90 protein-coding genes and 1 pseudogene are annotated in these 115,343 nt (G+C 74.4%); 60 read left to right on the forward strand and 31 right to left on the reverse strand.

Annotated features, from left to right (window positions below; genetic code table 11):
* Window positions 1-313: 313 nt before the first annotated feature.
* A complete protein-coding gene (locus tag D459_RS0105745) occupies window positions 314-1,015 on the forward strand; it encodes a metal-dependent transcriptional regulator (protein ID WP_017592042.1) in 702 nt (233 codons plus the stop codon).
* 159 nt (window positions 1,016-1,174) lie between these two features.
* Window positions 1,175-3,436, forward strand: coding sequence for an ATP-binding SpoIIE family protein phosphatase (locus D459_RS0105750; protein WP_017592043.1), 2,262 nt, complete (start codon window positions 1,175-1,177; stop codon window positions 3,434-3,436).
* Window positions 3,437-3,456: 20 nt separating this feature from the next.
* On the opposite strand, the gene D459_RS36100 is transcribed toward D459_RS0105750, so the two are convergent.
* Both D459_RS36100 and D459_RS0105760 read right to left on the reverse strand, forming a co-directional pair.
* The gene (locus tag D459_RS36100) at window positions 3,457-3,624 is read right to left on the reverse strand and encodes a hypothetical protein (protein WP_026120084.1); all 168 of its coding nucleotides are present in this window, start codon (window positions 3,622-3,624) and stop codon (window positions 3,457-3,459) included.
* A gap of 39 nt (window positions 3,625-3,663) precedes the next feature.
* The gene (locus tag D459_RS0105760; protein ID WP_020380069.1) at window positions 3,664-4,806 is read right to left on the reverse strand and encodes an acyl-CoA dehydrogenase family protein; all 1,143 of its coding nucleotides are present in this window, start codon (window positions 4,804-4,806) and stop codon (window positions 3,664-3,666) included.
* Between the two features lie 218 nt (window positions 4,807-5,024).
* On the opposite strand from D459_RS0105760, the gene D459_RS0105765 reads away from it, so the two are divergent.
* Together D459_RS0105765 and D459_RS0105770 are read left to right on the forward strand one after the other, a co-directional pair.
* Entirely contained in the window at window positions 5,025-7,064 is a 2,040-nt protein-coding gene (locus D459_RS0105765) for an MDR family MFS transporter (protein WP_017592046.1), read from the forward strand.
* Between the two features lie 178 nt (window positions 7,065-7,242).
* Entirely contained in the window at window positions 7,243-8,385 is a 1,143-nt protein-coding gene (locus D459_RS0105770) for an acetyl-CoA C-acetyltransferase (RefSeq protein WP_017592047.1), read from the forward strand.
* A 70-nt stretch (window positions 8,386-8,455) separates the two neighbouring features.
* Here D459_RS0105770 and D459_RS0105775 read toward each other — a convergent pair whose 3' ends face one another.
* Both D459_RS0105775 and D459_RS0105780 read right to left on the reverse strand, forming a co-directional pair.
* Window positions 8,456-9,667, reverse strand: coding sequence for a winged helix-turn-helix domain-containing protein (locus tag D459_RS0105775; protein ID WP_017592048.1), 1,212 nt, complete (start codon window positions 9,665-9,667; stop codon window positions 8,456-8,458).
* Between the two features lie 350 nt (window positions 9,668-10,017).
* A pseudogene (locus D459_RS0105780) lies at window positions 10,018-10,680 on the reverse strand (acyl-CoA dehydrogenase family protein); the annotation flags it as partial.
* Window positions 10,681-10,715: 35 nt separating this feature from the next.
* On the opposite strand from D459_RS0105780, the gene D459_RS0105785 reads away from it, so the two are divergent.
* The 3 genes from D459_RS0105785 to D459_RS33510 all read left to right on the forward strand — a co-directional run bounded on the left by D459_RS0105785 (window position 10,716) and on the right by D459_RS33510 (window position 13,893).
* Entirely contained in the window at window positions 10,716-12,425 is a 1,710-nt protein-coding gene (locus D459_RS0105785) for a recombinase family protein (RefSeq protein WP_017592050.1), read from the forward strand.
* On the forward strand, window positions 12,418-12,603 hold the full coding sequence (locus D459_RS35305) for a hypothetical protein (protein ID WP_152522907.1): 186 nt from the start codon (window positions 12,418-12,420) through the stop codon (window positions 12,601-12,603). The genes D459_RS0105785 and D459_RS35305 overlap by 8 nt, the downstream gene beginning before the upstream one ends.
* 201 nt (window positions 12,604-12,804) lie before the next feature.
* Entirely contained in the window at window positions 12,805-13,893 is a 1,089-nt protein-coding gene (locus tag D459_RS33510; RefSeq protein ID WP_152522908.1) for a WD40 repeat domain-containing protein, read from the forward strand.
* 225 nt (window positions 13,894-14,118) lie between these two features.
* On the opposite strand, the gene D459_RS0105800 is transcribed toward D459_RS33510, so the two are convergent.
* Together D459_RS0105800 and D459_RS0105805 are read right to left on the reverse strand one after the other, a co-directional pair.
* Window positions 14,119-15,507, reverse strand: coding sequence for a sensor histidine kinase (locus D459_RS0105800; RefSeq protein ID WP_017592053.1), 1,389 nt, complete (start codon window positions 15,505-15,507; stop codon window positions 14,119-14,121).
* Window positions 15,508-16,236 (reverse strand): response regulator transcription factor, encoded by a 729-nt coding sequence (locus D459_RS0105805; protein WP_017592054.1) that lies wholly within the window; start codon window positions 16,234-16,236, stop codon window positions 15,508-15,510.
* Window positions 16,237-16,528: 292 nt separating this feature from the next.
* Between D459_RS0105805 and D459_RS0105810 the strand changes: the two genes are divergently transcribed.
* Together D459_RS0105810 and D459_RS0105815 are read left to right on the forward strand one after the other, a co-directional pair.
* On the forward strand, window positions 16,529-17,317 hold the full coding sequence (locus D459_RS0105810) for an exodeoxyribonuclease III (RefSeq protein ID WP_193790227.1): 789 nt from the start codon (window positions 16,529-16,531) through the stop codon (window positions 17,315-17,317).
* Window positions 17,318-17,407: 90 nt separating this feature from the next.
* Window positions 17,408-18,292, forward strand: a complete 885-nt coding sequence (locus D459_RS0105815; protein ID WP_026120086.1) for a ribokinase — start codon at window positions 17,408-17,410, stop codon at window positions 18,290-18,292.
* Between the two features lie 94 nt (window positions 18,293-18,386).
* Here D459_RS0105815 and D459_RS0105820 read toward each other — a convergent pair whose 3' ends face one another.
* A complete protein-coding gene (locus tag D459_RS0105820; protein WP_017592057.1) occupies window positions 18,387-19,004 on the reverse strand; it encodes a YceI family protein in 618 nt (205 codons plus the stop codon).
* Between the two features lie 365 nt (window positions 19,005-19,369).
* On the opposite strand from D459_RS0105820, the gene D459_RS0105825 reads away from it, so the two are divergent.
* Window positions 19,370-20,026: a hypothetical protein gene (locus D459_RS0105825; RefSeq protein ID WP_026120087.1), complete on the forward strand. Its 657-nt coding sequence runs from the start codon at window positions 19,370-19,372 to the stop codon at window positions 20,024-20,026.
* A gap of 106 nt (window positions 20,027-20,132) precedes the next feature.
* Here the strand turns inward: D459_RS0105825 and D459_RS0105830 are convergent, their stop codons facing one another.
* The 5 genes from D459_RS0105830 to plsX all read right to left on the reverse strand — a co-directional run bounded on the left by D459_RS0105830 (window position 20,133) and on the right by plsX (window position 27,594).
* Window positions 20,133-20,774 (reverse strand): DUF998 domain-containing protein, encoded by a 642-nt coding sequence (locus D459_RS0105830; RefSeq protein ID WP_017592058.1) that lies wholly within the window; start codon window positions 20,772-20,774, stop codon window positions 20,133-20,135.
* 1,538 nt (window positions 20,775-22,312) lie between these two features.
* On the reverse strand, window positions 22,313-22,897 hold the full coding sequence (locus D459_RS0105835) for a sugar O-acetyltransferase (RefSeq protein WP_017592059.1): 585 nt from the start codon (window positions 22,895-22,897) through the stop codon (window positions 22,313-22,315).
* A gap of 148 nt (window positions 22,898-23,045) precedes the next feature.
* Window positions 23,046-24,779: an arginine--tRNA ligase gene (gene argS / locus D459_RS0105840; RefSeq protein WP_017592060.1), complete on the reverse strand. Its 1,734-nt coding sequence runs from the start codon at window positions 24,777-24,779 to the stop codon at window positions 23,046-23,048.
* A gap of 23 nt (window positions 24,780-24,802) precedes the next feature.
* Entirely contained in the window at window positions 24,803-26,206 is a 1,404-nt protein-coding gene (locus D459_RS0105845) for a hypothetical protein (RefSeq protein ID WP_017592061.1), read from the reverse strand.
* Window positions 26,207-26,514: 308 nt separating this feature from the next.
* Window positions 26,515-27,594 (reverse strand): phosphate acyltransferase PlsX, encoded by a 1,080-nt coding sequence (gene plsX, locus D459_RS0105850; protein ID WP_017592062.1) that lies wholly within the window; start codon window positions 27,592-27,594, stop codon window positions 26,515-26,517.
* Window positions 27,595-28,073: 479 nt separating this feature from the next.
* On the opposite strand from plsX, the gene D459_RS0105855 reads away from it, so the two are divergent.
* Window positions 28,074-29,357 (forward strand): KamA family radical SAM protein, encoded by a 1,284-nt coding sequence (locus D459_RS0105855; protein ID WP_017592063.1) that lies wholly within the window; start codon window positions 28,074-28,076, stop codon window positions 29,355-29,357.
* A gap of 83 nt (window positions 29,358-29,440) precedes the next feature.
* On the opposite strand, the gene D459_RS0105860 is transcribed toward D459_RS0105855, so the two are convergent.
* A complete protein-coding gene (locus tag D459_RS0105860) occupies window positions 29,441-30,313 on the reverse strand; it encodes a MurR/RpiR family transcriptional regulator (RefSeq protein WP_017592064.1) in 873 nt (290 codons plus the stop codon).
* Window positions 30,314-30,426: 113 nt separating this feature from the next.
* Here D459_RS0105860 and D459_RS0105865 point away from each other — a divergent pair, with 113 nt between their 5' ends.
* The 6 genes from D459_RS0105865 to D459_RS0105890 are packed head-to-tail and all read left to right on the forward strand — an operon-like array spanning window position 30,427 to window position 37,005.
* Window positions 30,427-31,608 carry a C45 family autoproteolytic acyltransferase/hydolase gene (locus D459_RS0105865; RefSeq protein ID WP_017592065.1) on the forward strand — a complete coding sequence of 394 codons (1,182 nt, stop codon included), beginning with the start codon at window positions 30,427-30,429 and terminating at the stop codon, window positions 31,606-31,608.
* Between the two features lie 53 nt (window positions 31,609-31,661).
* The gene (locus D459_RS0105870) at window positions 31,662-33,299 is read left to right on the forward strand and encodes an ABC transporter substrate-binding protein (protein WP_017592066.1); all 1,638 of its coding nucleotides are present in this window, start codon (window positions 31,662-31,664) and stop codon (window positions 33,297-33,299) included.
* Entirely contained in the window at window positions 33,296-34,249 is a 954-nt protein-coding gene (locus tag D459_RS0105875) for an ABC transporter permease (RefSeq protein WP_017592067.1), read from the forward strand. Before D459_RS0105870 ends, D459_RS0105875 begins: the two co-directional genes overlap by 4 nt.
* The gene (locus D459_RS0105880; protein WP_017592068.1) at window positions 34,246-35,145 is read left to right on the forward strand and encodes an ABC transporter permease; all 900 of its coding nucleotides are present in this window, start codon (window positions 34,246-34,248) and stop codon (window positions 35,143-35,145) included. The genes D459_RS0105875 and D459_RS0105880 overlap by 4 nt, the downstream gene beginning before the upstream one ends.
* Window positions 35,146-35,149: 4 nt before the next feature.
* Window positions 35,150-36,145: an ABC transporter ATP-binding protein gene (locus D459_RS0105885; protein WP_017592069.1), complete on the forward strand. Its 996-nt coding sequence runs from the start codon at window positions 35,150-35,152 to the stop codon at window positions 36,143-36,145.
* Complete coding sequence (locus D459_RS0105890; protein ID WP_017592070.1) at window positions 36,142-37,005, forward strand: ABC transporter ATP-binding protein; 864 nt, start codon at window positions 36,142-36,144, stop codon at window positions 37,003-37,005. The genes D459_RS0105885 and D459_RS0105890 overlap by 4 nt, the downstream gene beginning before the upstream one ends.
* Window positions 37,006-37,219: 214 nt before the next feature.
* Here the strand turns inward: D459_RS0105890 and D459_RS0105895 are convergent, their stop codons facing one another.
* The gene (locus tag D459_RS0105895; protein WP_017592071.1) at window positions 37,220-38,839 is read right to left on the reverse strand and encodes an MFS transporter; all 1,620 of its coding nucleotides are present in this window, start codon (window positions 38,837-38,839) and stop codon (window positions 37,220-37,222) included.
* A 364-nt stretch (window positions 38,840-39,203) separates the two neighbouring features.
* Between D459_RS0105895 and D459_RS0105900 the strand changes: the two genes are divergently transcribed.
* Window positions 39,204-40,235: an ROK family glucokinase gene (locus D459_RS0105900; RefSeq protein WP_017592072.1), complete on the forward strand. Its 1,032-nt coding sequence runs from the start codon at window positions 39,204-39,206 to the stop codon at window positions 40,233-40,235.
* Window positions 40,236-40,268: 33 nt separating this feature from the next.
* Here the strand turns inward: D459_RS0105900 and D459_RS0105905 are convergent, their stop codons facing one another.
* Window positions 40,269-41,009 carry a GntR family transcriptional regulator gene (locus D459_RS0105905; protein ID WP_026120089.1) on the reverse strand — a complete coding sequence of 247 codons (741 nt, stop codon included), beginning with the start codon at window positions 41,007-41,009 and terminating at the stop codon, window positions 40,269-40,271.
* Window positions 41,010-41,254: 245 nt separating this feature from the next.
* Between D459_RS0105905 and D459_RS0105910 the strand changes: the two genes are divergently transcribed.
* The 10 genes from D459_RS0105910 (at window position 41,255) to D459_RS0105955 (ending at window position 52,206) form a co-directional block, all read left to right on the forward strand.
* Window positions 41,255-42,274 (forward strand): Gfo/Idh/MocA family protein, encoded by a 1,020-nt coding sequence (locus D459_RS0105910; RefSeq protein WP_017592074.1) that lies wholly within the window; start codon window positions 41,255-41,257, stop codon window positions 42,272-42,274.
* Entirely contained in the window at window positions 42,271-43,233 is a 963-nt protein-coding gene (iolC, locus tag D459_RS0105915; protein WP_017592075.1) for a 5-dehydro-2-deoxygluconokinase, read from the forward strand. The genes D459_RS0105910 and iolC overlap by 4 nt, the downstream gene beginning before the upstream one ends.
* Window positions 43,230-44,105, forward strand: a complete 876-nt coding sequence (locus tag D459_RS0105920) for a Cgl0159 family (beta/alpha)8-fold protein (protein ID WP_017592076.1) — start codon at window positions 43,230-43,232, stop codon at window positions 44,103-44,105. Before iolC ends, D459_RS0105920 begins: the two co-directional genes overlap by 4 nt.
* A 181-nt stretch (window positions 44,106-44,286) precedes the next feature.
* Complete coding sequence (iolB, locus tag D459_RS0105925; protein WP_017592077.1) at window positions 44,287-45,165, forward strand: 5-deoxy-glucuronate isomerase; 879 nt, start codon at window positions 44,287-44,289, stop codon at window positions 45,163-45,165.
* Window positions 45,162-47,063, forward strand: coding sequence for a 3D-(3,5/4)-trihydroxycyclohexane-1,2-dione acylhydrolase (decyclizing) (gene iolD / locus D459_RS0105930; RefSeq protein WP_020380070.1), 1,902 nt, complete (start codon window positions 45,162-45,164; stop codon window positions 47,061-47,063). Before iolB ends, iolD begins: the two co-directional genes overlap by 4 nt.
* Before the next feature lie 33 nt (window positions 47,064-47,096).
* Window positions 47,097-48,014 carry a TIM barrel protein gene (locus D459_RS0105935; RefSeq protein ID WP_017592079.1) on the forward strand — a complete coding sequence of 306 codons (918 nt, stop codon included), beginning with the start codon at window positions 47,097-47,099 and terminating at the stop codon, window positions 48,012-48,014.
* Window positions 48,015-48,142: 128 nt separating this feature from the next.
* Window positions 48,143-49,123: a substrate-binding domain-containing protein gene (locus tag D459_RS0105940; protein ID WP_017592080.1), complete on the forward strand. Its 981-nt coding sequence runs from the start codon at window positions 48,143-48,145 to the stop codon at window positions 49,121-49,123.
* A gap of 5 nt (window positions 49,124-49,128) precedes the next feature.
* On the forward strand, window positions 49,129-50,190 hold the full coding sequence (locus tag D459_RS0105945) for an ABC transporter permease (RefSeq protein WP_017592081.1): 1,062 nt from the start codon (window positions 49,129-49,131) through the stop codon (window positions 50,188-50,190).
* An 82-nt stretch (window positions 50,191-50,272) separates the two neighbouring features.
* Window positions 50,273-51,082 carry an ATP-binding cassette domain-containing protein gene (locus D459_RS30880; RefSeq protein WP_051065328.1) on the forward strand — a complete coding sequence of 270 codons (810 nt, stop codon included), beginning with the start codon at window positions 50,273-50,275 and terminating at the stop codon, window positions 51,080-51,082.
* Between the two features lie 119 nt (window positions 51,083-51,201).
* Window positions 51,202-52,206 carry a Gfo/Idh/MocA family oxidoreductase gene (locus D459_RS0105955; protein WP_017592083.1) on the forward strand — a complete coding sequence of 335 codons (1,005 nt, stop codon included), beginning with the start codon at window positions 51,202-51,204 and terminating at the stop codon, window positions 52,204-52,206.
* 30 nt (window positions 52,207-52,236) lie between these two features.
* Here the strand turns inward: D459_RS0105955 and D459_RS30885 are convergent, their stop codons facing one another.
* Window positions 52,237-52,512 carry a DUF397 domain-containing protein gene (locus tag D459_RS30885; protein WP_017592084.1) on the reverse strand — a complete coding sequence of 92 codons (276 nt, stop codon included), beginning with the start codon at window positions 52,510-52,512 and terminating at the stop codon, window positions 52,237-52,239.
* A gap of 7 nt (window positions 52,513-52,519) precedes the next feature.
* Window positions 52,520-53,368: a DUF5753 domain-containing protein gene (locus D459_RS0105965; protein ID WP_040709356.1), complete on the reverse strand. Its 849-nt coding sequence runs from the start codon at window positions 53,366-53,368 to the stop codon at window positions 52,520-52,522.
* 236 nt (window positions 53,369-53,604) lie between these two features.
* Between D459_RS0105965 and D459_RS35310 the strand changes: the two genes are divergently transcribed.
* On the forward strand, window positions 53,605-54,147 hold the full coding sequence (locus D459_RS35310) for an ATP-binding protein (protein ID WP_017592086.1): 543 nt from the start codon (window positions 53,605-53,607) through the stop codon (window positions 54,145-54,147).
* Window positions 54,147-54,308 carry a hypothetical protein gene (locus D459_RS35795; RefSeq protein ID WP_161634158.1) on the forward strand — a complete coding sequence of 54 codons (162 nt, stop codon included), beginning with the start codon at window positions 54,147-54,149 and terminating at the stop codon, window positions 54,306-54,308. The genes D459_RS35310 and D459_RS35795 overlap by 1 nt, the downstream gene beginning before the upstream one ends.
* A 977-nt stretch (window positions 54,309-55,285) precedes the next feature.
* On the opposite strand, the gene D459_RS36500 is transcribed toward D459_RS35795, so the two are convergent.
* A complete protein-coding gene (locus D459_RS36500) occupies window positions 55,286-58,015 on the reverse strand; it encodes a WD40 repeat domain-containing serine/threonine protein kinase (protein ID WP_051065323.1) in 2,730 nt (909 codons plus the stop codon).
* A 158-nt stretch (window positions 58,016-58,173) separates the two neighbouring features.
* Here D459_RS36500 and D459_RS0105985 point away from each other — a divergent pair, with 158 nt between their 5' ends.
* From D459_RS0105985 to D459_RS35800, 3 genes are all read left to right on the forward strand, one after another.
* Window positions 58,174-59,004 carry a MerR family transcriptional regulator gene (locus D459_RS0105985; protein WP_026120091.1) on the forward strand — a complete coding sequence of 277 codons (831 nt, stop codon included), beginning with the start codon at window positions 58,174-58,176 and terminating at the stop codon, window positions 59,002-59,004.
* Window positions 59,005-59,162: 158 nt separating this feature from the next.
* On the forward strand, window positions 59,163-59,999 hold the full coding sequence (locus D459_RS0105990) for a hypothetical protein (protein WP_017592089.1): 837 nt from the start codon (window positions 59,163-59,165) through the stop codon (window positions 59,997-59,999).
* A 116-nt stretch (window positions 60,000-60,115) separates the two neighbouring features.
* Complete coding sequence (locus tag D459_RS35800; RefSeq protein WP_017592090.1) at window positions 60,116-60,253, forward strand: hypothetical protein; 138 nt, start codon at window positions 60,116-60,118, stop codon at window positions 60,251-60,253.
* Window positions 60,254-60,283: 30 nt separating this feature from the next.
* Here D459_RS35800 and D459_RS0106000 read toward each other — a convergent pair whose 3' ends face one another.
* A complete protein-coding gene (locus tag D459_RS0106000; RefSeq protein ID WP_017592091.1) occupies window positions 60,284-60,823 on the reverse strand; it encodes a hypothetical protein in 540 nt (179 codons plus the stop codon).
* 383 nt (window positions 60,824-61,206) lie between these two features.
* Window positions 61,207-62,871 carry an ABC-F family ATP-binding cassette domain-containing protein gene (locus D459_RS0106005; RefSeq protein WP_017592092.1) on the reverse strand — a complete coding sequence of 555 codons (1,665 nt, stop codon included), beginning with the start codon at window positions 62,869-62,871 and terminating at the stop codon, window positions 61,207-61,209.
* Window positions 62,872-63,261: 390 nt separating this feature from the next.
* Between D459_RS0106005 and D459_RS36735 the strand changes: the two genes are divergently transcribed.
* The 4 genes from D459_RS36735 (at window position 63,262) to D459_RS0106025 (ending at window position 66,822) form a co-directional block, all read left to right on the forward strand.
* Window positions 63,262-63,573, forward strand: coding sequence for a hypothetical protein (locus D459_RS36735; RefSeq protein ID WP_017592093.1), 312 nt, complete (start codon window positions 63,262-63,264; stop codon window positions 63,571-63,573).
* A gap of 151 nt (window positions 63,574-63,724) precedes the next feature.
* Complete coding sequence (locus tag D459_RS0106015; protein WP_017592094.1) at window positions 63,725-65,179, forward strand: APC family permease; 1,455 nt, start codon at window positions 63,725-63,727, stop codon at window positions 65,177-65,179.
* Between the two features lie 68 nt (window positions 65,180-65,247).
* A complete protein-coding gene (locus tag D459_RS0106020; RefSeq protein ID WP_026120095.1) occupies window positions 65,248-66,021 on the forward strand; it encodes an SDR family oxidoreductase in 774 nt (257 codons plus the stop codon).
* Window positions 66,022-66,033: 12 nt separating this feature from the next.
* Window positions 66,034-66,822 carry a crotonase/enoyl-CoA hydratase family protein gene (locus tag D459_RS0106025; RefSeq protein WP_017592096.1) on the forward strand — a complete coding sequence of 263 codons (789 nt, stop codon included), beginning with the start codon at window positions 66,034-66,036 and terminating at the stop codon, window positions 66,820-66,822.
* 141 nt (window positions 66,823-66,963) lie between these two features.
* Here D459_RS0106025 and D459_RS0106030 read toward each other — a convergent pair whose 3' ends face one another.
* The 3 genes from D459_RS0106030 to D459_RS0106040 form a co-directional block, all read right to left on the reverse strand.
* Entirely contained in the window at window positions 66,964-69,711 is a 2,748-nt protein-coding gene (locus D459_RS0106030) for a CDP-glycerol glycerophosphotransferase family protein (RefSeq protein ID WP_017592097.1), read from the reverse strand.
* 211 nt (window positions 69,712-69,922) lie between these two features.
* Entirely contained in the window at window positions 69,923-71,902 is a 1,980-nt protein-coding gene (locus D459_RS0106035; protein ID WP_017592098.1) for a hypothetical protein, read from the reverse strand.
* Complete coding sequence (locus tag D459_RS0106040) at window positions 71,899-73,371, reverse strand: bifunctional cytidylyltransferase/SDR family oxidoreductase (RefSeq protein WP_017592099.1); 1,473 nt, start codon at window positions 73,369-73,371, stop codon at window positions 71,899-71,901. The genes D459_RS0106035 and D459_RS0106040 overlap by 4 nt, the downstream gene beginning before the upstream one ends.
* A gap of 735 nt (window positions 73,372-74,106) precedes the next feature.
* On the opposite strand from D459_RS0106040, the gene D459_RS0106045 reads away from it, so the two are divergent.
* From D459_RS0106045 to D459_RS0106080, 8 genes are all read left to right on the forward strand, one after another.
* Window positions 74,107-75,558 carry a gamma-aminobutyraldehyde dehydrogenase gene (locus D459_RS0106045; protein WP_017592100.1) on the forward strand — a complete coding sequence of 484 codons (1,452 nt, stop codon included), beginning with the start codon at window positions 74,107-74,109 and terminating at the stop codon, window positions 75,556-75,558.
* A 98-nt stretch (window positions 75,559-75,656) separates the two neighbouring features.
* Window positions 75,657-76,808, forward strand: coding sequence for an ABC transporter ATP-binding protein (locus D459_RS0106050; RefSeq protein ID WP_017592101.1), 1,152 nt, complete (start codon window positions 75,657-75,659; stop codon window positions 76,806-76,808).
* Window positions 76,809-76,896: 88 nt separating this feature from the next.
* Complete coding sequence (locus D459_RS0106055; RefSeq protein WP_017592102.1) at window positions 76,897-78,111, forward strand: ABC transporter substrate-binding protein; 1,215 nt, start codon at window positions 76,897-76,899, stop codon at window positions 78,109-78,111.
* Between the two features lie 99 nt (window positions 78,112-78,210).
* Entirely contained in the window at window positions 78,211-79,050 is an 840-nt protein-coding gene (locus tag D459_RS0106060; RefSeq protein WP_026120098.1) for an ABC transporter permease, read from the forward strand.
* Window positions 79,047-79,886, forward strand: coding sequence for an ABC transporter permease (locus tag D459_RS0106065; RefSeq protein WP_026120099.1), 840 nt, complete (start codon window positions 79,047-79,049; stop codon window positions 79,884-79,886). Before D459_RS0106060 ends, D459_RS0106065 begins: the two co-directional genes overlap by 4 nt.
* Window positions 79,887-80,065: 179 nt before the next feature.
* Window positions 80,066-81,469 (forward strand): NAD(P)/FAD-dependent oxidoreductase, encoded by a 1,404-nt coding sequence (locus tag D459_RS0106070; protein ID WP_017592105.1) that lies wholly within the window; start codon window positions 80,066-80,068, stop codon window positions 81,467-81,469.
* Window positions 81,470-81,545: 76 nt separating this feature from the next.
* Window positions 81,546-81,965: a hypothetical protein gene (locus D459_RS0106075; RefSeq protein WP_017592106.1), complete on the forward strand. Its 420-nt coding sequence runs from the start codon at window positions 81,546-81,548 to the stop codon at window positions 81,963-81,965.
* Between the two features lie 605 nt (window positions 81,966-82,570).
* On the forward strand, window positions 82,571-82,774 hold the full coding sequence (locus D459_RS0106080) for a cold-shock protein (protein ID WP_017592107.1): 204 nt from the start codon (window positions 82,571-82,573) through the stop codon (window positions 82,772-82,774).
* Window positions 82,775-82,885: 111 nt separating this feature from the next.
* Here the strand turns inward: D459_RS0106080 and D459_RS0106085 are convergent, their stop codons facing one another.
* Window positions 82,886-83,764: an NAD(P)-dependent oxidoreductase gene (locus D459_RS0106085; protein WP_017592108.1), complete on the reverse strand. Its 879-nt coding sequence runs from the start codon at window positions 83,762-83,764 to the stop codon at window positions 82,886-82,888.
* Between the two features lie 1,478 nt (window positions 83,765-85,242).
* Here D459_RS0106085 and D459_RS36740 point away from each other — a divergent pair.
* Window positions 85,243-89,097: an AfsR/SARP family transcriptional regulator gene (locus D459_RS36740; RefSeq protein ID WP_017592109.1), complete on the forward strand. Its 3,855-nt coding sequence runs from the start codon at window positions 85,243-85,245 to the stop codon at window positions 89,095-89,097.
* Between the two features lie 347 nt (window positions 89,098-89,444).
* On the opposite strand, the gene D459_RS0106095 is transcribed toward D459_RS36740, so the two are convergent.
* Window positions 89,445-89,873 (reverse strand): hypothetical protein, encoded by a 429-nt coding sequence (locus tag D459_RS0106095; RefSeq protein WP_017592110.1) that lies wholly within the window; start codon window positions 89,871-89,873, stop codon window positions 89,445-89,447.
* Between the two features lie 390 nt (window positions 89,874-90,263).
* Here D459_RS0106095 and D459_RS0106100 point away from each other — a divergent pair, with 390 nt between their 5' ends.
* The 5 genes from D459_RS0106100 to D459_RS0106120 all read left to right on the forward strand — a co-directional run bounded on the left by D459_RS0106100 (window position 90,264) and on the right by D459_RS0106120 (window position 95,548).
* Window positions 90,264-91,232: an ABC transporter ATP-binding protein gene (locus D459_RS0106100; protein ID WP_017592111.1), complete on the forward strand. Its 969-nt coding sequence runs from the start codon at window positions 90,264-90,266 to the stop codon at window positions 91,230-91,232.
* 81 nt (window positions 91,233-91,313) lie between these two features.
* Window positions 91,314-92,180 (forward strand): ABC transporter permease, encoded by an 867-nt coding sequence (locus tag D459_RS0106105; RefSeq protein WP_017592112.1) that lies wholly within the window; start codon window positions 91,314-91,316, stop codon window positions 92,178-92,180.
* Window positions 92,181-92,295: 115 nt separating this feature from the next.
* Window positions 92,296-93,579 carry a sensor histidine kinase gene (locus D459_RS30900; RefSeq protein ID WP_017592113.1) on the forward strand — a complete coding sequence of 428 codons (1,284 nt, stop codon included), beginning with the start codon at window positions 92,296-92,298 and terminating at the stop codon, window positions 93,577-93,579.
* Window positions 93,576-94,931 carry a sensor histidine kinase gene (locus tag D459_RS30905; protein WP_017592114.1) on the forward strand — a complete coding sequence of 452 codons (1,356 nt, stop codon included), beginning with the start codon at window positions 93,576-93,578 and terminating at the stop codon, window positions 94,929-94,931. Before D459_RS30900 ends, D459_RS30905 begins: the two co-directional genes overlap by 4 nt.
* Before the next feature lie 11 nt (window positions 94,932-94,942).
* Window positions 94,943-95,548, forward strand: a complete 606-nt coding sequence (locus tag D459_RS0106120; protein WP_017592115.1) for a response regulator transcription factor — start codon at window positions 94,943-94,945, stop codon at window positions 95,546-95,548.
* Between the two features lie 107 nt (window positions 95,549-95,655).
* Here the strand turns inward: D459_RS0106120 and D459_RS0106125 are convergent, their stop codons facing one another.
* On the reverse strand, window positions 95,656-96,405 hold the full coding sequence (locus D459_RS0106125) for an ABC transporter permease (RefSeq protein ID WP_017592116.1): 750 nt from the start codon (window positions 96,403-96,405) through the stop codon (window positions 95,656-95,658).
* A complete protein-coding gene (locus D459_RS0106130; protein ID WP_241484961.1) occupies window positions 96,402-97,181 on the reverse strand; it encodes an ABC transporter ATP-binding protein in 780 nt (259 codons plus the stop codon). Before D459_RS0106130 ends, D459_RS0106125 begins: the two co-directional genes overlap by 4 nt.
* Window positions 97,182-97,419: 238 nt before the next feature.
* Here D459_RS0106130 and D459_RS30910 point away from each other — a divergent pair, with 238 nt between their 5' ends.
* The 4 genes from D459_RS30910 (at window position 97,420) to D459_RS30915 (ending at window position 99,893) form a co-directional block, all read left to right on the forward strand.
* On the forward strand, window positions 97,420-98,640 hold the full coding sequence (locus tag D459_RS30910; protein WP_017592118.1) for a sensor histidine kinase: 1,221 nt from the start codon (window positions 97,420-97,422) through the stop codon (window positions 98,638-98,640).
* The gene (locus D459_RS0106140) at window positions 98,637-99,242 is read left to right on the forward strand and encodes a response regulator transcription factor (protein WP_017592119.1); all 606 of its coding nucleotides are present in this window, start codon (window positions 98,637-98,639) and stop codon (window positions 99,240-99,242) included. Before D459_RS30910 ends, D459_RS0106140 begins: the two co-directional genes overlap by 4 nt.
* A gap of 63 nt (window positions 99,243-99,305) precedes the next feature.
* Window positions 99,306-99,575, forward strand: coding sequence for a BrnT family toxin (locus D459_RS0106145; RefSeq protein ID WP_017592120.1), 270 nt, complete (start codon window positions 99,306-99,308; stop codon window positions 99,573-99,575).
* A complete protein-coding gene (locus D459_RS30915; protein WP_017592121.1) occupies window positions 99,576-99,893 on the forward strand; it encodes a hypothetical protein in 318 nt (105 codons plus the stop codon).
* Window positions 99,894-99,930: 37 nt separating this feature from the next.
* Here the strand turns inward: D459_RS30915 and D459_RS0106155 are convergent, their stop codons facing one another.
* On the reverse strand, window positions 99,931-102,099 hold the full coding sequence (locus D459_RS0106155; RefSeq protein ID WP_017592122.1) for a SpoIIE family protein phosphatase: 2,169 nt from the start codon (window positions 102,097-102,099) through the stop codon (window positions 99,931-99,933).
* Between the two features lie 369 nt (window positions 102,100-102,468).
* On the opposite strand from D459_RS0106155, the gene D459_RS0106160 reads away from it, so the two are divergent.
* The 3 genes from D459_RS0106160 (at window position 102,469) to D459_RS34930 (ending at window position 109,773) form a co-directional block, all read left to right on the forward strand.
* On the forward strand, window positions 102,469-106,728 hold the full coding sequence (locus D459_RS0106160; RefSeq protein ID WP_017592123.1) for a HAMP domain-containing protein: 4,260 nt from the start codon (window positions 102,469-102,471) through the stop codon (window positions 106,726-106,728).
* Between the two features lie 2 nt (window positions 106,729-106,730).
* Entirely contained in the window at window positions 106,731-107,369 is a 639-nt protein-coding gene (locus D459_RS0106165; protein WP_017592124.1) for a response regulator, read from the forward strand.
* Between the two features lie 1,552 nt (window positions 107,370-108,921).
* Window positions 108,922-109,773 (forward strand): hypothetical protein, encoded by an 852-nt coding sequence (locus D459_RS34930; protein WP_026120101.1) that lies wholly within the window; start codon window positions 108,922-108,924, stop codon window positions 109,771-109,773.
* A 159-nt stretch (window positions 109,774-109,932) separates the two neighbouring features.
* On the opposite strand, the gene D459_RS0106175 is transcribed toward D459_RS34930, so the two are convergent.
* Window positions 109,933-111,123 (reverse strand): GAF domain-containing protein, encoded by a 1,191-nt coding sequence (locus D459_RS0106175; RefSeq protein WP_017592125.1) that lies wholly within the window; start codon window positions 111,121-111,123, stop codon window positions 109,933-109,935.
* A gap of 193 nt (window positions 111,124-111,316) precedes the next feature.
* Here D459_RS0106175 and D459_RS0106180 point away from each other — a divergent pair, with 193 nt between their 5' ends.
* Complete coding sequence (locus D459_RS0106180; RefSeq protein WP_017592126.1) at window positions 111,317-112,105, forward strand: GAF and ANTAR domain-containing protein; 789 nt, start codon at window positions 111,317-111,319, stop codon at window positions 112,103-112,105.
* Window positions 112,106-112,274: 169 nt separating this feature from the next.
* Window positions 112,275-112,628 (forward strand): STAS domain-containing protein, encoded by a 354-nt coding sequence (locus tag D459_RS0106185; RefSeq protein WP_017592127.1) that lies wholly within the window; start codon window positions 112,275-112,277, stop codon window positions 112,626-112,628.
* A 120-nt stretch (window positions 112,629-112,748) separates the two neighbouring features.
* Here the strand turns inward: D459_RS0106185 and D459_RS0106190 are convergent, their stop codons facing one another.
* Both D459_RS0106190 and D459_RS0106195 read right to left on the reverse strand, forming a co-directional pair.
* On the reverse strand, window positions 112,749-113,699 hold the full coding sequence (locus D459_RS0106190; protein WP_017592128.1) for an anti-sigma factor RsbA family regulatory protein: 951 nt from the start codon (window positions 113,697-113,699) through the stop codon (window positions 112,749-112,751).
* A gap of 73 nt (window positions 113,700-113,772) precedes the next feature.
* Window positions 113,773-115,014, reverse strand: a complete 1,242-nt coding sequence (locus tag D459_RS0106195) for a glycosyltransferase (protein WP_017592129.1) — start codon at window positions 115,012-115,014, stop codon at window positions 113,773-113,775.
* Window positions 115,015-115,343 lie beyond the last annotated feature (329 nt).

A 115,343-nucleotide genomic window follows, 5' to 3' on the forward strand; every position in this document is an offset into this window, starting at 1 on the left:
GGCCGACCGGCCGGCCCCCTGACCCGGTGGTCCGCGCGCCCGGCGGCGGACCGGGCGTCCCGGAGCCGCCCGCCCCTGCCCGGGGGAGCGCGCGTCGCCTGCGGGAGCGGCCCTGCGGGGCGCCCTGGCGTACCCTTCGTCACGCTATGATGGGGCCCACCGGTGGCCGCTTTCCGAGGGCGGCGACGACGGGCGAAGGCGGGGCCGACGGCGGCCCCGGGCCCGGGGTCCGCGTTGGGAATCCGACGCCGCCGGCCGGTGTTGGGAGTTCTGCCGCGGCGAACGCCCGACGGCCGACGAGGGGAGGAGAACGTTGACCGCGCACGGGCTCATCGACACCACGGAGATGTACCTCCGCACGATCTTCGAGCTCGAAGAGGAAGGCATCGTTCCTCTTCGGGCCCGCATCGCCGAGCGCCTCCAGCAGAGCGGCCCCACCGTGAGCCAGACCGTGGCGCGGATGGAGCGCGACGGCCTGCTCCGCGTCGAGAACGACCGGCACCTGGTCATGACGGAGGAGGGCCGCCGCCTGGCCACCCACGTCATGCGCAAGCACCGCCTGGCCGAGCGGCTCCTGGTCGACGTGATCGGCCTGCCCTGGGAGGACGTGCACGTCGAGGCGTGCCGCTGGGAGCACGTCATCTCCGAGGCGGTCGAGGAGCGGCTGATCGGGCTGCTGAACGCCCCCTCGGTCTGCCCGCACGGCAACCCCATCCCCGGCCTGGACGAGCTCGGCCTGGAGGACTACTCGCCGGAGCCGTTCGCCGACGACTCGATCCTGCCGATGACCGAGATCGCCAACGGCGCGGAGACCAAGGTCGCGGTCCGGCGGATCAGCGAGCAGATCCAGAGCGACCCGGACATCATGCTCTCCCTCAAGGACGCGGGCGTCCGGCCGGGGCAGGAGGTCGCGCTGCTCTCCACCGACGACGGCGTCCGGGTCGGGCACGAGGGCGGCGAGCCGGTCGAGCTCTCCCGCGAGGTCGCCAGCCATGTTTTCGTCGCCAAGCTCTGATGTCGCCGACGGCGCAGGCCCCGGGGCGGCCCCGGCCCCGAAATGTCGCGTTGCTCTGCGGGTTTGCGTCCTATAGGACTATGCTCGGGCGAAAGCGGGGGCGATCCGGAACGCGCGGGTCATCATGACGCGGGTCATTGACGGCAAGGTGGCGGCTGAATGAAGCGGTGGGGGGAAGCCTTCTACGACGACAGCGCGGTCACCGGGGAGACGGTCGTCGAGCGGGCGCAGATCGCCGTCATCATGACCGACCGCTTCAGCCACCTGCGGTACTGGAACGCCTACGCCCGCGACCTCTTCGGGTTCGTGGGCGGCCGGGACCCGCTCGGCACCTCCTTCCTGGACATCGGCATCCACGAGTCGGACCGGGAGCGCGCCGCCCAGCTCGCCCGCCGGGTGCTCAAGGGCGAGACCTGGGAGGGCACCTTCGGCGTGGTCCGCGCCGACGCCACCTGGATGCACATCCGGGCCCAGGCCGTGCCGGTCCGCGACGAGCAGGGCGCCGTCGAGGGCATGGCGATCTTCGCCTACGAGGCGATGCGCAGCGGCCGGGTGGAGGAGCAGTACGGGCTGCTGGAGCGGATAGGCGACCGGCTGGCCGGGTCGCTCCGCTACGACGGCGCGCTCAAGGCCGTCGCCGAGACCCTGGTGCCGCAGTTCGCCGACCACTGCTTCATCGACCTCTACGACGGCGACCGGCTGGTCCGCCGGGTCTCCATGCACGCCGAAGGGTGGTCGCCGCCCCCGGGCACCTGGCCCGACGTCGGCCAGGAGGTCCGCTACCCGGAGCGGAACGTGGCCGCGCTGGCGATGCGCCGGCTGGAGGCCATCGCCGTGGACGACCTGTCCTACCCCCCCGGAGCACTCGACGAGGGCGCCGCCCGCGCCGTCGAGCAGGTGGGGGTGAGCTCGGCCGTCGCGGCGCCCCTGCGGGCCCGCGGTGAACTCCTGGGCGTGCTCACGCTCGCCCTCTCCCGGCTGACCCCGCGCGACAAGACCTCCTACGACGGCTTCGACCGCGACCTGGTCGGCGCGGTCGCCGGCCGGGTCGCGCTGGCCATCGACAACGCCCGGCTGTTCGAGGAGGAGCGCAGCACCGCGCTGGCCTTCCAGAACAGCCTGCTGCCCAACACCTTCCCGTCCTTCGACGGGCTGTCCATCGCGCACCGCTATGTGCCCGCCCGGCCGCTGGAGTCCCAGGGCCGCGGGGTGCAGACCCAGGTCGGCGGCGACTTCTACGACGTGGTGCCGCTGTCCGCGGGCCGGGTCGGCATCGTCATCGGCGACGTCGAGGGGCGCGGCCCGCACGCCGCCGCGGTGATGGGGCAGCTCCGCGCCGCGCTGCGCGCCTTCGCCCAGGCCGACCGGGAGCCCGCGGACATCCTCCGCGAGCTGGACGAGTGGGTGCGCAGACTGGGCGTGCCGGACGGCTCCGGCGGCACCTGGGTGCCCAGCGTCAGCTGCCTGTACATGGTCTACGACGCCTGGTCCCGGGAGCTGTCCTACGGCAACGCCGGCCACCCGCAGCCGCTGCTCATCTCCGGCGGCGAGGTCATCCCGCTGGCGCTGGAGGTCACCGACTCGCTGCTCGGCGTGAAGACCCGCGGCGTCCCCTACGACGAGGCCATCTACCACCAGGCCGACCTCACCCTGCCGGCCGGGGCGACGCTGCTGCTCTACACCGACGGGCTGGTCGACCGGAGACCGGTCGGCGGCGGGACCGCGGACGAGGGGCGGGCGCTGCGTCGGCTGCGCGAGCGGGTCCGCACCGTGGCCGACTCCGACGTGGAGCGGATCGCCGACGTCGCGCTGGGCGCGGTGCCCGGGGAGAACGACGACGACACCGCGCTGCTGGTGGTCCGCACCCACCCCGACGAGCTGGCGCTGCGCGAGGGCTGGTTCGTCGCCGAGGCCCCCACCGTCGCGGAGGCCCGGCACCTGGCCGCGGCCACCTTCAAGGAGTGGGGGATGGACGCCGGCCAGTCCGAGCTGGCCTGCCTGCTGGTCTCCGAGATCGTCACCAACGTGGTCATCCACGCCACCCCGCACCCGGTGCGCCGGGAGTTCACCGCCGACGGCGTGGTGGACTCCGCCGACCCGCTGGGCGGCCTGGGGGCGCAGGGCGGCGCGGACGACTTCTCCGAGGACTGGTCGGACCTGCTGGAGGAGGTCGCCGAGGCGTCCGACGACGACACCCCGGAGCAGACCCGGTTCCTGCTCCGGCTGCGCCGCGGGGCGTCCTCGGTGTGGGTGGAGGTCTTCGACGACGACCTGCGGCTGCCCCGGATCCGCAGCGCCGGAGCCGACGACGAGGGCGGGCGCGGCCTCTACCTGGTCGACCAGCTGGCCGACCGGTGGGGGTCCAGACCGACCCCGACCGGCAAGGCGGTCTGGTTCGAGATCTCGATGAAGGGCGACTGAGCGCCGCCCCTCCCCAGGGGTCAGCGCCAGGACCACGCCCACAGCAGCAGCACCAGGAAGATGAAGAAGACCACGATCCCCCCGGTGCTCCACGGGATGTGCATCTTGGGGCGGAGCTTGCGCACGCCGATGACCAGCAGGAGGACCAGCAGTCCAAGGACGATCAAGCCGTCCCATGCACCCGTCATGACCCTGGAGACCTTTCGCCGCGACCGAGGGGGCGGTGGCTACAGGCCCATGGAGCGGCCCACGATCTCCTTCATGATCTCGGTGGTGCCACCGAAGATCGACTGGATCCGGGCGTCCTGCCAGGCCTTCGCCACCGGGTATTCCATCATGTACCCGTACCCGCCGTGCAGCTGCAGGCACCGGTCCATCACCTTGTTGGCCAGTTCCGAGCACCACCACTTGGCCTTGGCGGCGTCCTCCACCGAGAGCTCGCCCCTGTTCAGCAGGGTGATGGCCCGGTCCACGTAGGTGCGGGCCAGGTCCACCTCGGTGGCCAGTTCGGCCAGCACGAAACGGGTGTTCTGGAACTTGGAGATCGGCCGTCCGAAAGCCGTCCGCTCCTTGCAGTAGCCGATGGTGGCGGCGAGCATCGCCTCGGCGCCGGCGGTGGAGGCGACCGCGATGGAGAGCCGCTCCTGCGGCAGCTTCTCCATCAGGTGGACGAAGCCCTTGCCCTCCTCGCCGATCAGGTTGGCGGCGGGGACCCGCACGTCGGTGAACGAGAGCTCGGCGGTGTCCTGGGCCTTCAGCCCGATCTTGTCCAGGTTGCGGCCGCGCTCGAAGCCCGCGGCGCCGCGCTCCACCACGATCAGCGAGATGCCGTGCGCGCCCGCCTCCGGGTCGGTCCGGGCCACCACGATCACCAGGTCGGAGTTGATCCCGTTGGTGATGAACGTCTTCTGCCCGTTGAGCACGTACTCGTCGCCGTCGCGCACCGCGGTGGTCCGGATGCCCTGCAGGTCGCTGCCGGCGCCGGGCTCGGTCATCGCGATCGCGGTGATGGTCTCCCCGGAGCAGAAGCCGGGCAGCCAGCGCCGCTTCTGCTCCTCGGTGGTCAGGTCGACCAGGTAGGGCGCGATCACGTCGTTCTGCAGGGTGAAGCCGAGGCCGCTGGCGTGCGCCTTGCAGATCTCCTCGGAGAGGACGGCGTTGAACCGGAAGTCGCGCACCCCGCTGCCGCCGTAGGCCTCGGGGACGCCCAGGCCGAGCAGGCCGACCTTGCCGGCCTCGGTCCACACTTCGCGCGGGACGATGCCGTCCTTCTCCCACCGGTCGTGGTGCGGTACGACGTTCCGGTCGAGGAACTCGGCGACCGACTCCCGGAAGAGGTCGTGCTCGGTTTCGAAGAGCTCCCTCTGCATGGACATGACTCCTTCGCGCACGGGGCCGCCCGGAGGCGGGGCTGTGCCGCCAACGTTAACCGAATCTCATTCGGTTTTGCACGGTCCAAATCGCGGCAAAGCCGCGGCCTGCCCTCACCGCCGGAGCCGGGCGCGGCCCGCTCCGCTCCCTAGGGTCGGGAAGGGGCGCCCGCCCCGGGCGCCCGCGGCTCGCGGACGGCGACGGGGGGAGCGGCCGGATGGGCAGGCACGAGGCGGCGGTGCGCAAGCGGCGGAGCGGCGGGGCGGAGGAGCCGCGGCTCGCGGTCGTCATCGCGGCGCTGCTGCTGACCGTGCTGGTGGCGGCGCTGAACCAGACCGTGGTCGCCACCGCGATGCCGCGCATCGTCTCCGACCTGGGCGGGCTGAGCCACATCTCCTGGGTGGTCACCTCCTACCTGCTGGCGGTCACCGCGTGCACCCCGCTCTGGGGCAAGCTCGGCGACCAGTTCGGCCGCAAGTGGGTGCTGCTGGTCTGCCTGGCGGTCTTCCTCGCCGGGTCGGCGCTGTGCGGGCTGGCCGGCGACTTCGGCACCCTGGTGGCCTACCGCGCGGTCCAGGGCATCGGCGGCGGCGGGCTCATGGTGCTCGCCCAGGCCGCGATCGGCGACATCGTCCCGCCGCGCCGGCGCGGCTCCTTCATGGGCCTGTTCGGCGCGGTGTTCGGGGTGGCCAGCGTCGCCGGGCCGCTGATCGGCGGGTTCATCGTGGACAACCTGTCCTGGCGGTGGGTGTTCTACGTGAACCTGCCGCTGGGGGTGGCGGCGTTCCTGGTGCTGATCGCCGCGCTGCCCGCGGCCCGCGGCACCGCGCGCACCAGGGTCGACTACGCGGGCATCCTGCTGCTGGCCGCGGCGTCGGTCTGCGCGGTGCTGGTGACCTCGCTCGGCGGCACCGCCTACGACTGGCTCTCGGTGCAGGTCATCGGGCTGATCGCGGCGGCGGTGCTGCTCACCGTGCTGTGGTGGGCCAGCGCCCGGCGGGCGGCCGACCCGGTGATGCCGCTGTCGCTGTTCCGCAGCCCGGTGATCACGGCCTCCGCGGTGATCAGCTTCGCGGTCGGCTTCGCGATGATGGGCTCGATGGCCTACATCCCGCTGTTCCTGCAGGTCGTGCACGGGTACTCGCCGACCTCGTCCGGGCTGCACCTGCTGCCGATGGTGGCGGGCATGCTCGTCTGCTCGATCGCCAGCGGGCAGCTGCTCACCCGGACCGGGCGGTACAGGATCTACCCGATCATCGGCACCGCGCTGGTCGCGCTGGCGCTGTTCCTGATGTCCGGGCTGGAGCCGGGCACCCCGTTCCCGGTGCTGGGCGGCTACCTGCTCCTGCTGGGCAGCGGGCTGGGGCTGACCATGCAGGTGATCGTGGTCGCCGCGCAGAACGCCGCGGACTACCGGGACCTGGGCGCGGCCACCTCCGCGGCCACCTTCTTCCGCTCGATCGGCGGCTCGATCGGCACCTCGGTGTTCGGCGCGGTCTTCGCCGCGCAGCTCGCCGCGAACATCGCGGAGCGGATGGCCGGGCTGGAGCTGCCGCCCGGAGCCGACCCGCGGGAGCTGCAGAACGACCCGAGCGGGCTGGCCGAGCTGCCGCCCGAGGCGCGCGCCGAGTTCCTCGGCGCCTACGCCGACTCGGTGGACGCGGTCTTCCTGTCCGCGGTGCCGCTGGCGCTGGCCGCGTTCGCGGTCGCGCTCTTCCTCAAGCAGATCCCGCTGCGCACCACCATCGGCCCGCCGGACCTGGACGAGGTGGTGGCGCCGGTGCGCACCGACCGCACCGCCATGGCCGAGCTGGAGCGCGCGGTGTACCGGGCGTTCGGCCGGGAGGGGGCCCGGCACGCCTACCTCAGGCTGGCCGAGGCGGCCGGGCTGGAGCTCTCCCCGGGCGCCTGCTGGACCGTCACCCACCTGGCCGCAACCGGCCCGATCGGCGCCGAGGAGCTCTCCCGGATGTCGCACGGCACGGTGGAGCAGGACGAGTCGGTCCACCGCGAGCTGCTCCGGGCCGGGCTGCTCCGGGACGACTCGCCCACCTGGGAGCTGAACGCCCAGGGGCGGGACGCGGCCCGCCGGCTCCGCGACGCCCAGGAGCAGGCCCTGCGCGGGCTGCTCAGGGACTACGGCCCGGAGGAGCACCCGGAGCTCAACGCGGCCCTGCGCGACCTGGCCCGGGCCTGCCTCGGCGACGAGGAGGACGCCGGCCTGGTCCGCGAGGGCGGCGACGAGCGCCGCCTCTGACCGCCCCCTCCCGACGGCCTCGACGTTCCGGCCCTTTCCCGGCGCTCTGATGGGGCGGAACGTCGAGACCATCGCGGGGCAGGGGCGGACCGGGACCCCGGTGGCCGGTGCGTACGGCGAAACCGAATATGGTTCGGTTAAGGTAGTCCGCACCGAACAGGCTCCCCTGGAGGACCGCATGGCTGAGGCATTCATCGTCGGGGCCGTCCGCACCCCCGTCGGCACCAAGAAGGGCGCGCTGGCCGGGGTGCACCCCGCGGACCTGGGCGCGCACGTCCTCAAAGAGCTGATGCAGCGCACCGGCGCCGACCCGGCGGCGGTGGAGGACGTCATCATGGGCTGCGTGAGCCAGGTCGGCCCGCAGGCCCTGGACCTCGCGCGCACCGCCTGGCTCTCGGCCGGGCTGCCGGAGACCGTCCCCGGAGTCACGATCGACCGGCAGTGCGGCTCCTCCCAGCAGGCGATCCACTTCGCCGCGCAGGGCGTGCTCAGCGGCACCCAGGACCTGGTGGTCGCCTCCGGCGTGGAGAACATGGGCATGGTGCCGATGGGCGCCAACGCCAAGTTCGCCATCGACGAGGGCCTCCCGCTCTTCGGCGACGGCTGGACCGAGCGCTACGGCATGCAGGAGATCTCCCAGTTCCGCGGCGCCCAGCTGATGGCCGAGAAGTGGGGCTACAAGCGGCAGGACCTGGAGGAGTACGCCCTGGAGAGCCACCGCCGGGCCGGCGCGGCCCTGGCGGACGGCAGGTTCGACGCCGAGATCGCCCCGATCGCCGGCGTCGAGCGGGACGAGGGCGTCCGCCCGGACACCACCCTGGAGAAGATGGCCGGCCTCAAGCCGCTGCGCGACGGCTGGGCGCTGACCGCCGCCGTGGCCAGCCAGATCTCGGTGGGCGCCGGCGCGGTGCTGATCGCCTCCGAGGCGGCGGTGGAGCGGCACGGCCTCACCCCGCTGGCCCGGATCGTGCAGCTCTCGGTCCTCGGCGACGACCCGGTCTACATGCTCACCGCCCCGATCCCGGCCACCCGGACGGCCCTGGAGAAGGCCGGGCTGGGCATCGGCGACATCGACGTCACCGAGATCAACGAGGCCTTCGCCCCGGTCCCGATGGCCTGGGCCGAGGAGCTCGGCGCGGACATGGCCAAGGTCAATCCGAACGGCGGCGCGATCGCCCTGGGCCACCCGCTCGGCGCCACCGGCGCGGTGCTGATGACCAAGCTGGTCCACGAGCTCAAGCGCTCCGGCGGCCGCTACGGCCTGCAGACCATGTGCGAGGGCGGCGGCCAGGCCAACGTCACCATCATCGAACGGGTCTGACCGCCCCGGACGTCCTGGACGCCCCGGCCGGACCTGCCGGGGCGTCCGAGCGGAGCCTCCGGCGGCCCGGTCAGCCCTGGTGGACCGGGCCGTGCTCCAGGCCGAGCCAGGCGGCCATCGACTCCAGTTCGGCGTGGAGCTCGGCGGCGGTCTCCGGCGGGGCGCCGTCCTCCAGGGTGGTGCGGCGGACCAGGAGCCGGCCGGAGGCCCGGTCGGACTTGAGGTCGACCCGGGCGACCAGGCGGTCGCCGAGCAGGAACGGCAGCACGTAGTAGCCGTGCACCCGCTTGGCGGCCGGCACGTAGATCTCCAGCCGGTACCGGAAGCCGAACAGGGCCTCGGTCCGGCTCCGCTCCCACACCGCCGAGTCGAACGGGCTGAGCAGCGCCCGGGCGTGCAGCCGGCGCGGCACCCGGGCGTCGGCGTGCAGGTAGGCGGGGGAGTCCCAGCCCTGCACCGAGACCGGCACCAGCTCGCCGGAGTCGACCAGGTCGGCGACGGCGGCGCGCGCCTCGACGGCGCTCAGCCGGAAGTAGTCGCGCAGGCAGGCCTCGGTGCCGACGCCGTGCGCGCGGGCGGCGATCCGGACCAGCTCGCGGCGGGCCTCCGCGGGGTCGGGGTCGGGCGCGCCGTGCACCTCGGCGGGCAGCACCCGCTCGGTCAGGTCGTAGCGGCGCTCGAACTGGGCGGTGCGCCCGTCGGTGGTCACCTCGCCGGCCCAGAACAGGAACTCCAGGGCGCGCTTGACCAGCGACCAGTTCCACCCCCAGTGCTCCTTGGCGCGCGGCGCGTCGTGCTCCAGGCCCGCCTCGATCTCCCGCGAGGTGGCCGGCCCGATCCGGGCGACCTCCTCGTGCACCGCCTTCACCAGCTCCGGCTCGTCCCGGGCGATCTTCCGCATGCCGCCCCAGGCCTCGTCCCGGGCGCGCGCCATCCGCCAGCGCAGCAACCGGTGCGTCGCGGGCGGGATCAGGCTCGCCTCGTGCGCCCAGTACTCCACCAGCCGCCCGCCGCGCCGGGTGGCCGCCCGGTCCGGCAGGGCCCGGTCGTAGGGGCCCAGCCGGGCGAAGAACGGCAGGTACTGGCTGCGGGAGAGCACGTTCACGCTGTCGATCTGCACCACGCCGATCCGGTCGACCACCCGCTGCACGTGCCGCATGGTGGCCGGCCCGGAGGGTCTCCGGTCCGCGAACCCCTGCGCGGCCAGCGCCGTCCGGCGGGCCTGGGCGAGCGAGAGCACCGAGTCGCGGCGCGGGTGCGGAGGGGGAGGGGAGTCGTACATGAGTACTAACGTACTGGCGGCACGGGCCGCCCGCCACCGCCCCGCCGGACTCCGCACCCCCCGCTCCCGTACGCTCGACCGAGCGCACCGGGCCCTCCTCGGACGGCCCTCCGGCCGGGACCGGCCGGGCCGGTACGGCCCTCCGGGGGCCGTCGGCTCGGGAAGGCGGCGGTGTCCTCGATTCCCGGCGGGGCCCGGCAGGCCGGGTGCGGCGGGTGCCCTTCTCGGTCCGCCCGCGGGTGCGGGGCCGCGTGGCCCCGGAGGGCGGGAGGCGGTGCTCCCGTCTCTTTTCGAGGCTCGGCCGGGAAGCGGCCTGCGGGGCCTATCCGGCGGCAGGGGCCGGACCGGGGTCAGCCCATCCGGTGGTGCAGGTTCTCCTTCTCACTGGGGCCGGGGGTCGCGTCGGCGATCGGCGGGCCCGGGGCGGACGGGTCCAGGGCGCCCTCCTCGAGCCAGGTGTAGCGGTCGGCGAGCAGGCGCTCGGCGACCTTGGCGTCGGTGCCGTCGGTGTTGGCCCGCAGCGCGCGGAACAGCTCCTCGGTGCGGAGCCGGGAGCGGCGGCAGAAGGCGTCGGCGAGCTCCTGGCCGGCCCGGGCCCGGTCGGGGTCGCCGGCGTGCTCCCGGCGCTCCGCCTCGGCGCGGACCACCGCCGCGCTCATCGCGAACAGCTCGGCGCCGATGTCGACCAGCCGGGCCAGGAATGCCTGCCGCTCCTCCATCCCGCCCTGCCACCGGGACATGCCGTAGAAGGTGGACCGGGCCAGCCTGCGGGCGGCCCGCTCGGTGAAGCGGAGGTGCCCGGCGAGCGGCCCGAACTCGCCGAACGCCCCCGGGCGCTGCCCCTCGCCGACCACCAGGCCGGGCAGCCAGGAGGCGTAGAAGCCGCCCGCCCTGGCCAGCGCGCGGGCCTTGGCGGCGCCGTCCGCGGACGGGTCGATCAGGTCCCCGGCGACCGAGAGGTGGGCGTCCACCGCCTCCCGGGCGATCATCAGGTGCATGATCTCGGTGGAGCCTGCTGTGAAGGTAGCCACTTGATAAGGTCCAGCCCATGACAACCCACCTCGATCTCACGGCCCGCCCCGACGGGTCCCCCCTACGGGCCCGCAGCTACGACCGCCAGTCCGAGCGCAGGGACGACGGATCTACCGGCGGACCCAGCGGGCGGCGAAACGCGTGCATCGCCCGCGCCGCGCAAGGCGCGCACGGCGTCCCGTTTGCGCACACCGGCCACTACGAAGACATTGGCCGCTCCGGTTGGGACCTGAAAGCCGCGCGTCCCGACTTCGACCGAATGATGGAAGACGCCCGACGCGGCGAATTCGACGTGCTGATCATTTTCGCGCTCTCGCGACTGACCCGAAAGGGTTTCAGGGACGCGCTCGACATCCACGACGAGCTACAGAAATGCGGCGTGCGCCTAATCTCGGTCACAGAACCTTTCCTCGACACGGGCGACCCGATGGGCGTAGCGATGTTCGCTCTGATCGCCGCAATGGCGGAGCAGCAGAGCACGGACAAGTCTGCGTTCGGAAAGTCGACCAACGCGGCGATTCGTGAACGCGGCGGCTGGTTGGGCGGCCGCCCGTCCCTCGGGCTTCGTATGCGCAAAAAAATTGTGGACGGGGTCACGATCCGGGTTCCGGAGCCTGAACCGGCCGAAGCTCCGTTCATCGACGAACTGGCTACGCGGGTGCTGGCCAGAGAGAAAATGCACACGATCATGGAAGACTACGCCGCTCGCGAGATTCCGTCGGTTTCCGGCGGCCATAAAGACGGTGAAATGCCTCACTGGTCGGTCACCCGCATCCATCGAATTCTTCGGGATCCGCGCATCGCGGGAATCGTCGGCGACGTGATCCCGGAGCGCGCTGCAAAAGGGCACCCCGACCGGTATCGGATCCGGCGTAACGACGACGGTACGCCGATGCTCGCGGGTAAGGGAGCGATTTCCCCAGAAAAATGGTTCCTGGTCCAAGCGGAACTCGATCGGCGGAGCGTTGAGCGCGGGCCGCGGTCGAGCGATAAGCCGCGGTCGCTGCTCGGCGGGACGGGGCTTGTGAAGTGCGAATCCGGATTCGCTTTCTCTTGGGGCGGCCAGGACAATTACGCCTGCAGCCGCCACACCACCTGTCCCGCGCACAAGGGGCGGCGGAGGACTGTGAAAACACGGCACTTGGACGAGTGGTTGGCACGGACGGTCCTCACTCGAATCGCCGCGTTGGACCCGCACGACGAAGAAGACGCGGCGATGCTCTCCGCCGCGGCATCCGCTTACCAGGGAGCGGTAGGCAGCCCCGACCTTGTGGCGGAGCGCAATTCGGTGCAGGCCGAATTGGCCACCGTCACCCGCGAGATTGGCGAACTGTACGAAGACCGGCGGGCCGGGGTGTATCCGGGGCCCCGCGGCCGCGCCGAATTTATTAAGGACCTGAACGCCCGCCAGCAGGAAGAGATTCGGCTCAATAACGCGCTAGACGCACTGAACCGGAAGCTTGAGTCGCCGGTGCTCCCCATCGAAGAATGGTGTGCAACGGACGACCCGGACGGCGACCCGATCGGGGAGGGGTCGTGGTGGAAGTCCGCCAGCGCTGAAGACCGGCAGCTACTGCTCAAGATCTTTGTGGACCACGTGACCGTGAACGGCGTGGACAAGAAAATCAGCGGCCGCACACGGGGATACCACGTTGGAAAGCGCGCGGAAATCCACTGGCGGCGACCCGAGAACGACGAAACTGAAAGTGAGGCCCGTAATGCGTAAAAGCACCGCGCACTACCGGCGGACCCTGCAGCCGACCCCGACCGGGTCCACGGATGAACAGGCCGTGATCGTGGCGGCGGAACTCGCGGCCCGCGGCGTCGACTTCCGCCCCGCGGAGCCGGGCGACTGGTCGGCCGGTGAATGGCACGCGGTGGTCCGGTCGGACGACGCGGAGTAGGCGGAGCAGCGGAGCGGCCCGTTCCCGGGAGTTCTCGGGGACGGGCCTTTTTATGCCCGTGGGGCTCAGAACGCCCGTAGAGCCCCCGGGGCCCCGTGGGGTTACTCGGGTATAGGTCCACCGCTCCCGACCGCTCTGCCCGCCGGTGCCACCGGTGAAGCCCGGCCCCCGCTGTCCGAGGCGGGGCCTAGGTTGCCGGGCATGGCAGATGAGCGCATGATCTCCGAGCTGTCCGGCCGGACCCTGGGCCGGGTCCCGCACGACACGGTTCCCGTCATCGAGGCGGACGGGGCGCCCCTCGCCGCCGGCGTCGACGAGGAAGGGGTGCTGCACACCTGCGACCTGCGCAGCGGCGCCCGGACCGAGGTCCCCCTCGACCTCGACCCGCAGACCCTGGTGGGGCCGCTGCTCCGCGGCGAGGAGGACGAAGAGGACGAGGAGTTCGAGGAGGAGGACCTCTCCGAGTACGAGATCGACACCTACAAGATCGCCGCCCGGGCCGCGGCGCTGCACCTCGGCGGGCGGCCGGTGCTCCTCACCGGCGCCGACCGCTTCGACGTGCTCCTCTCCGACGACGACTACGGGGGCGGCGCGGTCCGGGCCTGGGACCTGCGCACCGGCCGCATGGTCGGCCGCCCCATGGACGGGCACGAACTGGGCGTCACCGCGCTGACCGCGCTGGCCGGCCCCGGGACGGCGCTCTCGGTGAGCAGCAGCGAGGAGGGCCGGCTGGTCGTCTGGGACCTGGACCGGGGCGAGCGCGTCGCGAACCTGGCCGGCTCCTACAACGGGGTGATGGGGGCCGGGTTCGCCGGCGGCCGCCCGATCGCCGCCACCGGCGGCCACGACGACTTCGCCGAGGCGTGGGACCTGGCCGCCGGGGAGCGCATCGGCGGACCGCTGACCGGCATCGACGCCCCGGTCAGTGCCCTCGCCGTCGCCGAGGTCGAGGGCCGCGCCGTGGTCCTGGCGGCGGCGGGCGCCGGTACCGACCTGTACCGGTGGGGCCCGGCCGGCGGCGTTCCGGCCGGCGCCCCGCTCACCGGGCACACCGACCAGGTGGTCTACCTGGCCACCGCGGTGGTCGGCGGCCGCCCCATCGCGGTGTCCGGCGCGGCGGACCGCACCGTCCGGGTGTGGGACCTGGCGGGCGGCGAACAGATCGGCGCCCCCATCGAGGGGTGCTGGTCGTTGGAGGACGTCACCGCGATCGCGGGCGCCCCGGTCGCCGTGACCTCCACCCCGGAGGGCGAGCTCCAGGTCTGGGACCTGGAACGGGCCGCCGGCTGACCGCTCCCCCGGCCCCGCACCCACCCTGTTGAGCCCAGGGCTGTTGCTTTTTCCCGGCCCTGGGCGCACGTCCCGCGCGGGATCGCCGGGGCGGCGGGCCGGGCAAAAGCAACAGGCCGGGGCTCAACATCGTCGTCGTACCACCGCGATGACGTCGAGCGCGGCCGGCTCGGGTGGGGACGGGGTACCGCGGCGAGAAGAGGACCCCGTCAACGACTCGGGGTACTAGCGGTAGGGGAAGCGGACCGTGACCCGGGTGCCGGCGCCCGGGGCGGAGGCGATGCCCGAATCGCCGCCGTGCGCGTCGGCGATGGCGGCGACGATGGACAGCCCCAGGCCGGAGCCGCCGCCGGGGGAGCGGGTGCCGCGGTGGAACCGGTCGAAGGCGCGGCGCAGGTCCTCGCCGGACATCCCCGGGCCCTCGTCGGAGACCTCCAGCGCGGCGTGGACCGGGCCCGCGCTGAGCCGGACCCGGACCGGGGTGCCCGCCGGGGTGTGCTCGGCGGTGTTGGCCAGCAGGTTGGCCAGCACCTGGCGGAACCGGGCCTCGTCGATCCGGCAGGGCAGCCGGTCCGGGGCCTCCAGCGAGATCTCCCGGTCCGGGGCGACCACCCGGGCGTCGGCGACCATCTCGCGCACCACCGGCACCAGGTCGGCGGTCTCCAGGTGCAGCGAGCCGCCGCGGTCCAGCCGGGCCAGCTCCAGCAGCTCGCCGACGAGCCGGCTCATCCGCTCCGACTCGTCCTCGATCCGGCGCATCGCCCCGGCCAGCTCCTCCTCGGGCACCGCGCCCTGGCGGTACAGCTCGGCGTAGCCGCGGATGGTGGTCAGCGGGGTGCGCAGCTCGTGCGAGGCGTCGGCGGCGAACGCGCGCACCCGCTCCTCGGACTCGCGCTGCGCCGCGAAGGCCTGCTCCAGCCGGGCCAGCATGGTGTTGATCGCCCCGGCCAGCCGCCCCACCTCGCTGTTCTTCTCGGTGGCGGGCATCCGCGCGGACAGGTCGGAGCCGGTGGAGATGCGGTCCGCGGTGGTGGCCATCCGGTCCAGCGGCTCCAGGCCGCGCACGATCAGCCAGCGCCCGGCCAGCGCCAGCCCGCCGAGCAGCAGCACCGCGGTGACCATCTGGGTCAGCACCAGCTGCCAGGGGTACTCCTCGCGCTCGTTGGTCGGCACCAGGGTGACCATCAGGCCGCTGGGGCGGGCCCGGACGGTGGCGCGGAACGGCGGCACGGTGGAGTCCCGGCCGTCCAGGTCGAAGATCTCCTGGGTGCCGGCCTGGTCGTGCAGGCGGCGCAGCGGCACCTCGGCGATCCGCTCCAGCGCGACGTCGTCCCGCTCCAGGTCGCCGTAGACCTGGGTGACCTTGCCGGTGCGGCCGTTCAGCAGCACCACCAGGTAGGGCGAGGGGCTGGGCGCCTCGACGCCGACCGGCGGGGTGTCGTTGTCCAGCCGCACCATGGCGCTCTCCGCGGCCAGCGTCACCTGGTCGTCGATCCGGTCGGTGATGAACCCGCGCATGGTGACGAAGCCGACCACGCAGGTGACCAGCAGGCCGACGGCGGTGACCGCGATCAGGCCGGTGAGGAGCCGTGAGCGGAGCCTGCCCGGGGGCATCTACCGGGCGTCCGGGGCGCGCAGCGCGTAGCCGACGCCGCGCTGGGTGCGGATCAGCGGCGGGCCGTACCGGTCCAGCTTGCGGCGGAGGTAGCTGATGTAGGTCTCCAGCACCTGGGACTGCCCGGTGTACTCCCCGCCCCACACGTTCTCCAGGATCTGGGCGCGGGTCACCACCTGCCCGGCGTTGCCGGCCAGGTAGGCGAGGAGGCGGAACTCGGTCGGCGACAGGTCGATCGGGCGGCCGTCCCGGCGCACCTTCCACTTGCGCTCGTCGATCTCCAGGTCGGCGTAGTGGATCAGGCCGACGGAGCCGCGGACGCCGCCCCCCTCCCCGGCGGGGGCGTCCCGGTTGGCGCGGCGGAGCAGCGCGCGGATCCGCGCGATCAGCGCCTCGACCGAGAACGGCTTGGTGACGTAGTCGTCGCCGCCCAGCGAGAGCCCGGTGACGGTGTCGGTGGGGGTGTCCCGGGCGGTGAGGTAGATGACCGGGACGTCGTCGCCCCGGCCGCGCAGCTTGCGGCAGACCTCGAAGCCGCTGATGTCGGGGAGGAGCACGTCCAGCAGGATCAGGTCCGGCTTCTCCTCGCGGGCGCAGTCCAGCCCGGTGGCGCCGTCCCCGGCGGAGCTGACGGTGAAGCCGTGGAAGCGCAGGGCCGCGCGGACGAGGTCGCGGATGTTGGGCTCGTCGTCGATGACCAGCACGTGCGGCGGGACATCGTCGGCCATGGCTGCCTCCTCGGTGCTCTCGTTCCTCGGCGACCCCCTCCATGATGCCGCAGCCGGGGCGGGGTCCTTCCCGCCTTCGCGGCCCGGGCGGGGACCGGCCCCGGCCCGGGCGGCGAATCAGAGATGAGGCGAACCGTTTCGGTTCGCGGCGCGTCGGAGAGGAATGAGAAGGACCGGTGCGGGGCGGAGTCGCCGCGGAGGACGGCCGCGGCGGCCCGCCCCGCCCGCCTTCCGCCCCCCGGATCAGTGCGGACGCCGCCGGATGTCGCCGCCGGGCGCTAGCCTTGCCAGCGTGCGAATCGCAACGTGGAACGTGAACAGCATGAGGGCCCGCGCGGACCGGGTCGCCGCCTGGCTGGATCGGAGCGACGCGGACGTCGTCGCGATCCAGGAGACCAAGTGCCGGGACGACCAGTTCCCCGCCTCCGTCTTCACCGACCGCGGCTACGAGGTGGCCCACCACGGGCTGGGCCAGTGGAACGGCGTCGCGGTGGCCTCCCGGGTCGGCCTGGAGGACGTGCGCACCTCCTTCGACGGCCAGCCCGGGTACGGGGAGCCGGAGGAGGCGGAGGCCCGGGCGGTCTCCGCGGTCTGCGGCGGCGTGCGGGTGTGGAGCCTGTACGTGCCCAACGGGCGCGAGATCGACCACCCGCACTACGCCTACAAGCTGCGCTGGCTGGAGGCGCTGCGCGCGGAGGGCGCCGCCCGGCTGGCCGAGGACCCGCGGGCGCAGATCGCGTTCTGCGGCGACTTCAACGTGGCCCCGCAGGACGACGACGTGTGGGACATGTCCGTCTTCGAGGGCAAGACGCACGTCACGGAGGCGGAGCGGCAGGCCTTCCAGGAGCTGGGCAAGGCCGGGTTCGCCGACGTGGTCCGCCCGCACGCTCCCGGCCCCGGCGTCTACACCTTCTGGGACTACCAGGGTCTCTCCTTCCCGAAGAAGAAGGGGATGCGGATCGACTTCCTGCTCTGCTCCCCGGCGCTGGCCGACCGGGTGACAGCCGCCCGGATCGACCGGGAGGAGCGCAAGGGCAAGGGCGCCTCGGACCACGCCCCGGTCCTCGCCGACCTGGACTGACCGGCTCCGGCGCGACCGGGCCGCTGCGCTGAGTAGAGTCGTCGTGTGAACGCAGGACACGCAGAGCAGACAAAGCCCTCGCGGCCGAGGATCGCCGTCTTCGGCAGCGTCAACATGGACCTGGTCGCCTACGTGCCGGTCCGCCCGGGCAGCGGGGAGACCGTCGGCGGGACCGAGTTCCGCCAGGTCCCCGGGGGCAAGGGCGGCAACCAGGCGATCGCCGCCTCCCGGGCCGGCGGCGACGTCGCCTTCCTCGGTGCGGTCGGGGACGACTCCTTCGGGGTGCAGATGCGCAGCGCCCTGGTGGACAGCGGCGTGGACACCTCGGCGCTGCGCACCGTCCCGGGCCCGTCCGGGGTGGCGCACATCGTGGTGGAGGACGGCGGCGCCAACTCCATCATCGTGGTGCCCGGTGCGAACGCCGCGATGACCGGGCTGACCGAGAGCGACCGCCGGGTGCTGGAGGGCAGCGACGCCCTCCTGCTCCAGCTCGAACTGCCGATGGAGGGCGTGATCGCCGCCGCCGGGGCGGGCCGCGAGGCCGGGGTGCGCACGGTGCTGACCCCCGCCCCCGCCCAGGAGCTCCCCGGCGAGCTGCTGGACCGGGTCGACCTGCTGGTCCCCAACCAGCACGAGGCGGAGGCGATCACCGGCGAGTCCGACCCGCGCCGGGCCATGGCGGCGCTGCTGGAGCGGGTGCCGGAGGTGCTGATCACCCTGGGGTCGTCCGGTTCGCTGCACGGCGTCCGCGGCGCCGAGCCGGTCGAGGTCGCCGCCCGCCCGGTGGAGGCGGTCGACACCACCGCCGCCGGCGACACCTTCTGCGGCGCGTTCGCGGTGGCCCGCGCCGAGGGGCGCGGCCCGGCGGAGAGCATGGCCTTCGCGGCGGCGGCCGCCGCCCTGTCGGTGCAGCGCCAGGGCGCCAGCACCTCGATGCCGGAGCGGGCCGAGATCGACGCGCTGCTGGCGGGCTGAGCGCCGGTGCCCCGCCGCGGGTGCGGCCGCCGCCGGGCGGCCGCGGACCCGGGGCGGGGCACCGGACCCCCGCCGGCGCGGGGCGCGCGGAGGATCAGTCGAAGTGCCCGATCTGGCGCAGCCACTCGGTCGGGTCGGCGTCCTGCAGCCGGATCTCCAGGACGATGTCGACGGTGTCGCCGATGATCCGGGCGCCCCACGGCGTCGGCCCGACGTCCTGGATGCCGAAGTCGGAGAGCGAGATCCGGGTGTCGGCGGCGAAGAAGTGGCCGTGCACCTGGTCCGGGTTCTGCAGGTCGGGGGCCTCGCCGCCCCACCGGCAGTCGAGCGAGACCGGCCGGGTGGTGCCGTGCAGGGTGAGCTCCCCGTGCATCCGGAACGCGTGCGGGCCGCGGCCGCGCCGCTCCAGCCCGGTGGCGGTGAACCGCATCTCCGGGTGGGCCTCGGTGTCGAGCAGGTCGGGGGAGCGCAGGTGCCGGTCGCGGGCCTCGACCCCGGTGTTCAGGCTCTCCGTGCGGATGACCACGTCGACCTCGGAGGCGGCGGGGTCGTCGGCGACCCGGACCACTCCCCAGGAGTCGCCGAAGGTGCCCTGCACCCGGCCGAAGCGCAGGTAGTGCGCGACGAAGATGATGCAGGAGTGGGCCGGGTCGATGTACCAGGTGCCCGGTGAGATCTCCGGGGCGCCCCCGTGCTGATCCTCGTCCGACATGTTGTGCTTTCCCCCTGTTCGTCGTTTTTCCGGTGCCAGGCTAGACGCCGTGCGGCGGTCGTTCCGCCCTCGGACACGCCCGGGGCCGGAGCCGGTCCGCGGGACCTTCGGCCCTTGCCGTCCCGCCGGGCGGTGCTGTAGAGGGTCGCGTTGGTCACATCGGCGGAGTGGAACGGGAGCAGAACCCCGGGTATAGCGGGGTTTGCCGGGTTTCGGCGTTCGGTGCGGGGGTGTCGCGAACCGCCGCGGTTCTTTACAGTTCGTCCCTGGGTGTCGTTCGCGACCCCTGCCGGACCGCGGTACCGCGGTCTCCCCACACGGAATTCAGACGCGCCATGACCGGATCAGCACGGAGCCGCGGGCCGATGGACGAGGCGGACCCGCGGAGCCGCACCGAGCGCCGCCGACAGCAGCGGCGCCGTTCGCGCAACCGCATGATCGTCGCCGGCGTCGTGCTCCTGGGACTGGCGGCCGGCGGGACGGCCGTCGCGGGCATGGCCCTGCCCGGCGACACGGAGGTGGGCCTGGACGGCGCGCCCGCACCGGCCGGCCACCCCGGACACCCCGGGCAGACCGGCGAGGCCCCGGGCGGGGACGGCCCCGGCGGCAGCGGCAGGGTCGGCACCGGCGAGGACACCGTGGACGGCGGCACCCCGGAGAAGAGCGGCGACGAGGAGCCGCGGTCGACCGGGGAGAGCGGCACCGGCGGGGACCGGGGCGGCGGCTCGGACCGCGGCGACCGGGGCGACCGCGGTGACCGGGACGGCGGCCGCGGCGGCGACCGGGACGAGGACGAGGGCTCCGGCGGGGGAGGCCGCCCCGACCCGCGCCCGACCCAGCGCCCCACCGAGCGCCCCACCCCGGACCCGGAACCCACCGACCCGGCCCCGCCGACCGAGTCCCCCGACCCGGAGCCGACCGACCCGGACCCGGAGCCCACCGGCGGCCCCAACGGATCGCACCACGACCCGTACGATCCCTACGGCCCGTACGGGTACTACGGCCCCTACGGCTACCACTAGGGAGCGGTCCCCTTTCTCCGATGATCTTGACGTTGCGGCCCTGTCCGAACGCTCGGACAGGGCCGCAACGTCAAGATCATCGGGTGTGGGGGCGGTCCCGCGGGCGTCAGTGGGCGGCGTACAGGAACAGCAGCCCCAGCCAGAGCCAGCCGACGGCGATCGTCGCGCGCTGGAGGAGGCCGGCCCGGGGGCCGTCCTCCTCCCAGGACCGGCCGAACGCGAACAGGCCGGCGGCGGCGAGCGCCGCGGTCAGCCCCGAGTACGCCTTCCAGGCGGGCTCGGGCAGGGCGAACGCCGCGATGACCGCCGCGGTCGGCAGCGCAGTGAACACCAGGGCCCCGGCCCGGTCGTGCATCTTGTGGCGGGCGGAGAACTCGGCCGGGGTGCCGTCGGGCGCTCCCGGCGGGTAGCCGCGCATCGGGTCCATCGGGAACACCCCGGACGCGACCAGCGCGGCGCCGAAGACCCCGACCGCCACGGCGAGCACCGTGCTGCCCAGCGCACCGGCGAGGGCGACCGCGCCGGCCGCGACGGCCAGGCCGCACAGGACGAAGTTCGCCGTCTGGATCCACCCGCGCGCCCCCAGGGCCAGCGCGCTGACCGGATGGCGGACCGGCCGGTACCCGGGCCGGGTCCAGCCGTCGACGGTGAAGACGGCGATGAACGCCCAGCACCCCAGCGCACCCGCCCACAGCAGGGCGGTCATCGCGGGCTCCGGACGGGTGCCGGAACCGGTGTCGTCGTACACCGCATGCCACCGCTCCGATCGGGCCGGGGTCGGGTCCGTGGCACCGATCCTAGAACCGCGATCGGCGCCCTCCCACCCCGCTTCCGATGATCTCGACGCCGTCGCCGTCTCGACCCCGGTGGGGACCGGCCGGTCGGTCTGGCGCGGCACCTCACAAGGTGAGGGTTCAAGCTGGCGGTGACGGCGGGAGGGGGACCGGCCGGTCGGTCGGGTGCGGCGTCTCGCGGAGCGAAGGTCAAGACGGGCGGCGACGGCAGCGGCGAGGGCGTGGCGGGGGCGGTCGCCCGGGCGCGGCGCCCCACGGGGTGGGGGTTCAAGCGGGCGGCGAAGGCGGGGGTGGGCACCGGCCGGTCGGTCGGGTGCGGCGCCCCACGGGGTGGGGGTTCAGGCTGGCGGCGATGGCGGCGGTGGGAACCGGCTGGTCGGTCGGGTGCGGCAGAGCGGGGAGGGGCGGGCCGGTGTGGCGGGTTCGCCGTGCCCGCGTCGCCCCGGGCGCCGGGGCCGGCCGCCCGTGAAACCGCTGCACCTCTCTGACCTGGGTGAATACGTAGGGTGATGGTGGGGTGGGGTGCCCTGCGCATCGCGAGAGCACCCCGGTGATTCCTGGGCGCGCACCCTGGGCCGGATCGGGCCTCTGAGGGCCTGATTCGCCTCGGTCGGGCCGGTGTTCGGGGGTTCGAGCCACCCGGAAGGTCGGGATGCAGGGGGCCGGAACCCGGGCAGGGGCAGTGTGGGGGTGAGATGTCGCTTTTGCCCTTCCGAGAGGCCCCGCTTTGGCCACTCTGGGTGATCGGTGAGGGGGTGGTGGGGGCGTGGGGGCTTACTACTCGCTGGTAGATGTAATCGGGGTGCTCTCGCGGTGCGCAGGGCGCCCCCGCCCCTGCCTGTTCCCTGCCGCGAACCCGGCATAGGGGATAAGGCCACCCTGCTCGGCTCGGGCGGGCCCACCCGCACTGTTGGGGCGCCGCGCCCGGGCGGCCGCCTCCGCCCCGCCCCACCGCTGCCGTCGCCGCCTGCTTGAACCCCGGCCCCGTGAGGCGCCGCACCCGGGCGACCGGCTTCGCCCCGGCCCTACCCTTGCCGTCGCCGCCCGTTTGGACCTTCGCTCTGCGGGGCGCCGCGCCTGACCGACCGGCCGGTCCCCTTCCCGCCCTCGCCGCCCGTTTGAGCCTTCGCCCCGTGAGGCGCCGCGCCTGACCGACCGGCCGGTCCCTCTCCTGTCCTCGCAGCCTGCTTGAACCTCAGCCCCGCGAGACGCCGCGCCCGAGTGGGGCCTTCGCCCCGTCCCTATCTCCGCCGTCGCTGCCCGCTTGAACCTTGACCCCGTGGGGCGCCGCGCTCGGGTGATGGCCTCTGCCCCCGGCTCTGCCGGTGCCGTTGCCGCCCGTCTTGACCTTCACTCCGCGGGGCGCCGCGCCTGACCGACCGGCCGGTCCCCCTCCCGCCTTCGCCGCCTGCTTGAACCTTCGCTCCGTGGGGCGCCGCGCTCGGTCGGGATGGCGGCGGCGTCGAGACCAACGAGGCGGAGGGGGCTCTCGCTACTCCCGGACCGGGCGGATGACCCGGGCGGGGTTGCCGACCGCGACGACGCCGGCCGGGACGTCCTTGGTGACCACGGAGCCGGCCCCGATGACGCTGTCCTCGCCGATGGTGACGCCGGGGAGCACGATCACGCCGCCGCCGAGCCAGACGTTGTCGCCGATGGTGATCGGCTTCGCGGCCTCCAGCTTGTCCCTGCGCGGCTTCGGGTCGATCGGGTGGGTGGGGGTGAGCAGCTGGACGTTCGGGCCGATCTGGCAGTCCTCGCCGATGTCGATCCGGGCCACGTCGAGCGCGGTGAGGCCGGAGTTGACGAAGGTGCCCCGGCCGACGGTGATGTGCGCCCCGTAGTCGACGGCGAGCGGCGGCTTGATGAACGCGTCCTCGCCGAGGCCGCCGAGGAGTTCGGCCAGGATCGGCCGGGCCTTCTCCGGCTCCTCCACGAAGGCCGCCTGGTAGGCGGCGGTGAGCCGGACGGCCCGCCGGCTCATCCGCTCGTCCTCGGGGCCGCCCGCGAGGTAGAGGTCTCCGGCGAGCATCCGCTCCCACTGGCTCCGGGGGTCCCCGGCGAAGTAGTCGTCCATGGGGCAGCAGGCTAGCGCCGCCCGGCCCGCCGGGCAGCGGGTTTTCCCGGTCGCGGGAGGGAGACGGCGGAGGGGGCCGCCGCCGCGCGGTGGCCCCCTCGTGCTTCGGTGTGCTTCGGTCCGGTCTTCCGCCCGGTCCGCGCCCGGCCTACATCTGCTCCGGGGCCTCCACGCCGAGCAGGTCCAGGCCCTGCACCAGGATGCGCAGCGCGGCCGCGCACAGCGCCAGCCGGGACTCGCGCCGCTCCGGGGTGTCCGCGCTCAGCACCGGGCAGTGCTCGTAGAACGCGGTCAGCGTCTGGGCCAGGTCGAACAGGTAGCCGCAGAGCCGGTGCGGGGCCAGCTCGTCGCCGACCAGGGCGACCGTCGGGCCGAAGCCGAGCAGCGCCAGCGCCAGGTCGCGCTCGGCCGGCTCGCCGACGGCGATGGTCCCGGCCGGGTTCGCCGGGTCGGCCCCTCCCCTGCGGAAGATGGAGCGCAGCCGGGCCTGGGCGTACTGCAGGTAGGGGCCGGTGTTGCCGGTCAGCGCCAGCATCCGGTCGAAGTCGAACACGTACTCGGTGTCGTGCGAGACCGACAGGTCGGCGTACTTCACCGCGCCGATGCCGACCTGGCGGGCGATCCCGGCCCGGGTCTCGGCGTCCAGGTCGGGGCGGCTTCCGTCGACCACGGCGCCGGCCCGCTGCACCGCCTCGTCCAGCAGCTCCATCAGCCGGATCGGCCTGCCGGAGCGGGTGCGCAGGATCTTGCCGTCCGAGCCGAGCACGTTGCCGATCTGCACGTGCACCGGCTCCACGCCGTCCGGGATCCACCCGGCCAGCCGGGCGGTCTCCCAGACCATGCGGAAGTGCAGGTTCTGCGGGGCGCCCACGACGTAGAGCACCCGGTCGGCCTTGAGCTCGGAGACCCGGTACCTGATCGTGGCCAGGTCGGTGGTGGCGTAGCCGTACCCCCCGTCGCTCTTGCGGACGATCAGCGGCACCGGCTTGCCCTCGCGCCCGGTGAACCCGTCCAGGAAGACGCAGAGCGCGCCCTCGCTGGTCACCGCCAGGCCCTTCTCCTCCAGCTCACGGCAGACCTCTTCGAGCATGTCGTTGTACATGCTCTCGCCGGCCAGGTCGGCGTCGGCGAGGGTGACGTCGAGGGTGGAGTAGACCCGGTTGAAGTAGGCCTTGGACAGGTCGATCAGGCCCTGCCAGATGCGCAGCGTCTCCGGGTCGCCGGCCTGCAGCGAGACCACCCGCTTGCGGGCGCGGGCGGAGAACTCCTCGTCGGAGTCGAACTTCTCCCGTGCGGCCTGGTAGAAGGTGTTCGGGTCGGTCTTGAGGTGCGCGGCCTCCTCGGAGTCCTCGCCGACGTCCAGCAGGTGCTCGATGAGCATGCCGAACGGGGTGCCCCAGTCGCCGATGTGGTTCTGCCGGACCACGTTGTGGCCGAGGAACTCCAGGGTGCGGGCGAGCGCGTCGCCCACCACGGTGGTGCGCAGGTGGCCGACGTGCATCTCCTTGGCCACGTTGGGCGCGGAGTAGTCGATCGGGATGTTCTGCCGCTCCTGCACCGGCACGCCCAGCCGGGCGTCGGAGAGCAGGGCCTGCGCCTGATCGGCGATCCAGTCGTCGCGCAGGGTCAGGTTGATGAAGCCGGGGCCGCTGATCTCGACCTCGCGGCACACGTCGCCGACGTCCAGTCGCTCCACGATCTCCGCCGCGGCCTCGCGCGGCTTTCGGCCGAGCCGCTTGGCCAGCGCCAGCGCGGCGTTGGCCTGGTAGTCGGCGAACTGGGAGGGACGGATGACGGGGTCGGTCTCGGCGTGCTCGGGGCCGAAGGCGGCCCCGATCGCGGACTGGACCCGTTTCGCGAGTACTTCTTGCGGGTCGGCCATGCGCCCAGCCTACCGACACGCGCTCACTGGGCGGTCCTGATCTGCGCCGATCCCGGGCGCCCGGGGCGCGGCGGGAGCAGCGGCCGGACCGCCCGCCAGGCGCCCCACCAGGCCGCCGCGGTGACCGCTACCCCTGCGGCCTGCCAGGACAGCCGCCACCAGGGCGAAGGCGGGGCGGGGAGACCGTCGTCCGGCGGCGGGACCGGGTCCGGGTGCTCCCCGGCGGCCGTCCGGGACCAGGCCATGAAGGCGTCCCCGACCGGCAGCGCCCCGCCGAGGTAGGCGCGGTGCTCGCGGCCGGCCGCGGCGCCGAGCGGCTCGCCCAGCCCGGTCAGCGCCGCCGCGGCGGGCTCGTCGCCGTAGACCACCGCGTCGCCCAGCGCCACCGCGCTCGCCGAGGCGGACAGGCCCAGGACGAGCGGCCCGGAGTCGACGTCGCCGGCGCCGCCGGTGCCGGCCGGGAACTCGCGGACGCCCGGCGCCCAGGCGTGCCCGGAGCGGAACTCCTCCCGGAAGGCGCGGTAGTCCTCGGCGGCCCAGGCCGGGTCGACGTCGGGCAGGAAGCGGAGCAGCAGCGCCTGGGAACTGCCCCGGGCCGGGCCGGCGGGTTCGCCGGTCTCCGCGTCCACCCGGTGCGGGATCAGCCCGGTGCCGGGGTCGGTCCGCTCGCGCACCGCCGCGGACCAGGCGTCCAGCGTCGCGGCGTGCGCTTCGGCGCGCTCCGGGTCCTGGGCGCCGCCCAGCACCCGGTCGGCGCGGGCCAGGGCCGCGGCGGCGGCGACGCTGTCCACCGGCCACGCCTGCCCGGGGTAGGCGGCCAGATAGGGGCTGCCCGATCCGGCCAGGGAGGCGTCGAAGGCGGCGGCGATCTCCTCGGCGTCGGCGGCCAGCCGCCGGGCCTCCTGCGGCGCCTGCTCGGGGCCGCCGGCCAGCTCCACGATCCGGGCCAGCAGGTAGGTGCTCCACCCGGCGTGGAAGACCCCGTACTCCGGCTCGGCCTCCCGGGGGAACGGGGCGGTGCCGGCCGGGGAGTCCAGCCGGTCCAGCGCCCACCGGGCCTCGGCCAGCGCCTCCTCGCGCCGGTCGGGGTCGAGAGTCCCGGAGTTGGCCCGGCTCAGCCCGTACAGCGCGTGGGTGAAGGCGTACCCCTCGGGGAAGAGCGCCTGCATCCGCTCCCCGGCCCCGCCGCGCAGCTCGGCGCCGAGGAAGCGGAGGTGCGGCTCGACCGAGGCGGCGGTCCGCACGCCGCCCAGCTCCAGCGGCGAGGGGGTGCGGGCGCGCGCCCAGCCGGTGCCGACCAGGGCGGTCACCGCCACCGCCGCCAGCACGGCCAGCACGGCCACGGCCGCCCGCCAGGGGCGGCGGCGCACGGCGCCCCGCAGCGCGGCGCCGGGCGCCGCCGGGGTCCCGCTCTCGGATCTCGACACCCGGCGATGCTAGATCATCGCCAGGAGGTCCGCCCGCCCCTGTTGAGCCCAGGGCCGCCGCTCTCTCCCCTCGGTCCCCGGCCCCGCGCCTACCTTGTTGAGCCCAGGGCTGTTGCTTTTTCCCGGCCCTGGATGCACACCGTGCACGGGACCGCCGGGGCGGTGGGCCGGGCAAAGACGACGACGCTGAGCTCGACGAGGTGGGCGCGGGGCCGGGGCCGGGGTCGGGAAAGACGGTGCCCCTGAGCTCGACGAGGTGGGCGGGTCCGGCCTGGGCCGCTGTGGGAGCGGCGTCCGTCCGGGGGCGGTCAGTCGTCGTGCTGGCTCAGCCGGGAGAGCCAGGTGGTGCGGTGGGCGGTGCCGACGCGGCGGCGGATCTGGTCGACGATGCGGCCGCCGGCCAGGTCGGAGGCGAGCAGGCAGGCGCGCTCGATGCCGCGGGCGCGGCTGGCGCCGTGCGCGATGACCACGGTGCCGTTCAGGCCGAGCAGCACCGCGCCGCCGTAGCTCTCGCTGTCCAGCCGGTCGCGGAGCCCGCGCAGCGCCTTGCGCTGCAGCAGGGCGCCGGCCTTGGCCATCCGGCTGGAGCCGAGCGCGTCGCGCACCTGCTCGAAGGTGAACCGGACCGCGCCCTCCACCGACTTCAGCGCCACGTTCCCGGTGAACCCGTCGGTGACCACCACGTCCACGTCGCCGGCGAGCAGGTCGTGGCCCTCGATGTTGCCGCGGAAGTCCAGCCCGGGGGCCTCCTCGGCGGTCGCGGTGAGCAGCTCGGAGGTCTTGCGGGCGAGCCGGTTGCCCTTGCCCGGTTCGGCGCCGATGGTCAGCATGCCGACCCGGGGCGACTCCACCCCGTAGGCGGTGTGCGCGTAGGCGGCGCCCAGGTGGGCGAACTGGACCAGCATCTCCGGTTTGGCGTCGGCGTTGGCGCCCGCGTCCAGCAGGATCGTGGGGCGGTCCCCGGTGGGCAGGGTGACGGCGAGCGCCGCGCGCAGCACGCCCGGCTGGGTGCGCAGCCGCACCGTGGAGGTGGCCACCACCCCGCCGGTGGACCCGGCCGAGACCAGCGCGGAGGCGTCGCCCTGCCGGATGAGCTTGCAGGCCACCGCGACGCTGGAGCGCGGCCGGCGCCAGCTGGCCAGTGCCCCCTCGTTCATCGCCAGGGTGTCCTCGGCGTGCGCCACCGGCACCTCGCCGAGCGCGCCCAGCTCGTCCAGGACCGGGAGCAGCTCGGCCCGGCGGCCGACCAGCACCACCCGCAGCCCGTGCGCGCGCACGGCGGCCACCGCGCCGTGCACCGCCTCGGCCGGCCCGTGGTCGCCGCCCATGGCGTCCAGGGCGATCACCGGCGCGCCCCCGCCGCCCGGCTCCGCGGATGCTCCGGTCACGTGTCCGTCCTCACTCTCACCGCGTCGGGTCGCCGCCCGGCAGCGCCGGGCCGCCGGCCGCCCCCTCCCCGGGCCCGCACCCTTCCCGCACGTCATGCCGGGGGTGCGCCGACGGGGGCAAGGCTATGCGGTGCCTCCCGGGGCTTCGCGGGCGCCCCGGGGCGCGTCGGAAAAATGAGTGCTCAGGAGGCTATTTCCGGAAAGTGGGTAAGAATCACCCGAGATCGGGTACATCCGACCGCTGGTCAGGCGGGTTGATCACGTAACTGACCGTAATCGAATCATAGAACCGCTTCACCGGGTGGCCCCCCGTTGCCGAGGGGCCGCCCGGTTCAGGCCTGCCCGGTTGATCACCGGGCGGCCTGCCGCACCCCGAAGGGAGACGCGTGAGCTTGACGCACGACGCGGCATCGGCCCCTTCGACGCCCCCGTCAGCGGGACGTCGATTCCGTGCCTACACCTCCAAGCACCTGGACGAGTTGACGGCGCGGGCGGGCCTCGGCTCCGACGAACGGCTCGCCGTTCGGGCGGTCGCCACGGTGCTGCCGTTCCGGGTCAACAGCTACGTCATCGACGAGCTGATCGACTGGGACTCCGCGCCCGACGATCCGATGTACCGCCTGGTCTTCCCGCAGCCCGACATGCTGCCGGAGGCCGACGTGTCCCGGATCGCGGACCTGCTGCGCCAGGACGCGCCGAGAAAGGAGCTCAACCGGGTCGCCAACGAGATCCGGGCGAAGCTCAACCCGCACCCCGCGGGCCAGATGGACCTGAACGTGCCCAAGATCGGCGAGCAGGACCCGCTGGAGGGCATGCAGCACAAGTACGACGAGACGGTGCTGTTCTTCCCGAAGCAGGGGCAGACCTGCCACGCCTACTGCACCTACTGCTTCCGGTGGGCGCAGTTCGTCGGGGAGCCGGACCTGAAGTTCGCCTCCGGCGAGGTCGACCACCTGGTCCGCTACCTCAAGGACAACCCGCAGGTGACCAGCGTGCTGTTCACCGGCGGCGACCCGATGATCATGGGCGAGGGGGTGATCTCCCGCTACGTCGAGCCGCTGCTGGAGGTCGAGAGCCTGGAGTCCATCCGGATCGGCACGAAGGCGCTGGGCTACTGGCCGCAGCGGTTCGTCACCGACCCCGACGCCGACGACACCCTGCGGCTGTTCGAGCGGGTCGTCGAATCGGGGAAGAACCTCGCCTTCATGGCGCACTTCTCGCACCCGGCCGAGCTGGAGTCGGAGCTGGTGGGCGAGGCGGTGCGGCGGATCCGCAACACCGGCGCGGTGATCCGCACCCAGGCCCCGCTGATCCGCACCATCAACGACGAGTCGGCGGTCTGGGAGCGGATGTGGCGCACCCAGGTGCGGATGGGCATGGTGCCCTACTACATGTTCGTGGAGCGTGACACCGGCCCGCAGGACTACTTCGCGGTCCCGCTGGCCCGCGCCTACGAGATCTTCCAGGGCGCCTACAAGAACGTCTCGGGCCTGGCCCGGACGGTCCGGGGCCCGTCCATGTCGGCCACGCCCGGCAAGGTCTGCGTCGACGGCGTCACCGAGATCGCCGGCGAGAAGGTCTTCATGCTCCACCTCATCCAGGCGCGCGACGCCGACCTGGTGGGCAAGCCCTTCTTCGCCAAGTACGACGAGAAGGCCGCCTGGCTGTTCGACCTGGAGCCGGCCCTGGGGGCGACGCACTTCCCCTACGAGTCGGCCCCGCCGGCGGACGTCTCCAGCCTGGTCGACCCGGCCCGCGCCTAGCGCGGGAGGCCGGCCGCAGGGCCCCGGTCCCCGCGCGGGACCGGGGCCCTGCCCCCCTTTTTTTGGGAGGGGGAGGCGGAGGGTCAGAAGCCGAGGCGGGAGCGCCAGGCGGTCAGGTCGTGCGAGGTGGCGACCGCCCGGTCGCCGTCCACCGCGGCCACCGCCTGGACCAGCGCGTCGGCGATGACGATCCCGGTCAGCGCCTCCGCGGTCATCCCGGTCGGGGTGTGCGGCGCGGTCAGCACCACGTCGACCCGGTCCCCCAGCTCCTCCGCGAGGTCCTCGCTGACCAGCACCGACCCGGCGCCCACCGCGCGGGCCCGCTCCAGCAGCACCTCCACCTCGGGCAGCAGCCGCCCCGGGGCGAACACCACCAGCACGTCGCCGCGGCCGATCCGGAGCAGGTCGTCGGCGAGCCGGAAGCCGCTGCTGCCGATGGCGCGGGAGCGCACCCCGACCCGGTTGAGCCGGAGCGCCAGGTGGTCCGCGGCGATCCCGGAGGAGCCCACCCCGTAGGCGGCCGCCTCCCGTGCCCCGGCCAGCAGCTCCACCGCCCGCTTGAGGTCGTCCGGGGAGGACGCGGCGCGGGCGTGCTCGATCCGCTCCCGGGCCTCGTCGGCCACCCGGTCCCAGATCCCGGCGAGGTCGCCGCCGATCCGCTCGATCCGCTCGCGCAGCCGCACCTCCGGGGCGACCGAGGAGCTGAGCGGCGCCGCGACCTCCTGCTTGAGCGCGGGCAGCCCGGTGTAGCCGAGCCGGCGCAGCGTCCGGATCACGCTGGCGTTGCTGGTGCCGCTGGCCGCGCCGAGCTCCTGGGCGCTGGAGTAGAGCAGCTGCTCGGCGGGATAGGAGGTGAGCAGGCGGCAGACCGAGCGCTCGGCGGGGGAGAGCGCGTCCCAGTGCGTCCGGACCCGGGAGCGGAGTTCTTCCAGGCCGGGGTTGTCTGGATTGTTCATTACGGGTCTTGACTGTGGTGTATCGCTCATTACACTCCAGGGGAAACGATCAGTTCAACATCACACGGCCTCGTAATGAATGTTACGCGCCGTGTCCCGGGGGACGCCGCACCATGACCGAACCGCACGCAACGCTCTCGACCGGCCTGCCGCTCATCGAGGTCTCCGGAACCCCGCGCGAGCGCGGCCGCGCCCACGGCGAGGCCGCGTGGGACCGGATCGCCGCCGCGCTCGCCTTCTACGAGCAGGCCTTCGCCCAGCAGACCGGGCTGAGCTGGGACGGCGTCCTGGACCGCGCCCGCGGCTGGCTCGGCCCCTGCCGGGACTTCGCCCCCGACCTGGTCGACGAGATGGAGGGCATCGCCGAGGGCGCCGGGACGGGCCTGCTCGACGTCCTCGCGCTGAACGTGCGCGGCGAGATCATCTACGACTCCACCTTCGCCTCGATGGCCGCCCGCACCGAGGCCGAGGAGGACCGAGACTCCGCCGACGGCTGCACCTCCTTCGCACTCACCGAGGGCGCCGCCGGCGACGGCCGCGTCTACTGCGGGCAGAACTGGGACTGGCGGCACGGAACCGCCGGCACCCTGGCGGTGCTGCGCGTGGTGCAGCCGCCCCGCCCCACCGTCATCATGCAGATCGAGGCCGGCCAGGTGGGCCGGCACGGCGCCAACTCCGCCGGGATCGCGCTGAACGCCAACGGCCTCGGCGGCCGGTTCGGCTCCGCAGTCGGCGTTCCGCAGACCCTCATCCGGCGCCGGGTGCTCGACTCCGCGCGCCTCACCGACGCCCTCGACGTCCTGGTCCGGACACGCGCGCACATCGCCAGCAACGCGCTGCTCACGCACCGCTCCGGGTTCGCCGTCGACCTGGAGACCACCCCCGGGCCGTGCAACTGGATGTACCCCGACGACGGCGGCCTGCTCGTGCACGGCAACCACTACCAGGCCGGGATCCCGCCGCAGCTGGCCGAGAACTACCGGCCGCTCGCCTCCGACTCGCTGCTCCGGGTGCCGCGCGCCCGGCGCGGACTGGCCGCCGCCCGCACCGCCGCCGACCCCGAGGCGGTGCGCAAGGCGGTGCACGGCGCCATGTCGGACCATCTCGGCCGGCCCGAGTCGCTCTGCACCCACCCCGACCCGCGCACCCCCGAGGTGCGGCGCTGGTCCACCCTGCTGTCCAGCCTGGTCGACCTGACCTCGGGCGAGTACCGGATCGCCCCCGGCACCCCCTGCGCCCACGACTACGAGGCGCTGCCGTGGAACCTCTACGACGGCCCCGGCGAGGCCGGCTGAGGCCCGCCCCGCCCCGCATCCCCCCAGCACACCCCGCCCTCTTGGAGGCGACCATGAACGACAGACGCCGCAGGGCCCTCGCGGCCCTCCCGGCGGCCGGGCTGGTGCTCGCCGCCACCGCCTGCGGCGGGCCGCCCGCCCCCGCCGGCGCGGCGCTCGACCTCACCCCGACCACCGCGGCGCCCACCGCCGGCCTGGACGAGGTGACCTGGATGCTGGCCAAGGAGCCCTCCTCCTTCGACCTGGACGCCGAGGGCGGGACCGAGCAGAACGCGGTGCTGGCCAACGTCTGCGAGCGGCTCATGCGGGTCACCCCCGACCTGGGCACCGAACCGCACCTGGCCGCCTCCGCCGAGTGGGAGGGCGACGACACCGTGGTCTTCCGGCTGGACCCGGACGCCGCCTTCCGCGACGGCACCCCGATCACCGCCGACGACGTGGTGTGGAGCATGGAGCGGCACGCCGCCGAGGGCGCCGCCGAGTCCGACGAGTACGCCAACGTCGAGGAGATCACCGCCACCGGCGAGCACGAGGTCACCGTCCGGATGTCCCGGCGCGACGCGGTGTTCGTCCCCGCCATGGCCGGCAACGGCGGCATCGTCTACGACCGCAGGGCGATCGAGGCCGACGGCGACGCCTACGGCACCCCGCAGGGCTCCGACGCCTGCACCGGCCCCTACCGGCTGGCCGAGTGGCGCTCCGGCGACCGGGTCGTGCTGGAGCGCGACCCCGGCTACTGGGACGCCGGCGGCGCCGCCCGCACCGAGCGGGTGGTGTTCCGCTGGGCCGAGGAGAACGCCGTGGTCAACACGCTGACCACCGGCGAGGCCGACGGCGCCTACCTGGACACCGCCGCGGCCGCGGTCCCGCTGCTGCGCGACGACACCGTCCAGGTGTTCCAGGGCCCCTCCACCAACGTGTGGTCGCTGATCACCACCGAGCGCGGCGGGCTCGCCGACCCGCGGCTGCGCCGGGCGCTCTCCCTGGCGCTGGAGCGGGACGGCATCGCCCGCGCCGCGTTCGGCGGCATGGCCGAACCGTGGAGCGCCCCGCTCGGCCCGGGCGGCTGGGGGTACGAGACCGAGCGGTTCCGGGAGGCCTACGAGGCGCTGCCGGGCTCCCCCGCCGACCCCGGCGAGGACGAACTGGCCGAGGCCCGCGACCTGGTCCGCGAGGCCGGCGCGCCGGACGAGCCGATCGTCGTCGCCAGCGACGGCGAGCCGGCCCGCACCGTCATCGCCGCCGCGGTGGTGGACGCCGCGGAGAAGATCGGCTTGGAGGCGCGCATCGCCACCGTTCCCCGGCAGCAGTTCGGCAGCTACTACGTCGACGCCGAGCTGCGCGAGGAGGTCGACCTGTTCTCCGACGAGTACTGGATCTCCAAGAACGACCCGGTCGGCTTCTACAAGAACGGCGCCTCCGACGCCGGGGTGAACTTCTCCGGGTTCGCCGACGACGAGTACGACCGGCTGATCGAGGAGGCCCAGTCGGCCACCGGCGACGCCGAGCGCGCCGAGCTCGCCGTCGAGCTCCAGGAGCGCTGGACCGAGGCGATGCCGTGGATCCCGGTGGTGCAGACGCCCACCACCCTGGCGATGCGCTCGGGGATCACCGGCGCCCCGGCCTCGGCCGCCTTCATGTCCTACCCGTGGGCCGCCGGCCTCGGCGCCGGAGAGGAGTCCGGGCGATGATCGGACACGTGCTGCGCCGGCTCGCCGGCATGCTGCTCACCCTGGCGGCCGCCTCGCTGCTCATCTTCGGCGCGATGTACGCCGCCCCCGGCGACCCGGTGTCGTTCCTGATCGGCGACCCGGAGAACGTCACCCCGGAGCGGATCGAGGCGGTGCGCGCCGAGTACCACCTGGACGAGCCGCTGCTGGTGCAGTACGGGCTGTGGGCGTCCGGGGCGCTCACCGGCGACCTGGGCACCTCCTACCAGTACAACGCCCAGGTGGCCGACCTGATGCTGGCCCGGCTGCCCGCCACCCTGTCCCTGGTCGGCTACGCCGCGGTGCTGTTCACCGTGCTCGGCGTCGGGCTGGGCGCGCTGGCCGCGGTGCGCCGCGGCGGCCGCACCGACGCCGCCGTCACCGGCGGCACCGTGCTCGCCGCCTCGGTGCCCTCCTTCGTGCTGGCCCTCGCGCTGATCTCGGTCTTCTCCGTCCGGCTCGGCTGGTTCCCGGTGACCGGGCTGGGCGAGGGCCTGCTCGGCCGGATCCACCACCTCACCCTGCCCGCGGTCTCGCTCTCCCTGGGCGCGCTGGCCATCGTCAGCCGGGTCACCAGGCAGAGCATGGTGGAGCAGTTCGAGCTGGAGCACGTCGCCGCGGCGCGCGCCTCCGGCATCGCCGAGCGGCACATCGTCCGCCGGCACGTGCTGCGCAACGCGCTGGGCCCGGTGGTCACCATGTGCGGCCTGGTCACCGCGAGCATGCTCGCCGGGACGGTGGTGGTGGAGACCGCGTTCGGCATCAGCGGCATCGGCTCGCTGCTGGTGGACGCGATCAACACCTTCGACTTCCCGGTGGTCCAGGCGGTGCTGCTGTGCATGGTGGCCGCCTACATGGCGGTGACCACCCTGATCGACCTCGTCCACCCGCTGCTGGACCCGCGGGTCCGCCTTGAAGGGAGCAGGGCATGACCGCCACCGGAACCCGGGCCGCGCCCTCCGGCCCGCCCGACGCCGCCGGGCCCGCCGGCGCGGCCGCCGCGATCCCGGCCGGCCGGCGGGGCAGGGGAGGCGCCGCCTTCTGGATCTGCGCCGCCTTCCTCGGCGCGGTGGCCGCCGCGGCCGCGCTGGCCCCGCTGGTCGCGCCGCACGACCCCGCCGCGATCGACTTCGACCGGATCTGGTCCGGCCCCACCGCGGAGAACCCGCTGGGCACCGACCAGATGGGCCGCGACCTGCTGTCCCGGCTGATCCACGGGGCCCGGGAGAGCCTGCTCGGGCCGCTGGCCCTGCTCGCCCTGGCGGCGCTGCTCGGCGTGGCCATGGGCACCCTGGCCGCGTGGCGCCGCGGCTGGGTGGACGCGGTGCTGGCCCGGGTCACCGACGTGATGTACGCCTTCCCCGGCCTGCTCTTCGTGGTGCTGGTGATCGCGGTCTTCGGCAGCGGCCTGACCACCGCGGTGCTCGCCCTGGGGCTGGCCTTCGCGCCGATCATCGCCAAGTTCACCCGCAGCGTCGCGCTGGCCGAGTGCGCCAAGCCCTACATCGACGCCTACCGGGTGCAGGGGATGGGCGGGTTCGCCATCTGCGTCCGCCACCTGATCCCCAACATGGCCCCGGCCCTCCTCGGCTACCTGGTGGTGCTCTTCGGCGAGGGCCTGATGAGCCTGGCCGCGCTGAGCTTCCTCGGCTTCGGCGCGCAGCCGCCGAGCTCGGAGTGGGGCCTGATGGTGCAGGAGGGCCAGGCCGCGCTGATCCAGGGCGTGCTCTGGCCGTCCCTGGTCCCCGGCGCCGCGATCGCCCTGGTCGTGGTCGCCTTCAACGTCGTCGGGGTGCGCCTCGCCGACCGGCTGAGCGACAGGAGGTAGTCCGATGCTGCTCGACATCGAGGGCCTCACGGTCGAACTGCCCGGCGCGGACGCGCGCCGCCCGGTGCTGGACGGGGTGGACCTGCGGGTGGCCGCCGGGGAGGTGGTCGGCCTGGTCGGCGAGTCCGGCTCCGGCAAGTCCACCACCGCCCGCGCCGCGCTGCGGCTGCTGCCCGAGGGGGCGGCGGCCCGCGGCCGGGTCTCGGTCGCCGGCACCGACGTGCTGGCCGCCGGCCCCGGCGAGCTCACCGAGCTGCGGGCGCGCCGGGTCGCCATGGTCTTTCAGGACCCCCGAGCGGTGCTCAACCCGGTGCGCCGGATCGGCGACTTCCTCACCGAGCGGATGGTGCTCGCCCTGGGCACGCCCCGGGAGCAGGCCCGCGCCCGGGCGCTGGAGCTGCTCGCCGAGGTCGGGCTGGGCCGCCCCGCCGAGCGGATCCGGCAGTACCCGCACGAGCTGTCCGGCGGCATGCTCCAGCGGGTGGTGCTCGCCGCCGCGCTGGCCACCGAGCCGGAGCTGCTCCTCGCCGACGAGGCGACCAGCGCGCTGGACGTCACCACCCAGGCCGAGGTGCTGGCGGTCCTGCGCGACCTGCGCGAGCGCCGCGGCACCGGCGTCCTGTTCATCACGCACGACCTGCACCTGGCCGCGGCCTACTGCCACCGGGTCTCGGTGATGTACGCCGGCCGGGTGGTGGAGGACCGCCCCGCCGCGGAGCTGTTCACCGACCCCCGCCACCCCTACACCCGGGCCCTGCTGGACTGCACCCCCGGCCTGGACTCCGACCGCGCCCCGCGGCCGGTCCCGGGCGCGCCCCCGTCGCTGGCCACCGCCTTCCCCGGCTGCCCGTTCGCCCCGCGCTGTCCCGAGGCCGAGGACGCCTGCACCGCCTGGCGCCCGGAGCCGCTGCCGCTGCCCGGCGGCACCGTGGCCTGCCGCCGGGCGGACATCTCGGCGCCGCGCACGGCGCCGCACGACCCCTCCTTGGAGACGCGATGAGCAGGGACGACAGCAGGGACGACGCCCGGCGGGGCGGACCGGTGCTGGCCGTGGAGCGGCTGCGCAAGACCTACCCGATGGGCCGGGGCGAGCCGCCGCTGACCGCCGCGGACGACGTCTCGTTCGAGCTGCGCGCCGGCGGGTCGCTCGGCGTCGTCGGCGAGTCCGGGTCGGGCAAGAGCACGGTGGCGCGGATGCTGGCCGGGCTCACCGCCCCCGACTCCGGGGAGATCCGGGTGGACGGGCGGCCGCGCGGCCCCCGGGAGCGGGGCCGGGCCGCCCGGCTGCGCCGGGCCCGCGAGATCCAGCTGGTCTTCCAGGACCCGCTGGGGTCGCTGGACCGCCGGCTGACCGCGGCCCAGTGCCTGCGGCAGGCGCTCCGGCTGCACGGCGCCGACCGGGCCGGGGCCGACCGGCGCGCCGCCGAGCTGCTGGCCCGGGTCGGCCTGGGGGAGCGGGAGGCCGGGGCGCGCCCGCACCGGCTCAGCGGCGGGCAGCGGCAGCGGCTGGCCATCGCCCGCGCGCTGGCCCCCGGGCCGTCGGTGCTGGTGCTGGACGAGGCGGTGGCCGCGCTCGACGTCTCCATCCAGGCGCAGATCCTGGACCTGCTCGCGCGGATCCGCGCCGAGTCCGGGGTGGCGCTGCTCTTCGTCGCGCACGACCTGGCCGTGGTCCGGCAGATCTGCGACGACGTGCTGGTGATGTACAAGGGCGCGGTGGTCGAGCAGGGCCCGGCCGAGCGGGTGCTGCGCGCCCCGGAGCACCCCTACACCCGGATGCTGGTCTCCAGCGTCCCCGGCCCCGGCTGGGACCCGGCCGAGGTGGTCCGCCTCCGCGCCGAGTTCGCCGCGGCCGGCTGACCCGGCCGACTCAGCATCCCCGGCCCCGCACCCACCCTGTTGAGCCCAGGGCCGCCGCTCTCCCCAGGGATCCGGCCCCGCGCCCACCCCGTCGTGGCCCGCGATGACGACGCGGAGCTCGACGGGGTGGGTGCGGGGCCGGGGTCGGGAAAGACGGTGCCCCTGAGCTCGACAGGGTGGGTGCGTCCGGCGCGGGTCGCGTGGGGCCGCCCGGTCAGTCCCGCTCCGCGGTGCCGGCCTTCGCCGGGGCGCGGTGCGGGCCGCGCATGTTGCGGGAGAACAGGGTGGCGGCCAGGCCGAGGGCGATCGCGCCCAGCGGGACCAGGCCGACCAGGCGGAAGGTGTCGGTGAAGGCGTCCGCGAACACCGCCTCCGCCAGCACGGAGAGCCGGTCGGCCGCCGACTGCGGGACGTCGGCGGGCAGCTCGGGCGGGGCCGGCGGGCCGAGTTCCAGGCCGGTCCCGTGGCCGGTGGAGACGCCCTCGGTGAATGGCTCCCGGACCTCCGGCGGAAGCTCCCCGGCGCGGGCCCGGGCCTCCGCCTCCATCCGGGCGCTGAGCGAGGTCTGCATCAGGGCGCCCACCACGGCCCCGCCCAGCACCGAGCCGAGCTGGCGGACGGTGTTCAGCACCCCGGAGGCGGCGCCGGCCATCCGCGGCTCGACCCGGTACATCGCCAGCGAGTTCATCGGGCCGAAGACCGACGCGACGCCGATGCCCATCACCACCAGCGGGGCGACGAACACCGGCCAGCCGCTGTCCGGGGAGGCGAGCGCGAGCAGCGCCGCCAGGCCGCCGCCGAACAGGGCGAACCCGCCGACGAGCAGGTACTTGCCGCCGACCCGGTCCACCCAGCGCCCGATGACCGGCGCGGCGACCATCGACATCACCGACATCGGCGCCATGGTCAGCCCCGCCGCCAGCGCGCTCATCTGCAGCACCGACTGCAGGTAGATGGTGAACAGCAGGGAGTACCCCAGCATCGCCACCGAGACCAGCGCCGCGTTGAGGCTCATCAGGCTGTAGTTGCGGTCGGCGAACAGGGCGAACGGCACCAGCGGGTCGCGGCCCTGCCGGGCGCGCTGCTGGACGAGGAAGGCGGCGAACAGCACCGCGCTCAGCGCCAGCAGCAGCGGGATGCCCACCGGGCCGACCACCTGGCCCCAGTGGAACCGCTCCCCCTCGACCAGGCCGAATGCGAGCAGGCCCAGGGCCAGGGTGGCCAGCAGCACGCCGGTCCCGTCGAACCGGGGCCGCGCCTCCGACGGCGGGTCGGGCGGGATGAGCAGGGCGCCCAGCACCAGCGCGAGCGCGCCGAACGGGACGTTGACGAAGAAGATGAACCGCCAGTCGAACCCGGTGACCAGCAGCCCGCCCAGGGTGGGGCCGGCGATCGTGGCCAGCCCGGCGACCGCGCCCCACACCCCCATCGCGGTGCCCCGGCGCTCCGCCGGGAAGACCCGGATGATCAGCGTCATGGTCTGCGGCATCATGATCGCCGCGCCGACGCCCTGCAGCACCCGGGCCGCGATCAGCCACGCCGCGTCGGGGGAGAACCCGCAGGCCACCGAGGCGGAGGTGAACACCGCGACGCCGACCAGGAACAGCCGGCGCGGCCCGAACAGGTCGCCCAGCCGGCCGGCGGTGATGATCAGCACCGCCAGCACCAGGGTGTAGGCGTTGACCACCCACAGCACCTCGTCGACGGCGGCGCCCAGCCGCCGGATCATGTCCGGGATCGCGATGTTGACGATGGTCAGGTCGAGCAGCGTCATGAAGAACCCGAGGCACAGCGCGGCCAGGATGGCCCACGGGTCGCCGCGCAGCGATCTCACCGGGCCCCCTCGGGGCGCGGCGGCTCTCCGGAAAGGGAATAGGGCACGGTCGGCGCCGGCGCCGGTGTCGGCGCGGGCGGCCGGGGTGTTCGGCTCGGCATGGATCCCTCCGCGGGCCCGGTCGGCCCCTCGGAAAAGGTGCGGGCCCGCCCTCCCCGGACGACCCTACCCGCGGGCGGCCGGGGCCGACCGGCCGCTGCGGACCGTTTGCCGTCCCTTGCCGCGGCCCTGCTCCGGGGAGGGCCCCGAGACCGGCGGTCCCGGCGCCGCGGAGGAGGGGGACCGAGGGCGCGGGGCGGTGCGGCCGACACCGCGCCGCGCTGCGGCGGGAACCGTCCGGCGGCCGGATAGGATCGGCCGGGTCATGGCACTCACCAGGGGGAACGGCGGCCGTTCGCGCGGGCTCGTGATCGGCGTCGACATCGGCGGGACCAAGGTCGCGGCAGGGGTGGTCAACCCCTCCGGGCGGGTCCTGGCGCGGTTGCGCGCCGAGACGCCGGACCGCAGCAAGAGCCCCAAGGTCGTCGAGGACACCATCGCCGGCGTGGTGGAGGAGCTGCGCGCCGAGTACCCGGTCAAGGCGGTCGGCGTGGGCGCGGCCGGGTTCGTCGACGAGCGCCGCTCCAACGTGCTGTTCGCGCCGCACCTCTCCTGGCGGGACGAGCCGCTGCGCGAGGCGCTGGGCGCCCGGCTGGGCCTGCCGGTGGCGGTGGAGAACGACGCCAACGCCTCCGCCTGGGCGGAGATGCGGATCGGCGCCGGGCGCGGCCACCGGGACGCGGTGGTGGTGAACCTGGGCACCGGGATCGGCGGCGCGATCGTGCTGAACGGCGCGCTGTACCGGGGACGCCACGGCATCGCCGGGGAGTTCGGCCACATGGCGGTGGTCCCGGGCGGCCACCGCTGCGAGTGCGGCAACCGCGGCTGCTGGGAGCAGTACGCCAGCGGCAACGCGGTGACCCGGGAGGCGCGCGAGCTGGCCGAGGCCGACTCGCCGGTGGCCCGCACGCTGCTCCAGGCGGTCGGCGGCGACCCGTCCCGGATCACCGGCCCGCTCGTCGCCGAGCTGGCCCGGGACGGCGACCGGGCGAGCGTGGAGATCCTGGAGGACGTCGGCGGCTGGCTCGGCGCGGGCCTGGCCGACCTGGCCGCGGCCTTCGACCCGGAGCTGTTCGTCATCGGCGGCGGCGTGTCCGACTGCGGCGAGCTGCTGCTGGGCCCGGCGCGCACCGCGTTCCGGCGCAACCTCACCGGCCGCGGCCACCGCCCGGAGGCGAGGATCGTCCGCGCCGAGCTGGGCAACGAGGCCGGCATGATCGGCGCCGCCCTGCTGGCCCGGGAGGAGCCGCGGAGCCGCCTGCTCCGCCGCCGCTTCACCGCCCGCCGCCGGCGCTGACGATCCGCACCGCCCCTTCTTCCCCTGGGGGGATCAGCCGGTGAGGGTGAGCTCGAAGGAGTAGCGCGAGGCGCGGTAGACGTGCGAGCCGGCCTCGATGACGCGGCCGGTGTCGTCGTAGGCGACCCGGTCCATGGTGAGCAGCGGCGCCCCGGGGACCTCGCCCAGGGCGCGGGCCTCGGCGGCGGTGGCGCCGCGGGCGCCGATGCTCTGCGAGGCGATCTTCACCGTCACCCCGCCGGCGCGCAGCAGCCGGTACAGGCCGGTCTCGGCGAGCCGCTCCGCGGTCAGGTCGACCAGGTCCAGCGGCAGGTGGTTGTGCATCAGCGCGAGCGGCTCGTCGCCGGCGTAGCGGAGCCGCTCCAGCGCGTAGACCTCGGTGCCCGGGTCCACTTCCAGCCGGTGCGCGACCGCCTCCGGGGCGGGGCGCACGCTCAGCCCGAGCACCTCGGTGCGCGGGCGCTGGCCCGCCTGGTCCAGGTCGTCGTAGAGGCTGGACAGCTCCACCGGGCGGCGCACCCGGGGGGTGGCGACCTGGGTGCCCACGCCCCGCTTGCGCACCAGCAGCCCCTGGTCGACCAGGTACTCGATGGCGCGGCGCAGCGTCGGGCGGGACAGCCCGAGCCGCCCGGCGAGCAGGATCTCGTTCTCCAGCCGGGTGCCCGGGGGCAGCTCGCCCTCGCGGATGCGGCGCTCCAGTTCCCGGGCGAGCTGGAAGTAGAGCGGGATCGGGCTGGTGCGGTCGAGCGGCACCGAAAGGGGCGTCTCAGCCACGGGACTCCTGTCGGCGGTGGTATCGGCCGGGTATCGGCGGTGGTGGGAGCGGGGCGGACGACGGAAGTCTACCGACCTGACATGTTGACCGGAGGTCATGAGGTAATCATGTCTAGACATACCGTTGACATCCGGTGCGGGCCCGGCGTAGAAATCAGGGCGGGGCGTGACCCGGGTCACGCCGCGCGCCGGCCCGGCGCCCGGACCGCCCCCGTTCGGACCCCTCGGCGGACGGAGGAGCGGCGGTGCGCATCGGACTCATCGGAACGGGGCGCATCGGCGCCGCACACGCGGCCGCCGCCGCGGACCTCCTCCCCGAGGGCGGTCGGCTGGTACTGGCCGACGCCGACCCCGGGCGGGCGCGGGAGACCGCGGCGCGCACCGGCGCCGAGGCCGCCGCGAGCCCGGGTGAACTCCTCGCCCCCGGCGCCGTCGACGCGCTGATCATCGCCGCCGCCACCGACGCCCACCCGGAGCTCCTGCTCGCCGGGATCCGGGCCGGCCTGCCGGTCTTCTGCGAGAAGCCGGTCGCCCGGGACGTGCCCCGCACCGTCGAGGTGCTGCGCGAGACCGAGCGGGCCGGAGCGCTGGTGCACATCGGCTTCATGCGCCGCTTCGACGCCGGCCACCGGCGGGCCAGGCGGGCGCTGGCCGCCGGCGAGCTCGGCGAACTGCACCGGGCGCACACCGTCACCTGCGACGCCGCCCCGCCGCCCGCCGAGTTCATCCGCACCTCCGGCGGGATCTTCCGCGACTGCCACGTGCACGACTTCGACGCGCTGCGCTGGATCACCGGCCGCGAGGCGGTCGAGGTGCACGCCTACGGGGCCAACCGGGGCGCCGCCCACTTCGCCGAGGCCGGCGACGCGGACACCACCGCCGCGGTGCTCCGGCTGGACGACGGCACCCTGGCCACCCTCCAGGGGTCCCGGTACAACGGAGCCGGGTACGACGTCCGCATGGAGTTCGCCGGGAGCCGCGCCACCATCGCCGTCGGGCTGGACGACCGGGCGCCGCTGCGCTCCGCCGAAGGGGCCGCCTTCCCCGCCGGCACCCCGCACCGGGGGTTCTGGCCCCGGTTCGAGGCCGCCTACCGGGCCGAGATCGCCGCGTTCCTGAAGGCCGCGGCCGAGGGCGGCCCGAGCCCGTGCACGGTCGCCGACGCGCTGGAGGCGATGCTGGTCGCCGAGGCCGCCGACCTGTCCGTGCGGGAGGGCCGCGCGGTCCTGGTGGACGAGGTCCGCGAGCGGGGAGGCGCCCGATGACCGCCGCGCCCGCGCTCGACGTGCTGACCATGGGCCGGGTCGGCGTGGACGTCTACCCCGACCAGGTCGGTGTCGGCCTGGACGAGGTCACCTCGTTCGGCAAGTACCTCGGCGGCAGCGCCACCAACGTGGCGGTCGCCGCCGCCCGGCTCGGCCGCTCGGCCGCCGTCGTCACCCGCACCGGCGCCGACCCGTTCGGCCGGTTCGTCCGCCGTGAGCTGCGCGGCTTCGGCGTCGACGACCGGTTCGTCGCCGAGGTCCCCGGCCGGCCCACCCCGGTCGCCTTCTGCGAGATCTTCCCGCCCGACCGCTTCCCGCTCTACTTCTACGGCCGCGACCCCAAGGCCGCCGACCTGGAGATCCGCGCCGAGGAGCTGGACCTGGACGCGATCGCCGCCGCCGGGGTCTTCTGGGCCACCGCCACCGGGCTGTGCGCCGAGCCCAGCCGCACCGCCACCCTGGCCGCGCTGCGCGCCCGCGGCCGCCGCGGCATCACCGTGCTCGACCTGGACTACCGGCCGATGTTCTGGGACTCCCCGGAGGAGGCCGGGCGCCGGGTGCGCGAGGCGCTGCCGCACGCCACCGCCGCCGTCGGCAACCTCGACGAGTGGGAGACCGCGGTGGGCGCCCGCGACCCGCACCGCGCCGCCCGGGCCGCCCGCGGGCTCGGCGTGCAGCTGTCCGTGGTCAAGCGGGGCCCGGACGGCGTGGTCGCACTGGACGGCACCGCCGCGGCCGAGGCGCCGCCGATCCCGGTGAAGACCGTCAACGGCCTGGGCGCGGGCGACGCGTTCGGCGGCGCGCTCTGCCACGGGCTGCTGTCCGGCTGGCCCCTCGGGCGCGCCGTGCGGTTCGCCAACGCGGCCGGCGCGATCGTCGCCTCCCGGCTGGCCTGCTCCGCGGCGATGCCGACCGGCGCCGAGGTCGAGGAGCTGCTCGGCGCGGAGGAGGGCCGATGAGGGTCCGCGAGGTGCGGGAGCTGGTCGAGACCCGGGTGCACGACCCCGGGGCCATCGCCGCGGCCGCCGCCCGGCGCACCCGGCCCGCCTCGCCGCTGGGCCCGCACGGCAAGGCGATGATCATCGCCGCCGACCACCCCGCCCGCGGCGCGCTGCGCGCCGGGGACCGGCCGATGGCCATGGCCGACCGGGCCGACCTGCTCGACCGGGTGCGCACCGCGCTGTCCCGCCCCGGCGTGACCGGGGTGCTGGCCGGCGCCGACGTCCTGGAGGACCTGCTGCTGCTGGGCGCGCTGGAGGGCAGGACCGCGATCGGCTCGATGAACCGCGGCGGCCTGGCCGGCGCCGCCTGGGAGATCGACGACCGGTTCACCGGCTACGACGCGGCCGGCATCGAGCGGATGCGCTTCGACGGCGGGAAGATGCTGCTCCGGCTGGACTACGCCGACGGCCGCACCGCCGGCACCCTGGAGGGCTGCGCCCGCGCCGCCGACGCGCTCAACGAGCGCCGGCTGATGGCCGTGATCGAGCCGTTCATCGCGCACGGCGGCGGCGGGGCGGTCCGCAACGACCTGTCCGCCGACGCGGTGGCGCGCTCCGCGGCCATCGCCTCCGGCATCGGCCGCACCACCGCCTACACCTGGCTGAAGCTGCCGGTGGTGCCGGGCATGGACCGGGTGCTGGCCGCCTCCACCCTGCCCGCGCTGCTGCTCGGCGGCGAACCGGACCGCGACCCCGGCGCCGCCTTCGCCCGCTGGGGCGAGGCGCTGCGGCTGCCCACCGCCAAGGGGCTGGCCGTCGGCCGGTCCCTGCTCTACCCGGCCGGCGGCGACGTCGCCGCCGCCGTCGACACCGCCGTGGGGCTGCTGTGAGCCCGCACCGCGAAGACCCGCACCGCCGCGAGCGGAAGGAGCCCCCCGGCCCGCGGCGGCCCCGCCATCGGCCGCGGAGGCGGTTCCGCCCCGGCGGCGAAGTCCCCGGCTCCGGGCCCGCGCCGCGGGAGGACGGAGCCGTCCCCGGCCCCGGCGGCCGGGGCGACCCAGGAGGTGCACGGTGAACAAGCACCACGTCCCGGCCCGCTCCACCGCGTCCGGCCCGTTCTCCACCGTCGTCACTCCCGAATCCGCGGGGTGGGGCCACGCCGGCCTGCGGGTGCTGGAACTGCCGCCGGGCGGGCGCGCCGAGGTCGCCACCGGCGGCGCGGAGACCCTGGTGCTGCCGCTGAGCGGCGCCTGCTCGGTGGAGTTCGAGGGGGAGCGGTACGCCCTGGAGGGCCGGCCCGACGTGTTCAGCCGGGTCACCGACTTCGCCTACCTCCCCCGCGACGCGGCGGCGACCGTCTCCAGCATCGACGGCGGCCGGTTCGCGCTGCCCTCGGCCCGCTGCGAGCGGAGGCTGCCGTTCCGCTACGGCCCCGCCGACGACGTCCCGGTGGAGCTGCGCGGCGCCGGCCGGTCCAGCAGGCAGGTGAACAACTTCTGCACCCCGGAGGCGTTCCACGCGGACCGGCTGATCGCCTGCGAGGTGCTCACCCCGGAGTCGAACTGGTCCTCCTACCCGCCGCACAAGCACGACGAGGCCACCGCCGCCGAGTGCGTGCTGGAGGAGATCTACTACTTCGAGGTCGCCCCCGGGCCCTCCGGCGCCGGCTTCGGCTACCAGCGGGTCTACGGCACCGCCGAGCGCCCCATCGACGTCTTCGCCGAGGTGCGCACCGGCGACGTGGTGACCGTCCCGCACGGCTGGCACGGCCCGTCCATGGCCGCCCCCGGCTACGACCTCTACTACCTCAACGTGATGGCCGGCCCCGGCGCCGAGCGGGCCTGGCGGATCTGCGACGACCCCGCGCACTCCTGGATCCGCGGGACCTGGGAGGGCCAGGGCACGGACCCGCGCCTGCCGATGTGCGGCGCGGCGGGGAAGGGAGGGTGACCGGGGTGGCGACGGTACGGCTGACCGCGGCCCAGGCGCTGGTGCGCTTCCTGGCCGCCCAGTACTCCGAGCGGGACGGCGAGGAGCAGCGGCTCGTCCCCGGGGTGTGGGGCATCTTCGGGCACGGCAACACCGCCGGGCTGGGCCAGGCGCTGCTGCAGGCCGCCACCTGCGGCGACGGCGCGGGCGGCCCGGTGGACCTGCCGTTCCTCCAGGCCCGCAACGAGCAGGCCATGGTGCACGCCGCCGCCGCGTTCGCCAAGATGCGCGACCGGCTGCAGGCCTACGCCTGCACCGCCTCCACCGGCCCCGGCTCCACCAACATGGTGACCGGCGCGGCGCTGGCCACCACCAACCGGCTCCCGGTGCTGCTGCTGCCCGGCGACATGTTCGCCGCCCGCCCCGCCGACCCGGTGCTGCAGCAGCTGGAGGACGCCCGCGCCGGCGACGCCACGGTCAACGACGCGCTCCGCCCGGTCTCCAAGTACTGGGACCGGATCACCCGGCCCGAGCAGCTGGTCCCGGCGGCGATGGCGGCGATGCGGGTGCTCACCGACCCGGCGGAGACCGGCGCCGTCACCCTCTGCCTGCCGCAGGACGTGCAGGCCGAGGCGTACGACTGGCCGGAGGCGTTCTTCCGCCGCCGCGTCTGGCACATCGACCGGCCCCGGCCGGACACCGCCGCGCTGGCCCGCGCCGCCGAGGTGCTGCGCGCGGCCCGCCGCCCGCTGATCGTGGCCGGCGGCGGCGCGGTCTACTCCCGGGCCACCGGGGAGCTGCGCGCCTTCGCCGAGGAGACCGGCATCCCGGTCGCCGACACCCACGCCGGCAAGGGCGCGGTGCCCTGGGACCACCCGTGCGCGGTCGGCGGCATCGGCGCCACCGGCACCGCGGCCGCCAACGCGCTGGCCCGCGAGGCCGACGCGGTGCTCGGCGTCGGCACCCGCTACAGCGACTTCACCACCGCCAGCCGCACCGCGTTCGCCGACCCCGGCGTCGCCTTCGTCAACCTCAACATCGCCCGGCCGGACGCGGCCAAGCACGCCGCGGTGCAGCTGGTCGCCGACGCCCGGGCCGGCCTCCAGGAGCTCCGCCGCGAACTGCGCGGATGGGAGGCCGACCCGGCCCACCGGGAGCGCGCCCGGGCGCTGGCCGCGGAGTGGGCGCGCACCGCCGACGCCTGCCGCGCCGCGCGGACCGGCGGCCCGCCCGCGCAGACCGCCGTGCTCGGCGTGCTCAACGACGTGCTGGACGACCGGGACGTGCTGGTCAACGCCGCCGGCAGCCTCCCCGGCGACCTGCAGATGCTCTGGCGCGCCCGGGACCCCAAGGCCTACCACGTCGAATACGCCTACTCCTGCATGGGCTACGAGATCGCGGCCGGGCTGGGCGCCAAGATGGCCGCCCCGGACCGGGAGGTCGTCGTCCTGGTCGGCGACGGCTCCTACCTGATGCTCGCCCAGGAGATCAGCACCATGGTCGCCGAGGGCGTCAAGGCGGTGATCGTGGTGCTGCAGAACCACGGGTACGCCTCGATCGGGTCGCTCTCCGAGAAGGTCGGCGCCCAGCGGTTCGGCACCGCCCACCGGTACCGCTCCGCCCGCACCGGCCTGCTCGACGGCGGCACGCTCCCGGTGGACCTGGCCGCCAACGCCGCCAGCCTCGGTGCGCGGGCGATCCGCGCCCGCGACCTCGGCGAACTGCGCGCCGGGATCGAGCGGGCCAAGGCCGCCGACACCGTCACCGTGGTGCACATCGAGACCGACCCCGAAGCCCCGGGGCCGCCGTCCAGCGGCTGGTGGGACGTCCCGGTCAGCGAGGTCTCCGAGCTGGAGAGCACCCGGGAGGCCCGCCGCGCCTACACCGAGCAGCGGCGCGCCCGGCGCCACCACCTCTGACCGGCAGCGCACCCCCTCCGGAAGGACGAAGGCATGAACCGGACGACGGAGAAGCTGGTCCTCGGCTCCGCCCCCGACTCCTGGGGGGTGTGGTTCGCCGAGGACGAGCGGCAGACGCCCTGGCACCGCTTCCTCGACGAACTGGCCGGCGCCGGCTACGGCTGGCTGGAGCTGGGCCCCTACGGCTACCTGCCCACCGACCCCGCCCGGCTCGCCGACGAGGTCGGCCGGCGCGGCCTGCGGGTCTCCGGCGGGACCGTCTTCGGCGACCTGCACAACGAGGGGGCCTGGGACGGCACGCTCGACCGGGTCCGCCGGGTCGCCGCGCTCACCCGCGCGATGGGCGCCCGGCACCTGGTCTTCATCCCGCCGATGTACCGGGACGAGCGGACCGGGGAGTTCACCGACGCCCCGCGGCTCGGCGACGGGCGGTGGCGGACCCTGCTGCGCAACGCGGACCGCCTGGGCCGGCTGCTGCGGGAGGAGTACGGGATCCGGCTCTGCCTGCACTCCCACGCCGACACCCACGTGCAGACCCAGGCCGAGATCGAGCGGTTCCTGGACGGCACCGACCCCGAGCACGTCTCGCTCTGCCTGGACACCGGGCACGTCGCCTACGGCGGCGGCGACGCCGTCGACCTGATCCGCCGCTACGCCGAGCGGATCGGGTACGTGCACATCAAGCAGATGGACCCGGAGGTGCTGCGGCAGAAGGACGAGGAGGGCCTCTCCTTCGGCGAGGCCGTCGAGCGCGGGGTGTGCGTGGAGCCCCCCGCCGGCGAGCCCGCCCCGGCCCGGGTGATCGCCGCCCTGGAGGAGGTCGACGCACGCGTCTTCGTCATCGTCGAGCAGGACCTCTACCCCTGCGACCCGGAGGTGCCGCTGCCCATCGCCGTACGCACCCGCGCCTACCTGGGCTCCTGCGGCCTGGGCGCCCGCGCCCGGGCCTGAGCCCGGCGCGCCGCCCGGCCCCGCCGGGGCCGCCCGAAAGCCGTCCGCCCGCGCGCACGGCCACCGCCGCCCGCCTCGGGAAGAGGCGGCGCTCCGAGGACCGACCACCCTCCCGAGGGAGGAGACGAATGCTCCGCAGACGACCCGCGCCCGCGCTCGCGGTCCTGGCGGCGGCCCTGGTGGCCGCGGCGGGCTGCAGTTCCCAGGGCGGCCGCCAGGCAGAGGAGGAGCGGGCCGCGGACGCGCCCGCGCTCACCATCGCGATGATCACCCACCAAGCGCCCGGGGACACCTTCTGGGACCTGGTGCGCAGCGGCGCCGAGGACGCGGCCGCCAAGAACGGCGCCACCCTGGAGTACTCCTCCGACCCCGAGGCCGCCAAGCAGGCCACGCTGATCCGCACCGCCATCGACAAGGACGTGGACGGCATCGCCGTCACCTTCGCCAAACCGGACGCACTGCAGGGCGCGGTCGACGAGGCGGCGGAGGCCGGCATCCCGGTGGTCGGCCTCAACTCCGGCATCGAGTACTGGCAGGAGGCCGGGCTGATCGAGTTCTTCGGGATGGAGGAGCGGCTGGCCGGCGAGGCGTTCGGCGACCGGCTCGACGAGGAGGGCGCGGAGAAGGCCCTCTGCGTCATCCACGAGCAGGGCAACGTCGGCCTGGAGGAGCGCTGCGAGGGCCTGGAGGAGGCGTTCGGCGGCGACGTGGACCGGCTCAACGTGGACGGCGCCAGCATGCCCGACGTGTCCTCCTCCATCACCTCCAGACTCCAGGAGGACGACGAGGTGGACTACGTCGCCACCCTGGGCGCCCCGTTCGCGATGACCGCGATCGACGCGGTCGCCGCGACCGGGTCGGAGGCCGCCGTCGCCACCTTCGACACCAACGAGGAGGCGATCCGGGCGATCGCCGACGGTGACCTGGAATGGGCCGTCGACCAGCAGCCCTACCTGCAGGGGTACATGGCCGTCGAAGGGCTGTGGCTGCACGTCGCCAACGGCAACACGCTGGGCGGCGGCACCCGGCCGGTGCTCACCGGGCCCAGCTTCATCGACGCCGGCAACGTCGACGAGGTGGCCGAGCACGCGGCCGGCGGGACCAGGTGAGGGGGATGGGACCCGCGCCCGCCCTGCCGGCCCCCGGCGCCTCGGAGAAGGAGCTCCGGGCCGGCCGGGTCCCGCCGCTGCGCAGGCTGGCCGCCCGCCCGGAGCTGGGCTCGCTGCTCGGCGCGGTGGTGCTGTTCGCGGTCTTCTTCGCCGCCGCCGAGCCGTTCCGCCAGGCCGGGTCGCTGGCCACGGTGCTCTACGCCGCCTCCACCATCGGCATCATGGCGGTGGGCGTGGCGCTGCTGATGATCGGCGGCGAGTTCGACCTGTCCGCCGGGGTGGCCGTGGTCACCGCCTCCCTGGCCACCGGCATGACCGCCTACCAGTTCAACCTCAACGTGTGGGCGGCCGCCGGGATCTCGCTGGCGCTGGCGCTGCTCATCGGCTTCCTCAACGGGCTGATCCTGGTCCGGACCGGGCTGCCCAGCTTCCTGGTCACCCTGTCGGTGTTCCTGATGCTGCAGGGGCTCAACATCGCGGTGACCAAGCTGGTCACCGGCAGCGTGTCCAGCCGCTCCATCGCCGACATGGACGGCTTCGACTCGGTGCGGGCGGTGTTCGCCTCCAGCGTCCCGGTGCTCGGCACCGAGGTGCGGATCACCGTGCTGTGGTGGCTGCTCTTCACCGCCCTGGCCACCTGGGTGCTGCTGCGCACCCGGGCCGGCAACTGGATCTACGCGGTGGGCGGCAGCGCGGACGGCGCCCGCGCGGTCGGCGTGCCGGTCGCCAAGGTCAAGATCGGCCTGTTCATGACGGTCGGGTTCTTCGCCTGGTTCAGCGGCATGCACCTGATCGCCGCCTCCGGCGGGGTGCAGCAGTCCGGCGAGGGCGTCGGCAACGAGCTGCTCTACATCATGGCGGCGGTGGTCGGCGGCTGCCTGCTCACCGGCGGCTACGGCACCGTCGTCGGCGCCGCGATCGGCGCGTTCATCTACGGCATGACCAAGCAGGGCATCGTCTACGCCGGCTGGGACAACAACTGGGTGATGTTCTTCGTCGGCGCCATGCTGCTGCTGGCGGTGGTGGTCAACAGCTGGTTCCGCAGCAGGGCCGGCGGCAGGAGGTGACCCGGTGACCGGAAACGACCGCGGAGCGGACCGCGCGGACGGGGCGGCGGCCCCGGACACCGCGCAGCCGGGCGGCGCGGCTCTGGACGGTGCGGAGCAGGGCGGCACGGAGCAGGGCGGCGCCGCGCCGCTGCTCCGGCTCATCGGGGCGGGCAAGGACTTCGGCAACATCCGGGCGCTGTCCGGGGTGGACCTGGAGGTGCACGCCGGCCGGGTCGGCTGCGTCCTGGGCGACAACGGCGCCGGCAAGTCCACCCTGATCAAGATCCTCGCCGGGCTGCACCGGCCGACCTCCGGCACCTACCTGGTGGACGGCGAACCGGTGGAGTTCTCCTCGCCGCGCGAGGCGCTGGACCGCGGCATCGCCACCGTCTACCAGGACCTGGCCCTGGTGCCGCTGATGCCGGTGTGGCGGAACTTCTTCCTCGGCTCGGAACCGCGGGCCGGCTTCTGGCCGCTCACCCGGCTCCGGGTGGCCGAGATGCGCGCCACCGCCGACGCCGAGCTGAAGAAGATGGGCATCGACCTGCCGGACATCGACGCGCCCGTGGCCGACCTGTCCGGCGGGCAGAAGCAGGTGGTGGCGATCGCCCGCGCGGTGTACTTCGGCGCCCGGGTGCTCATCCTGGACGAGCCCACCGCCGCGCTCGGCGTCAAGCAGTCCGGGGTGGTGCTCCGGTACGTGCGGGCCGCCCGGGACGCCGGGCTGGCGGTCGTGTTCATCACGCACAACCCGCACCACGCGCACATGGTCGGCGACCACTTCACCGTGCTGCGCCTGGGCGAGGTGGAGCTGGACGCGCCCCGCTCCGAGCTGGCCCTGGACGACCTCGTCCACCACATGGCGGGCGGCGCCGAACTGGACGCCCTGGAACACGAACTCGGCCGCTGACCCGTCTCACCCCCCACCCGCCCTCCCGATGATCTTGACGTTCCGGCCCTTTCCCGGTGAGTTGAAAGGGCCGGAACGTCAAGATCATCGCGGGGCGCCCCAAGGAGAGGAAGCACGGAATGCCCCTCAACGTCGGACTGGTCGGCGCCGGGATGATCGGCGCCGACCACGCCCGCAGGATCGCCGCCTCCGTCCCCGGTGCCCGGGTCGCCGCGGTGACCGACATCGACCCCGGCCGGGCCGCGGCGGTCGCCGCGTCCTGCGGGGCCCGCACCGCCGCCTCCGACCGCGAGGTGGTCGGCTCCGGCGAGGTCGACGCGGTGCTGGTCGCCTCCTGGGGGCCGGCGCACGCCGGGACGGTGTTGGCGGCCGTCGCCGCGGGCAAGCCGGTGTTCTGCGAGAAGCCGCTGGCCACCACCGCCGAGGACTGCCTGAAGATCATCGAGGCGGAGCGGGCGTCCGGTCGGCGCCTGGTGCAGGTCGGCTTCATGCGCCGCTACGACACCGGGTACCGGGCCCTCAAGCGGCTGGTCGGCGGGGGCAGGCTGGGCGAGCCGCTGATGGTGCACTGCGTGCACCGCAACGCCTCGGCGCCGGAGGAGTACCGGACCGAGATGGCGGTGCACGACACGGCGGTGCACGAGATGGACGCGGTGCGGTGGCTGCTGGACGACGAGATCGCCTCGGCGCAGGTGCTGTTCCCCAAGCGCACCCGGAACCGCTTCGAGCACCTGCAGGACCCGCAGTTCATGCTCTTCGGGATGGAATCGGGGGTCAGCGTCGACGTCGAGGTCTTCGTGAACTGCCGGTACGGCTACGAGATCCGGTGCGAGGTGGTGGGGGAGAGCGGGACGGCGGAGCTGCCGCCCCCGCCCGGCCCGGCGGTCCGCTCTGCGGCCCGGCTGAGCACGCCGGTCCTCCAGGACTGGAAGGACCGGTTCGCGGACGCCTACGACGCCGAGATCCGGGAGTGGGTCATGGCGGCGGCCGAGGGCACCGCCGCCGGCCCGAGCGCGTGGGACGGGTACGCGGCGGCGGTGGCCTGCGATGCGGCCGTCCGCTCCCAGCGGACCGGGGAGGCGGAGCCGACGGGCATCGGCCCCCGCCCGGACTTCTACGCCTGACGCCGGAGGGGCCTGACGGGCCTGACGGACCTAGAGCCGGTGCTCCCGGGCGGCGGTGACGAAGGCGGCCCACTCGGAGGAGGAGAGGAAGAGCGCGGCGGCATCCGGGTTCTTGGAGTCCCGGATGCCGTGCAGGACGGCGGCGGGGTGGGCGCCGACCTCGACGCATTCCCCGCTGCCGCCGCTGTAGGACGATTTGCGCCAGTCGAGTGCGACCTCGACGCAGTTCCCCTGGTCACCGGTGTAGCTGGACTTACGCCACGTGGGGGTCCACGGTTCCCCCTGGGGGGCGTTCGCAAGCTTCATTGGAGGTTCAGCTTTCCAGATCATGGACGCGGTTGAGGAAGAGCTCACGCGTGGGAGACGTATCAAGTGCGGCTGCGCGGAGACGGTTGAAGATCAGATCGTAGCGCTCTAGATCGGCGGGCTCATCCAGGAAGATGCTAACGGAGGCACCCTCTTGGTAGACGGTGGATAGGTCATCGGCCCCCAGAGACAGGATGACGAAGCTCGCGACGTCGAGAGCAGCATGGGCTCCGACGTTGAAAGGGAGTACCTGCATGGTCACACGAGGATGCTGAGAGACCTCATGCAGGTATTCGAGCTGCTTCCGCATGACCTGTGGTCCGCCTACAAGCTGGGTGAGCGCGGTCTCGCCGAGAATGCCCCAGAACGTCCCTTCGCTCTTCCACCACTTTTGCTGTCTTTCGAGGCGTACCTCAGTGAGCGCATCGACGACTTTTTGAGGCTCTCCGATCCTTGTGGCCTTAATGACCGAGCGCATGTACTCCTCGGTCTGGAACAGGCCGGGAATCAAGGTGCTCTGGTAGGAGGAGATGCTTGTCGCGGCCTCTTCCAGGCTGATGAAGGTCCCGTGGTACTGCTGAAGCTCGTACTCCTGCCACCAATTGGGCTTCTTCGCGTGGCTGCGTAGTTTGATGAGCTTGTTGAACGTCTCCTCATCCACTTCGTAGTGCTGTAGGAGGCGCTCCAAGGCGACAAGTCCGGGAACGCTGCCGTTTTCACCTGGGGTTTCCCAGCGGGCGAGGGAAGACGGGGCGACTCGCACCGCCTTGGCCACCGCATTGAAGCCTCGATCGCCCCTGAGGCGTCGCAGTCGCTTCGCAAGCTCCCAGCGGGCCACGGTCAATCGGTCTCCCATGCCCTGATCTCCCCCATCTATGTCAAAACTAGACAAGCTGACAATATTCGGGAACTTTCAATTGGGAGCTTGCATTTTATGAGTGGCCTGCTCCACACTGCAAGTGTGTCGCCTTTGAGGCCTCTACAGGGCCGATTCAGGGGCACGCAAAACGGCCCTGCCCAGGTGGTAGCGCACCTGGGAGGGCCTAGTCCCACCCGCCTGCTAACCCAGGGAGTAGAACCGTGTCCACATTAGTGCCACGTCCGTCCGCCGCGCACCCCGGAACCGGTTGGGGGCCCGCGTTCGCGCGGCTCGCCCTCGCCGGGACCCCCGGCTCCGCCGGGGAACTGCGAGTCTGGGCCGCACGATCGCTCTCCGCCTGCCCCCGCCCCTACCGCACCGACACCGACCTGCGGGAGCGGCTGGAACTGGTGGCCAGTGAATTCGCGTCCAACGCCGTCCGGCACTCCGCCTCCGGCCGGGACGGCGGGATCATGATCGCCGCCCTCTTCACCCCGCACGACCGGCTCGCCCTCCGCCTCTACGACGAGGGCCCCCGCCCCGGCACCCCGCGCACACCGCAACCACCGCCGTCCGTCCTGGACGACACCGCCCTGCTCGACTCCGAGGGCGGCCGGGGCCTCGCGCTCGTCGCGCTCGCCTCCGCCGCCTACGGCTTCACCGCCCCGCCCGAGCAGTCCGCCCACTCCGTCTGGGCCGAACTCGCCCCCGACGATGCCCCTCCCGCCGCCTCCGACCCGGCGGACGGCCCCGACACCCTGGGGCGGTGGTCCTGATGCGCCGACTCTCCTGGCGCCGCCCGCGCTCCCGGGTCCGCCGCTACACCCGCCCCGCCCCTGCGGCGGCCGTCGCCGGCCGGTGGCCGGTGATCCGCGCCGGCTACGGGAGCCCGCTCCCGCTCCGGCCGCTGTTCACCCCGCCGACGGTCCCCGCCTGATCCCGGCCGAAGCACGGTCCGCCCGCTCGGAGGGGGGGCGGGCGGACCGCCCTCTTGTGTCGATGTCGGGCGCGGCGTCTCGCGGAGTGAAGGTTCAAGCAGGCAGCGAAGGCGGCGGTGGGGACCGGCCGGCCGGTCGGGCGCGGCGCCCCGCGGGGCGGGGGTTCAAGTGGGCGGCGACGGCAGCGGTGGGGGCGGGGTGCAGGTGGTCGCCCGGGCGCGGCGCCCCACGGAGCGAAGGTTCAGGCGGGCAGCGACGGCAGGCAGGGGAACCGGCTGGTCGGTCGGGCGCGGCAGAGCAGGGCGGGAGTGGTCAGGGCGGGCCGGGGGCGGGATCGCCGTGCCCGCGTCGCTCCGGCGCCGAGGCCGGCCGCCCTTGAAACCACCACATCTCCCGGACCTAGGCGAATACTCAGAGTGATGGCTGGGTGGGGCGCCCTGCGCACCGCGAGAGCACCCCGGTGATTCCCGGGCGCGCATCCCGGGCCGGATCGGCCCTCCAGGGGCCCGAATCGCCCCGGTCGGCCCGGTGATCAGGGGTTCGAGCGGCCCGCAAGGCCGGGAAGTAGGGGGCCGGAACCCGGGAAGGGCAGAGGAGGGGGCGAGATGTCGCATTAGTCCCCCGAGAGGGCCTGTCTTGGCCACTCTGGGTAACCGGGGAGGGGGTGCTGGGGCCCTCAAGGCTTGCTACTCGCTGGTAGATGTAATCGGGGGTGTCGCGGAGGTGTGCAGGGTGCCCCCGCCCTCGCCCGTTCCCCGCCGCCAACCCGGCATATGGGATATGACCCCCGGTGGGAGCGCGCGCCGGGCCAGTGAACGCCGCGCCCACCCACTCCCGCCCTCGCCGCCTGCTTGAACCCTCACCCCGTGGGGCGCCGCGCCCGACCGACTGGCCGGTCCCCACCGCCGCCGTCGCTGCCTGCTTGAACCTTCGCTCTGTGAGGCGCCGCGCTCGGGTGAGGCGCTCGACCCCGTCCCTACGGCGTCTCGGAGGAGGGCAGCGGGATCTCCCCGGCCACGGAGAAGTCGTCGTGCAGCCGGAGGAAGAACTTGGTCTCGCCGACGCCTCCGATCTCCTCGGAGGCGATGGCCCTGCTGAGCCCCGGGGACAGAGCGAAGACCTCGTAGGACGTGTCGCCGCGCTCCTCGTCGATCGGCTCCCCGCCGTCGCTCCTCCAGGTGCGGACGAAGGGCAGCCCCTCCTCGGTCCCCCAGGCGGCGATCTTGGAACCGCCGTCGGAGAACTCCAGGCCGGCCACCTCGGGCGGAGCGGAGGCCGGTTCCTCCGCTGCCAAGCCCGGCAGCTCCTCCGGCGGCCCGCCCGCATCGATGCTCCACACCTGGACCGTGCTCTGCGACGCGGCGGCGACCTTGCTGTTCGGGCCGAAGGCCAGCGCGGTGCCGAGACCGCGCGGAGAATCCTCCAGAGCAGGGAGGTCGCGCTCCTCGCCGGTGGCGGTGCTGAGCACGGTGATGCCCCGGTCGCCGGAGACGGCCAGGTCCATCCCGCTCGGTGAGACGGCGAGGGCCTGGGCGCCGGGGGCCTCGACGGTGAAGAGCTCGGCTCCGTCCAGGGCGCCGAACGCGCGCACCTCGGTCCGCCCGTGGTCGTCCTCCAGGATCGCGAAGAGCACCTCCCCGTTGGGGGAGAGCGCGGTGCCGAGGACCTCCGGCGAGGCGCCGACAGGGGCGATGCTGTTCTTCCCGGGACCGTCCGTGCGCCACACGTGCAGGGTGTCCCCGGCGGAGTCCCCGCCGGAACCGTCCTTCCTGCCCCGGGCGGACAGGGCGACGGCGGTCCCGTCGCGGCTCGCGGTGATCCGGTGCCGGTAGTAGCGGTCGGCCTCGGTCAGCACCTGAACGTCGTACTTCTCCGTGCTCGAGCCCGGTCCGGAGGAGAACAGGTAGAGGCCGTCGGAGGTGTTGGCCGCGAACCCGCCCACGCCGTCGAGCAGCGCGATGTCGTGGGTGACGAGGGGAGCCTCCCCCGACGTGTGCGAACCGGACCCGCCGGGCGCCCCTTCGCGCTGCTGCCAGGTGACGTCGCCTTCGTACAGCACCTCCTCGGGCAGGTTCCGGGCCACCATCACCCCGCTGATCACCAGGGACATGGCGATGACCGCCCAGCCCACCAGCCTCTGCCAGGAGGCGTCGCCCTTCGGGGCGGACCGGCCGGGGGCGGGCGCCGAAGAGGCGGGGGCCCCGGCGCGCGGTACCGCAGACGCGCCCTTCCCTGGGGGAGCCTTCGGCGCGGGGGAGGCGTCCCCGGACCGGTCGGCGGTGGTGGGGGCAGGGGCCGGGGAGGACGGTGTTCCGGCGGGTGCGGAGCCCGCTGGGCCGCTCCCGTTCTCGCTTTCGGGCTCCGGTCCGGCCTCCTCAGGCTCCTCCTGCCGCGGGGCCTCCGGCTCCTCGGGGTCCTCCGGTTCTTCCGACTCCTCCTTCGGAGCGCCGTTCCCGTCCGGCCTCTCCGGCTTCTTCTGCCGGGCCGGCGGCTGCAGCGGCCACGGCGGCAGACCGGCCGGGGCGAACGCCTCCGCCTCATCCGCCGCAGAGGGTGCTGCGGCGGGCGCCGGATCGGCCGCCGCCTCCGGAGCGGTGGTCGGGGCAGGGGAGGGGAGGCCGTCCGGCCCGTCGGCGTTCTGCCGGGCGACGTCCTGCCCGGTGGAGTCCCGCTGCTCCTCCGGGCCGTTCTCCTCGCGGAGCTCCTCGGCCCCGGCGCTCTCCTTCTCCACCGGCCTCTCGTCGGTCGGGGCGGGTTCCGCCGGGAGGGCCGCGGTCCGGGCCAGCGTGGTCTGCGCCAGCGTCGGTGCGAGCTCGACCAGCGTCGCCGCGGTCCGGATGACCTGGGTGGCGACGGCGTCGGGGAGCCAGGCGGTGGCGGCCTCCTCGTCGGAGCCGGGCAGCGGAGCGGCGCCCAGCCCGGCCAGGACGGCGTCCAGGCCGGGGCGGTCGGCGGGGTCCTTGGCGAGGCAGGAGGCGACGAGCCCGCGCAGCCCGTCCGGCACCCCGGACAGGTCGGGTTCCTCGTTGACCACCCGGTAGAGCAGCGCGGCCGGGTCGCCCGTGCCGAACGGCTGGCGCCCCGTCGCGGCGAACACCAGCACGCCGCCGTAGGAGAAGACGTCGCCGCGGTGGTCCAGGTCGGCGCCGGTCGCCTGCTCGGGCGACATGTAGCCGGGAGTGCCCAGGGTCTGGCCGGTGCGGGTGAACGACGTCGCGTCCACGGCCCGGGAGATGCCGAAGTCGATCACCTGCGGGCCGCGCGGGGAGAGCAGCACGTTGGACGGTTTGAGGTCGCGGTGGACCAGCCCCACCGAGTGGATCGCGGACAGCGCCTCGGCGAGGCCGGCCGCCAGCACCCGCAGCGAGTCCTCGGGGAACGGGCCGCCGTCCCGCACCGCCCGGTCGAGCCCGGGGCCCGGCACATACTCGGTGGCCAGCCAGGGGGTCGGGCCCTCGGTGTCGGCGCCGAGCACCCGGGCGGTGTAGGGGCCGCGCACCCGGCGCGCCAGCTCCGCCTCCCCGGCGAACCGGGCCCGGAACTCGGTGTCCTCGGCGTACTCCGGCCGCACCGCCTTGACCGCCGCCGGCTCCCCGCCGCCCGCCGGGACGCCGAGGTAGACCACGCCCATGCCGCCGGCGCCGATCCGTCGTAGCAGGGTGTACCCGCCGAGCTCTCGGGGGGCGTCGGGGCGGAGTTCGTACAAGGCGGGCTTTCCGGGGGATTCGTCGCGTTGCTTCCGGAGGGGAGCGTAGCGGATACCCAGTGCACCCGGCGGCGCGGAACCCGGCCGATGGCGGCCAGGGGCGGGAGGAGCGGCCGGGGCCGTGTCGGTCGGGCCCTCTCGGGGCGGGCGGGGTGAGCATGAGGGGTGTGGAGGACGACCTGCTCACCATCGGCCGGTTCGCCCGGCTGTGCCGGGTCGGGGCCGGGAGGCTGCGCGAGTACGAGGAGCTGGGGCTGCTGCACCCGGTCCGGGTCGACGCGGACTCCGGGTACCGGTACTACGCGCGGTCCCAGGCGCGCGACGTGCTCACCGCGGAGCTGCTGCTCGGCGCGGACGTGCCGCTGGCCGTCGTCGCCGACGTGCTCCAGGGGGACGAGCGGACCCGCACCGTGGTGCTCCAGGCCGAGCGGGAGCGGCTGGCCGAGCGGGCCGACCGGGACACCGGGCGGATCGGCATCCTCACCCGGCTCGCCCAGGGCGGGCCGCCCGGCCACGAGGTCGCCCGGGAGCACGACCCGGAGCGCCGGCTGGCCGCGGTGCACCTGGAGTGCGGCCCCGGCGACCTGGGCGCCTGCACCGAGGAGGGGGTGCGGCGGCTGCTCGGCGCGATCGAGGCGGCCGGCACGCCGTGGCTGCCGCCGCTCATCGGCCTGGTCCCGCTGGACCTCGCCGAGGGCATGCGGATCGGCGTCGCCGCGGAGACCGAGGAGGACGAGGTCCCCCGCGGAACCGAACCGGTCGTGCTGCCCGCCGCCGACGTCGCCGCGACCCTGCACGAGGGGCCCTGCGCCCACCTGCCGCTCGCCTACCACGCCCTGTTCACCTGGATCCACGACCAGGACCTGCAACCGCACGGCCCGGCCCGGGAGACCTACCTCTCCACCCCGGGCGAGGACGACCCCGACGAGCGGCTGACCAGGATCGCCGTCCCGATCGAACCGCGCAGGGCGGAAGAGGCGCCGGGGTGACGGGGGAAATATAGGGAGAATATGGAGAAACGGATGAGGGCGACTCCGCCCGATTCCTTTATAGGGGTGAATCGGGCAGGAAAATGCGTTCTCCGGCGTGAAACCGGCCGGGGCGGTAATTTGGCCTCGTGTCCGTTTCCCATGGTCATGAGACCCGGGTGCAGCTCTTCAAGGACTGCCCCGCTTTCGCTCCCCAGCTGCTGTCCGAGTGCCTCGGCGTCGAACTGCCCGAATTCGACCAGGCCGTTCTGCAATGCGCCGACCTCGGTGAGGTCGTCCCGGTCGAGCGGAGAGCCGACGCCGTCATCGGCCTGCTCGACACCGCCCTGATCGCGCGGATCGAAAAGCACGAGAAGACCGAGATGCTGATCGTGGTCGAGGTCCAGAACGGGTTCGTCGAAGAGAAGATCTACCGCTGGGCCGAGTACTGCGGGGTCTCGGCGGACCGGTCGCGCTGCCCGGTCGCGCTCCTCGTCCTCTGCCCGGACCAGGACGATGCCGACCGCTACGACCGCTGGTTCGAGCTGGGGCCGGGATTCCGCCTCAAACCCCAGGTCCTCGGTCCGGACCGGCTTCCGGTGGTGACCTCGGCCGATGACGTCGCCCGCTCCCCGGAACTGGCGGTGCTCGCCCTCGCGGCCCACCCGGACGCCCCCGGCGCGCAGAAGGTGCTGGTGGAGGGTTTGGAAAGGATCGACCCGGGTGATGCCGCGAAATACACTGAGTACACGCTGACCCTCTTGGACGGGAAGGCCCGCGACGAGCTGGAGGAGACCGTGGCCATGGGCACTGTGCGCTATCGGAGCGAGTACACAGACCGGTTCGTGGGAGAGGGCCTTCGGAAGGGTCTTTTCCTGGTTCTGGAATCCCGGGGCGTCGTGCTGTCGGCGGAGGATCGCCGCCGGATCGAGGAGTGCCGAGACCAGGAGGAGATCGAGCGCTGGTGTGGTCGGGCGGGGACCGCTTCCACTGCTGAGGACCTGTTCCGGGAGTGAGTCTGGCCTGGAAAGAGAGGGGCGCATCCGTGTGTGCTGTGCGTTATCGGAGCAAGTACACAGACGGGTTCGTCGAGGAAGGCGTTCAGAAGGGCCTTCGAGAAGGGCTTTTCCAGGTGCTGGAGCTGCGGGGTGTCGTGCTGTCGGTGGAGGAGCGGCGCCGGGTCGAGGAGTGCCGCAGTCCCGAGGAGATCAAGCGCTGGTACGCCCGGGCGGTCACCGCTTCCACCGCTGAAGAGCTGTTCCAGGACTGAAACCCGGCCGGTGCCTCCGGCCGTTCCGGGTCAGGTCGGGAAGGGCCACTCCGGGATCGGCAGCCGCCAGCCGCCCTCGGCCTGCTCCTCGCCGATGCACGGGGAGGAGGCGCTGATGGAGAACTCGCCGTCCTCCCCGGAACCGCCGTGCACGGAGAGTTGGAACTCGTCGTTCCGGTCGCGCACGGAGACGAAGGGCTCGTCCGGGCGGAGGTCCTCCTGGACGGTGTAGCCGTTGATGCTCCAGTGGGTGACCAGGGCATCGACGGCCTCCTTGCTCTCCTCGGCGGGGAGGGAGTCCAGCGAGTACCTCTTGGCGACCGCGACCAGGTCGCGGTCGGCGCAGGGGGAGCCGACGGCCGATTCCGCGCCCCCCGGTTCCATCTCCGCCCCGCCGGGGAGGGCCGCGACCGCGTCGGCGAGGTGCTTCTCGGCGAGTTCGCCGGCCCGCGCCTCGTCCAGGCCGTCCTCCCGGGGGGCGAAGGGGAGGTCGATGCCCAGGCGCGGTGCACCGTAGACGACCAGGGCCACCAGGACCGCCGCGAGGGCGAGTCTCGCCGGCCAGCGCATTCTTCCCACTCCCTACCTGCTTCCACCCGGCCGGGAGCGGCCTCGCCCGCGCACGCCTCGGGCACACCGGAGGCCTTCCCGGCATGCTGCGCAAGCGGGGCTTTCGCAGCCGTCCGGGAGGGGCGGCGCGAGGGTGCCGGCGGGGGCGCCGGCGTGAGCGGGGTGGAGGCGCCGTGCCCGGTGGAACGGGGGCGCCGTGCCGGGGCACCCCGCGATCCTTCCGGTGTTCGGTTCTCGTGCCTGGGACGCTACTCTCCGCTGAACAGCCCAAAAAGACCCAAGTGGACCCAAGTTCGCCCGAGTTTCGGCCGGTCGGCGTGGGCCCACGGCGCGCGGGCCGGGGCCTCCCCGCCCGGACCGCCGGGCGGGGAGGCCCCGCGCGCTCAGGCCGCGCGGCCGTCGACCAGGTGCAGGTGGGAGCCCTTCCAGTTGCCGCGGAGCCAGCGGTCGTGGCTGGCGACGACGACCGCGCCCGGGGCGCTCTCCAGGGCCTGCTCCAGCTCCTCGGCCAGGGCCAGGGAGATGTGGTTGGTCGGCTCGTCCAGCAGCAGCACCTGCGGGCCGGTGGCCAGCAGCAGCGCCAGGGCCAGGCGGCGGCGCTGGCCGACGCTGAGCGCGCCCGCCGGGCGGTCCAGGTCGGCCGGGGCGAGCAGGCCCAGCTCGCGCAGGGGCGGGGCGTCCGACCCCTCCGGGAGCGCCGCCGCGTAGATCTCGCGCGGCGTCCGCTCCGGCCGGGGGAAGGCGACGTCCTGCTCGAGCAGGGCGACCCGGGCGCCGCCGAGCCGGTGCACCTCGCCGCCGGGGCCCGGGGGCAGCCGCCCCGCCAGCACCGACAGCAGGGTGGACTTGCCCGCGCCGTTGGGCCCGGTGACCAGCAGCCGGCCGTCGACGGGCAGGTCCAGGCGGTCCAGCCGGAGCCGGCCGGGGACCTCCAGGCCGCGGGCGGTCAGCGCCATCCCGGCGTCGGCCGCGGCGCCGGTCAGTGCGGCGGAGAACTCCAGCACCGGCGGCGGCCTGCGGACCTGGTCCCGCTCCAGCTCGTCCAGGCGCCGCTGGGCGTTGCGCACCCGGCGGGAGACCTGCTTCTGCACCCGGGCGCCCTTGAAGTCGTAGTGCATCTTCGAGGTGTTGCCCATCGGCCGCCCGGGCGCGACCCGGCGGGCCGTGGTCCGCACCGCCTCGCGCAGTTCGCGCAGCTCCTCCTGCTCCTCGTGGAACCGCTGCTCCCAGCGGGCCCGCTCCTTCCGCTTCTCCTCCAGGTAGTAGGTGTAGGCGCCGCCGTAGTGCACCGGGCCGCCGACCGCAGGGTCCAGGTCGAGCAGGCCGGTGCAGACCGCGTCCAGGAAGGCCCGGTCGTGGCTGGCCAGGACCACCGCCCCGGGCAGCGCCGACAGGTACTCCTCCAGGAAGAGCACCGCGCCGTCGTCCAGGTGGTTGGTGGGCTCGTCCAGCAGCAGCGCGCGCGGGCGGCGGATGAGCAGCGCGGCCAGGCCGAGCCGGCTGCGCTGCCCGCCGGACATCGACCGGAGCGGGCGGTCCGGCTCGACGCCGGACAGGCCCAGCCCGGCCAGGACCAGCTCGGCGCGCTGGTCGGCCTGCCACACGTCCAGCGCTTCGGCCAGCTCCAGCGCCTCGGCGTAGGCGCGGGCCGGGCCGGGCGCGTCCGGGGCGGCGTTCACCGCCTCGGCCTGCGCGGTCAGCTCGCGCTCCACGGCGCGGCTCGGCGCCAGCGCGTCCTCCACGATCGCGCCCAGCGGGGTCTGCTCCGGGTAGGGCGGCTCCTGGTGCAGGAAGCCGGTGTCGCTCGGCCGGGCGATCGTGCCCGAGTCCGGGTCGAGGGCGCCGGAGAGCAGGCCGAGCAGCGTCGACTTGCCGGAGCCGTTCTCGCCGACCAGGCCGAGCCGCCGCCCGGGGGCGACGTCCAGCGACACCCCGTCGAGCACCGGCCGGCCCTCGAAGGACTTGGCGAGGTCGCGGGCGCGCAGCAGCGGTGCGGGGCCCGCACCGGACGGGGCGCCGGCGGTGCGGGTGGCGGGGGTACGGGACAAGGGCGTCCACCTCCGAGGCGGTTCGGGGCGGGTCGCGAGTGCCAGGGGTCCTCGGCGGCGGGCTCGGGCCGCCGGGCGCACACGGGAGTGCGCCGGACCGCTGCATCGAGACCGCGCCGGTTGGGATCTGGCGGAAAGGGACGCACCGGGAGGGGCCTGGCTCCAGCCTGGTGAAGGGCGAGCCGCCGCGCGTCCCGGTGCGTGGTCTCGATGGTCAGTTGCGCACGGACCGAAGAGTACGACGGCCCCCGGCGGAAGTGCAAAGGTTTTTTCCGGCTCGCGCGCCGCCGGCCGCGGACCACTCCGCGACCTGCGGGAGCGCGGGTGCGGAGGGCGGACCGGAGGGGCTACGGTGGCGACCGCTCGCAGACCCAGGGGAGAGGACCCGACGTGTTCCGCAGACCGCAGGCCAACCTGATCGTGCTCCGCGACATCGATTCCGCGGTGGAGGCGCTGCGCGAGGCGCTGGCCGCCGCCGACCCGGCGGAGGAGCCCGGGCTGCTCCGCGCCCTGGCCATCCTGGAGCAGGAGACCGACCCCGACCCGCGGCTGCGCTGGACCCGGCAGGTCCTCGCCGACGCCGGCATCGACCCGCGGGAGAAGAAGGTGCACGCGGTCAAGGCGGTCCGCGACGCCCTCCCCGGGCTCTCCCTGCAGCAGGCGGTCGACCTGGTCGAGAAGGCCGCGGCGGACGGGGCCTGAGGGGCGGGCCGTCGGCGCCTCGGCGGGGCGGTTTGTACACGGTGGACTAAAGTGACGTGGATCACTCCGGAATGAAGTCTTGTCGAACCGGGGCGGAACCTGCATTGATGGGCCCCTGACCCTGTCGACCGGACGGATGGGACCCCCGACCATGTCCGAAGTGGCGAGCAAGAGCGGTTCGGCCGGAGGCGCCGGCGGCCTCCTGAAGGTGCTGGGGCGCGGGGACGTCCTGGCGCTGGCGTTCGGCGCGATGATCGGCTTCGGCTGGATCGTGCTGACCGGCGATTTCATCAACGCGGCGGGGAGCCTGGGCGCGGCCTTCGCCTTCGTGATCGGCGGCGTGGTCATCGCGTTCGTCGGGTTCACCTACGCCGAGCTGGTCTCGGCGATGCCGCATGCCGGCGGCGAGCACCACTACGCGCTGCGGGCGCTGGGCGGCCACGGCGCGTTCGTCGCCTCCTGGGCGATGGTGCTCGGCTACGTCTCGGTGGTGGCGTTCGAGGCCGTCGCGGTGCCGCAGACCATGCTCTACCTCTTCCCGGACATGGGCGCCGGGCGGCTGTGGACGGTCGCCGGGTACGACGTGCAGGCCAGCCTGGTCGCGCTGGGCGTGCTCGCCGCCGCCGTCATCACCTGGCTGAACTACGTGGGCATCCGGCCGGCCAGCGTCTTCCAGACCGTCGCGGTGCTGTTCCTGCTCGCGGCCGGCGCGGTGATGGTCGTCGGCGCGTTCGCCGGCGGCTCGGTGCAGAACATGGAGCCGATGTTCACCGGCGGGGCCTCCGGCGTCTTCACGGTGCTGGTCGCGGTGCCGTTCCTGTTCGTCGGGTTCGACGTGATCCCGCAGTCGGCCGGCGAGGTGAAGATCCCCTACCGCCAGGTCGGCACGCTGCTGGTGGTCTCGGTGGCCTGCGCCGCCGGCTGGTACGTGCTGATCATGCTCACCGCCGGCGCCGGGCTCGACGCCGAGGGGCTGGCCGGGGCCGAGCTGGCGTCGGCCGACGCGATGGCGGCCATGTGGGACAGCAGGGCGATGGGCAACGTGCTCGTCCTCGGCGGCATCGCCGGGCTGCTGACCAGCTGGAACGCCTTCCTGATCGGGGGCAGCCGGCTGCTCTACGCGATGGCGGAGTCGCGGATGCTCCCGCGCTGGTTCGCCAAGGTGCACCCGAAGTACCGGACGCCGTCCAACGCGGTGCTGTTCATCGGCGCGCTGTCGCTGCTGGCCCCGCTGTTCGGCGAGGCGATGCTGGGCTGGCTGGTCAACGCGGGCGGCCTGAACATCGTCCTCGCCTACGCCGTGGTGGCCCTCTCCTTCCTGCTGCTGCGCCGCCGCGAGCCGGGCATGGAGCGGCCGTTCCGCGCCCCGGCCGGGCCGTTCACCGGCTGGACCGCGCTGCTGCTCAGCCTCGGCCTGCTGGTGCTGTACCTGCCGGGCATGCCCGCCGCGCTCTCCTGGCCCTGGGAGTGGACCATGGTCGGCGCCTGGTGGCTGCTGGGCGCGGTGTTCATGGCCCGGATGCCGCGGACCGCCCCCGGGGCCGACGCGGAACGCCGGCTGATCGCCGCGGTCGAGGCCCGGAAACGGGCGCGGGGAAGGGGCTGACGTCGGGGGACGCGAAAAACCGAACCTGGTTCTAGTCGGGGCGGCGCGGGGTCGGTAAGGTTCCGCACATGGATCTGAATGGAGTTGCCGCCGTCGTCTCCGGCGGTGCGAGCGGGCTCGGGGAAGCGACCGTACGGCAGCTGGCCGAGGCCGGGGCGACCGTGGTCGTCGCCGACCTCAACGCCGAGCGCGGCGAGGCCGTGGCCAAGGAGGTGGGCGGCGTCTTCGCCGCCACCGACGTCTCCGACGAGGCCCAGGTGCAGGCCGCGGTGGACGCCGCGGTGGCCACCGGAAAGCCGCTGCGCGCGGCGGTGTCCTGCGCCGGCATCGGCTGGGCCACCCGGACCGTCAACCGGGACGGCGTCCCGCACGACCTGGCCAGCTACAAGAAGGTCATCGACGTCAACCTGATCGGCACCTTCAACCTGCTGCGGCTGTCCGCCGCGGCGATGGCCAAGACCGAGCCGGTCAACGAGGACGGCGAGCGCGGATCGATCGTCAACACCGCCTCGCTGGCCGGGATCGAGGGGCAGATCGGGCAGATCGCCTACTCGTCCTCCAAGGGCGGCGTGATCGGCATGACCCTGCCGGCCGCGCGCGACCTGGCCGCCATCGGCGTCACGGTGAACACCGTCGCCCCGGGCATCCTGGACACCCCCATCTACGGCCAGGGCCCGGAGTCCGAGGCGTTCAAGGAGCGCCTGGCCGCGCCGGTGCCGTTCCCCAAGCGGCTGGGCACCGCCGACGAGTTCGGCCGCCTGGTCCGCTCCCTGCTGGAGATCAGCTACATCAACGGCGAGGTCGTCCGGATCGACGGCGGCCTGCGCATGCCGCCCAAGTAGCGAGGGGGACGCATGGCGGACACGACCGGAGCCCCCGCCGAGGAGGCGGTGCTCTACGAGGCGGCCGACGGGGTCGCCGTCATCACCATCAACCGGCCCCGGGCGAAGAACGCGGTGAACGCCGCCGTCGCCCAGGGCATCGCCGACGCCCTGGACGACCTGGACTCCCGGGACGACCTCACGGTCGGCATCATCACCGGCGCGGGCGGCACCTTCTGCTCCGGCATGGACCTCAAGGCCTTCATGAAGGGCGAGGTGCCGGTGGTGGAGGGGCGCGGCTTCGCCGGGTTCGCCCAGCGCCCGCCGCGCAAGCCGCTGATCGCCGCGGTGGAGGGCTACGCCCTGGCCGGCGGGTTCGAGACGGTGCTCGCCTGCGACCTGGTGGTCGCCGCCGAGGACGCGAAGTTCGGCATCCCCGAGGCCAAGCGGGGCCTGGTCGCCGCGGGCGGCGGGCTGCTCCGGCTGCAGCACCGCATCCCGCGCAACATCGCGATGGAGTTCGCCCTCACCGGCGACTTCGTGGACGCGCCGCGCCTGGCCGAACTGGGCCTGGTCAACTCGGTGGAGCCGAGCGGCGGCGCGCTGGACGGCGCCAAGCGGCTCGCCGCGCGCATCGCGGAGAACGCCCCGCTCGCGGTGGCCGTCTCCAAGCAGGTCGTCAACGAGTCCGAGGACTGGTCCACCGAGGAGATGTGGACCAGGCAGGACGCCATCACCGGCCCGGTCTTCGTCAGCCACGACGCCATGGAGGGCGCCGCGGCCTTCGCGGAGAAGCGGAAGCCGAACTGGAAGGGCGCCTAGACGCCCGCGGGGGAGGGGGCCGGGCCCGCCCCTCCCCCCGATGATCTTGACGTTGCGGGGTGTCAGAGCGCTCTGACACCCCCGCAACGTCAAGATCATCGCCCGCGCCCCGGCCGCCCCCGCGGGGCGGGGCGCCCCGGGTCACCGCCCGCCGAGCTCCAGCATCCGGTCGACCACCTCGGCGGCGGCGCGGCCGTGCGAGGGGTCGCAGAAGTCGCGGACGAAGGCGGCGTAGCGCTCCCGGTGCTCCTCGGCGACCGCGTCGATGTCCCGGATCGACCGGACCAGCTCCTCGGAGGTCCTGATCAGCGGCCCGGGGGCGCGCTCGGCGAAGTCGAAGTAGAAGCCGCGCAGGGTGTCCCGGTAGTGCTCCAGGTCGTAGGTGAAGAACAGCATCGGCCGGCCGGAGTGCGCGAAGTCGAAGAACGACGACGAGTAGTCCGTGACCAGCACGTCGGTGATGAGGAACAGGTCGGCGATGTCGGGGTAGGCGGAGACGTCGAAGACGAAGCCCTCGCCGGCGCCCGGAACGCTGTCCACCACCCGGCCGTGCTTGCGGACCAGCAGCACGTGGTCGGCGCCCAGCTCCTTCTCGGCCGCCTCCAGGTCGACCCGGAGGTCCAGCTTGAACCGCTTGCCGCTGTGCCGCTGATCGTCGCGGAGCGTCGGCGCGTAGAGCACCACCCGCCTGCCCTCGGGGATCCCGATCAGCCTTCGGGTGCGCTCGGCGCGGGCCCGCCGCTCCTCCTCCGGGGCGTGGAACAGGTCGTTGCGCGGGTAGCCGGACTCCAGCATCTCGCCCTCGTAGGCGAAGGCGTTCTTCAGCACCGGGGTGGCGAAGGTGTTCGGGGAGACGAACACGTCCCACTGCCGGGACTGGTGCGGCAGGCTCGCGATGTAGGCCTCGTTGGCCTTGACGGTGCCGCGCAGGTCGGCGCCGATCCGCTTGAGCGGGGTGCCGTGCCAGGTCTGCACCACCACCTGCCCCTCGCGCTTGGCGAACCACTCGCCGAACCCGCCGTTGGTGTTGGTGACGATGTAGCGGCTGCGGGCCAGCGCCTCGTACCACTCCCGGCTCTTCCACTCCACCGCCCGGACGCCCTCCGGCGGCACCGCCTGCTGGTCGGCGACGGTCCACAGGTGCTCCACCTCGACGCCGCGCCGGACCAGCTCCTCGTGGACCGCGCGCGGGGAGTCGGAGTACTGCCGGCCGCCGAAGTTGTTGTAGAGCACCGCCTCGCGCAGCGGCTCCCGCTTGGCCGCTGCGGTGAACTCCTCGCGCAGCAGCCGCTGCCGGTAGGGGCCCTGCGCGTCGATCGGCAGCGGCTTCTCCGAGGCGATGAAGAGCAGGTCGTGGAAGCGGCGGTCGAGCCGGAACGCGCGGTGCACCCCGGGCAGCGGCTTCGGGACGCCGTCCAGCAGGTCGGTGCGGATCCGCAGCGGCACGTCGCGGTCGGCGCCCCGCTCGCCCTCCGGGCGCACCCGCAGGTACCAGCGGCCCTTGCGGAGCGGCACCTCGTCGCCGAAGGAGGGGATCCGCTCCGGGGCGATGCGCACGGTGAACCGCCCGCCCGGCGCCTCGAACGGCAGCCGGACCTCCTCGAACCGCTCGCCGTGCCGGAGCACCAGGCCCATCGGCCGCCCGGGGTCGGAGTAGGAGCCGGAGAGCACCAGGTCGCCGCCGCTCCACTCGGCGGAGTCGACGACCGGGCCGGCGGTCCGCTCGGCCAGGTTGGCCAGGCCGGTGCCGGTGACCACCACCGCCAGCTCGCGGCCGGAGCCCAGCGCCCGCTCGGCCGGGACCAGGGACGGCCCGGCGGCCGGGCGCTCCTCGGTGCCGTCGGCGAACACCACGATCGGGCGCAGGTGCCGGGTGGCCGCATCGGCGCCGGGGGCGGCCATCCCGTCCAGCGGCAGCTCGGCGCTCCACCGGCCCGGCCCGCCGTCGGCGGCGGCCAGCGGGTACTCCCGGTCCGGCTCCCCGCCGCCCTCGCACACCACCCGCAGCAGCTCCGGCTCCTTGCGGGCGGACAGCTCCAGGCGGAGCGCGCCGCCGCCGAACTCCGCGGCCTCCACCCGGGCGGCGCAGCGCCGCACGGTGATCCGGAGCCGGCCCTTGGACGGCTCGCAGACCAGCTGGTACCCGTCGCCCAGGTCGCGGGTGAACGGGTGGCCCTCCCGGCCGACCTGGCCGGGGGCGATGCCGCCGCGCCGGAGCAGGTGCGGGCCGGGCACGCCCAGGGTCAGCGTCCAGTTCCCGGTGCGCAGGCCGCCCTCCCCGCGCAGCCGGGCCGGGTCGACGGTGATCTCGAACCCGGAGCCGTCGAAGCAGTGCAGCGGCTGCCGGGAGTCCAGGGTGGCCTGGGGCTCGGTGCGGGCGCGCAGCGGGAGCCGGATCCGGCGCCGCTCGCCGGGCTGGCTCAGCCAGGCGAACCGGGGCAGCCGCGGCCGCCCGGGCACCGCGACGTTGCGCAGGAACGCGTAGCCGCGGATGCGCAGCGCGCCGTCCTCCCAGTCGATCGAGGTGGCCTTGGCGCGCAGCGGGATCTCGTCCTTGCGCAGCACCGCGATCTCCGCGGGCACCGAGGAGAGGTCGACCCCGGGGATGTCCGGCCGGGGCCGGCGCAGCCCCTTGATCCGGTAGGCGGAGGGGAACTCCCGGTCGTGCCGGATCAGCGCGAGCAGCTCCTCGGTCCGCCCGGCGCCGGCCAGGAACCACTTCAGCCGGGTGACCGGGCCCAGCCCGGCGGCGAGCGCCGCGGTGCCGTGCTCTTCGGTGAACGCGCGGGCCTCCGCGATGAACGCCTCCCGCTCGGCCGGGCCGGCCTCGGGCAGGTAGCGCATCCGCCGCCGCAGCTCGTCGGGGATCTCGAACGGTGTTCCGGTCACCGGGCCTCCAACAGGGCGCCCCGGCCCGCGGGCCGGGAAAGGATCAGGACTCCCTCCCCGCGCCGGTCCCGGTGCCGCGGGCCCGCCGGAGCACCGGGAAGGGGCCGGGGCGCCGGGGCCGCCGCGGGGGAGGAGGGGGAGTGGGGCAGGGGAGGCGGGGCCGGGCGGGCGAGGAGGGGAGACCCCTCCCGACCGGCCCCGCGGCGCGGCCTCAGGCCGCGCGCTCGTGCAGCCCGGCGGGGTCGTCCAGCGGGCGCAGCCGGGCGGTGCGCTCGTACAGGTCGTCCACGGCCGCGGCGAACCGCTCCTGGGACGGGGGCAGGTCCGGGCCGAGCAGGTACTCGCGCAGCCGCAGCCGGGCGTCGGCGAACCGGTCGCCGCCCGGCTCCCGGACCGCGTCCAGCGCCTCGTCCAGCCCGCCGGCGTCCGGGGCGAGCAGGAACGCCGCCCCGGAGGTGGGGTGCTCGGCGCGGAACTCCTCGTCGGTGACGCCCTCGCAGTTGGCGATGGCGTACGGCTTGCCGCTGGACACGAAGTCGGCGACCACGCTGGAGATGTCGCTGATCAGCAGCCCGGACTCGTTGAAGCAGGAGTACAGCGACGGCCGCGGGCCCTGCACCACCAGGTGCTCGTCGTCGGCCTTGGACTCCCAGAACAGCCGGTGCCACTCCGCGGTGAGCTCGGCGGCCTCGTCGGCGTCGGAGGCGCCGGGCCGGCCGGCGTCCCGGGACCGCTGCGCCTCGTCCACCGACTCGTCCAGGGTGTCGATCGCGTTCAGCCGGGTCTCCAGCTCGGCCAGGCGCGGCGAGGCCGGGCGGGCCGGGGCGGCGGAGCCGGCCGCGGCGAGCAGCTCGGTGATCCGCCGGTGCGCGGCCCGGGCCGCGGCCGACCGGATCCCGGTGAACGGGTGCGGCTTGTAGATCACCCGCACCCCGGGCTCGGCGGCGAGCAGCGCCCGGACGATCGCCGGGCCGGCCTCGATCAGCGAGGTGTTGCCCGGCTCGTCGGTCCAGCCCTCCCAGGTCGGCGCGTACAGCACGGTGGGCCGGGAGCGCGGCGCGGTGTCCGGGCGGACCGGGGACAGCTGGGGCCGGCCGACCTCGACGATGGTCTCGTCGCGCACCCCGACCGCGGCCAGCGCGTACCGGTCCCGCCCGGCCCGCCCGGCGGTCCACACCTCGTCGTAGACCTTGCTGAACGGGTTGACGCTGGCGATCTTGTCGCTGTCGCCGTGGCCGATGAACACGTGCCGCATCTGCGGGTTGCGCAGCATGTGGATGTTCTTGCCGGTGTTGGCCGGGTAGAGCGCCACCCGCGCCGGCCCGAAGTCCAGCGCCATCAGGTCGGTGGAGGCCGGCACGCACAGCACCGGCAGCGGGGTGGCGGCCAGCTGGGCGGCGACCGCCCGCTCGCGCAGCACCACCAGGGAGCGGCGGGGCAGCGCCCGCACCGCCTCCAGCCACATGTTCACCTGGTAGGCGGAGTCGGCCGAACCGGAGAAGTAGAGCACCACCTCGGGGCGGTAGGAGTCCAGCCAGCGCTGGGCGTACTCCATGGCCTCCGCGGAGGAGGCGATGCCGCGGTCCCGCACCAGCTGGCGCAGGAGCAGCGCGGACGGCACCAGGGTGGCGGCCAGCGACACCGCGCCGCCGACGGCGACCGCGGCCACCGCCCCGGTGGCGGTGTAGGCCACCGCGCCGGCCAGCAGCGGCAGGTCCAGCAGGAGCAGCCGGGCCATCACGTCGTGCACCAGGGCCCGGGGCGGCGCGTCGGTGACGCGCAGCGGGCCCAGGTCGATGTTGCGGGTGACCACGGGCAGCCGGCGCACCGAGCGGAGCCGGCGGGCCAGGTAGCCGTAGCAGAACTGGAGGCCGAACAGGAGCGCGAAGCAGATCAGCACCCACCAGAACCCGGTGCCGCCGGCCAGCGCCCCGTCCGCGAGCAGGCCGAGCAGCAGGAGCTGGCGCAGGAGCGCCCGGGAGGTGATGCCGAACCGCAGCTGGGACAGGACCTTGGCGGCCCGGGAGGCGCGCACCATGAGCAGCACCTCGGTGCCGTAGCACAGCGCCAGGCCCAGCGCGAAGGGCGCGGGCGAGGCCAGGAGCGCGCCGATCAGCAGCAGGAAGTAGCCGAACCCGTAGGCGAGGAACGGCGCCAGGACCGACTCGTTCTCCTCGTGCGGGGCGCTCATCGGATCTCCTCTCCGGCGGCGGCCGCGGCGAGCGCGGCGGGGTCGGTCGGGTCCTCCCGGCGGACGTCGACGACCTGCCCGGTCAGCACGGACAGCAGCACGTCGACCGAGGTGCGGGCGACCTTCTCCGCGCTGAGCAGGGTGCCGGCCGGCTCGTCGCCGAACGCCCGGGTGCGCATCGGGGTGGCGGTGCGCTCGGGGTTGATGCAGTTGATCCGCACCCCGTCGGCGGCCCACTCGTCGGCCAGCGCCTGGGTGAGGTTGACCGTGGCCGCCTTGGCCGAGGAGTACAGGCTGTACTCGGCGCGGCCGCGGGTGTAGGAGCTGGAGGTGTACAGCAGCAGCTGCCCCCGGGTCTGCGCCAGGTAGGGGAAGGCGGCGCGGGCGATGCTCACCGGCGCCAGGTAGTTGACCCGCAGATTCCGCTCGATGGCGGCCGGGTCGGCGGCGTCCAGCCGGCCGATCTCCAGCACGCCGGCGGTGTTGACCACGTGGTCGATCCGGCCGGTCGCGGCGTGCGCCTGGGCCAGCGCCGCCGCCACCTGGTCCGGGTCGGCGACGTCGGTCCGGGTGGTGCCGCGGGAGTAGCGGAACACCCGGGCGCCGTGCCGCTGGGCGAAGTCGGCCACGGCGGCGCCGATGCCGTGGCTGCCGCCGAACACCACCACGGTGGCGCCGGTCAGCCGCTCGGTGCGGTCGGCTTCGGTGAGCGCGGGGGCGGCGGCCGCGGCGAGCTGGAAGAGCTTGTCCGCGATGAAGATGTCCACCGGCTCGGTGACCTTCATGTTGTGCCCGTCGCCCTCGACCACGTGGATCGGGGTGCCGGGCAGGTAGCGCAGCACGACGGTGCAGTCGTCGGTGGCCTCGAAGCCGGGGTCCTCCCAGGCGTTCCGGTAGGCCTCGCGGATCGCCGCCAGGCGGAACGCCTGCGGGGTCTGGCCGCGGCGCAGCCGGGACCGCTTGGGCACGTCGGTGATGAGGTCCTCGGCGTCGACCTCGATGATGGTGTCCGCGGACGGGATGGCCACGTCCACGGCGGCGTGGGTCTCCAGCGCGGTGATGCAGTCGGCGATGATGCGCTGCGACAGCAGCGGGCGGACCGCGTCGTGGAACAGCACGTTGGTGCTCTCGCCCGGGTGGGCGTGGAGCGCGTCCAGCGCGAGCTGGGTGGTGGCGTTGCGGGAGGTGCCGCCGGGCAGCACCTGGACGGCGGTGGTGAGCCCGGCCTTCTTGACGATCTCCTCGGCGTCGGAGACGAAGCCGGGGTTCATCATGACCAGGATCTCGTCGACGCCGGGGGCCTGGTCGAACAGGGCCAGGGTGTGCTCCAGGATCGCCTTCCCGGCGATCTTCAGCAGCTGCTTGGGGGTGGCCAGGCCGATGCGCCGTCCGCTGCCGCCGGCGAGCACGACGGCGATGGTGCGCGTACCGCGGGACGGTGCGGACGCGGTGGGGTCGGTCGCGGACACGACAAATCTCCTAGGGGCGACAGGCGGTGAACCGGTGCGCGGTGGAGTGCGCCGCCCGTTGCGTCCGCATCCGGGGAGGAACGATCGAGTGTTTCCCGGGGGAGGGCAGGAGAAAGGGGCGGTAAACCGGTATTTGCCCCCAGGTTATACCTGCCGCCGGATAAAATTCACGTTCTGTCCGCCCGGATGTGCCTCCGCGGCGCCGGCCGGAACCGCCTTCCGGGCCGGGAAAGCGGGTGTTCGCCCAGGTCGTGGCGGTGCCGCTGTGGTGTCGGGGATCACCGGCGGGTGTGCGGAACGGTTTCTTCCGCCGCCGCGGGCGGCTTCCGGGCCCGTTCCCTACGCGCGAGGAGGGTGTTCGGTTTACCGTCCGCCGACACTTTTTTGCCGACGTTTTGCCCGCCTGTCCGTTGTCGGGAACTCCTATCCGGTAATCGATCCGTGATCTGCGGCGGCTTTCTTCTGGCGCTGAGTGTCCGTCCGGTTCCGCTCCGTCGGCGCACGGGCGCGCCCGTGCGCGGGGCTCCCCCGCCCCGGTCCGGGCCCCGCGCCCGGCGAGGTGTGCTAATCCGCGGCGGGTTACAGGGAAACGGTTGAAGTTGTGCATCCAGTGATGGTGGATCGATGGTGAAACAGGAGATTTACAACGGAATCCCTTGTGTTGTGCAAGTGGCTCTGCCAGGGTACGGAGCAGACGTAATGTGCCCTCCGTCACCTTCTTCAGGAGAGTTCCGGATGACCGAGCAGAGCAGCCCCCGGGTGCTGCGCAATTTCGTCAACGGCGCCTACACCGAGGCGCGCGACGGCAGGACCAGTGAGGTGGTCGACCCGGCCACCGGCGAGGTCATCGCGCACGCTCCGGTCTCCTCCGCCGCCGACGTCGACGCCGCGTTCCAGGCGGCGCAGGCGGCCTTCGACGGGGGCTGGCGGGACAGCACCCCGGCCGAGCGGCAGATCGCGCTGAACAGGTTCGCCGACGCCGTGGACGAGCGCGCCGACGAACTGGTCGCCGCCGAGGTCGCCAACTGCGGCAAGCCGGTGCAGACCACCAAGGACGAGGAGATCTGGCAGGTCACCGACGCGCTGCGGTTCTTCGCCGGCGCCGCCCGCAACCTGGAGGGCAAGGCCGCCTCGGAGTACATGGCCGACCACACCTCCTGGATCCGCCGCGAGCCGATCGGCGTGGTCGGGCAGATCACCCCGTGGAACTACCCGATGGCGATGGCCGCCTGGAAGATCGGCCCCGCGCTCGCCGCCGGGAACACCCTGGTGCTCAAGCCCTCCGACACCACCCCGATGTCCACCCTGCTGCTCGCCGAGATCGCCGCCGACTTCCTCCCGCCGGGCGTGTTCAACGTGGTCACCGGCGACCGGGACACCGGCCGCGCCCTGGTGGAGAACCCGGTCCCGCGGCTCATCTCGCTGACCGGGTCCACCCGGGCCGGCTTCGAGGTCGCCCAGAGCGCCTCCGCCGACCTCAAGCGGCTCCACCTGGAGCTGGGCGGCAAGGCCCCGGTCATCGTCTTCGACGACGCCGACGTGGAGCGGGCCGCGGCCGGCATCGCCGAGGCCGGCTACTTCAACGCCGGTCAGGACTGCACCGCCGCCACCCGGGTGCTGGCCGGCCCCCGCGTGCACGACGACTTCGTCGCCGCCCTCACCGAGCAGGCCCGCAAGACCCGCACCGGCGGCCCGCAGGACACCGGGGCCGCCTACGGGCCGCTGAACAACGCCGCCCAGCTGGACCGGGTCTCCGGCTTCCTCGACCGGGTCCCCGGCCACGCCGAGGTGCTGGCCGGCGGCTCCCGCTCCGGGGCGAAGGGCTTCTTCTTCGAACCCACCGTCGTCGCCGGGCTGCGCCAGGGCGACGAACTGGTCACCGACGAGGTCTTCGGCCCGGTCATCACCGTGCAGCGGTTCGACGACGAGGACACCGCCGTCGCCTGGGCCGACTCGGTGCGCTACGGTCTGGCCTCCAGCGTGTGGACCCGGGACCACGCCCGCGCGCTGCGGGTCTCCCGGCGGCTCGACTTCGGATGCGTGTGGATCAACACCCACATCCCGATCGTCGCGGAGATGCCGCACGGCGGGTTCAAGCACTCCGGCTACGGCAAGGACCTCTCGCTGTACAGCCTGGAGGACTACACCCGGGTCAAGCACGTGATGAGCTACATCGGCCGGGACTGAGCACCCGCGCCGGCGGGACCGGGGCGGCACCGCCCGCCCCGGACCCGGTGCGGCCGCCGGAGCGGCGCGCCGCGGTACGGACGGGCAGGAGGGATGCCATGGCGAGTACGACCGGACCGGGCACCGCGGCGGCGGAGCGCACCGGGCAGCAGCAGGACGCCGTCCCCGCGATCGCGCTGGAGGGGGTGTCCAAGACCTACCGCTCCGGCGGCGAGCAGGTCGCCGCGGTGCGCGGCGTCGACCTGGAGATCGGTCAGGGCGAGTTCTTCTCCCTGCTCGGCCCCTCCGGGTGCGGCAAGACCACCACCATGCGGATGGTCGCCGGGTTCGAGGAGCCGACCGGGGGAACGGTCCGGCTCAAGGGCGCCGACGTCACCGGGGTGCCGCCGCACCGCCGCGACGTCAACATGGTGTTCCAGAGCTACGCGCTCTTCCCGCACATGAGCGTCTTCGACAACATCGCCTTCGGGCTGCGCCGCAAGGGCGTGCCCGCCGCCGAGGTGCGCCGCCGGGTCGGCGAGGCCGTCGAACTGGTCGAGCTGACCGGCCGGGAGCGCACCAGGCCGACCCGGCTCTCCGGCGGCCAGCAGCAGCGGGTCGCCCTGGCCCGGGCGCTGGTCAACCGGCCCAGCGCGCTGCTGCTGGACGAGCCGCTGGCCGCGCTCGACCTCAAGCTCCGCCAGTCCATGCAGATGGAGCTCAAGCGGATCCAGCGCGACGTCGGCATCACCTTCGTCTACGTCACCCACGACCAGGGCGAGGCGCTCACCCTCTCGGACCGGATCGCGGTGATGAACGGCGGCCTGGTCGAGCAGCTGGGAACCCCGCAAGAGGTCTACGAGCGGCCCGCCACCCGGTTCACCGCAGGCTTCATCGGCACCTCCAACCTGCTCTCCGGGGAGGTCACCGCCTCCTCCGGCGGGGTGATCGAGGTCCGGACCGGCGGCGGCGCGGTGCGCGCGGCCGGCTCGGCCGCGCTGGGCGAGAGGGTGGAGATCACGGTCCGCCCGGAGAAGATCACCCTGGCGGCGGGCGCTGTGGAGCCGGGCGCCTGCGAGCTCCCCGGTACTGTGATCGAGGCGGTCTACCTCGGCTCCACCACCCACTACACGGTGGCGGCCGACGGCGACGACGGCACTGAGATCGTCCTGCACCAGCAGAACACGGCGGGCCCGGCCGAGGCGGCGCGCCGCGGCGATCGCGTCCGCCTCACCTGGCGGCCGGACCAGTCCTACGTGCTGCCCCGCTGAACCGCCCCTCTCCCTCCCCCCGATGCCCGGCATGAAGAGAGCCGCCCCCCGCCCGTTCCCCGAACCCCATTGCGAAGAGAACCGAAGCGTGAGCAGAACAGACCCGGCCCTCCTGCGAGGGCTCACCCGCACCCGCCCCTCCCGCCGCACCGTGCTGGGCGCCTCCGCGCTGGCGATGGTCCTCTCCGCGTGCGGAGTGCGCGGCCAGGCCGCCGAGGAGCTCTCCGGGGCGGACTTCTGGGAGGGGAAGGAGAGCAGCGGGAAGCTGTCCTTCGCCAACTGGCCGCTCTACATGGACGCCGAGCGCACCCAGCTCAAGGAGTTCACCGAGGCGACCGGGATCGAGGTCGACTACGACGAGGCGGTCGCGGAGAACAAGTCGTTCTTCGGCAAGGTGCGGCCGAAGCTCGCCGACGGGGACTCCATCGGCTACGACCTGATGGTGCTCAGCACCGGCGTCGAGCTGACCGAGCTGATGGCGCTGAACTACCTGGCCCCGCTCGACCACATGAAGATGCCCAACTTCGACGCCTACGCCGGCCAGCGGTACAAGAACGCCACCTACGACCAGGGCAACCGGTTCACCGTGCCGTACGCCTCCGGCATCACCGGCATCGCCTACAACCCGAAGTACGTGGACCGGGAGATCACCGGCATCGCCGACCTGTGGGACCCGGAGTTCAAGGGCAAGGTCGGGATGATGGCCGACGCGCAGGAGGCCTCCAACTTCGCGCTGCTGCTGGACGGCGTCGAGCCCGGCGGGTCGGGCAAGAAGGACTGGGAGAAGGCGGTGTCCCGGCTGGAGGAGCAGCGCGAGGCCGGCATCGTCCGCCGCTACTACGAGCAGGACTACATCCAGCCGCTCACCAACGGCGACCTGTGGATCTCCATGGCCTGGTCGGGCGACGTGTTCCAGCAGAACGCCGAGGAGGGCACCGAGCTGGAGTTCATCGTGCCCGAGGAGGGCGGGACGCTCTGGAGCGACCTGATGATGATCCCCTACACCGCGAAGAACCCGGTGGACGCGATCATGCTGATGGACTTCCTCTACGAGCCGCGGATCGCCGCCGGGCTCACCGAGTACATCAACTTCATCCCCCCGGTCCCCGAGGCCCACCAGGAGATCAAGGAGAAGGCCGAGGCGGCCTCCGGGGACGAGAAGGAGGCGCTGGAGGAGCTGGCGGACAGCCCGCTGGTCTTCCCCAGCGACGAGGACTACACCCGCCTGCACGACTACGTTCCGCTCGGCGCCGCAGAGCTGAAGGAGTTCACGTCCATGTTCCTCGCCGTCACCCAGGCCTGATCCGTGGCCGAAAACCTCCCACCCCCCACCCCCGCCCCGGCCGAGGCGGCTCCGCCCGCGGCCGGAGCGTCCCGGCCCGCCGGCCGGGGCCGCCGGGCCCTGCCCTACCTGCTGGCGGCGCCGGCCTGGCTGTGGCTGGCGCTGTTCTTCCTCGTGCCGATCTGCAGCATGCTCTCGATCTCCCTGATGAGCGGCGACCTCTACCAGGGGTACGTGCTCACCTGGGAGTTCGGGAACTACGCCGACGCGGTGGCGACCTACTGGCGGCAGCTCGCCCGCTCCCTGGCCTACGGCGGCTGCGCCACCCTGCTCTGCCTCGCCGTCGGCTACCCGGTGGCCTACTGGATCGCCTTCCGCGGCGGCGCCTACAAGAACACCTACCTGCTGCTGCTCCTGCTGCCGATGTTCGTCTCGTTCGTGCTGCGCACCATCTCCTGGAAGGCGCTCCTGGCAGACGAGGGCGTGGTGCTGGGCCCGCTCAAGGACATCGGGCTGCTACCGGAGGCCGCCCATGTGCTCAATACCGCGCCGGCCGTGGTCCTCGGCCTGGCCTACAACTTCCTGCCGTTCATGGTGCTGCCGGTCTACGCGGTGCTGGAGCGGATGGACCACCGCGTCGTGGAGGCCGCCCAGGACCTCTACGCCGGGCGGGTCCGGGCGTTCGTCTCGGTGGTGCTGCCCATGTCCCTGCCGGGCGTGTTCGCCGGGGTGATCATGACGTTCATCCCGACCTCCGCCGACTACATCAACGCCCAGGTGCTCGGCGGCGCGCACAACACCATGGTCGGCAAGATCATCGAGAGCCAGTACCTGGTGAACAACGCCTACCCGATGGCGGCCGCGATCACCTTCGTGCTGATGGCGGTGCTGCTGGCCGGGATCTTCTCCTACGCGCGGGCGCTGGGGACCGAGCAGGTGATGGAGGTGCAGGCCCGATGAGCGCAGCGACCGAGCGGGCCCGGCCCGCCCCGACCTGCCGCCGGCCGCGCCGCCGCGTGGACTGGGGGAAGTTGGATTGGGGGAAATACTGGACGTGGGCGGTGATCGCCTGGCTGCTGGCGCCGATCGCGTTCATGGTCGCCTTCGGCTTCAACGACGCCCAGGGCCGGCACAACGTCACCTGGCAGGGGTTCACCCTGCGCTGGTACGCCGACGTGTTCGCCTACCCCGACCTGACCCGGGCGCTGGCCGCCTCGCTGGCCATCGCGGTGCTGACGATGCTGATCGCCGGGGTGCTGGGCGGCCTGCTCGGGCTGGCCCTGGGCCGGTTCCGGTTCCGCGGCAAGGCCCTCACCGACCTGGTGATGTTCTCCGCGATCTCGGCGCCGGAGGTGGTGCTCGGCGCCGGACTGCTCTCCATGTTCCTCACCATGAACATCGCGACCGGGTTCTGGACCATCCTGATCGCGCACGTGATGTTCTCGGTGTCGTTCGTGGCGATCACGGTGCGGGCCCGGGTGCTCGCCCTGGACCCCGCCCTGGAGGAGGCCGCCCGCGACCTGGGCGCCTCGCCCTGGGCCACGTTCCGGCTGGTCACCCTGCCGATGCTGTTCCCCGCGCTGATGGCCGGCGGGCTGATCGCCTTCGTGCTCTCCATCGACGACTACATCATCACCACCTTCGTCAGCGGCAACACCACCACGTTCCCGCTGTGGATCTGGGGCACCACCCGGGTGGGCACCCCGCCGCAGGTCAACGTGATGGGCACACTGATCTTCGCGGTCGGCGTGCTGCTGGCGGTGATCAACGCCGCCGTGGCCCGCCGCCGCGGCTGACCTTCCTCCCTTCCTCGTTGATCTTGGACTTATCGACCGGTCCCGCTCTGCGATCCAGTGCCGGTGAGCGGTCCTGGACCGGTCGATAAGTCCAAGATCAACGGCCGGGCAGGGGCACACGACCAACGCAACGGAGTGAGAGCGTGTCACCGAGCACGTCACCGACCCCTTCCGCGTCCATGATCGACGCCTCCCTGGCCGGCACCCGGCCGTCCCCGTTCTGGCTCGACCCGGAGGTGCACGGCGGCGCCGTCCCCGAGCCGGCCGCCCCGCTGCGCGGCGAGGCCTCCGCCGACCTCGCCGTCGTCGGCGGCGGCTACTCCGGGCTGTGGGCGGCGCTCTGCGCCAAGGAGCGCGACCCCGGCCGGGACGTGGTGCTGCTGGAGGCGCGGACCGCGGGCTGGGCCGCCTCCGGGCGCAACGGCGGGTTCTGCGCCGCCAGCATCACCCACGGCCACCTCAACGGGCTGGAGCGCTGGCCGGAGGAGATCGGCGAGCTGGAGCGGCTGGGCCGGGCCAACCTGGACGGCATCGCCGAGGCGGTCCGGCGGCACGGCATCGACTGCGAGTTCGAGCGCACCGGGGAGCTGCTGGTCGCCACCGAGGAGTGGCAGATGGAGTCGCTCGCCGAGCAGGCGGAGTCGCTGGAGTCGCTGGGCCACGAGGCGGTGCTGCTCTCCGCCGGGGAGGTCCGCTCCGAGGTGGACTCGCCGACCTACGTCGGTGGGATGATCGAGCCCGGCGCCTGCGCCATGCTGCACCCGGGCCGGCTCGCCTGGGGGCTGCGCGAGGCCTGCCTCCGGCTGGGCGTGCGGATCCACGAGCACAGCCCGGTGCGCCGGATCTCCCCGGTCCGCGGCGGCCTGCGGCTGGAGACCGGCCGGGGCGCGGTCACCGCCCGCCGCACCGCCTGGGCCACCGGGGCCTTCCCCGGCCCGCTGCGCCGGCTGCGGCACTACGTCGCCCCGGTCCACGACTACGTGCTGACCACCGAGCCGCTCACCGCCGAGCAGAAGGCGGCGATCGGCTGGAAGGGCCGGCAGGGGCTGGGCGACTCGGCCAACTTCTTCCACTACTACCGGCTCACCGCCGACGACCGGATCCTGTGGGGCGGCTACGACATCGTCTACCACTACGGCGGGAAGGTCCGGCCCGAGCACGACCAGCGCCCGGAGACCTTCCGCACCCTCGCCGAGCACTTCTTCACCACGTTCCCGCAGCTGGAGGGGGTCCGGTTCAGCCACTCCTGGGGCGGGGTGATCGACACCTGCAGCCGGTTCTGCGGGTTCTTCGGCCGGGCCTACGGCGGCCGGCTCGCCTACACCGCCGGCTACACCGGGCTGGGCGTGGGCGCCACCCGGTTCGGTGCGCTCACCGTGCTCGACCTGCTGGAGGGGGCCGACACCGAGCGCACCCGCCTGGCCATGGTGCGGGAGAAGCCGATCCCGTTCCCGCCGGAGCCGCTGCGCTACGCCGGCATCGAGCTGACCAAGCGCGCCACGCACGCCGCCGACCGCGACGAGGGGCGGCGCAACCTGTGGCTGCGCACCCTGGACCGGTTCGGACTGGGCTTCGACAGCTGACCCGGGCCCTTGGCAGGCTCCGAGGCGGTGTGCTTCGATTCACGGAGGCACCGCTCGGGGGGAGGGGCTCACGGTGATGTCCACGGAACGCGACCGCACCGCGTCGGCGATGACGCTGACCCTGCCGGAGGGATTCGCGTCCTGGCTGACCGGGACGGGCGCGATCAGCGCCGCCGCGGCCGACCCGTTCCACGCCTCGGCGCAGCAGGCGATGGCGGCGGCCCGGGTCGGCCCTACCGGGGAGGTGGAGGTGAGCTGCGACGCCGGCGGCCTGTGCGTGATCGGCGAACAGGCCTACCGGCTCGCGCACACCCCCGGCATCCCCGACGACCTGCTGGACGCGGCGCTCACCGCCCTGGACCGGTTCCACTCCGCGATGAACGCCTGGAGCGGCCGGGAGGGCATGTGCGTGGACTGCGGCGGCGGGGGCCGCGCGCCCGGCGGCGCGGCCTGCCCGCAGTGCACCGGATCGGGGCGGGTGCCCACCGGCTGGTAGCCGCGGAGCGGCCGGCCGGGGCCAGCGCCGGGGCGCCGACGGGGGCTCGCCGGGGCACGCTGGGGCACGGCCGGACCGTCCGGACAGGCCCGGACCGTCCCTCCCGCCTGTCCGCAAACCCCGGAGGAAACGTCCGTTACGGGGGGCCATGGGGCTGAAAAGGGGATTTTTCCGCGGGGCCGGGACCGGCCGCGGAACGTGATCCACGCCGCATACCGGTGGGTGTGCATTCCTCGCCGGGGGCATTTCCCCGACGTCCTGATCAGGGCGTAAACCCCTGCGGGCAAGGCGTTTCAGGCGCTCCGGCGGGCGGTGCGCGGGCCGTCCCCGGCCCCCGCCCGGCGCCGCCGCCCCGATGAGCCTCTTGAGAGGCGGGGGTTTTCTTGGGAGCGTTGGGAATACGTCGTCGCGAGAGGCGTTGTACAGGACGGTCGTGAATTTCTGTGTATGTGTTTGACCTTGCGTTTCATACCATGTGTTGACGCTCGCGGGAGTCGTCGCGGGCGCCTTGCTTCTGCCGGGAACGGTGGGGCGCGCCACGTCTCGAAGTGCGATCTGGGCCCGGAAGTCGGGTCCATCACCCATCGACCTGTCAGGAGACAGATATGGCTCAGGGAACCGTGAAGTGGTTCAACGGCGAGAAGGGCTTCGGCTTCATCTCCCAGGACGAGGGCGGCCCCGACGTCTTCGTGCACTACAGCAACATCGCGGGCACCGGGTTCCGCAACCTCGACGAGAACCAGCGCGTCGAGTTCAACATCACCCAGGGCCCGAAGGGCCCGCAGGCCGAGGACGTCCGCGGCATCTGAGACCGATCGGGCCCCGCGCAGGGGCCTGACCGGCGGTGACGTGCGCCGCCCCCGCCTCTTCGCGAGGCGGGGGCGGCGCCTTTTCCGTTCACGGGCGGGGCGTGCGCCCGGTCAGCCCCGGGCCGGCCGCATCAGGGTGATCAGCGCGGCGAAGCTGTCGTCCTGCAGCCCCGCGCCGAGCCCGCGCCGGAAGAGCGCCGAGACCGCGTCGGGCAGGTCGGTGTCGACCCCGGCGTCGCGGGACGCGTGCACCACGTGCTCGATGCTGGCGGCGCCCATCGCCATCCGGTCCTCGTCGCCGGCGAAGTCGCCCTCCCGCACCTGCCGGGCGGTGCCCTCGAAGAAGGCGGCCATGTCGTTGGCGCCGATCAGGTAGGGCGTGATCGTCTCCACCGGGATGCCCTCGGCCTCGGACAGCGCCAGCGCGTGCAGGAACCCGGTCATGGTGGTCCAGAACAGCCCGAGCTGGACCTGGTAGTAGGCCTGGGACAGGCCGGGGTCCGCGCCCCGGTAGTCGACCGAGGTGAGCACCTCCAGCACGCCCCGGAACCGGTCGGCGACCTCCTCGTCGCCGCTGTAGAAGGTGGTCATCTCCGCCGACCCGATCCCCGGGGCCGGCGACATGACGCCGCCGCTCAGGAACCGGCCGCCGCGCTCGGCCACCCACGCCGCGCCCTCGCGCGCCTCCGCCGGGGTGCCCGAGCTCAGGTTCACCACGGCCTTCCCCTCCAGCGAGGGGACGCCCTTCAGCACGTCGTACATGGCCTGGTAGTCGGTGAGGCTGAGCAGCACCGCCTCCGAGGCGGCCACCGCCTCGGCCGCGGAGCCGGCGAACACCGCCCCCTCCCGCACCAGGCCGTCGGCCCGGGACCGGGTCCGCCCCCACACCGTCACCGGGTGTCCCGCCGCCAGCAGCACCTTCCCCATCGCCCGCCCCATCGGCCCGAGCCCGATCAGGGTGACCGCCTGCTTCGCGCTTCCGTCGCTCATCGGAATCCTCGTCTCCGTTCGGTGTCCTCGCTCTGTCCACCCCCACCGTCGCGAAGACCGCCACGCCTTTCCTACGCATCCGCCACCGGTCCGCCACCGACCTGCCACCGACCTGCCGCCGTCCCACCGCCTTGCCGATGATCCCGACGCTGCGGCCCTGCTAGAGCGGGTGGTTTCCAGCGCCCGCCGCAACACCGCACACCAGAGGAGAGGAGGGGGAGAGGGAGGGGAGGGAGGGGAGGGAGGGGAAGGCAGGGGGGCGGCCGGTCGGTCCGGCGCGGCGCCCCACGGAGCGAAGGTCAAGACGGGCGGCGAGGGCGGGAGGGGGACCGGCCGGTCGGTCGGGTGCGGCGCCTCACGGGGTGCAGCTTCAAGCAGGCGGCGACGGCAGCGGTAGGGCCGGGGCGAAGGCGGTCGCCCGGGTGCGGCGCCTCACGGGGTGCAGCTTCAAGCGGGCGGCGACGGCAGCGGTAGGGGCGGGGTCGGGCGCCTCACCCGAGCGCGGCACCCCGCAGAATGAAGGTTCAAGCGGGCGGCGAGGGCGGGAGGGGGACCGGCCGGTCGGTCCGGTGCGGCGGGTCGCGGGGTGCAGGTTCAAGCAGGCGGCGACGGCGAAGGTAGGGGCGGGGTCGGGCGCCTCGCCCGGGCGGGGCGCCGCGTTCACCGGCCAGGCCCGGCGCATGCTCCCGCCGGGGGTGGCCTTATCCCCTATGCCGGGTTCGCGGCGGGGAACAAGCGGGCGCGGGGGGCGGCCTGCGCACCGCGAGAGCACCCCGATTACATCTACCAGCGAGTAGTAAGCCCCCCAGCCCCCACCACCCCCTCCCCGATCACCCAGAGTGGCCAAAGCGGGCCCTCCCGGCAGGGCAAAAGCGACATCCCGCCCCCGCCCCTGCCCTTCCCGGGTTCCGGCCCCCTGCCTTGCGGCCTTGCGGGCCGCTCGACCCCCTGATCAACGGCCCAACCGGGGCGATTCGGGCCCTCAGAGGGCTGATCCGGCCCAGGGTGCGCGCCCAGGAATCACCGAGGTGCTCTCGCGGTGCGCAGGGCGCCCCACCCCACCATCACCCTACGTATTCGCCCAGGTCAGGGAGGAGGAGCGGTTTCACGGGCGGCCGGCCACGCCGCCGGGGCGACGCGGGAACGGCGAACCCGCCGCCCCGGCCCGCCCCGGCTCACTCCGACCGGCCCCACCCGCTCTGCCGCACCCGACCGACCGGCCGGTGCCCCTGCCTGCCTTCGCCGCCGGCTTGAACCTCCGCCCTGTGGGGTGCCGCGCCGGACCGACCGGCCGGTCCTCGCTGCCGCCGTCGCTGCCTGCTTGAGCCCCCGCCCTGTGGGGTGCCGCGCTCGGGCGACCACCCCCGCTCCGCCCCTGCCGCTGCCGTCGCCGCCCGCCTGAGCCTTCGCTCTGCGGGGTGCCGCACTCGACCGGCCGGGCGGCGACCGGAGGATCCGGGGCGGGCTACCTTTGGCGGGTGAGGTTCGGAATCCTGGGGCCGCTGGAGGTCCGCGACGGCGACGGGGCCCTGGTGCCCGTCCCCGGGACCAGGGTCCGGACGCTGCTCGCCGTCCTCCTGCTCGACCGCGGCCGCACGGTCTCCGCGGACCGGCTGGTCGAGGACGTCTGGGGCGATTCACCGCCGGCCGACCCCGCCGGGGTGCTCCAGGCCCGGATCTCCGACCTGCGCCGCGCGCTGGAGCGCGGCGCCCCCGGCGGCCGCGCCCTGATCCGCCGCAGCCCGCCCGGCTACCTGGCCGATATCGCCCCGGACCGCCTGGACGCCGACCGCTTCACCGCCCTGACCAGGCAGGCCCGCGAGGAAGAGGGCCCCGGGCGGCGGGCCGCGCTGCTCACCGACGCCCTCGCGCTGTGGCGCGGGCCCGCGCTGGCGGACTTCGCCGACGAACCCTTCGCCCCGGCGGCCGCCGCACGGCTGGAGGAGCGCCGGATCATCGCGCTGGAGGAGCAGGCGGAGGCCCGGCTCGAACTCGGCGACCACGCCGACCTCGCCGCGGACCTCGCCGACCCGGTCCGCCTGCACCCCTTCCGGGAGCGGCTGCGCGCCGCGCACATCCGCGCCCTGTACCGCTCCGGCCGCCAGACCGAGGCCCTCGCCTCCTATGAGGACCTGCGCACCCGCCTCGCCGACGACCTCGGCCTCGACCCCGGCCCCGACCTGGCCGCCCTGCACCAGGCCGTCCTGGAGCAGTCCCCGTCCCTGGCTCCGCCGCCCCGAGCGCCCACCGACCGGGAGGCCCCCCGCCCGGCGGCCCCGACCGGACCGGGCACACCGGCCGCAGCCCCCGGAACCGCCCCGCCCCCGGAACCCGCCCGGAGGGAAGGAGAGGCCCCCGCAACACCTCTGACAGACCTGCCGTCCGGCCCGGCAACCCCCGCCGCAGAAGCAGAGACCCCGACCACCCCGGCTCCGAACGACTCGGATGCGCCCGCCGCAGGCCCTGCGGGCGTTCCGCCGCAGGCCCGCGCTTCCGACGGCTCCTCGCCGCCCATGGCGGAGGAACCGCCGGCCGGTGCAGACCCGGGCGCTCCGCTGCCGGCTCCGGACGGTCCGGGGCGCAGCGGCCTCCGCGCGGGCGCTGCGGCGGACGGTCCGATCACCGCTTCCGCCACGGCGGACCCCGGTACCGGTGTCCGTGCCGGCGGCGTCCCGGCGCCGGGCCGGGCGGCCGTGGCCGCCTCCGCTCCCGGGCCCGCAGGCGCCCCGCCGTCCGCCCCGGTGGGGCCGGGGGCCGGTGCCGGGGTGAGCGGTCCGCCGCCGGCGGTGCCGCGAAGCGGGCTGCCCGCACCGATCGGTCCGTTCATCGGGCGGGCCGGGGAGGTCGCCCGGGTCCGGGCGCTGCTGGCCACGGAGCGGCTGGTCACCCTCACCGGTCCCGGCGGGGTCGGGAAGACGCGGCTGTCGGTCGAGACCGCCGCCGAAGCGGCCGCGGACTTCCCCGGCGGCGTCCACCTGGTCGAACTCGCACCGGTCGCCCCCGGCGGCGATCCGGCGGAGCGGACCGCCGCCGTGCTCGGGCTGCGCGACACCGGTGCCGACCCGGCCGCCCCGATCGCCGAGGCGCTGGCGCACCGCCGCGCCCTGCTCGTGCTGGACAACTGCGAACACCTGGTGGACGCCGTCGCGGGCCTGGCCGCCCGGCTGCTGGCGGCCGCACCGGAGCTGCACATCCTGGCGACCGGCCGGGAACCCCTCCGGGTCTCCGGGGAGCGGGTGCGCCCGGTGGCGCCGCTCGGGCTTCCGGCCGCCGGAGCCGACCGCGACCTCGGCGTGCTCCGCCAGGCCGCCGCGGCCCGGTTCTTCGAGGCGCGGGCGTCCGCCGCGGCCCCCGGCTACACGCTGACCGCCGCCGATGCCGGGCCGGTCGCCCGGATCTGCCGGCGGCTGGACGGCATCCCGCTGGCCCTGGAACTGGCGGCGACCCGGGTCCGCGCGATGGCCCCGAGCGAGATCGCCGACCGGCTCGACGACCGGTTCCGGCTGCTGACCTCGGGATCCCGCGCCGCCCCGGAGCGGCAGCGCACGCTGCGCGCCGCCATCGACTGGAGCTGGGACCTGCTCACCGGGCCGGAGCGCGCCGTGCTCCGCCGCCTCTCGGTGCACCCGGACGGCTGCACCCTGGAGGCGGCCGAGGAGGTCTGCTCAGGCGGCGGCGTCGACCGGGCCGACGTCCTCGACCTGCTGGCCCTGCTGGTCGACCGGTCCCTGGCGGTGCCCGCGCACACCCCGGTCGGCACCCGCTACCGGCTGCTGGAGTCGGTGGCGGCCTACGCGCGGGACCGGCTCGCCGAGGCGGGGGAGACGGAGGAGGCGCGCCGCCGGCACGCCCTCTACCACGCCGACCTGGCCGGACGTGCAGAGGACGGTGTCCGCGGTCGGGAGCAGTGCGCCTGGCTGGAGCGGGCCGAAGCGGCCGCCCCCGACCTGCGGGCCGCGCTCGACCACGCGGTCGGCGCCGCCGACGCCGAGCTGGCGCTGCGCTTGGCCAATGCCGCCGCCTGGCCCTGCCACCTGCGCGGCCGCAGCACCGAAGCGGCCCGGCATCTCACCGCGGCGCTCGGCGTCCCGGGGGGCTCCGCCTCCGCCCGGTCCGAGGCCCGCGCCTGGCTGGCCGGCCTGTACACCCTGGGCGGCCGGACCGAGGAGGAGCGCCCGGAGCCGCGGAGCGGCACCGCGCCCTCTCCCGGCGAGGCCGCGGCGGCCGACCGCGGCACGGCCCCCTTCCCGGAGGAGGCGGAACCGCTTCGGGCGGCGGGGGACTCTGCCGCAGCCGGAACGGGGGGCTCGGAGCCTCGGCGTGCGGAGCGGTGGCGGGCCGAAGGCGTGGCCGACCCGGTGCGGCGGGCGCGGGTGGAGTGCTTCCTCGCCTTCGCCGAGTGGGGCCTGGGCGACCTGGCCGAGGCGGAGCGGCGGACCCGGGATCTGCTGGCCGGCTGCGAGCGGCGGGGCGACCGGTGGGGGACCGCCGCCGCGTCGTCGGTCCTGGCCCTGGACGCGCTGATCCGGGCCGACCTGGCCGCGGCGCGGACCGCCGCGACCCGTGCGGCGGAGCTGTTCGGCGCGCTCGGCGACCGCTGGGGGGTTCTGCAGGCCTCCGACGTGCTCGGCCAGGTCGCGGAGATCACCGGTGACCACGCCGGGGCCGAGCAGGTGCACCGGGACGGCCTGAAGATCGCCGAGGAACTGGGGATGTGGAGCCAGGTGTCGCTCAAGCTCTCCGGCCTGGGGCGGCTCGCGCTGCTCGCGGGCGACCTGGAGCGCGCCGCCGAGCTGCACGAGCGGGCCCTGGAGGTGGCCGCCGACCACTCCGACGAGTCCGGCCGCCAGTTCGCCGAGGCCGGACTGGGGCTGGTCGCCCGCCGGGCCGGCCGGCTGGACGAGGCCGAGCGGCACGTGCTCGGCTCCCTGGACCGGAACCGCGAGGAGGACGGCCGGATCGGGCTGGCGTTCATCTCGGCCGAGCTCGGTTTCATCGCCGAGCAGCGCGGCGACGCCGACAGGGCGCTGGCCCTGCACACGGACGGGCTCGCCGCGGCGCGCTCCACCGGCGACCCGCGCGCGGTCGCCCTGGCACTGGAGGGCCTGGCCGGGGCGCACTCGCTGGCCGGCCGCCCGCTCCGCGCGGCCCGCCTGCTCGGCCGGGCCGCCGCCCTGCGCTCCTCGGCCGGAGCCCCGCTCCCCGCCGCGGAGCGCTTCGACACGGACCGGATCGAGGCCCGGATCCGCACCGCCCTCGGCGGCGCCGGCTTCACCGCCGCCTTCCGCGAGGGCCGGGACGGGGAACCGGCCGAGGAGGAGCGCCGGCCGTAGCCCCTGTGCCGTCGCCTGCGCTCGGGGTGGTGCGGGGACGCCCACCGCCTTCCTTCCGGCAACGACCTCAGCGGACGTCGGGGCGCCGCTCGCATCCCGCCCGCATTCGGCCGGTCCCCTCGTGGCGCGGCTCTGCCTCATCGCCGGACGGACAGGGCGGCCTCCGGCCGGGATCCCGAGGGGCGGCCCCGCCACCCGGCGAACAGGACGGAGGGGAACGGGCGGCCGACCTGTCGGCCTCCACCGTGTCGCGGATGTGCCGGCCGATGCATCCGGCGGGCCCGTCCCCGGTCCCCGCCCGGCCCCACCGGGGCCGGTCCTTCCGGAGCGGAGGGGAGCCGGGCGCCTCAGGGCCTCCGTGCTTCGCGTTCGGTGTCCCAGCGGGCCGCGATCCGGCGGCATTCGTCGTACTGCTCCGGGCGCACGACCAGGATGAGCCGGTGGTCGTGGTCGCTGTACTGCACGAGGACGTCGATACCGGCCTCGCCGAGGCGGTGGGCGAAGGCGCCGAGCTGCCCCGGGGCCTCCTGGTCGAGCCGGAGCGCGACCACGTCGTCGACGGACACCGGCCCGATGCCGTGCCGCTCCAGTTCGGCCCTGGCCAGGTCCGCGTCGTCGACGAGGAAGTTCGCCACCGCCCGGCCGCCGTGGGTGAACACGCCGCCGCCTTCGAGGCCGACCCCGGCGGCCCCGAGGATCCGGCCGAACTCGGCCAGTGCCCCCGGCCGGTCCGCGAGGACGGTCCCGATGTTCCGGTACGCCTCCCGCCCGCTCATCGGCGCGCCCCCTTCGGCGGGGGACCGGCGGGTGCGGCCGGTGCGGCGGCTTCTTCGGTACGGGTGCGGTGTCCCCGTTCGGCGGGTGCCGCCGGGAGCGTGGGCGCCGTGCAGGTGTGTGCGGTCATGGCCTGCACGGTAGGGGGCGGACGGTTCGGTGCGGGCCGAAGCGTCCGCGTGCACGGCGGCGGCGACGCGGACCGCGCCCCCGTCCGGGGCGGACGGCGGGACCGCTCCGGGGCGGGCGGTCCCCTCTCCCGGGAGGGCGGCGGGACCGGTCGGGGCGGCCGGGAGATGACAAGTGTCATGGGCCGGAGGCGGCGGTCGTCACGGCCGGGCGGTGACACCGTGCTCTACCTCGGGCGGGGGCACCGGCGGGAGAGTAGGGGCATGAGCACGGGAGAGCGCAGCGGCGAGGCCGCGATCAGTGTCCGGGACCTGCGGCAGGCCTACGGCGACTTCGAGGCGGTCCGGGGGATCTCCTTCGAGGTCGCGCCGGGGGAGCTGTTCGCGCTGCTCGGCACCAACGGGGCCGGGAAGACGACGACCATCGAGACCCTGGAGGGGTTCCGCCGGCCCACCGGCGGGCAGGTGCGGGTTTTCGGCACCGACCCCTACGGCCAGCCCGCGGAGCTGCGCGAGCGGGTGGACGCGGTGCTCCAGCACTCCGGGCACTTCCCGGAGCTCACCGTCGCCGAGACCGTCGACCTCGCCCGCGACCTCAGCTCCGACCCGATGGAGCTGGACGAGGTCCTGGAGCTGGTCGGCCTCACCGACAAGGCCGGGGTGGCGGTCCGGCAGCTGTCCGGCGGGCAGAAGCGCCGCCTCGACCTCGGCACCGCGCTGCTCTCCCGCCCCGAGGTGCTCTTCCTGGACGAGCCCACCACCGGGATGGACCCGGAGGCGCGCCGCTCCACCTGGGAGATCATCGCCGCGACGGTGCGCGCCGGCACCGCGGTGCTGCTCACCACGCACTACCTGGAGGAGGCCGAGCGGCTCGCCGACCGGCTGGCCATCATGCACCGGGGCGAGGTGCGGGCCGCCGGGACGCTGCACGAGGTCGTCGCCGAGCGGGGCGACCGGATCGCGTTCCTGCTGCCCGACGGGGTCCGCTCGGACGACCTGCCGGAGCTGCCCGGATCCACCGCCGAGGTGGAGCTCCGCGGCGAGCGGGCCTGGGCGGTCTACACCGTGCGCGGCGCCGACACCGAGCTGCGCGCGCACCGCGCCGCGGAGGCGCTGACCGACTGGGCCGGGGCCCGCGGCACCGGCCTGGCCCGGCTGGAGATGCGCCCGGCGTCGCTGGAGGACGTCTTCCTCGGCATCGCCGACGGCGCCCACGACCTGGTCGCCGACTGACCGCCGCCCCCATACCGCCGCACCCCATACCGCCCCGCCCCGCCCCGTACCGCCCCGCCCGCGATGAGGAGAGACGCAGACATGGCCCTCAGTACCCCGGCCTCCACCGGAGAGCGCGCTCCCGGGCGCCCCGGCGCGCCCCGCCGCCCCGTTCCGGTCCGGCGGCAGATGCTCCGGATGACCCGGGTCGAGCTGCTGCTGTTCTACCGCTACCGGATGGCCGCCTACATCGCCGCCGTCCCGCTGTTCCTGCTGTTCCCCGCGCTGACCCTGGGCGGCCAGAACAACGAGGCCGGGATCGACACGGGCGCGTTCTACACCGCGGCGGTGTTCGTCCTCACCCCGATGACCCTGGGCATCATGCACATGCCCAACGTGTACGCGGCCCGCCGGGAGAGCATGCTGCTCAAGCGGTACCGGGTGGCCGGCGTGCCGCCGACCGCCCTGTTCGGCGCGACGACGCTGGCGGTCTCCGCGGTGGTCGCGGTGCTGTGCGCGGTGGTCGCCGCGGTGCTGATCGGCAGATTCGGCGAGACCCCCGCCGACCCGCTGCTGCTGGTCCTCGGGATCGCCCTGTGCAGCGTGCAGATGTGCCTGTTCGGCGCGGTCTTCACCAACCTGGCGCGGAACGCGGAGAGCGCGCAGATGATCTCCATGGTGCCGTTCCTGGGGATGCTCCTGCTCAGCGGCGCGATGTTCCCGGTGGACTTCCTGCCGGACGGTGTGCGCACCGGGCTGTCGCTGCTGCCCTTCCTGCCCGCCGTCGACCTGGCCCGCAGCGCCTACTTCGGCCAGGACCTGTTCTCCGGCGCGGCGCAGGCCGAGGCGGCCACCGGGCTCGGCCTGTGGGCGGCGTCGCTGCCCGCGCTGGCGGTCATGGCGGCCTGGACCGGGATCGCCGTCTACCTCCTCCGGTTCTTCCGGTGGGACCCGCGCCAGGGCGGGTGAACCGGCTCCGCCGGGGAGGCGGGCGCTCCTCCCCGGCGGCGTCTCGCGGGGGTCGGCAGGACGGGCCGGCCCCCGCGCGTTGGCGTCCGGGGAGCGGACAGGGAAGGATCGGGGCATGACGAGCGAGCGCGGGGCCGCGGAGCCGGCCGGCGGCAGAGGCCACTTCGACCGCCGGCTGCGGGTGGCCGGGTGGACGGTGATCGGCATGCTGCTCTTCGTCAGCCTGCAGATCCCCTTCTACGCGGTGACACTGCTCATCACCATCACCGACGCCCCCAGGGGGGCGGCGTTCTGGCTGGGCGTCGCGGGCGTCGTGGTCTCCGTTGCGCTGTCGGTGCTGCTCTCCTGGATGCTCATCGACCGGGTGCGCCACGGCAGGCGGGACCGCCCCTGGCCGTACTGGGGGTCGTTCGCGCTCACCGTGCTGATCATCCTGCTCGTCGGGGTGTTCGGCTGGACCATGCTGATCGCCGCGGTGTGGTGGTCGGTCGCCGCCATCACCGGCAAGCGGCGGTGGACGGCCGCCGGGACGCTGGTCCTGCTGGTGCTGCCCTGGGCCGTCGCCGCGTTCGTCCCGGACCCGCCGTGGGGCGAGGTGCTGCTGGTCTTCACGGCGAGCGTGGCGTGGGGCCTGATCGTGCTGTTCGGCAACGTCAGCTGCATGTGGCTGTGGGACCTGGCCAAGGACGCCCTGGCCGGGCGGGAGGCGCAGACCCGGCTGGCGGTGAGCGAGGAGCGGCTCCGGTTCGCCCGGGACATGCACGACCTGCTCGGGCACAGCCTGTCCGGGATCGCGGTCAAGAGCGAGCTGGCCGCCCGGCTGGCCGAGCGCGACCCGGCGCGGGCCGCCGAGGAGATGCGGCAGGTGCAGGGCTCGGCCCGGGAGGCGCTGCGCGAGGTGCGGATGGCGGTCAGCGGCTACCGGCAGATCGACCTGGCCGAGGAGCTGGGCAACGTGCGCGGGGTGCTGGTGGCGGCCGGCGCGCGCTGCGAGGTCTCCGGCCGCACCGAGGAGGTCCCGGCCGAGCTGCGCACCCTGGCCGCATGGGTGGTGCGCGAGGCCGGTACCAACGTGGTGCGGCACAGCGCCGCCAGGCGCTGCGACATCACGCTCCGCCGCAGCGAGCGCACCGTCACGGTCGAGGTGTACAACGACGGGGTGGCGGCCGGCCCGGATCCGGAGCGCGGCAACGGCGTCACCGGGCTGGCCGAGCGGGTCGCGGCGGTCGGCGGCTCGCTGTCCGCCAGCCGCAGCGGCGCCGACGGCTTCCTGCTCCGCGCCGTGCTGCCGGTGGCCTCCGGCGGCGACCGGGAGCGGATCGCCCCGGGGGCGTCCGGCCCCGCCACCGGGGCGGAGGGTGCGCGGCCGGCCGAGGAGACTCGGGAGGAGGCCGGATGAGCGGTGGTGCGGCCGGCGCGCGGCGCCCGGCCTCCGGCCGGACCGGGGCCGTATCCGACCGGACGGAAGAAGGCGCAGGCACGGGCGCGGGCCCCGCGGGCGCGGAACCGCCCGCCGCCGGGCACGGCCCCGGTACCGCCCCCGCGGAGTCGGCGGAGGCGGCCGGCGCGCTGACCGACCGCGGGCTCGCCTCGGCCCGGCGCAGCGCCTACGGCGCGCTCGCCGTGATGGTGCTGCAGATCCCGCTGTGGACCGTGGCCCTGGCCTGGACGCTGCACCTGGACGGCTCCATGCGGGAGATCCCGGGCCTGTTCGCGGTGCTGGCCGCCGCGCTGCCGCTCTCGGTGGCGCTGGCCGCCGTCGCGGCGCTGCTGCTTCGGCTCCGGGTCGCCGGCTCCGCGCGGCACCGCACCGCCCTAGTCTGGTCCGGCAACGCGCTGGCGCTCGTCCTGCTGTTCCTGCTCGGCCCGAACCTGAACACCGCGATCGCCCTGGGCACCTGGTGGGCCGCGGTCTCGGTGGTCCCGCCCCGGCGGCACGTGCTGCTCACCACGCCGCTGCTGGTGGCGCTGCCGGTGGTGCACGCGCTGCTGCTCGACCTGTTCGACCCGGTCCAGTTCGCCGTCATCGCCGGGTTCGCCGTGCTGATCTGCGCCATCTTCCGCCTGATCGACCTGGGCATGCTGCAGCTGCTGGAGATCGCCCGGGAGGCCATCGCCGGGCGGGAGGCCCGCGCCCGGCTGGCGGTGAGCGAGGAGCGGCTGCGCTTCGCCCGGGACATGCACGACCTGCTCGGGCACAGCCTGTCCGGGATCGCGGTCAAGAGCGAGCTGGCCGGGCGCCTGGTGCGGCGCGCCCCGGACCGGGCCGAGGCGGAGATGGCCGGGGTGCAGGAGGCCGCCCGGGAGGCGCTGCGCGAGGTGCGCGCCGCGGTCAGCGGGTACCGCAGCGTCGACCTGGCCGAGGAGCTGGCCGGGGTGCGCGGGGTGCTCCGCGCCTCCGGCGCCGACTGCGAGGTCTCCGGCTCCCCCGAGGACGTCCCGGAGGACCTGCGCGACCTGGTGGCCTGGCTGATCCGCGAGGCGGGCACCAACGTCATCCGGCACAGCACCGCGACCCGGTGCCGGATCGCGCTCCGCCGCGACGGCGGCGCGGTCGTCGCGGAGGTGTACAACGACGGGGCGGCCGGGGCCGCGGGCGCGGCCCCCGGCAACGGCATCACCGGGCTGGCCGAGCGGGTCGCCGCGGCCGGCGGCACCCTGTCGGCCGCGCCCAGCGGCGCCGACGGCTTCCTGCTCCGCGCCGTGCTGCCCGCACGCCGGGGCGCCCCCACCGAACCCGAAGAGCAATGAGGAGCGAACACGTGATCCGCATCGTGCTGGCCGACGACGAGCACCTCGTCAGGGGGGCCATCGCCGCCCTGCTCGGCCTCGAAGAGGACCTCGACGTCGTCGCCGAGGTCGGCCGGGGCGACGAGGTGGAGGCGGCGGTGGCCGAGCACGGCGCGGACATCGCCGTCCTCGACATCGAGATGCCCGGCGCCACCGGCCTGGAGGTCGCCGCCCGGCTGAAGGAGAGCGCCCCCGGCTGCGGGGTGCTGGTGCTGACCAGCTTCGGCCGCCCCGGCTACCTGCGCCGGGCGCTGGACGCCGGGGCCCGCGGCTTCCTCGCCAAGGACGCCCCGGTGGACGAGCTGGCCGGCGCCGTGCGCAAGGTGCACGCCGGTGGCCGCTACATCGACACCGAGCTCGCCGCGGCCGCCATGACCAGCGGGGACAACCCGCTGACCCCGCGCGAGGCGGAAGTGCTCAAGGCGGCCGCCGACGGCCTGCCGGTCTCCGAGATCGCCCGCCGCATCCACCTCACCGAGGGGACGGTGCGCAACTACCTCTCCTCCTCGATCACCAAGACCGGGGCCGGCAACCGGCTGGGCGCCATCCGCAAGGCCCAGGAGATGGGCTGGCTGTGACCCGGCAGCCCCGTCCAGCCCTTCCGCGATGATCTCGACGCTCCGGCCCCGTCGGCGCACCGGGGCGGGGCCGCAACGTCGAGATCATCGCCCTGGGGGAGGCGGTCTCAGCCCTGGTGGCGGGCGAAGCGCCAGGCGCCCGCGGCGGTGAGGGCGGCCGCGTAGCAGGCCAGCACCAGCAGGCCGAGGAGCCGGTGCCCGCCTCCGGCGCCCCCGGCTGCGGCGTCGCTCGCGGCACTGGGCAGGTAGAGCGCGAGGTCGGCGCGGCCCGCCAGGGTGAGCAGCGGGAACGCCAGGTACTCCAGGAGCATGGTGACGATGAAGGCCGCGGCGACGGCGGCCGCCGTGCTGCGCAGGGCGGCGCCGGTGCCCACCCCGATCGGCCCCCACAGCAGCAGGGCGGCGGCCAGGCCCGACAGGGACGCGGCCACCTCGGGGGAGCCCAGCGCGGTCGGGAGGCCGTTCGCGGCGAGCACGGCGGCGACCGCCGCGGTGCCCGCGCCGACCGCGGTCACCGCGCAGACCGCCGCCGCACCGCTGCCCACGGCGAGCTTCGCCAGGTAGACGGTGCTCCGGCGGGGCTCGGCGAGCAGCGTCTGGGCGATGCTGCCGGACCGGTACTCGTGGGTGACCAGGACGATCCCGATGACCAGCGGGAACAGGTAGCCCAGCGCGAGCGGGGCCTTGTAGAGCACCACCGTGTCGGCGGCCGAGTCCGGGGCGGAGCCGAGGCCCAGCCAGAGCTGCGCCAGGGCGCCGACCAGCAGCGCGCTGACCGCGGCCAGGCCGGCCAGGAGCAGCCAGGTGCTCTTCGCGGTGGTGAGCTTCAGCAGCTCGGAGCGGATCTGGACGGTCACTGCAGGCCTCCTCGGGCGGGTCGGGTGTCGCCGGTCCGGGTCAGCTCCAGGAACGCCGACTCCAGGGTCCGCGGCTCCGGGGCGCCCCCGGCGGGGACGGCGGCGGGGGCGCGGAGCAGGGCGTCGAGCGGGCCGGCGTGCACCACCCGGCCCCGGTCCAGCAGCACCACGTCGTCCACGGTCCGCTCCATCTCGGCCAGCAGGTGGCTGGAGACCAGCACGGTGCCGCCGCCGTCCGCGAAGTCCCGGAGGAACTCGCGGAGCCACCGGATGCCGTCCGGGTCCAGCCCGTTGGCGGGCTCGTCGAGGACCAGCAGCTCCGGCCCGCCGAGCAGGGCGGTGGCCAGGGAGAGCCGCTGCCGCATGCCGAGCGAGTAGCCCCGGGTGGGCCGGTCCGCCGCGCCGGTCAGCCCGACCAGTTCCAGCACCTCCGCGATCCGCTCCGGGCCGGCCCCCGCCGGTCCGGCGTAGCAGCGCAGGTGGTTCCGGCCGGTGCGGCCGGGCGGGAAGGCCCGCTCGTCCAGGACCGCCCCCACCGAGCGGGCCGGGGAGGGAAGGTCGGCGTAGCTCCGCCCGAACACCTCGGCCCGCCCGGAGGTCGGCCGGGTCAGTCCGAACAGCATGCGCAGCGTCGTCGATTTCCCCGCGCCGTTCGGGCCGAGGAATCCGGTGATCCGGCCCCGGCGGACGGAGAACGAGACGCCGTCGACGGCGGGCGTTCCGCGGAACTCCTTTCTCAGTTCGCGGGCGGATATCACTTCTTCGGCATCGGGCACGCCGCCTCCCAGGGCAGATCGGGAAAAGGGAACGGATCCGCGCCGGCCGCGAAAGGGAATCCGGCGGTGCCTCGAACATAGCGATCCGGGAATGGGAATTCACTGGGCCGTTTGTCATGCCGGCGGCGGTGAGTTTCGCAGGGGATTCCGATGACGGGCGCGGGTTCCCCGGGCCGCCCGGCCTCGGCGAGGATGGGGCGGGCACCGCCGCCGGGGCGGGCCGGGAGAGGGGGGGGACGTGCGCGGACCGACACTGGACGAGCAGGGGCTCCGCCAGGCCAGGAAGATCGTGCTGGGGCTGTACGCCGGCGGGACCTCGGGGCTCGTCGTGCTGCTCGCCGCGAACGGCCTGACCGAGATGTCCGACATCTCTGGCGTCGGGCGGCCGCGGCTGATCGCGGCGGCCCTGCTCGCCCTGCCGCTGACCGGGTGCCTGCTGCTGATGGCCGCCGACCGGGTCGGGATCAGGCCGAGCGGCCCCCCGCTGTTCTGGGGCTCCTACGCGGTGCTGGCCGCGATGGCCGCCGCCGCCGGGGTGCAGATGTGGACGATGATGATCGCCGGAGTCTGGTGGGCCGGGTGCGCCCTGGCCGAACCGAGGCGGCGCGTCCTCGCCGCCGCCCTCCTCCTCCCGGTGCTGTTCGGCCCGGCCGCGCTGACCGGCCCCGAATGGCCGCTCGCGCTGGGGACCGCGGTGTTCATGGGCCTCTACCCGGTGCTCACCGGGGCGTTCGTCTACTACGCCGACCGCTGCCTGCTCTGGCTGCTGGACCTGATCGGCGAGGCGGTCGCCGGGCGCGAGCTGCGGGCCCGGCTCGCCGCGAGCGAGGAGCGGGCGCGGATCGCCCGGGACATCCACGACCTGCTCGGGCACAGCCTGTCCGGGATCGCGGTGCGCAGCCAGCTCGCCGCCCGGCTGACCGGGCGGGACCCGGAGGCGGCCTCGGCGGAGATGCGCGGCGTGCAGCAGGCCGCCCGGGAGGCCCTGGGCGAGGTGCGCGCCGCCGTCGCCGGGTACAGGGAGGCCGACCTGGAGGCCGAGGTGCGCAGCGTCGGCGACGTGCTGTCCGCCGTCGGCGCCCGCTGCGACCTGCGGGTGGACGGCGGCGTGCCGGCCGGGCTGAGCGGGGTGGCCGCCTGGCTGGTCCGGGAGGCGGGGACCAACGCCATCCGGCACGCCCGGCCGCGCCGCTTCTCCGCGGCGGTCCGCCGCCTCCCGGAGGCGGTGGAGGTCGAGGTCGCCAACGACGGCGTGCCCGGCCGCGCCGGCCCCGGAGGGCCCGCCGAGGGGAGCGGCCTGGCCGGGATGAGGGAGCGCGCCGCCGCGGTCGGCGGCACGCTGACCGCCGGTCCGGACGGGGCCGGCGGCTACCGGGTCCGCGCCGTACTGCCGGCCGCGGAACCGGGGCGGGCGCCGGCGCCGCCCGCGATCGACGAACGGGAGGGGACCGCCGCATGATCCGGATCGTGCTCGCCGACGACGAGCACCTGGTGCGCGGGGCGGTCGCCGCCCTGCTCGGCCTCGAAGGCGACCTGGAGGTCGTCGCCCAGGTGGGGCGGGGCGACGAGGTCGCCGCGGCGGTGGCCGGGCACGGCGCGGACATCGCCGTGCTGGACATCGAGATGCCCGGCGCCACCGGCCTGGAGGCCATCGCCGCGACCCTGGCCGCCGCCCCGGGTTGCGGGGTGCTGGTGCTGACCAGCTTCGGCCGCCCCGGCTACCTGCGCCGCGCTCTGGACGCAGGGGCCCGCGGCTTCATCGCCAAGGACGCCCCGGTCGAAGAGCTGGCCGAGGCCGTCCGCAAGGTGCACGCCGGCGGCCTGAGCATCGACTCCGGCCTGGCCGCCACCGCCATGATGGCCGGGGGCAGCCCGCTCACCCCGCGCGAGGCCGACACCCTGCGCGCGGCGGCCGACGGCGGCACCGTCACCGACATCGCCCGCACCCTCCACCTGGCCCGCGGCACCGTGCGCAACCACCTCTCCGCCGCCATCGCCAAGACCGGAGCCGCCAACCGCCTGGGCGCCATCCGCAAGGCCCGGGAGATGGGCTGGCTGTGAGAGGCGTGTCCTCTTCCGGGAAACCGGAACCGTGCGTATGCTTTTTGTAATACGTTCTGGGTCATGTTCAGGGCGGTTCAGTGGAGCGATGCATCCGAAGAGCACATCGGCCGGCACGGGGTGCTGCCGCAAGAGGTGGAGGACGTCCTCTTCCATCCGCCGCGCTGGGTCGAATGGCGGAGGGATTCGACCCGGGCGGTGTTCGGGCGGACGGGGGAGGGGCGCTACCTGGCGGTGCTCGTCGCGGATCGGGGCCGGGGCGAGGTGTTCGTGGTGACCGCGCGGGACATGACCCTCGCGGAACGGAAGACCTATCGGAAGAAGGCGAAGTGAATGGCGAAGGACAGGGAAGAACTGGAACGCCTCGCTGAGCGGTTCGAGACCGAAGACCAGTCGGCGGCGATCGAGCGGGCCGAGCGGGACGACTCGGCGGCCGTCGAGCCCATGGTCGTGACGTCGCTGCGGCTGCCCAAGCCGGTCATGGACGCGGTGCGCGACCAGGCGGCGGAGCGCGGCGTCAAGCCCACGCAGCTCATACGGGAATGGGTGGAGGAACGCGCGGTGGCCGGCATGGAGCTCGGCGGAACGGCGGTGCCCGTCTCGGCGCTGCTCGCCTTCGTCGCGGAGCACGCCGAGCGCCGCACGGCGTGAGCGGGCGCGAGCCGCCCCCCTGAGGGTGCTCCGCACCTCAGAGGAAGCGCAGCACCAGCATCGCCGTGTCGTCGGTGTGGCCGCCCGGGGCGAACTCCTCCAGTTCGCGGTCAAGGCGGCCGATGACGGCCTGGGCGGTCAGGCCCGAGCAGGAGGAGAAGAGCTCCATCAGGCCCTCGTCGCCGAGCATGGAGCTCTCGTTGCGGCGCTCGGTGACGCCGTCGGTGACGGCGAGCAGCACGTCGCCGGAGTCGATCTCCACCGTCTCGGTGAAGAAGTCGACGTCCTCGAACGCGCCGAGCAGCGGCTGGGAGGTGCCGACCGGGACGACCTTGCCCTTGCGGGTGAGCTTGATCGGCAGCGGGTGGCCCGCGGAGACCAGCCGGATGCGCATGCCCTCCCCGGGGTCGCCGAGCGGGGTCATCTCGCCGTAGAGCATGGTGAGGAACCGGGTCGAGGTGTTCTCGTCCAGGATGGCCAGGTTGAGCCGGTCCATGATGTGCGCCGGGGAGAAGCCCTCCCGGGCCAGCGCGCGCAGGGTGTGCCGGGCCAGGCCGGTGACGGCCGCCGCCTCCGGGCCGGTGCCGCAGACGTCGCCGATGGCGAAGCACCAGCGGCCGTCGGTGGCGAACACGTCGTAGAAGTCGCCGCCCACCACGGTCCGCTCGTCCGCCGGGCGGTAGAAGACCGCGTGGTCCACCCCCGGGATGCTCGGCTCTTTCTCCTTGGCCGGCAGCAGGCTCCGCTGGAGCGCCTCGCTCATCTCGGTCTGCCCGGCGTACAGCCGGGCGTTCTCCATCGCCGAGGCGACCCGGCCGGCCAGGTCGTTGGCGACGTCGACGTCCTCCCGGGTGAAGTCGCGGCCGGCCTGGCGGCCCAGCGTCATCCGGCCCAGGGCGCGGCCGTGCGCCACCAGCGGGACGCTGATCGCCGAGCTCTCCGCCAGCTCCAGGGTGAGCTCGTCGGTCAGCCCGGCGGCGGTCACCAGCTCGCGCGACCACAGCGGCCGCGGGCTCTGCTGCTCGGGCGGCGGCAGCGTGGACAGCAGCGTGCGCAGCACGTCGTTGTAGTTCTCGTTGGCGTGCACCGCGTGCGACAGCCGGGTGACGCCCAGGTCGCTGATGATGTGCACGGCGCACCACTCGCCCAGCCGGGACGTGGTGAGCTGGGCCGCCAGGGCCGCGGTCAGCGGCTCGTCCAGCGTCCCGGTGAGCAGGTCGCTGGCCTCGGCGAGGAAGCTCAGCGACGCCCGCCGGGACAGCTCCACCTCGGCCAGCCGGGCGCGCTCCACCGGCAGTGCCATCCGGTCCGCGCCCTCCTGCAGCCGGCGCGCGGCCGTGTCGCCGAAGTGCCGGGTGCGCCGCGAGGCCACCCCGATCAGCCCGGTGATCCTGCCCTCCACGATCAGCGGCGCGGTGACCAGGGAGCGCATCCCCGTGTCGGCGAGCCGGCCGCGGTGCGCGCGGGCGATCATCAGGTCGTCGTTGATCACCGCGCCGGGCGCCGGGGCGGCCGAGGGGAACGTCTCCTCGGTGCGGCTGCGGAACGGTCGCCAGTCCCCGTCGGACAGGCCGGCCCCGGCGCGCACCTCCCACTCGGTCTCGTCGGTGGTGGCCAGCGCGATGTAGGCGGCGTCGCCGCCGAGCGCGGCGCGCGCGTACTCCACGGTGCGGTCCAGCAGGTCGGGCAGGGCCAGCCGGGCGGAGAGCGCCGCGTCCAGCGCGGCCCACGGGCCCGGCCGGGGCGCGCGGCGGCGCTGCGGGCGCACCGGGGCCGGCGGGGCCAGCGGCCGCTCCGCGGACTCCTCGTCGTCGGGCACCCGGAACCAGACGGCCTTGTCCTCTTTGCTGTAGGCGACGCCCCAGGAGGCGGCGATCGCCGCGGCCAGCGCCAGGCCCAGGCCGCCGCTGCGGGCGTTCTCGGTGGAGGGCGAGGTGTCCACCGCCAGCGGGCCGGCCTGGGGCAGGGCCCGCTCCGGGACCCGGTCGGCCACGACCACCTCGACCTGGCCCGCGTAGCGGCGGACCGTGACCTCCAGCGGGCTCTCGGCGTGGATCACCGCGTTGGTCGCCAGCTCGCTGACGAGCAGCACCACGTCGTCGGCGGAGCGCCCCACCGCCCACTGGTCGAGGGTCTCCCGGACGAACGCGCGCGCCTCGGCGGCGGACTCCGGAACGGGAGGGAACTCCCTGCTGGCGACCTTCATCGCATCATGTGGCATCGTGAAGCCGTACGGTTTCCTTCGGTGGCGGACTCTTCGGTGGCGGACGGCTCGGGCGGCCCGGATGCCCGGTGCCGGAAACCCGGTCGGGCACACCAGCCGAGGGTATCCGCCCGCTCCATCCCTACCCCCATCCGCCTACTGACCGACCCGCGGTGTCGGAACGGTCCTCACATGGGCACAGTAGGAGACAACGCAGTCATGATGGCAGAACGACCGTGTATTGAGCAGCCCGGCCGAATAACGTGAACCACCGCGGCCCGTGAGACCCCCCGAGCCACGGGTCTCCGGTGCTCCCCCCGGGGCCTGGGGCGGGCGCGGCCGCGCGATGGGGACAGCCCAAGGAGGGGATCCATGCCCGAGGCCACCCGGGCGCCGGCCACCGAAGCGCAGCTGGACGCGCTTCTCGGCGCCCTCTACAGCATGCGCGACGGCGATTTCAGCGTCCGCCTGGACGAGCGGGCGGACGGCAAGGCCGGCGAGGTCGCCACCGTCTTCAACCAGGTTCTGGACCACTGCGAGCAGCTCAGCAGCGAGCTGCAGCGGGTCGGCGACGTCGTCCGCACCGAGGGGCGGCTGACCGAGCGGGTCTCGGTCAGCCCGGCCCGCGGCGCCTGGGGCAAGAGCGTGCGCGCCCTCAACCACCTCCTCGACGAGGTCAGCGAGCCCGTCACCTCGGTCGCCCGGATCCTGGACGCGGTCGCCGGCGGCGACCTGTCCCAGCGGGTCGACCTGTCCGGCAGACACGGCGAGCTCCAGGGCGACCTGCGCCGGCTGGCCGCGTCGGTGAACCGGATGGCCGACCAGATGAACGGCTTCACCAAGGAGGTCACCCGGGTCGCCCGCGAGGTCGGCACCGAGGGCAAGCTGGGCGGCTCGGCCAAGGTCGAAGGGGTCTCCGGCGCCTGGCTGGACGTCACCGAGGCGGTCAACCAGATGGCCTCCCGGCTGACCGCGCAGGTCCGCGACATCTCCACGGTCACCGTCGCCGTCTCCCGGGGCGACCTGAGCCGCAAGGTCACCGTGGACGTCCAGGGCGAGATGCTGCAGCTCAAGGACACGGTGAACACGATGGTGGACCAGCTGTCCACGTTCGCCGACGAGGTGACCCGGGTCGCCCGCGAGGTGGGCACCGAGGGCAAGCTGGGCGGCCGGGCCAACGTCAAGGGCGTCTCCGGCATCTGGAAGGACCTGACGAACAACGTCAACTCGATGGCCGACAACCTGACCACCCAGGTGCGGGACATCTCCCAGGTCACCACGGCGGTCGCGCGCGGCGACCTGACCCGCAAGGTCAAGGTCGACGTGCAGGGCGAGATGCTCCAGCTCAAGGACACCGTGAACACCATGGTCGACCAGCTCGACTCGTTCGCGGACGAGGTGACCCGGGTGGCCCGCGAGGTCGGCTCGGAGGGCAAGCTGGGCGGCCGCGCCAACGTGAAGGGCGTGTCGGGGATCTGGAAGGACCTCACCGACAACGTCAACTCCATGGCCAACAGCCTCACCTACCAGGTGCGCAACATCTCCCAGGTGACCACCGCGGTCGCCAAGGGCGACCTGACCAAGAAGATCACCGTCGACGCCCAGGGCGAGATGCTGCAGCTGAAGGACACCGTCAACACGATGGTGGACCAGCTGTCGGCGTTCGCCGACGAGGTCACCCGGGTGGCGCGCGAGGTGGGCACCGAGGGGACCCTGGGCGGCCAGGCGCACGTCCGCGGCGTCTCCGGGGTGTGGAAGGACCTGACGGACAACGTCAACTCCATGGCCAACAACCTGACCCACCAGGTGCGGCAGATCTCCGAGGTGACCCGGGCGGTGGCCGCCGGCGACCTGACCAGGAAGGTCACCGTCAACGCCAAGGGCGAGTTCCTGGAGCTCAAGGGCACCGTGAACACCATGGTGGACCAGCTGTCGGCGTTCGCCGACGAGGTCACCCGGGTGGCCCGGGAAGTGGGCACCGAGGGCAAGCTGGGCGGCCGCGCCGAGGTCAAGGGCGTCTCCGGCATGTGGAAGGACCTCACCGACAACGTCAACTCGATGTCGCAGAACCTGACCACCCAGGTCCGCAACATCTCCCAGGTCACCACCGCGGTCGCCAAGGGCGACCTGACCAAGAAGATCACCGTGGACGTGCAGGGCGAGATGCTCCAGCTCAAGGACACGGTCAACACCATGGTGGACCAGCTGTCCGCGTTCGCGGAGCAGGTCACCCTGGTCGCCCACGAGGTGGGCTACGAGGGGCGCCTGGGCGGCCAGGCCAAGGTCGACGGCGTCTCCGGCACCTGGAAGCAGCTCACCGACAGCGTGAACGAGCTGGCCGGCAACCTGACCACCCAGGTCCGCGCGATCGGCGAGGTGGCCGCCGCGGTCACCCGGGGCGACCTCACCCAGCAGATCCACACCGACGTCCGCGGCGAGATGCTGGAGCTGCGCGACAACATCAACGTCATGGTGGCCAACCTGCGCGAGACCACCGCCGCGCAGCGCGACGACGACTGGCTCAAGTCCAACATCGCCCGCATCTCCGCGCGCATCCAGGGCCACCGCGACCTCAACGAGCTGGCCCGGCTCATCATGACCGAGGTGACCCCGCTGGTCGACGCCCAGCACGGCGCCTGCTACCTGCCGGAGGACTCCGAGGAGCAGAACACCTTCCTGTTCTACGCCGGCTTCGGGTTCCAGCCCGACGAGGGGCGCAGCCGGGTCCGCTCCGGGGTGGGCCTGGCCGGCGAGGCCATCGCGCAGAAGCGCGAGCAGCTGGTCCGGAACGTGCCCGCCACCTACGTCACCGTGGAGTCGGGTCTGGGCTCGGCGCCGCCGCTCACCCTGGCGGTGCTGCCGATCGTCTCCGAGGGCCGGGTGCTGGGCGTGGTGGAGTTCGGCTCCTTCGGCGAGTTCCGCGAGGTGCACCTGAACTTCCTCCGCCAGCTGGTCAACCTGCTGGGCACCACGATCAACACGGTGCTGGCCAACTCCAAGACGGAGTACCTGCTGGTGCAGTCGCGGCAGCTGACCACGGCGCTGCAGGAGCGCTCCAACGAGCTCCAGCGCCAGCAGGAGGAGCTGCGCCGCAAGAACACCGAGCTGCACAGCAAGGCGGGGCAGCTGGCCAGCCAGAACCGGGCGATCGAGCTGCAGAACCGGCAGATCGAGCGGGCCCGCCGCTCGCTGGAGGACCGGGCGCACCAGCTCCAGGTCTCCTCCAAGTACAAGTCCGAGTTCCTCGCGAACATGTCGCACGAGCTGCGCACCCCGCTGAACAGCCTGCTCATCCTGGCCCGGCTGCTGGCCGACAACACCGAGCAGAACCTCACCTCCAAGCAGGTGGAGTTCGCCCAGACCATCCACAAGGCAGGCAGCGACCTGCTGGAGCTCATCGACGAGATCCTGGACCTGGCCAAGGTGGAGTCGGGCCGGGTCGAGGTGCAGGCCTCCGACGTCTCCATCGGGCAGCTGGTGGACTACGTGGAGGCGACCTTCCGGCCGATGACCACCGACCGGGGCCTGGCGTTCTCGGTGGAGGTCTCCCCGGACATCCCCAACTTCCTCTGGACCGACGAGCAGCGGCTCCAGCAGATCCTGCGCAACCTGCTGTCCAACGCGGTCAAGTTCACCTCCTCCGGGGAGGTCCGGCTGCTGATCCGGCCCGCCTGGGCGCTGGACGACGCCGACCTCGACCTGGTCGGGGAGAACGAGGAGGTCATCGCCTTCTCGGTGGCCGACACCGGGATCGGCATCTCCGCGGACAAGCTCCAGGTCATCTTCGAGGCGTTCCACCAGGGCGACGGCGGGACCGCGCGCCGCTTCGGCGGCACCGGGCTGGGGCTGTCCATCAGCCGCAACTTCGCCCGCCTGCTCGGCGGCGACATCCGGGTGGACAGCACCGTCGGCGAGGGGAGCACCTTCATGCTGCTGCTGCCGGTCCGGGTGCCGGAGGGCACCGCGGAGCGGATGGACGAGACCGTCGACACCCTGCCCGCCCTGGAGGAGGCCGGGTCCGACATCGAGCCGCTGGCCGACATGGACCTCTCCGACCTGGCCGACCCGTTCGCCGACCCGCTGCCGCAGACCGACGGCGAGCCGGAGGCGGAGCCGGCCGCGGCCGAGGCGGTGCCGGTGCTCCGCGAGCCCGAGCCCGCCGAGGGCGAGGAGGCGGCCGAGGGCGGACCGGCGCCCGACCCGCGCCGCGCCGAGGTGCTGCACGGCAAGCGGGTGCTCATCGTCGACGACGACGTGCGCAACGTCTTCGCGCTGACCAGCGCCCTGGAGGCGAACGGGCTGCGGGTGCTCTACGCGGACAACGGGCGCACCGGAATCGAGAAACTGGAGGCCAACGAGGACGTCGCCCTGGTGCTGATGGACATCATGATGCCCGAGCTCGACGGCGACGCCACCACCCGGGCCATCCGGGAGATGCCCCAGTACGCCGGCCTGCCGATCATCTCGCTCACCGCGAAGGCGATGCAGGGCGACAGGGAGCGCAGCCTGGAGGCGGGCGCCTCGGACTACGTGACCAAGCCGGTGGACCTGGACCACCTGCTGAACGTCATTCAGAAATGGCTGGACCCCGACTCCGGGCAGCACGCCCCGGACGATGAGCAGGAGCAGTAGACGTGCCGCAGAAGGCCAACATCCTCCTCGTGGACGACCGCGACGAGAACCTGACCGCCCTGGAGGCGATCCTCACCTCCCTGGACCAGAACCTGGTGCGGGCCGGCTCCGGTGAGGAGGCGCTCAAGGCCCTGCTCGAAGACGACTTCGCGGTCATCCTGCTGGACGTGATGATGCCGGGCATGGACGGCTTCGAGACCGCCACCCACATCAAGCAGCGGGAGAAGACCCGGGACGTGCCGATCATCTTCCTGACCGGCGTCGGCATCGACCGCCACCAGGTGTTCCGCGGCTACGCCTCTCGCGCGATCGACTACCTCACCAAGCCGTTCGACCCGTGGGTGCTCCGCTCGAAGGTGGAGGTCTTCGTCGAGCTGTTCCAGGTCAAGCAGCGGCTCAAGGACCAGGCCCGGCTGCTCCAGCGCCAGCTGGTCGAGGAGGCCGGGGTGGACGCCGAGCCGCTCAGCGCACGCCTGGCCCGCCAGGTCGGCGAGGTCAACGCGGGCCTGGAGCCGCTGCGCGAGCTGATCGTCACCGGCGACCGCCACACCGACCAGCGCACCGTCGACGCCGTGCGCGACCTGGCCGAATCGGTGGCCCGCCTGACCACCATGGTGGAGTCCATCCGCGGCCCGGAATGACCCGGGGGAACCGGAGTGGCCCGGAGTTGCCTGGAGTGACCCGGGGTGACCCGGAGTGACCCGAGGTGGGGTCGGGCGCTCCGGCCCGACGCGGCGCCCCACGGGGTGGAGGTTCAAGTGAGCGGCGAAGGCGGCGGCGGGGACCGGCTGGTCGGTTCGGTGCGGCGTCTCACGGGGCGGGGGTTCAGACAGGCGGCGACGGCGCCGGTAGGGGCGGGGCGGGGGTGGTCGCCCGGGTGTCGGGCCCCACGGGGTCGGGGTTCAGGCGGGCGGCGAAGACGGGAGGGGGACCGGCTGGTCGGTCGGGTGCGGTAGAGCAGGGCGGGAGTGGTCGGGGCGGGCCGGGGTGGCGGGGCGCCGTTCCCGCGTCGCCCGGGCACCGTTGCCGGCCGCCCTTGAAACCGCCGCACCTCCCTGACCTGGGCGAACACGCACAGTGAAGGCCGGGTGGGGCGCCCTGCGCACCGCGAGAGCACCCCGGTGATTCCCGAGCGCGCATCCCGGCCCGGATCGGCCCCCGGAAGCCCCGAATCGCCTTGATCGGGGCGGTGGCAAGGGGTTCGTGCCGCCGGGAAGGCCGGGGTGCAGGGGGCCGGAACCCGGGGAGGGCAGGGGCGGGGGCGGGATGTCGCTTTTGCCCTGCCGGGAGGGCCCGCCTTGGCCACTCCGGGTAACCGGAGAGGGGGCAATGGGGGCTTCGGGGCTTACTACTCGCTGGTAGATGTAATCGGGGTGCTGTGGAGGTGTGCAGGGCGCTCCCACTCCCGCCCGATCCCCGCCGCAAACCAGGCATATAGGGATAAGACCGCCCTGGCGGGCCGGAGCAGGCGGGCCCGTCCCCTTCGCCGGGGCGCCGCCCCGCTCCCGCCGTCGCCGCCTGCCTGAACCCCCGCCCCGTGAGGCGCCGCGCCCGGGTGAGGTGCTCGCCCCGCCCCTACCCTCGCCGCCTGCCTGAACCTGCACTCCGCGAGGCGCCGCGCCCGACCGACCAGCCGGTCCCCCTCCCGTCGTCGCTGCCCGCCTGAACCTGTACCCCGTGGGGTGTCGCGCCTGGCTGGGGCGCCTGGCCCCGCCCCTTCCTTCGCCGTCGCCGCCCGTTTGGACCTTCGCTCTGCGGGGTGCCGCACCGGACCGACCAGCCGGTCCCCTCCCGTCGTCGCTGCCCGCCTGAACCTGTACCCCGTGGGGTGTCGCGCCTGGCTGGGGTGCCTGGCCCCGCCCCTTCCTTCGCCGTCGCCGCCCGTTTGGACCTTCGCTCCGCGGGATGCCGCGCCCGACTGGGACGCCCGGCCCCGCCGGCCGTTCGGTGGTGGGGAAGGGGCGGCCGGGCGGTGGTGCCCGGAAAGGGGGTCGGTGTCCGGGATCGGCCAGGCCGGTCTCCCGGTGCGGTCGGCCGCCGCCGGGATGGTCCCGGTGACCTGCGGTGCCGCCCGCAGGGGTCGCCGGGGGCCGGAACAGCTTCTCCGGCCTGCGCGCGGCCCCGCCGGGGAGCGCTGCCCTCGGTGATATTCTCGCGGCGCTCTGCAACGGCTACGGACAACGGAAATCCCCCATGGACCTTCGCGACCAGAACTCCCCGCCGCGCCGCTTCGCATCCCCAGGGGTGCTGGGGTTCGTGCTGCTCTGCTTCTTCCTGCCGTTCGTCGGCGTCTCCTGCGAGAGCTCGATGGGGTCGATCGAGGTGCAGGCGAGCGGCTGGGACATGGCCGTCGGCGGCGAGCCCTCGATCACCGGTACCGGCGTCTTCGCGGAGGGGACGGAGACCGACGCCTCCCAGATGACCACCGAGGACCTGGAGTCGGAGACCGGCGAGCCGATCGAGACGTTCAGCCCGCTGATGCTGCTCAGCGTCGTGGCGATCACCGCCGGCATCATCGTCGGGTCGATTCCGGCCAAGCCGTTCGTCCGCGCGGTGGGCGTGCTGTCGGCGAGCGGGCTCGGCCTGCTGCTCTCCCTGGTGAACATCTCCCTCGCCCTGGCCGGCGGCACGGAGGAGTCCTCCTACGGCGTGGTCGTCTCGGCGGGGACCAGGGCGGGCTTCTGGATCACCACGCTGCTGCTGATGGCCGTCGTCGGCTTCGCCGTCTTCGAGATGGTGGCGAGCCGCCGGCCCGCCCCCGTGGTCCCCGGTGGACCGGTCGGTCCGGGCGGCCCGGCGGGTCCGGGTGGGCCCTTCCCGCCGCCCGGCCAGGTTCCGCCCGGCCAGGCCCCGCCGCCCGCCGGTCCCTACCGGGCCGGGCCGCCTACCGGGCCGATGCCCCCGCAGCACCCGCCCGTGCCGCAGCGGCCCCCGATGCCGCAGGCCCCGCCGCCCCAGGGCGGCCCGGCCGCGCCGGCGCCCCCGCCCTGGGCCGCCCCGCCGAACGCCCCGCGCTTCCTCCCGCCGGGGCGGCAGGAGCAGTAGGCCACTGGAGGAGGGGCCCGGGCGCCGGAAGCTGCCCGGGCCGCCCTTTCTCCGATGATCTTGACGGTGCGGGCCCTGTCCGAGGGTGCGGCCAGGGGCGCGACGTCAAGATCATGGGAGGGAGAGGGGAGAGGGAGTGGGCCGCTGGGTGCCGCCGGCTCACTCGCCGTCGGCGGGCGGGGCGTCTGGGTGCGGCGGGAGGGCCAGGCCGATGTGCTCGCCGATCTCCTCGATCAGGCCCAGGTCGGCCAGGCGGAACGAGCCGCGGTTGCTCCGCCGGACCAGGGTGAGGGCGCCGCGGACGCCGCGGCTGCCGATCAGCGGGACGCTCAGCAGCGAGCCGGCGCCCAGGGCGCTGAGCACCGGGGCGCCCCCCGAGTCGGTGCCGAGCACCGTCTCGTCCTCGATGAGCTGGTTGAGGACCGACTTGCCGCTCTCCAGGACCCCGCCGGGGACCTCGGAGGCCATCGGGTCGAGCCCTTCGAGGAGTCCGCGGTGCCCGTCGCTCTCCGGGACGGCGACGACGGCGCGGCGGGCCCGGCGCGGGTCGGCCGGCAGGTCGCAGACGTCGATCAGCACCCAGTCGGCGTAGGAGTCGGCGAGCAGCGCCGCCGCCTCGTCCAGCGCCAGCGGGCTGCCCACCCCGCCCGGCCCGGCCGAGGCGAGCAGCAGCCGGGTCATCCGGGTGAGCACGTCGAGCCGGCGCGCGGCGAGCACCACCACCTGGTCCTCCACCTCCGACTCCAGCGGCGGCGGCCCCTCGTCGTCACCGCCGCCCTCCAGCGGCGGCGAGACGACCGCCAGCACCAGCGGGTTGGCCTCGGTCGGCAGGTCCAGCCGGGTCAGGGTGAGGTGCACGTCCTCGGCCCAGCCGCGCTGGGCGAGCCGGGACTCGAACGACGCCGGGTCGCCGCCGCGCAGCACCGAGGCCAGCCAGGACCGCATCGGCGCCCGGCGGCGCAGGTCCACGAAGTTGGAGAACGGCTTGCCGGTCAGGTAACCGGGGGCGCTGCCCAGCCGCTCGGCGGCGAGCGTGTTGATCCGGCGGATGTAGCCCTCGTGGTCGAGCAGCAGCACCGGCACGGTCAGCTCGCTGAAGACCGCCCGCAGCACCGCCTTCTCGTCGTCCGGCGCCCGCGGCCCGTCCGGCGGGGCGCCGTCGCCCGCCTCGGAGGCGAGCCGCTCGCCGCACTCGCGCAGCAGCTCGCCGGCGTAGCCGAGCTCGGCGAGCGCGGCCTCGGCGGTCCCGGCGGCGTCGTCGGGGTACATGCCGAGCGTGGTGCGCAGGGCCTCGGCCCGCTCGTTCAGCTCCGCGATCTCCCGCTGCAGATCGGCGAGGTTCTCCGGCACGCTCTCAGACTCCAGACATCTAGCCGTGCGGGGCCGCGGCGACGTGCTCCGGCGCTCTTCTTTTCCCCCGCATGACGCTAACGCATGCGGAGCCCTGCGGGTTCTGCGGTTACCGTGGAGTTCGGCCGTGTCCGAGCGGGTGCGGCCCCGAGCGCGACCGGGTGCCCGCGCGGGCACCGGAGAGGGGGCTGCGATGACCGGCGGCGCACCGCAGTGGGTCGAGCGGCTCGCCCGCGAGATCGGCGCGCTGGGGCAGGCCGAGGGCGGCACCCCGGAGCGGGCCCTGGACCGGATGAGCGTCGCGGCGGCGCGCGCCGTCCCCGGCTGCTCGGCGGCGCTGGTGGTGATCTGGCGGGACGTCGGCCCCGGCGGCGACGGCGACGAGGTGGCCGGCGGGCACGTGGTGGTCGACTACGGCGCCTCGCACTCCGACCTGTCCACCGCCTTCGAGTACCAGTACACGACCGACCAGGGGCCCGCGGTGGAGGCGGTGCGGGAGATGCGCCCGGTCGCCATCGGCGACGTGCTGCGCGAGGACCGCTGGCCGGACTACGTCAGCACGGCGGTGCAGTGCGGCGACCGCTCCTCGGTCACCTACCCGGCCGAGCTGGACGGCGAGGTGGTCACCTTCGGGGTGCACTCCGGCCGGGGCGACGCGTTCGACGTGGAGGCGGTCGCCCCGCTGGTGGCCCTGCTCGCCGAGCACGCCGCGATGGCGCTGCACAGCGCGGGCCGCTACACCGACGTGGCCCGGGAGGCCGCGCACATGCGCCGGGCGATGTCCGCCCGCGCGGTGATCGACCAGGCCAAGGGGATCATCATGCACGCCCGCGGGTGCGGGGCGGCCGAGGCGTTCGAGGAGCTGCGCAGGGTGGCCCAGCGGAACCGGATGAAGGTGACCGAGGTGGCGCGGAGCCTGGTCGAGGAGAACACCGCGGAGCGGCCGCGCCCGGCCGCGGCGGCCCAGCGCAGGCGGATGTGAGCTCCGCATGTGGGTGCGGTATCGGTGTGATGACGGTGCGCGGCGCCTTCTGTATCGGGCCCGGGCCGGGCGCTAGGGTGGTTCGGGTGGCGTTCCCGCCCGGCGCGCGCCCGCCCCGGCGGGAGCAGACCGCTGCGGGACGCCGGCGCAGCGGAGGAGGAGAGTGAGCGTGCCGTCGGAGATCCCGGTCCGCCGCGACGGCGGTGTCGCGGTCGTCTCACCCTCGGGGGAGCTGGACGCCGTCACCTCGCCAGCCCTCGCGGAGACCCTCGACGCGCTGCTGCTCGCCTCGGAGGAGCCGGTCCGCGGCATCGTGGTGGACCTGGCGGCCGTCACCTTCTGCGACTCCCGCTGCATCGGGGTCCTGGTCGCCGCCTACCGGCAGGCCCGGGAGCGCGGCATCGGCCTGGCCGTCGCGGCCCCGCAGCGCACCGTGCTCCGGCTGCTCGTGATCGCCGGCATCGACCAGGTGATCACCATCGAGTCCGACCCGGTCGTGGCCCGCGAGGCCGTCCTGGCCTGAGCCGGCCCGGCGGCCCGGCCTCCCCCCGCGATGATCTTGACGTTGCGGGGGCATCGGAGCGTTCTGACACCCCCGCAACGTCAAGATCATCGTTTCCGCCGCCGGAGGGCGGGCGGAGGGTCAGCCGAGGCGGAAGTGGAGCCGGACCCGGGTGCCCTCGGGGCCGGGGAGGACCTCGAAGAAGTCGCAGACCTGGCGGGTGATCCACAGCCCGTAGCCGCGGTCGCCGGAGGTGTCGGCGGGGCGCAGGCCGACGCTGCGGTCGTCCAGCTCGGGGGAGGGGTCGTGCACCTCGCAGACCACCCGGCCGTCCTCGTGCCACAGCGAGACGGTGCCCTTGCCCGCGCCGTGCTCCAGCACGTTCGCGGCCAGCTCGTTGACCGCGATGACCAGGTCGGACCGGCGCTCGTCGGGGATCCCGGCGGCGTCGGCCAGCGCCGCGGCGTCCTCCCGGACCAGGGCCAGGTCGGCGGCCAGGTCCATGCTGAGCACCGGGGCCCCGGCCGGCGGCGGGGCGGGGGCGCCGGCCTCGGGCACCGGGCGGTGCGCGGGGTTGGCGCGGGGCCCCTCGGGGGTGGCCAGGCAGGGGTGCGCGGCCAGGGCCGCCTCGCCCACCTCTTCGGGCAGCTCCGAGGTCAGGTGCGCGCACACCACCCGCAGCCGGTGGCCGGCCAGGGCGGTGCCGAGCTCGGTCTCCAGCCGCTGCCAGTGGGCCAGCTCCACCGGGCGGTCGGCGGGCAGCAGCGGCTCCCCGACGAAGAGCGCGCCGGAGGGCCCGGCCTCCAGGGCGAGCCGGTGCAGGGCGGCGACGGTCCGCCCGGGGGCGTCGTAGAAGGCGCCCCGGTCGGCGAAGCGCAGGCCGGCCCCGGCGTCCGGCCGGGCGGAGCGGAGCCGGTCGCGCAGCCGCGGCCCGACGGCCGCGGTGACGCGCGCGCCGCGCGCCAGGCCGCCGTCGATCTCGGCGAGCAGCGCGTCGCACAGCAGGTCCGGCGCTCCGGCGAAGGCCCCGGCGTGCTCGAACCCGGAGGCCGGGGCGCCCGGATGCGTCGCGTGCGCCACATGCGAGGTCATCCCCGGGCGCTCCTCCTGGCGTTCGGGACGTCGGACAGGGGGCGGCACGGCCGGACCTCACCCGCCGCCCGGACTAGTGTGCATCATCACCGGAGGCGAGCGGGAGGCCGTCCTCGGCGGGCAGCGCCGACCGGTAGATCCGCTCGGTCTCGGCGGCGACCCGCTGCCAGGTGAACCGGGACCGGGCCCGGTCGGCGGCGGCGATGCCCTGGGCGGAGCGGACGGTGGGCTCGTTCATCAGCGAGCGGACCGCGCGGGCCAGCGCGTCCGGGCGGGCGTGCCGGAGCAGCAGGCCGGTGGTGCGGTCCAGCACGGCGCCGGTGGCGCCGCCGGACGCCTTGGCGACCACCGGCAGCCCGCACGCCATCGCCTCCAGCACCGCGCCGCCGTAGGGGTCGTAGGCCTCGGCGGAGACGTAGACGTCGGCCGAGCGGAGCAGCCGCGGCAGCTCCTTGCGCTCCACCGGGCCGGCCAGCCGGACCCGGTCCTCCACGCCGGCCTCCTTGACCAGCAGCTCCAGCCGGCGGAGGTCCTCGTCGAGCGAGGGGTCTGCGGGGGAGGAGGCCGCGACCACCAGCAGCTCGGCCCCGGGCAGCCGGGTGAGCGCCTCGACCACCCGCTCGGCGCCGCCGGAGCCGGGCCGGGCGACGGTGATCAGCCGGGCGCGCTCCTCGCGGCGGTGGCTCCACGGGTCGGTGGCGGCGCCGCCCTCGACGCTGAAGTGGTCGGTGTCCACGCCGAACGGGACCACCGCGACCTGGTGCCGGGGCAGCCCCATCCGGGCCAGTTCGAAGCGGAGGTCGGCGGAGCCGGCGACGACCGCGTCGGCGCGGCCCGCGATGGCCGCCTCCATCCGGACCCGGTCCGGCCGCTCGGGAAGGCCGGAGCGCTGCTCGGCGACGTTGAGGGAGTGGAAGGTCTGCACGATCGGCGGCGTCCCGCCGCGCTCGGCGCCGCGCACCGCGGAGAGCGCGGCCAGCCCGCTGGTCCAGCCGAGGGCGTGCACCACGTCCGGGGCGTCCTCGTCGAACGCGGCGGAGAGCGCCGCGGCGAAGGCGCCGGTGTGCTCGGCCTCCTCCCCGCCGTGCAGCGGCCGCTCCGGCCCGGCGCGCAGGATGTCGGCGTGCACGCCCCGGCCCATCCGGGAGCGGCCCTCGGGGTCCTCGGTGCTCTTGCGCGCGTACACCGTGACCCGGTGCCCGAGCTTGGCCAGCTGCCGGGAGAGCGATGCGATGTGGACGCTGTCACCGCAGGTGGCTTCGCCCCTGTGGGCGGCGAGGGGAGTGGTGTGCTCGGCGATCAGGGCGATCTTCACGTAGGACTCCTCGTTGCGGGACGAGATCGGAAAAGGCGCGCGGAGGCCGGCCGCAGGGCGGGCGGGGCCGGCCGGTCGGAGGCCGGGCGGGGGCACCGGCGAGGCGCGGGAGGGCATCGCGAGAACGCGTCCGCGCGGGGCGCGGACGCGGGGAGGGCGAAGTGGGAACACGGGTCGGAACATGAAGACGCATGGGCAACACACCTTGGGTTTCAGCGGAGAAAGAGGAAACACCGGAAGCGCCCGCCTCGGCACCGGGAGGTGACCTCCCGGGAGGGAGCGCTCTGAGGTAGGTGTGTCTGCGTCTTAGACACCCGGACCGCCCATTC

It is taken from the genome of Nocardiopsis potens DSM 45234, from assembly GCF_000341105.1.
GTDB classification, from domain to species: Bacteria; Actinomycetota; Actinomycetes; order Streptosporangiales; family Streptosporangiaceae; genus Nocardiopsis_A; species Nocardiopsis_A potens.

Bases quoted from the DNA above. Each gene is read 5' to 3' on its own strand.
- D459_RS0105750 (WP_017592043.1), top strand. From the start codon at position 1,175: ATGAAGCGGTGGGGGGAAGCCTTCTACGACGACAGCGCGGTCACCGGG.
- D459_RS36100 (WP_026120084.1), bottom strand. From the start codon at position 3,624: ATGACGGGTGCATGGGACGGCTTGATCGTCCTTGGACTGCTGGTCCTC.
- D459_RS0105760 (WP_020380069.1), bottom strand. From the start codon at position 4,806: ATGCAGAGGGAGCTCTTCGAAACCGAGCACGACCTCTTCCGGGAGTCG.
- D459_RS0105765 (WP_017592046.1), top strand. From the start codon at position 5,025: ATGGGCAGGCACGAGGCGGCGGTGCGCAAGCGGCGGAGCGGCGGGGCG.
- D459_RS0105770 (WP_017592047.1), top strand. From the start codon at position 7,243: ATGGCTGAGGCATTCATCGTCGGGGCCGTCCGCACCCCCGTCGGCACC.
- D459_RS0105775 (WP_017592048.1), bottom strand. From the start codon at position 9,667: ATGTACGACTCCCCTCCCCCTCCGCACCCGCGCCGCGACTCGGTGCTC.
- D459_RS0105785 (WP_017592050.1), top strand. From the start codon at position 10,716: ATGACAACCCACCTCGATCTCACGGCCCGCCCCGACGGGTCCCCCCTA.
- D459_RS35305 (WP_152522907.1), top strand. From the start codon at position 12,418: ATGCGTAAAAGCACCGCGCACTACCGGCGGACCCTGCAGCCGACCCCG.
- D459_RS33510 (WP_152522908.1), top strand. From the start codon at position 12,805: ATGGCAGATGAGCGCATGATCTCCGAGCTGTCCGGCCGGACCCTGGGC.
- D459_RS0105800 (WP_017592053.1), bottom strand. From the start codon at position 15,507: ATGCCCCCGGGCAGGCTCCGCTCACGGCTCCTCACCGGCCTGATCGCG.
- D459_RS0105805 (WP_017592054.1), bottom strand. From the start codon at position 16,236: ATGGCCGACGATGTCCCGCCGCACGTGCTGGTCATCGACGACGAGCCC.
- D459_RS0105820 (WP_017592057.1), bottom strand. From the start codon at position 19,004: ATGTCGGACGAGGATCAGCACGGGGGCGCCCCGGAGATCTCACCGGGC.
- D459_RS0105825 (WP_026120087.1), top strand. From the start codon at position 19,370: ATGGACGAGGCGGACCCGCGGAGCCGCACCGAGCGCCGCCGACAGCAG.
- D459_RS0105835 (WP_017592059.1), bottom strand. From the start codon at position 22,897: ATGGACGACTACTTCGCCGGGGACCCCCGGAGCCAGTGGGAGCGGATG.
- argS (WP_017592060.1), bottom strand. From the start codon at position 24,779: ATGGCCGACCCGCAAGAAGTACTCGCGAAACGGGTCCAGTCCGCGATC.
- D459_RS0105860 (WP_017592064.1), bottom strand. From the start codon at position 30,313: ATGAACAATCCAGACAACCCCGGCCTGGAAGAACTCCGCTCCCGGGTC.
- D459_RS0105865 (WP_017592065.1), top strand. From the start codon at position 30,427: ATGACCGAACCGCACGCAACGCTCTCGACCGGCCTGCCGCTCATCGAG.
- D459_RS0105870 (WP_017592066.1), top strand. From the start codon at position 31,662: ATGAACGACAGACGCCGCAGGGCCCTCGCGGCCCTCCCGGCGGCCGGG.
- D459_RS0105875 (WP_017592067.1), top strand. From the start codon at position 33,296: ATGATCGGACACGTGCTGCGCCGGCTCGCCGGCATGCTGCTCACCCTG.
- D459_RS0105880 (WP_017592068.1), top strand. From the start codon at position 34,246: ATGACCGCCACCGGAACCCGGGCCGCGCCCTCCGGCCCGCCCGACGCC.
- D459_RS0105885 (WP_017592069.1), top strand. From the start codon at position 35,150: ATGCTGCTCGACATCGAGGGCCTCACGGTCGAACTGCCCGGCGCGGAC.
- D459_RS0105890 (WP_017592070.1), top strand. From the start codon at position 36,142: ATGAGCAGGGACGACAGCAGGGACGACGCCCGGCGGGGCGGACCGGTG.
- D459_RS0105900 (WP_017592072.1), top strand. From the start codon at position 39,204: ATGGCACTCACCAGGGGGAACGGCGGCCGTTCGCGCGGGCTCGTGATC.
- iolC (WP_017592075.1), top strand. From the start codon at position 42,271: ATGACCGCCGCGCCCGCGCTCGACGTGCTGACCATGGGCCGGGTCGGC.
- D459_RS0105920 (WP_017592076.1), top strand. From the start codon at position 43,230: ATGAGGGTCCGCGAGGTGCGGGAGCTGGTCGAGACCCGGGTGCACGAC.
- D459_RS0105935 (WP_017592079.1), top strand. From the start codon at position 47,097: ATGAACCGGACGACGGAGAAGCTGGTCCTCGGCTCCGCCCCCGACTCC.
- D459_RS0105940 (WP_017592080.1), top strand. From the start codon at position 48,143: ATGCTCCGCAGACGACCCGCGCCCGCGCTCGCGGTCCTGGCGGCGGCC.
- D459_RS0105945 (WP_017592081.1), top strand. From the start codon at position 49,129: ATGGGACCCGCGCCCGCCCTGCCGGCCCCCGGCGCCTCGGAGAAGGAG.
- D459_RS0105955 (WP_017592083.1), top strand. From the start codon at position 51,202: ATGCCCCTCAACGTCGGACTGGTCGGCGCCGGGATGATCGGCGCCGAC.
- D459_RS30885 (WP_017592084.1), bottom strand. From the start codon at position 52,512: ATGAAGCTTGCGAACGCCCCCCAGGGGGAACCGTGGACCCCCACGTGG.
- D459_RS0105965 (WP_040709356.1), bottom strand. From the start codon at position 53,368: ATGGGAGACCGATTGACCGTGGCCCGCTGGGAGCTTGCGAAGCGACTG.
- D459_RS35795 (WP_161634158.1), top strand. From the start codon at position 54,147: ATGCGCCGACTCTCCTGGCGCCGCCCGCGCTCCCGGGTCCGCCGCTAC.
- D459_RS0105985 (WP_026120091.1), top strand. From the start codon at position 58,174: ATGAGGGGTGTGGAGGACGACCTGCTCACCATCGGCCGGTTCGCCCGG.
- D459_RS0106000 (WP_017592091.1), bottom strand. From the start codon at position 60,823: ATGCGCTGGCCGGCGAGACTCGCCCTCGCGGCGGTCCTGGTGGCCCTG.
- D459_RS0106015 (WP_017592094.1), top strand. From the start codon at position 63,725: ATGTCCGAAGTGGCGAGCAAGAGCGGTTCGGCCGGAGGCGCCGGCGGC.
- D459_RS0106020 (WP_026120095.1), top strand. From the start codon at position 65,248: ATGGATCTGAATGGAGTTGCCGCCGTCGTCTCCGGCGGTGCGAGCGGG.
- D459_RS0106025 (WP_017592096.1), top strand. From the start codon at position 66,034: ATGGCGGACACGACCGGAGCCCCCGCCGAGGAGGCGGTGCTCTACGAG.
- D459_RS0106035 (WP_017592098.1), bottom strand. From the start codon at position 71,902: ATGAGCGCCCCGCACGAGGAGAACGAGTCGGTCCTGGCGCCGTTCCTC.
- D459_RS0106045 (WP_017592100.1), top strand. From the start codon at position 74,107: ATGACCGAGCAGAGCAGCCCCCGGGTGCTGCGCAATTTCGTCAACGGC.
- D459_RS0106050 (WP_017592101.1), top strand. From the start codon at position 75,657: ATGGCGAGTACGACCGGACCGGGCACCGCGGCGGCGGAGCGCACCGGG.
- D459_RS0106065 (WP_026120099.1), top strand. From the start codon at position 79,047: ATGAGCGCAGCGACCGAGCGGGCCCGGCCCGCCCCGACCTGCCGCCGG.
- D459_RS0106070 (WP_017592105.1), top strand. From the start codon at position 80,066: ATGATCGACGCCTCCCTGGCCGGCACCCGGCCGTCCCCGTTCTGGCTC.
- D459_RS0106075 (WP_017592106.1), top strand. From the start codon at position 81,546: ATGTCCACGGAACGCGACCGCACCGCGTCGGCGATGACGCTGACCCTG.
- D459_RS0106080 (WP_017592107.1), top strand. From the start codon at position 82,571: ATGGCTCAGGGAACCGTGAAGTGGTTCAACGGCGAGAAGGGCTTCGGC.
- D459_RS0106085 (WP_017592108.1), bottom strand. From the start codon at position 83,764: ATGAGCGACGGAAGCGCGAAGCAGGCGGTCACCCTGATCGGGCTCGGG.
- D459_RS0106095 (WP_017592110.1), bottom strand. From the start codon at position 89,873: ATGAGCGGGCGGGAGGCGTACCGGAACATCGGGACCGTCCTCGCGGAC.
- D459_RS0106100 (WP_017592111.1), top strand. From the start codon at position 90,264: ATGAGCACGGGAGAGCGCAGCGGCGAGGCCGCGATCAGTGTCCGGGAC.
- D459_RS0106105 (WP_017592112.1), top strand. From the start codon at position 91,314: ATGGCCCTCAGTACCCCGGCCTCCACCGGAGAGCGCGCTCCCGGGCGC.
- D459_RS30900 (WP_017592113.1), top strand. From the start codon at position 92,296: ATGACGAGCGAGCGCGGGGCCGCGGAGCCGGCCGGCGGCAGAGGCCAC.
- D459_RS30905 (WP_017592114.1), top strand. From the start codon at position 93,576: ATGAGCGGTGGTGCGGCCGGCGCGCGGCGCCCGGCCTCCGGCCGGACC.
- D459_RS0106140 (WP_017592119.1), top strand. From the start codon at position 98,637: ATGATCCGGATCGTGCTCGCCGACGACGAGCACCTGGTGCGCGGGGCG.
- D459_RS0106145 (WP_017592120.1), top strand. From the start codon at position 99,306: ATGTTCAGGGCGGTTCAGTGGAGCGATGCATCCGAAGAGCACATCGGC.
- D459_RS30915 (WP_017592121.1), top strand. From the start codon at position 99,576: ATGGCGAAGGACAGGGAAGAACTGGAACGCCTCGCTGAGCGGTTCGAG.
- D459_RS0106155 (WP_017592122.1), bottom strand. From the start codon at position 102,099: ATGAAGGTCGCCAGCAGGGAGTTCCCTCCCGTTCCGGAGTCCGCCGCC.
- D459_RS0106160 (WP_017592123.1), top strand. From the start codon at position 102,469: ATGCCCGAGGCCACCCGGGCGCCGGCCACCGAAGCGCAGCTGGACGCG.
- D459_RS34930 (WP_026120101.1), top strand. From the start codon at position 108,922: ATGGACCTTCGCGACCAGAACTCCCCGCCGCGCCGCTTCGCATCCCCA.
- D459_RS0106180 (WP_017592126.1), top strand. From the start codon at position 111,317: ATGACCGGCGGCGCACCGCAGTGGGTCGAGCGGCTCGCCCGCGAGATC.
- D459_RS0106190 (WP_017592128.1), bottom strand. From the start codon at position 113,699: ATGACCTCGCATGTGGCGCACGCGACGCATCCGGGCGCCCCGGCCTCC.